Annotated in this window: 72 protein-coding genes and 1 pseudogene; 25 read left to right on the top strand and 48 right to left on the bottom strand. The window is 63.5% G+C overall.

The features are described 5' to 3' along the window. From BX591_RS30595 to oxlT, 5 genes and pseudogenes are all read right to left on the bottom strand, one after another. A pseudogene (locus tag BX591_RS30595) lies at positions 1 to 304 on the bottom strand (replication endonuclease); the annotation flags it as partial. A gap of 97 nt (positions 305 to 401) precedes the next feature. Next, positions 402 to 866, bottom strand: coding sequence for a PAS domain-containing protein (locus BX591_RS30590; RefSeq protein WP_111935055.1), 465 nt, complete (start codon positions 864 to 866; stop codon positions 402 to 404). Between the two features lie 121 nt (positions 867 to 987). Continuing rightward, positions 988 to 2,238 carry a formyl-CoA transferase gene (gene frc, locus BX591_RS30585; RefSeq protein WP_111935054.1) on the bottom strand — a complete coding sequence of 417 codons (1,251 nt, stop codon included), beginning with the start codon at positions 2,236 to 2,238 and terminating at the stop codon, positions 988 to 990. A 24-nt stretch (positions 2,239 to 2,262) separates the two neighbouring features. Then, a complete protein-coding gene (gene oxc / locus BX591_RS30580; protein WP_111935053.1) occupies positions 2,263 to 4,005 on the bottom strand; it encodes an oxalyl-CoA decarboxylase in 1,743 nt (580 codons plus the stop codon). 65 nt (positions 4,006 to 4,070) lie between these two features. After that, the gene (gene oxlT, locus BX591_RS30575) at positions 4,071 to 5,402 is read right to left on the bottom strand and encodes an oxalate/formate MFS antiporter (RefSeq protein WP_111935052.1); all 1,332 of its coding nucleotides are present in this window, start codon (positions 5,400 to 5,402) and stop codon (positions 4,071 to 4,073) included. A gap of 438 nt (positions 5,403 to 5,840) precedes the next feature. Between oxlT and BX591_RS30570 the strand changes: the two genes are divergently transcribed. Then, entirely contained in the window at positions 5,841 to 6,230 is a 390-nt protein-coding gene (locus BX591_RS30570; RefSeq protein ID WP_111935051.1) for a hypothetical protein, read from the top strand. Positions 6,231 to 6,339: 109 nt separating this feature from the next. Here BX591_RS30570 and BX591_RS30565 read toward each other — a convergent pair whose 3' ends face one another. After that, complete coding sequence (locus BX591_RS30565; protein ID WP_111935050.1) at positions 6,340 to 7,302, bottom strand: 2-hydroxyacid dehydrogenase; 963 nt, start codon at positions 7,300 to 7,302, stop codon at positions 6,340 to 6,342. 288 nt (positions 7,303 to 7,590) lie between these two features. Here BX591_RS30565 and BX591_RS30560 point away from each other — a divergent pair, with 288 nt between their 5' ends. The 4 genes from BX591_RS30560 to BX591_RS30545 all read left to right on the top strand — a co-directional run bounded on the left by BX591_RS30560 (position 7,591) and on the right by BX591_RS30545 (position 11,489). After that, positions 7,591 to 8,349, top strand: coding sequence for an SDR family oxidoreductase (locus tag BX591_RS30560; protein WP_111935049.1), 759 nt, complete (start codon positions 7,591 to 7,593; stop codon positions 8,347 to 8,349). A 54-nt stretch (positions 8,350 to 8,403) separates the two neighbouring features. Further along, the gene (locus BX591_RS30555) at positions 8,404 to 9,720 is read left to right on the top strand and encodes an MFS transporter (protein ID WP_111935048.1); all 1,317 of its coding nucleotides are present in this window, start codon (positions 8,404 to 8,406) and stop codon (positions 9,718 to 9,720) included. A 26-nt stretch (positions 9,721 to 9,746) separates the two neighbouring features. Further along, positions 9,747 to 10,139: a VOC family protein gene (locus BX591_RS30550; protein WP_111935047.1), complete on the top strand. Its 393-nt coding sequence runs from the start codon at positions 9,747 to 9,749 to the stop codon at positions 10,137 to 10,139. Between the two features lie 108 nt (positions 10,140 to 10,247). Then, a complete protein-coding gene (locus BX591_RS30545) occupies positions 10,248 to 11,489 on the top strand; it encodes a citrate synthase (RefSeq protein ID WP_111935046.1) in 1,242 nt (413 codons plus the stop codon). Positions 11,490 to 11,498: 9 nt separating this feature from the next. On the opposite strand, the gene BX591_RS30540 is transcribed toward BX591_RS30545, so the two are convergent. The 8 genes from BX591_RS30540 to BX591_RS30505 form a co-directional block, all read right to left on the bottom strand. After that, positions 11,499 to 12,683 (bottom strand): serine hydrolase domain-containing protein, encoded by a 1,185-nt coding sequence (locus BX591_RS30540; protein WP_111935045.1) that lies wholly within the window; start codon positions 12,681 to 12,683, stop codon positions 11,499 to 11,501. A 56-nt stretch (positions 12,684 to 12,739) separates the two neighbouring features. Continuing rightward, positions 12,740 to 13,468, bottom strand: a complete 729-nt coding sequence (glnQ, locus tag BX591_RS30535) for a glutamine ABC transporter ATP-binding protein GlnQ (RefSeq protein ID WP_111935044.1) — start codon at positions 13,466 to 13,468, stop codon at positions 12,740 to 12,742. After that, complete coding sequence (gene glnP, locus BX591_RS30530; protein ID WP_111935043.1) at positions 13,465 to 14,121, bottom strand: glutamine ABC transporter permease GlnP; 657 nt, start codon at positions 14,119 to 14,121, stop codon at positions 13,465 to 13,467. The genes glnQ and glnP overlap by 4 nt, the downstream gene beginning before the upstream one ends. Next, positions 14,118 to 14,870, bottom strand: coding sequence for a transporter substrate-binding domain-containing protein (locus BX591_RS30525; protein WP_244147156.1), 753 nt, complete (start codon positions 14,868 to 14,870; stop codon positions 14,118 to 14,120). The genes glnP and BX591_RS30525 overlap by 4 nt, the downstream gene beginning before the upstream one ends. Before the next feature lie 80 nt (positions 14,871 to 14,950). Continuing rightward, positions 14,951 to 15,454, bottom strand: coding sequence for a RidA family protein (locus tag BX591_RS30520; RefSeq protein WP_111935042.1), 504 nt, complete (start codon positions 15,452 to 15,454; stop codon positions 14,951 to 14,953). Next, complete coding sequence (locus BX591_RS30515; RefSeq protein WP_244147157.1) at positions 15,451 to 16,431, bottom strand: PhzF family phenazine biosynthesis protein; 981 nt, start codon at positions 16,429 to 16,431, stop codon at positions 15,451 to 15,453. The genes BX591_RS30520 and BX591_RS30515 overlap by 4 nt, the downstream gene beginning before the upstream one ends. Before the next feature lie 48 nt (positions 16,432 to 16,479). Next, positions 16,480 to 17,355, bottom strand: coding sequence for an AraC family transcriptional regulator (locus tag BX591_RS30510; RefSeq protein WP_167444647.1), 876 nt, complete (start codon positions 17,353 to 17,355; stop codon positions 16,480 to 16,482). A gap of 185 nt (positions 17,356 to 17,540) precedes the next feature. Next, positions 17,541 to 19,184 carry an AMP-binding protein gene (locus tag BX591_RS30505; RefSeq protein ID WP_111935059.1) on the bottom strand — a complete coding sequence of 548 codons (1,644 nt, stop codon included), beginning with the start codon at positions 19,182 to 19,184 and terminating at the stop codon, positions 17,541 to 17,543. A 178-nt stretch (positions 19,185 to 19,362) separates the two neighbouring features. Between BX591_RS30505 and BX591_RS30500 the strand changes: the two genes are divergently transcribed. Continuing rightward, a complete protein-coding gene (locus BX591_RS30500; protein WP_146749834.1) occupies positions 19,363 to 19,653 on the top strand; it encodes an AraC family transcriptional regulator ligand-binding domain-containing protein in 291 nt (96 codons plus the stop codon). On the opposite strand, the gene BX591_RS30495 is transcribed toward BX591_RS30500, so the two are convergent. Beyond that, positions 19,560 to 20,702 carry a mandelate racemase/muconate lactonizing enzyme family protein gene (locus BX591_RS30495; protein WP_111935038.1) on the bottom strand — a complete coding sequence of 381 codons (1,143 nt, stop codon included), beginning with the start codon at positions 20,700 to 20,702 and terminating at the stop codon, positions 19,560 to 19,562. The two genes, BX591_RS30500 and BX591_RS30495, sit on opposite strands and share 94 nt — an antisense overlap. Before the next feature lie 127 nt (positions 20,703 to 20,829). Between BX591_RS30495 and BX591_RS30490 the strand changes: the two genes are divergently transcribed. From BX591_RS30490 to BX591_RS30455, 8 genes are all read left to right on the top strand, one after another. Further along, entirely contained in the window at positions 20,830 to 21,741 is a 912-nt protein-coding gene (locus BX591_RS30490) for a LysR family transcriptional regulator (RefSeq protein WP_111935037.1), read from the top strand. 153 nt (positions 21,742 to 21,894) lie between these two features. Beyond that, a complete protein-coding gene (locus BX591_RS30485; RefSeq protein ID WP_111935036.1) occupies positions 21,895 to 22,929 on the top strand; it encodes a dihydrodipicolinate synthase family protein in 1,035 nt (344 codons plus the stop codon). 108 nt (positions 22,930 to 23,037) lie between these two features. After that, a complete protein-coding gene (locus BX591_RS30480) occupies positions 23,038 to 24,345 on the top strand; it encodes an MFS transporter (protein ID WP_244147158.1) in 1,308 nt (435 codons plus the stop codon). Positions 24,346 to 24,421: 76 nt separating this feature from the next. Continuing rightward, a complete protein-coding gene (locus BX591_RS30475) occupies positions 24,422 to 25,066 on the top strand; it encodes a thiol:disulfide interchange protein DsbA/DsbL (protein WP_111935035.1) in 645 nt (214 codons plus the stop codon). 165 nt (positions 25,067 to 25,231) lie between these two features. Continuing rightward, a complete protein-coding gene (locus BX591_RS30470; protein WP_111935034.1) occupies positions 25,232 to 26,077 on the top strand; it encodes a transporter substrate-binding domain-containing protein in 846 nt (281 codons plus the stop codon). Next, complete coding sequence (locus tag BX591_RS30465; RefSeq protein WP_111935033.1) at positions 26,074 to 26,847, top strand: amino acid ABC transporter permease; 774 nt, start codon at positions 26,074 to 26,076, stop codon at positions 26,845 to 26,847. Before BX591_RS30470 ends, BX591_RS30465 begins: the two co-directional genes overlap by 4 nt. Then, on the top strand, positions 26,837 to 27,640 hold the full coding sequence (locus tag BX591_RS30460; RefSeq protein WP_111935032.1) for an amino acid ABC transporter permease: 804 nt from the start codon (positions 26,837 to 26,839) through the stop codon (positions 27,638 to 27,640). The genes BX591_RS30465 and BX591_RS30460 overlap by 11 nt, the downstream gene beginning before the upstream one ends. Beyond that, positions 27,627 to 28,472, top strand: coding sequence for an amino acid ABC transporter ATP-binding protein (locus BX591_RS30455; RefSeq protein ID WP_111935031.1), 846 nt, complete (start codon positions 27,627 to 27,629; stop codon positions 28,470 to 28,472). Before BX591_RS30460 ends, BX591_RS30455 begins: the two co-directional genes overlap by 14 nt. A gap of 53 nt (positions 28,473 to 28,525) precedes the next feature. On the opposite strand, the gene BX591_RS30450 is transcribed toward BX591_RS30455, so the two are convergent. The 17 genes from BX591_RS30450 to BX591_RS30370 all read right to left on the bottom strand — a co-directional run bounded on the left by BX591_RS30450 (position 28,526) and on the right by BX591_RS30370 (position 47,968). Continuing rightward, positions 28,526 to 29,452 carry a CPBP family intramembrane glutamic endopeptidase gene (locus BX591_RS30450; protein ID WP_111935030.1) on the bottom strand — a complete coding sequence of 309 codons (927 nt, stop codon included), beginning with the start codon at positions 29,450 to 29,452 and terminating at the stop codon, positions 28,526 to 28,528. A 252-nt stretch (positions 29,453 to 29,704) separates the two neighbouring features. Continuing rightward, positions 29,705 to 31,036, bottom strand: coding sequence for an LLM class flavin-dependent oxidoreductase (locus BX591_RS30445; protein WP_111935029.1), 1,332 nt, complete (start codon positions 31,034 to 31,036; stop codon positions 29,705 to 29,707). Beyond that, complete coding sequence (locus BX591_RS30440) at positions 31,033 to 32,406, bottom strand: MmgE/PrpD family protein (protein WP_111935028.1); 1,374 nt, start codon at positions 32,404 to 32,406, stop codon at positions 31,033 to 31,035. The genes BX591_RS30445 and BX591_RS30440 overlap by 4 nt, the downstream gene beginning before the upstream one ends. 139 nt (positions 32,407 to 32,545) lie before the next feature. Further along, the gene (locus BX591_RS30435) at positions 32,546 to 33,073 is read right to left on the bottom strand and encodes a GNAT family N-acetyltransferase (protein ID WP_208459646.1); all 528 of its coding nucleotides are present in this window, start codon (positions 33,071 to 33,073) and stop codon (positions 32,546 to 32,548) included. Positions 33,074 to 33,076: 3 nt separating this feature from the next. After that, positions 33,077 to 34,159 (bottom strand): LLM class flavin-dependent oxidoreductase, encoded by a 1,083-nt coding sequence (locus BX591_RS30430; RefSeq protein WP_111935027.1) that lies wholly within the window; start codon positions 34,157 to 34,159, stop codon positions 33,077 to 33,079. A gap of 117 nt (positions 34,160 to 34,276) precedes the next feature. Beyond that, positions 34,277 to 35,182 carry an ABC transporter substrate-binding protein gene (locus BX591_RS30425; protein ID WP_111935026.1) on the bottom strand — a complete coding sequence of 302 codons (906 nt, stop codon included), beginning with the start codon at positions 35,180 to 35,182 and terminating at the stop codon, positions 34,277 to 34,279. A 127-nt stretch (positions 35,183 to 35,309) separates the two neighbouring features. Continuing rightward, complete coding sequence (locus tag BX591_RS37185; protein ID WP_111935025.1) at positions 35,310 to 37,172, bottom strand: amino acid ABC transporter permease/ATP-binding protein; 1,863 nt, start codon at positions 37,170 to 37,172, stop codon at positions 35,310 to 35,312. A 34-nt stretch (positions 37,173 to 37,206) separates the two neighbouring features. Then, on the bottom strand, positions 37,207 to 38,529 hold the full coding sequence (locus BX591_RS30415) for an LLM class flavin-dependent oxidoreductase (RefSeq protein ID WP_111935024.1): 1,323 nt from the start codon (positions 38,527 to 38,529) through the stop codon (positions 37,207 to 37,209). A gap of 42 nt (positions 38,530 to 38,571) precedes the next feature. Next, the gene (locus BX591_RS30410) at positions 38,572 to 39,573 is read right to left on the bottom strand and encodes an LLM class flavin-dependent oxidoreductase (RefSeq protein WP_111935023.1); all 1,002 of its coding nucleotides are present in this window, start codon (positions 39,571 to 39,573) and stop codon (positions 38,572 to 38,574) included. 156 nt (positions 39,574 to 39,729) lie between these two features. Further along, positions 39,730 to 42,207, bottom strand: a complete 2,478-nt coding sequence (locus tag BX591_RS30405) for a TonB-dependent receptor plug domain-containing protein (RefSeq protein ID WP_244147159.1) — start codon at positions 42,205 to 42,207, stop codon at positions 39,730 to 39,732. A gap of 196 nt (positions 42,208 to 42,403) precedes the next feature. Beyond that, the gene (locus BX591_RS30400) at positions 42,404 to 43,339 is read right to left on the bottom strand and encodes an ABC transporter substrate-binding protein (RefSeq protein WP_111935021.1); all 936 of its coding nucleotides are present in this window, start codon (positions 43,337 to 43,339) and stop codon (positions 42,404 to 42,406) included. A gap of 53 nt (positions 43,340 to 43,392) precedes the next feature. Next, positions 43,393 to 43,944, bottom strand: a complete 552-nt coding sequence (locus tag BX591_RS30395) for a GNAT family N-acetyltransferase (protein WP_111935020.1) — start codon at positions 43,942 to 43,944, stop codon at positions 43,393 to 43,395. Positions 43,945 to 44,276: 332 nt separating this feature from the next. Beyond that, positions 44,277 to 45,269: a succinylglutamate desuccinylase/aspartoacylase family protein gene (locus BX591_RS30390; RefSeq protein ID WP_111935019.1), complete on the bottom strand. Its 993-nt coding sequence runs from the start codon at positions 45,267 to 45,269 to the stop codon at positions 44,277 to 44,279. Between the two features lie 55 nt (positions 45,270 to 45,324). Next, on the bottom strand, positions 45,325 to 45,753 hold the full coding sequence (locus tag BX591_RS30385; RefSeq protein ID WP_111935018.1) for an ExbD/TolR family protein: 429 nt from the start codon (positions 45,751 to 45,753) through the stop codon (positions 45,325 to 45,327). Positions 45,754 to 45,772: 19 nt separating this feature from the next. Continuing rightward, the gene (locus tag BX591_RS30380) at positions 45,773 to 46,195 is read right to left on the bottom strand and encodes an ExbD/TolR family protein (RefSeq protein WP_111935017.1); all 423 of its coding nucleotides are present in this window, start codon (positions 46,193 to 46,195) and stop codon (positions 45,773 to 45,775) included. 41 nt (positions 46,196 to 46,236) lie between these two features. After that, positions 46,237 to 47,199, bottom strand: coding sequence for a MotA/TolQ/ExbB proton channel family protein (locus BX591_RS30375; RefSeq protein ID WP_111935016.1), 963 nt, complete (start codon positions 47,197 to 47,199; stop codon positions 46,237 to 46,239). 73 nt (positions 47,200 to 47,272) lie between these two features. Further along, a complete protein-coding gene (locus tag BX591_RS30370) occupies positions 47,273 to 47,968 on the bottom strand; it encodes an energy transducer TonB (RefSeq protein ID WP_111935015.1) in 696 nt (231 codons plus the stop codon). Positions 47,969 to 48,240: 272 nt separating this feature from the next. On the opposite strand from BX591_RS30370, the gene BX591_RS30365 reads away from it, so the two are divergent. Genes BX591_RS30365 through BX591_RS30345 form a run of 5 tightly spaced genes read left to right on the top strand, consistent with a single transcriptional unit; the run spans position 48,241 to position 52,399 of the window. After that, positions 48,241 to 49,050, top strand: coding sequence for a GntR family transcriptional regulator (locus tag BX591_RS30365; RefSeq protein ID WP_111935014.1), 810 nt, complete (start codon positions 48,241 to 48,243; stop codon positions 49,048 to 49,050). Further along, the gene (locus BX591_RS30360) at positions 49,047 to 50,795 is read left to right on the top strand and encodes a fumarate reductase/succinate dehydrogenase flavoprotein subunit (RefSeq protein ID WP_111935013.1); all 1,749 of its coding nucleotides are present in this window, start codon (positions 49,047 to 49,049) and stop codon (positions 50,793 to 50,795) included. Before BX591_RS30365 ends, BX591_RS30360 begins: the two co-directional genes overlap by 4 nt. Positions 50,796 to 50,817: 22 nt before the next feature. Next, positions 50,818 to 51,063: a 4Fe-4S dicluster domain-containing protein gene (locus BX591_RS30355; RefSeq protein ID WP_105510271.1), complete on the top strand. Its 246-nt coding sequence runs from the start codon at positions 50,818 to 50,820 to the stop codon at positions 51,061 to 51,063. 11 nt (positions 51,064 to 51,074) lie between these two features. Then, the gene (locus tag BX591_RS30350) at positions 51,075 to 52,088 is read left to right on the top strand and encodes a HEAT repeat domain-containing protein (protein ID WP_111935012.1); all 1,014 of its coding nucleotides are present in this window, start codon (positions 51,075 to 51,077) and stop codon (positions 52,086 to 52,088) included. Beyond that, on the top strand, positions 52,085 to 52,399 hold the full coding sequence (locus BX591_RS30345) for a DUF971 domain-containing protein (protein ID WP_111935011.1): 315 nt from the start codon (positions 52,085 to 52,087) through the stop codon (positions 52,397 to 52,399). The genes BX591_RS30350 and BX591_RS30345 overlap by 4 nt, the downstream gene beginning before the upstream one ends. Here the strand turns inward: BX591_RS30345 and BX591_RS30340 are convergent. The 3 genes from BX591_RS30340 to BX591_RS30330 all read right to left on the bottom strand — a co-directional run bounded on the left by BX591_RS30340 (position 52,389) and on the right by BX591_RS30330 (position 58,244). Next, a complete protein-coding gene (locus BX591_RS30340; RefSeq protein WP_111935010.1) occupies positions 52,389 to 53,069 on the bottom strand; it encodes a hypothetical protein in 681 nt (226 codons plus the stop codon). The genes BX591_RS30345 and BX591_RS30340 overlap by 11 nt on opposite strands. Continuing rightward, entirely contained in the window at positions 53,066 to 54,472 is a 1,407-nt protein-coding gene (locus BX591_RS30335) for a selenium-binding protein SBP56-related protein (RefSeq protein WP_111935009.1), read from the bottom strand. The genes BX591_RS30340 and BX591_RS30335 overlap by 4 nt, the downstream gene beginning before the upstream one ends. Before the next feature lie 235 nt (positions 54,473 to 54,707). After that, positions 54,708 to 58,244, bottom strand: coding sequence for an ABC transporter ATP-binding protein/permease (locus tag BX591_RS30330; RefSeq protein WP_111935008.1), 3,537 nt, complete (start codon positions 58,242 to 58,244; stop codon positions 54,708 to 54,710). 114 nt (positions 58,245 to 58,358) lie between these two features. Between BX591_RS30330 and BX591_RS30325 the strand changes: the two genes are divergently transcribed. The 3 genes from BX591_RS30325 (at position 58,359) to BX591_RS30315 (ending at position 61,861) form a co-directional block, all read left to right on the top strand. Then, the gene (locus tag BX591_RS30325) at positions 58,359 to 59,312 is read left to right on the top strand and encodes a LysR substrate-binding domain-containing protein (protein WP_111935007.1); all 954 of its coding nucleotides are present in this window, start codon (positions 58,359 to 58,361) and stop codon (positions 59,310 to 59,312) included. Between the two features lie 165 nt (positions 59,313 to 59,477). Then, positions 59,478 to 60,779: a UDP-N-acetylglucosamine 1-carboxyvinyltransferase gene (locus BX591_RS30320; protein WP_111935006.1), complete on the top strand. Its 1,302-nt coding sequence runs from the start codon at positions 59,478 to 59,480 to the stop codon at positions 60,777 to 60,779. A 275-nt stretch (positions 60,780 to 61,054) separates the two neighbouring features. Beyond that, the gene (locus BX591_RS30315) at positions 61,055 to 61,861 is read left to right on the top strand and encodes a helix-turn-helix transcriptional regulator (RefSeq protein WP_244147160.1); all 807 of its coding nucleotides are present in this window, start codon (positions 61,055 to 61,057) and stop codon (positions 61,859 to 61,861) included. 20 nt (positions 61,862 to 61,881) lie between these two features. Here the strand turns inward: BX591_RS30315 and BX591_RS30310 are convergent, their stop codons facing one another. The 8 genes from BX591_RS30310 to tolA form a co-directional block, all read right to left on the bottom strand. Further along, on the bottom strand, positions 61,882 to 62,838 hold the full coding sequence (locus BX591_RS30310) for a D-aminoacyl-tRNA deacylase (protein ID WP_111935004.1): 957 nt from the start codon (positions 62,836 to 62,838) through the stop codon (positions 61,882 to 61,884). Positions 62,839 to 62,893: 55 nt separating this feature from the next. Then, positions 62,894 to 63,490, bottom strand: a complete 597-nt coding sequence (locus BX591_RS30305; RefSeq protein WP_111935003.1) for a LysE family translocator — start codon at positions 63,488 to 63,490, stop codon at positions 62,894 to 62,896. Continuing rightward, the gene (locus BX591_RS30300; protein ID WP_244147161.1) at positions 63,487 to 64,344 is read right to left on the bottom strand and encodes a formyl transferase; all 858 of its coding nucleotides are present in this window, start codon (positions 64,342 to 64,344) and stop codon (positions 63,487 to 63,489) included. The genes BX591_RS30305 and BX591_RS30300 overlap by 4 nt, the downstream gene beginning before the upstream one ends. After that, complete coding sequence (locus tag BX591_RS30295) at positions 64,341 to 66,938, bottom strand: lyase family protein (protein ID WP_111935002.1); 2,598 nt, start codon at positions 66,936 to 66,938, stop codon at positions 64,341 to 64,343. Before BX591_RS30295 ends, BX591_RS30300 begins: the two co-directional genes overlap by 4 nt. Before the next feature lie 3 nt (positions 66,939 to 66,941). Continuing rightward, positions 66,942 to 67,955 (bottom strand): PLP-dependent cysteine synthase family protein, encoded by a 1,014-nt coding sequence (locus tag BX591_RS30290; RefSeq protein ID WP_111935001.1) that lies wholly within the window; start codon positions 67,953 to 67,955, stop codon positions 66,942 to 66,944. Between the two features lie 8 nt (positions 67,956 to 67,963). Beyond that, entirely contained in the window at positions 67,964 to 68,875 is a 912-nt protein-coding gene (locus BX591_RS30285) for a GHMP family kinase ATP-binding protein (protein WP_111935000.1), read from the bottom strand. A gap of 381 nt (positions 68,876 to 69,256) precedes the next feature. Next, positions 69,257 to 69,976 (bottom strand): ABC transporter substrate-binding protein, encoded by a 720-nt coding sequence (locus BX591_RS30280; protein ID WP_111934999.1) that lies wholly within the window; start codon positions 69,974 to 69,976, stop codon positions 69,257 to 69,259. Positions 69,977 to 70,377: 401 nt separating this feature from the next. Then, a complete protein-coding gene (gene tolA, locus BX591_RS30270) occupies positions 70,378 to 70,929 on the bottom strand; it encodes a cell envelope integrity protein TolA (protein ID WP_111934997.1) in 552 nt (183 codons plus the stop codon). 319 nt (positions 70,930 to 71,248) lie between these two features. Between tolA and BX591_RS30265 the strand changes: the two genes are divergently transcribed. Beyond that, positions 71,249 to 73,021: a serine hydrolase gene (locus BX591_RS30265; protein WP_111934996.1), complete on the top strand. Its 1,773-nt coding sequence runs from the start codon at positions 71,249 to 71,251 to the stop codon at positions 73,019 to 73,021. 82 nt (positions 73,022 to 73,103) lie between these two features. Here BX591_RS30265 and BX591_RS30260 read toward each other — a convergent pair whose 3' ends face one another. Beyond that, positions 73,104 to 73,673, bottom strand: coding sequence for a cysteine hydrolase family protein (locus tag BX591_RS30260; RefSeq protein ID WP_111934995.1), 570 nt, complete (start codon positions 73,671 to 73,673; stop codon positions 73,104 to 73,106). A 941-nt stretch (positions 73,674 to 74,614) separates the two neighbouring features. Here BX591_RS30260 and BX591_RS30255 point away from each other — a divergent pair. Then, entirely contained in the window at positions 74,615 to 75,235 is a 621-nt protein-coding gene (locus BX591_RS30255; protein WP_111934994.1) for a hypothetical protein, read from the top strand. Positions 75,236 to 75,895: 660 nt separating this feature from the next. Here BX591_RS30255 and BX591_RS30250 read toward each other — a convergent pair. The 4 genes from BX591_RS30250 to BX591_RS36635 form a co-directional block, all read right to left on the bottom strand. Beyond that, positions 75,896 to 77,788: an SAM-dependent methyltransferase gene (locus BX591_RS30250; RefSeq protein WP_111934993.1), complete on the bottom strand. Its 1,893-nt coding sequence runs from the start codon at positions 77,786 to 77,788 to the stop codon at positions 75,896 to 75,898. Between the two features lie 321 nt (positions 77,789 to 78,109). Beyond that, positions 78,110 to 79,534, bottom strand: coding sequence for a phospholipase D-like domain-containing protein (locus tag BX591_RS30245; protein ID WP_111934992.1), 1,425 nt, complete (start codon positions 79,532 to 79,534; stop codon positions 78,110 to 78,112). A 299-nt stretch (positions 79,535 to 79,833) separates the two neighbouring features. Then, the gene (locus BX591_RS37395; protein WP_167444646.1) at positions 79,834 to 80,097 is read right to left on the bottom strand and encodes a GNAT family N-acetyltransferase; all 264 of its coding nucleotides are present in this window, start codon (positions 80,095 to 80,097) and stop codon (positions 79,834 to 79,836) included. Positions 80,098 to 80,159: 62 nt separating this feature from the next. After that, positions 80,160 to 80,681, bottom strand: a complete 522-nt coding sequence (locus BX591_RS36635; RefSeq protein WP_167444645.1) for a hypothetical protein — start codon at positions 80,679 to 80,681, stop codon at positions 80,160 to 80,162. Positions 80,682 to 80,986: 305 nt separating this feature from the next. Between BX591_RS36635 and BX591_RS30235 the strand changes: the two genes are divergently transcribed. Beyond that, the gene (locus tag BX591_RS30235) at positions 80,987 to 82,861 is read left to right on the top strand and encodes a DUF3857 domain-containing transglutaminase family protein (RefSeq protein ID WP_167444644.1); all 1,875 of its coding nucleotides are present in this window, start codon (positions 80,987 to 80,989) and stop codon (positions 82,859 to 82,861) included. The last annotated feature ends 249 nt before the right edge of the window (positions 82,862 to 83,110 follow it).

The raw sequence follows: 83,110 nt of genomic DNA, 5'->3' as shown, positions 1-83,110 counted from the left end.
CCGGCTTGAGCGAGTGGCGCGTTGCGATCGCGCGCACGATCGCGCCGAGCGTCTGCCCGTGCCAGCTCTTTTCCCGGCGCTCGTGCATGGCGTTGTTCGAATGCTCCAGCGAGCGGATATGCAGACGCCGTAGCTGGCGGCGCCACCACAGTTCGCATTTCGCGCGAAGCATCTGTTGCGCCGGCTCATCGAAATTCGGCAGCACAACACCGTAAGCGGCACGGGTACGAGCCTCGACGATAAGCGCTTGCTTGGCGCCGAGCCCAAGCGCCGGAAGCACAAAGTCATTGGTCAGCGTGCGCAAAGGCGCATGCTGGATCGTGTTGAGCCGAATTTAACTCGGCGCCTGTGCGGCGTTTGCCAAAATTGTCACATTCGGCGTGAACACCTTCGCGCGGCTATCAACCCCCAAGCCTCGTCCCCGCAAACATTACCTCCCCCCCCACCACCCCCTCCAATTCCGCAATCCGCTTGCGCAACCGCCGATCCTCCTGAAAACGCTCGGTCTCGTCGCGAATCACCGCCACGATCCCGCTGAGTTCGTTCTGCGGCGAATGCAGCAGCGCGACCGTAAAGGCGATCGACAACGCCCGCCCGTCCTTATGCACGGCGGGAACGCGCAACACGTCGTTGCCGTAGCGCGTTTCACCGCTCGCCATGGTCTTGTGATAACCGTCCCAATGGCGACCGCGCAATCGTTCCGGAATGATCAGATCGAGCGACTGACCGAGCGCTTCATTGTGAGTAAACCCGAACATCCGTTCAGCCGCGGGGTTCCAGAATTCGATGCTGCCGCACGCATCGGAAATGACGATCGCATCGCCGATTGCATTGGCCAGTTGCTGGAAGTCGATAACACTTTGCACGGCGCTTCCTTTAAATTGGGAACCGGGACTTGAATCAGAACAGCACAGCACAGCACAGCACACAGCATCGCAGTCGCAGGCCCGACCATTCAGCCGGACCTGCACGCCACCGCCCAGCGTACTAAACCGCTTTGGCTTCGCGCAGATTGAAGATCTCCTGCTTGCTATAGCCAAGGCTCGCCAGCACTTCGTCCGTATGTTCTCCGAGCAAAGGAGACGCCGTCACCTCCGGTTTCATATCCGAAAACTTGATCGGGCTGCCCACCGTCAGATACGAGCCGCGCTTCTTGTGCGGAACCTCGACAATCGTGCCGCTGGCGCGTAACGACGGATCGTTGGCCAGCTCCTTCATCGTCAGGACCGGCGCGCACGGAATATCGAACTTGCGCAAAATATCCACCGCTTCGAATTTGGTCTTGTCGGCAAGCCACGTTTCGATCGTCTTGAAGATTTCGAAGATATGCGGCTGGCGCGCTTCCGCGGTCCTGTAGGCCGGATCGTCGATCCACTCCGGTTTGCCGAGCGCCTTGCAGATCGGCTCCCATGCATGACCCTGGATCGTGAAATAGATGTAGGCGTTCGAGTCGGTTTCCCAGCCCTTGCACTTGAGCACCCACCCAGGCTGACCGCCGCCGCCCGCGTTGCCGCCGCGCGGCACCACGTCGCCGAATTCGCCGTGGGGGTACTGTGGATATTCCTCCAGATACCCTACCCGCTCCAGCCGCTGCTGGTCACGCAGTTTCACGCGGCACAGGTTCAGCACGCTGTCCTGCATCGACACGGCGACTTTCTGGCCCTTGCCGGTTTTATCGCGTCCCAGCAGCGCGGTCAGAATGCCGATCGCCAGATGCATGCCTGTATTGCTGTCGCCCAGCGCCGCGGCGCTGATGGTCGGCGGACCGTCCCAGAAACCGGTGGTGGATGCCGCCCCGCCCGCGCACTGCGCGACGTTTTCGTAAACTTTCAGGTCGTCGTAGTGATGGCCGTCGCTGAAGCCCTTCACCGAAGCGACGATCATCTTCGGATTCAACTCGTTCAGACGTTCCCACGAGAAGCCCATGCGATCCAGCGCGCCGGGGCCGAAATTCTCGACCAGCACGTCCGATTCGCGGATCAGCTTCTCGAGTACCTCCTTACCTTCGGGTTTTTTTGTGTCCAGCGTGAGCGACTTCTTGTTGCTGTTGAGCATCGTGAAGTACAGCGCATCAGCGTCCGGTATGTCGCGCAACTGGTTGCGCGTCACGTCGCCGGAACCCGGCCGTTCGACTTTAATCACGTCCGCGCCGAACCAGGCGAGCAACTGCGTGCACGCAGGGCCGGCCTGAACGTGTGTGAAATCGATGATCTTGATGCCGTCGAGAGGTTTGGTCATGTTGATATCTCCTGGTTTGCCGGATTACTTTTTCGTTGCCGCGCTTTGCGGATTCAGATTGGTGAGGCGGCCGCTTTCCGTGCCGGCGGCTTCGTCGATCACGGCGTTGATCAAGGTCGGCTTGCCCGACGCGATCGCTTCGAGCAGCGCTTTCGTCAGCTCTTCCGGCGTCGTCGCGTGGTGGCCGATGCCGCCGAATGCCTCGATCATCCGGTCATAACGCGCGCCCTTCACGAACACGGTCGGCGCAACGTCCTTGCCGCCGGTCGGATTCACATCGGTGCCGCGATACACGCCGTTGTTGTTGAAGACGATCGTGCACACCGGCAAGTCGTAACGGCAGATGGTTTCGAGTTCCATGCCGCTGAAACCGAACGCGCTATCGCCTTCTATCGCGACCACCGGCTTGCCGCTCGTCACCGCCGCACCGATCGCGAAGCCCATGCCGATCCCCATGATTCCCCATGTGCCCGAGTCGAAGCGTTTGCGCGGTTGATACATATCGATGATGCTGCGCGCGTAGTCGAGCGTATTCGCGCCCTCGTTCACGACGTTGATGTCCGGCCGCGTCTTCAGCACGTCGCGAATCGCCCGCAGTGCGCTGTGAAAATTCATCGGCGACGGATTCTTGTCGAGTGTCGCGGCCATCTTCGCGAGATTTTTGTTCTTGCGTTCGGCGATCGCGGCAGTCCATTCAGTGTTCGACTTCATGAACCCCGTATCGACGCCGGCGCGCAGCGCCGCCACGCACGAGCCGATATCGCCGATCACCGGCGCGGCAATCGCCACGTTGCTGTCGATCTCGGTCGGCGAAATATCCACCTGCACGAACTGTTTCGGCTGCGCACCCCACGTCTTGCCTTTCCCGTGCGACAGCAGCCAGTTCAGGCGCGCGCCGATCAGCACGACCACGTCGGCGTTCTCCAGCACGAACGAGCGCGCCGCGGACGCCGATTGCTCGTGCGTATCGGGCAGCAGACCCTTGGCCATCGACATCGGCAGATACGGCACACCGCTTTGCTCGACGAACGCGCGAATCTCCGCATCGGCCTGCGCGTAAGCCGCGCCCTTGCCGAGCAGAATCAGCGGACGTTTGGCGCTCTTCAATACGTTGAGCGCGCGTTCCACCGATTCCGTCGCCGGCAGTTGACGCGGCGCGGCGTCGACCACTTTCACCAGCGACTGCTGCGCCTTGACGACGTCGAGCGTCTGCGCGAGCAGTTTGGCCGGCAGATCCAGATAGACGCCACCCGGCCGGCCCGACACCGCGGCACGAATCGCACGCGCCACGCCGATGCCGATATCCTCCGCATGCAACACGCGAAACGCCGCTTTCGCATACGGTTTCGCCGCATTCAACTGATCCATCTCCTCGTAATCACCCTGCTGCAAGTCGACGATCTCGCGCTCGCTGGAGCCGCTGATCAGAATCATCGGGAAGCAGTTGGTGGTCGCGTTGGCGAGTGCCGTCAGACCGTTCAGAAAACCCGGCGCCGACACGGTCAGGCAGATGCCCGGCTTCTTTGTCATGAAGCCGGCAATGGCCGCCGCGTTGCCGGCGTGCTGCTCGTGGCGAAAGCCGATGAAGCGCATGCCTTCCGCTTGCGCGAGCCGCGCCAGATCGGTGATAGGAATACCGACCAGGCCAAAAATGGTGTCGATGTCGTTCAGTTTCAGCGCATCGATCACGAGATGGAATCCATCGGTCGTTTCGGTCGCCTGCTGGGTCGACGTAACGTTTGCTGCGGGCTGGTCGGCTTCTGCCATGACTTCTCTCCTGGGTGGCGGGGTCGTTATGCGTTGGGGTGCGAGCAGCGTGCTTGCGGAGTCGTTCATTTGCGCGAGCCGCTGGAAAAAGGTTGCAGTCGGGCTTCGGCAAGCGCCGCGCCGGCCGGCGCGCCGGAGTTGTCGATCCAGCGCTTTCTCATCGGCGCCAGCACGAACTTCGCGCAGACGGCGGCGGCGATCGAGATCACCGCCGCCGAGATGAACACCGTGCTCCAGCCGCCGTTCGCCGAGAGCAGCGAGGCGACCGGCACCAGCATCGACGCGGTGCCCTTCGCGGTATAAAGCGTCCCGGCGTTCGCCGCGGCGTATTTGCTGCCGAACGTGTCCGCGCAGGTGGCCGGGAAGATCGAAAAGATCTCGCCCCAGCACAGGAACACGGCGGCGGCGAAGAACATGAAGGCGTAAGGGTTGTGACCGAATTGCATCAGCCCGAGCAACGCGACGCCTTCGCCGAGAAAGATCATGAACATCGTGTTTTCGCGGCCAATTCGGTCCGACAGAAAACCGCACAGTGGACGGGTAAAGCCGTTGCACAGATTGTCGATCGACAGCGTCATCGTGAGCAGCGGCAGCGTGACGCCCATCAGGCTGACCGGTAATTTCGCGAAGCCGTATTCCTTGGCAATCGGCCCGAGCTGCGCGGTGGCGATAATGCCGCCGGCGGCCACGAACACGAACATCAGATAGAGCACCCAGAACAGCGGCGAGCGGATCATCTCGCCGGGCGTGTAGTCGATCTTGCTGGCGACCACGCGTTTAGCCGCGATCGCGCCGGCAGGCGGCCTGGGCCGCACCAGCATCGTGGCCAGCAGCAGAATGCAAACGCCCTGAAAAATGCCGAAGAACATGAAGGTGTGCTCGTAGCCCGAGCGCTGGATCATGTTGGCGATCGGAATCACGGTGACGGCCGCGCCGGCACCGAAGCCCGCCGCAGTCAGCCCGGCGGCGAGGCCGCGTTTGTCCGGAAACCATTTGAGCGCGGTGCCGACGCAGGTGCCGTACACGCAGCCCGCGCCGATACCAGCAATCACCGCCGCGACGTACAGCGCGGCGAGACTGCTCGCCTGCGCATCGATGATCCAGCCGAGTGCCGCGCACAGCGAGCCGCCGATCACGACGGGACGCGGGCCGAACTTATCGACGAGCCAGCCTTCGACGGGCACGAGCCAGGTTTCGGTGACGATAAAGATCGTGAACGCGGTCTGGATCGCCGCCTGGCCCCAGTGGTGGGCGTTGTCCATCGGCACGACGAACAGCGTCCAGGCATATTGCAGATTCGCCACGAGCCCCATGCATACGACGCCGATCGCGAGTTGCGCCCAGCGGTGATGCCAGAGAGCGGCGCGGCCGCGCTCCTGTCGGTCGGAATGTTCCATGTCTGCGTCTCCTGCATATTCCGTCGCGCTCGCACGGCGCGTTGGACTTACGTGATCGAATCGCTTCGCTGCCGGTCTGAGTGCAATGAAGCGCCAATGGTCGGTCAGAGGGAACGCGTTGTACGTGCAACCAGCCGGTCGTGGGCGGGTTGGGTGTGTAGCGTGTCTGAGTGGATGCTGCGCGCGCGGATCGATAAGTAAAAATCAAAACATTTTATGGTTTGTATTAGGCATGTCTAATAGACCGGTGGCCGCCCGGCTGCATTGATCGCGGGTAGCGTGATTCACTGTCGGGAAGTGTGAGGGCGCATGGGAGCGCGCGTCCGGGTAAACCAACGCATAAGTGAAAAGCTATGGTTTTTCCAAAAAACTCTAACTGTTGTTTATCGATGCGCTCTTCTACTCTGCGTTCATGCCACTCGCTCTGAGGAGATGACCATGAACACCTCGCCAGTCCAGCCAGCCGATGCCGCCGTCGCGGCGGAAGTCCAGGCGCAGTTATGCGCCTACAACGCCGCGTTCGACGAACTCGGCCTGCGTTTTCGTTGGGACACGCGCACGCTCGCGACGCTCGCCGCGATAGAGGGCGAGCGGGAGCAGATCGAGGCCTATATCGAAGCGCATCATGCGCACTTGCTGAAGGCCTATAGCGCGGTGTTTTTGAGCGAGGCGATTCTTGAGAGAAAGCGCCTGCGTTATCCGGCGCCGCTGTCGATTCAGCTTACGAGCGAACCGCCGTTGAATCGTGCGATACCTCGGCACCCGGCGATCAGCCGGAGCGAGCGGCTGCCGTTCGAGATGGAGTTGCCGGCGCTGGCCGGTATCTAGCCGCGGCGTAGCACGCTGTGGGTGTCCTTACCGCGAGAGGCGAGCGCCGGTTATAACGCGGCCGCTCGCCTCCTGCCGATCGCCCGACCGGATGGCGGGCAGGCACGCGTCAGACCGGATTCAATGCCGCGCGCCCGTCGAGCACCGCCGCGACATTGTCCAATGCCGTGAAACCCATCTGGTCGCGCGTCTCGATCGTGGCGCTGGCCATGTGGGGTGTCAGGAACACGTTGTCGAGTCCCGCGAAGCGTTTGTCGACGTTGGGTTCGTGCTGGTACACGTCGAGACCCGCGCCGAACAGATGTCCCGATGTCAGCGCGTCATACAGCGCGTCTTCGTCGACCAGGCCGCCCCGCGCCGCGTTGACGAACACCGCGCCCTTGCGCAGCAAGCCGAACTCTTTTTTCGCCATCAACGGAACACCGCCGCCCGGCACGTGCAGCGTGAGCACCTGGCAATGCGGCAACATGTCGTCGAGGCTGGCGTAGAACGTCGCGCCATGCTCCGCCGCCGCCTCCGCGCGGCGCACATCGGTGTAGATCACGCGCATGCCGAAACTTTGCGCCCGCTTCGCCACCGCGCGCCCGATCCGTCCAAACCCGACAATGCCGAGCGTCTTGCCGTTCACCCGCGTGCCCAGCATGTCGGTCATCCCGAACGACTTACCCCAGCCGTTGCGCATGATCCGTTCGTATTCCGACGCGCGGCGGCAGGCCGCCAGCACCAGCAGCAAGGTGAAATCGGCCGTGCATTCGGTCAACGCATCGGGTGCGTTCGTGACCGCGATGCCCCGTTCCCGCGCGGCGGCCACATCCATGTGATCGAAGCCCGCGCTCGCGTTGGCAATGATCTTGACCGTCGACGGCAGCGCGGCGATATGCGCAGCCTGCAACCCCGACTTCTTGCCGATCAGGATGGCCGGCACCTCGTGCCGGTTGCAGAAGTCGACGACCGAGGCCGAGTCCATGTCGGACTCGGTCACGAACGCGTGGAATTCGGCCTCGGCGCGATGCGCCACGGCGGTGGGGACCTTTCGCGCAATCAGCAGGCGGGTGGGGTTAGTTTGCGACATGATTTTTCCCTCGATGGATAGACGTCGAGAGCCTACGAAACCGGCGCCTGCGACGTCAATGTTGATTCGATCAATCAACTCCTGCGCCCCGCTTTCGTGCCGGCACGGGCCCCACGCTGCCCGATGGCCTGCACGTCCATTTCCGCGATATAGCGTCTCAGGAAAACCCTGGGGCGCGCCCGTCCGCCAAGTCCTTTGATGTTGATTCAATCAATCAAGCTTGCTGAGCGACCAGCGCGAATGCAACTCTGTTTCCCATGTTCAATGGAATGCTCTGGAGGAGATGAAATGCCTGCATCGAAGAAATTCGCCGCCGTGACGGGCGCCGGTTCCGGCATCGGCCGCGCCGCCGCCGTGGCGCTCGCCGCAGCCGGATTCACCGTCGCGCTGATCGGGCGCCGAGCCGAGCCGCTGCTGGAAACGAAAGAGGTCATCGGCGTGGCCGGTGGCGAAGCGCAGGTATTTCAGGCCGACGTCAGCAACGCCGCCTCGGTCGAGCAGGCTTTTTCGCAAATCGCAACGGCATTCGGGCGGCTGGACGTGCTCTTCAACAACGCGGGCCGCAACGCCGGCGCCGTTCCGCTTGAAGACTACGACACCGATTTCTGGAACGACGTCGTGGCGACCAATCTGACCGGCGTGTTTCTGTGCGCACGCGCCGCGTATCGTTTGATGAAAGCGCAGTCGCCGCAAGGCGGGCGCATCATCAACAACGGCTCGATCTCCGCGCACGCGCCGAGGCCGCATACCATTGCTTATACGGCGACCAAACACGCGGTGACCGGTATCACCCGATCGATAGCCCTGGACGGACGCGCGTTCAATATCGCCTGCGGCCAGATCGATATCGGCAACGCCGCCACCTCGCTCACGGAACGGATGAACAAGGGCGTGCTGCAAGCGGATGGACGCATGGCGCCGGAAGCCAGAATGGACGTCACGCATGTAGCCAACGCAGTCGTGCACATGGCCAGTCTCCCGCTCGAAGCCAATGTTCTGAACATGACCATCATGGCGAGCGCTATGCCGTTCGTCGGCCGCGGATAAATCGTCATTCAGCCAGATATAAAAAAAACCACTGGCCACTGTTTGGAGACACCGATGAAAGTCGCAGAGGAACACAGCCTGCCGGCTGGCAATCCGGCTTACGCGAGCACCACGAAACGCTCCAGAGTTCGCTACGTCGTACTTTCGATGCTGCTCGTGGCGACCATCCTCAATTACGTGGATCGCTCGGCGCTGGGCATCGTCGCGCCGGGCCTTTCGAAAGGGCTGGCGCTCAACCGCATGGAGATGGGCGAGCTGTTCGCAGGGTTCGGCCTCGCCTATTCCATTGCGCTGGTGCCCGGCGGCATATTGACCGACGTGCTCGGTTCGCGCCTCGCCTATGCACTGTCGCTGGTCGGCTGGTCGTTCGCCACGCTCACGCAGGGGCTCGCGACCGGTTATCACATGTTGCTCGGCTCGCGGCTTGCCATCGGCGCGCTCGAGGCGCCGGCCTTCCCTTCCAACGCGCGCGCCGTCACGTTATGGTTTCCCGCCCGCGAGCGCGGCTTCGCGACCAGCGTCTACGTAATGGGGCAATACATCGGCACACCGCTCTTCACCGGCCTGTTGCTGTGGATCTCGGCGGCGTACGGTTGGCGCACGGTATTTTTCGTGACGGGCGGCTTCGGCATTCTGTTCAGTTTTATCTGGTATCGGATCTATCGCGATCCGCAGCATCACGCGGGCGTGAATGCCGCGGAGCTGAATTACATCAACGAAGGCGGTGCGGCCACGCGCAAGCCGCGCGAGAAATTCAACTGGCGCCTCGCGCTCAAGCTGCTCAGCTACCGGCAGGTGATCGCGATCTGCATTGGCAAGTTCTGCAACAACACCTTGCTGGTCTTCTTTACCACGTGGTTCATGACCTATCTGATCGAAGCGCGGCACATGTCGATCATCAAGGTGGGGATTTTTCAGGCCCTGCCGTTTATCGGCGCGACGCTCGGCATTCTGATCGCCGGCGTGCTGTCGGACTTTTTTATCCGGCGCGGCGTCTCGCTGTCCACCGCTCGCAAGGCGCCGCTCATCATCGGCACGCTGCTCGGCGCGTCGATCGTGCTGGTCAATTTCGTGGAATCGAACGAAGGGGTGATCGCCATCCTGACGATCGCGTTCTTCGCACAGGGCGTCGGGTCGATGTCGTGGGCCGCCGTCTCCGAAATCGCGCCACGGCAATACGTGGGCCTGACCAGCAGCATCACCAGCCTCGCGGCCAATATCGCGGCGGTCACCACGCCGCTGATGATCGGCTACATCACCCAGCACACCGGCCACTTCTACTGGGCACTCAACCTGATGGGCGCGATCTGCCTGCTCGGCACGTTCTCGTACTCGGTGTTGCTGGGAAAACTTTCTCGCATCGAACTGTGATGCTGTCGACTATCCGGAGAAACCGTATGATCGAATTCAAATGGGACCATTTGCAACTGTGCTCGGTGGACGCCGAAGCGACCGCCGCCTGGTTCGCGCGCTGCCTGAACGCCGACATCGTGCGCCGGCCGGGACGCGTGGATGTGCGGTTGGGCAGCATCAATCTTTTCATCACGCCGCTGCCGGGCGCGCCAGGCGGGCGGCCGCTTCAGGGCGAGAAAGCGCAGGGCATCGACCATTTCGGCGTGCTGGTGGACGACCTCGATGCCGCGTTCGACCACCTGGTGCGCTGCAACGCGGAAATCGTCGAACCGGTGAAGCAGGTCCGCGCCGGTGTGCGGGCGTGCTTCGTGAGGTCGCCCGGCGACATCCTCATCGAGATTCTGGAGCGCCGTGCCGCCGAGATGACTTTTACCTGAAACAAGGCCAGAATCGACAGCGGATCGGCTGTGCCGGCAGACCCGGCGCCAGCCGCACCGACCGTCCCCTGCGGCCCTTTTCTCTCGCATCCCCGCGCCTGATATCCCATGCGAAACTGGATCACGCTCACCGAAGCGGCCCGACAACTCGGCGTGCAGGCGCAAACCGTCTACGCGTACGTCAGCCGCGGCAATATCGCCGTGATGCCGGACCCGCACGATCCGCGCAAAAGCCTCTACCGTGCCGAGGACGTCGCCGCGCTGTGCCGCAAGAAACAGGTGGGACGTAAGCGCGAGGCGCTCGCCGCCGGCACGATCTTCGGTGCGGAGCCCTGTATTTATAGCGGCATTACCACCTTCTCGAAAGATCGCCCGTATTACCGGGGCCGCGACAGCATCCGGCTGTCGGAAACGGCCACGCTCGAAGACGTCGCGGCCATTCTGTGGAATGCGCGCGCGCCGATTACCTTCGACGCCGGCGATTTGCCGCTGCAAGGCGAGGAGCGCGGCAAGCAATGCGCGTTCACCTCGCTGGCGGCGCTCGCGGCTTGCGGACACTCCACGCTCGGTCGCACGGACAGCGCGTTGCACGTCGAAGCGGGCCGGCTCGTGGCGCTGATCGCGCGCGCGTTCGGCGCGCGCTGCGACGCACCCGGCCAACGCACGCACGAACAACTCGCGCTCGGCTGGGGCCAGCACCGCGCCGGCGCCGAACTGATCCGCCGCGCGATGGTGCTGGTCGCCGATCACGAGATGACGAGTTCGGCGTTCGCCGCGCGCATTACCGCCTCGACTGGCGCATCGTTGCCGGGCTGTCTGCTCACGGGGCTCGCCACGCTCTCCGGCCCACTGCATGGCGACGCGTCGGGTCGCGTGCGGGCCGTGTTCGACGACGTCGAACGACTCGGTGCGGAAAACGTGGTGGCTCATCACCTGCGTTCGGCCATTCCGATTCCGGGCTTCGGACATCATCTGTATCCGGATGGCGATACGCGCGCCGCCGCCCTGCTCGACGTGCTGAGTCCACCGGCGGAGATCATGTCGTTCATCGACCGGGTGGTCGCGCTGACCGGGCTGAAACCGAATATCGACGTCGCGCTGGCGAGCCTCGCGGCGCAACTGGCGCTGCCTCGCGATGCGTCGTTCGCGCTGTTCGCCACGGCGCGGTGCGTGGGCTTGCTCGCGCATTGCATCGAGCAGCTCCGGGTGGGCAAGGTCATCCGGCCACGCGGACGATATACCGGGCGCGCGCTGGAGGACGCGAACACCGGCCTGCCCGAGGCCGACGCCGGCAAGCCGGACTCGGTCACACTCGACAAGAATCGCGTGTTCAAAACGGTGGGGCGCTGAGCAGGCAATTCAGCGCGCCGCCGCAATCGACTCGAACAACGCGAGATTCAGGCGCTTGGTTTCGTTATTCGTCGGGTCCGGCTGCGAAGAGAATTTGGCGATCACCGTCTCGCGCAACGGATCGACGTACAGCCATTGCCCATGAATGCCGATCGCAAAACAGGCACCGCTGGCGTTGCCGGACTGATACCACTTGTTGCGATACTTGCCGTTCGGCAGCCAGTCCGAAAAGCTGCCCTGGCGCCACGCCTCGGCGCTGCCGCCCATCAGTGTGTCGTCGATCCAGTCCGCTGCGATCAGCCGGCGTCCGTCGACCACACCGCCCAGGCGCACCAGCTCGCCGATCCTCGCCAGATCGCGCACCGTCATGCACAGACCGCCGCCCGAGCGCGCCGTGCCCGCGATGTCCACCGTCACGCATGCGTCGTGACGCAGACCCAGCGGCTGCCACAGACGCGTCGACGCGAAGTCCGCATAGCGCTGGCCTGAAGCGCGCTCGATCAGGAGACCGAGCACGTCGGAGTTAGGGGAGCAGTAATGGAACGGACCGCCGTGCTCCCCTGCCCCTTTACGCAGCAACGCGAGCAGCTCGATCACCGTCTCGACCGGTTCGCCATCCCGCCGTGGGTCCAGCAGACCGGCGCGGCGATAGCGGGCGTAGAGGCCGTTCGCGTTGAGGTAGTCTTCGTCGAAATCGAGGCTCGTGCGCATATCCAGCACGTGCCTGACGCGGGCATCGCCGAACGCCGAGCAGGCGAGTTCCGGCACGTAATGCGCGATGAGCGCCTCGGGGTCCAGCAGCCCATCGCCAACCAGCATTCCCGCGAGCAGTCCCGCCACCGACTTGCTGGCCGAAAACAGAATGTGGCGGCTTTGCAGCGTGAAATGCGGTGCGTGATAGTCGGCGACGACCTTGCCGGCTCGCATTACCGTGAGCGCATCGGTCGAGGTCTGCCGCAGAATCGAGGCGACCGTGCGGCGTTCGCCGTCGTGCATCAATTCGTGGGCGCTCAGCGCATCGGCGTCGACCTTGGGTTCTTCCGCGAGACCGGGCGTGGCCGCGATGCGCGCCGTCGGAATCAGTTCGTGGACGTGGCGAAACGCCCAGACGTTCCAGGGCGCGTCGCGCCAGTTGCCATGCCGCACGCTGTCGCGGCGAAAACCGTAGTCGGTTTCGAAGCTTGAAGAGATCATCTTGACTGCAGCCTCCTGAGGCGGCCGATGGTGAAAACGCGTTAAAGCGCCATGCGTCAATGAACGTGCTGCAGGAACTCGCGAAAGCGCTCCCCCGGCGGCGCCGACAACATCTCGGCGGGCTCGCCGTCGTGCACCACGCGACCGGCTTCCATGAACAGCAGGCGCGAACCCACACGCTGCGCGAAGCCCATCTCGTGCGTGACGACGACCATCGTCATGCCCTCGTTGGCGAGCGTCTGCATGACCTTGAGAACCTCTTGGCGCAATTCGGGGTCGAGTGCCGAGGTCGGTTCGTCGAACAGCATCAGCTTGGGCTGAACCGCCAGCGCTCGCGCGATCGCGACGCGTTGCTGCTGGCCGCCGGAAAGCTGCGACGGATAGTGCTGCATCCGTTCGCCCAGCCCGACCTTCTGCAACAGCGCCCCGGCAATCTCGCGTGCTTCCGCCTTCGACCGGCCACGCGCGCGCATCGGTCCGAACATGACGTTCTGCAGCGCCGTCAGGTTCGGAAACAGGTTGAACTGCTGGAACACCATGCCGGCTTCGAGCCGGATGCGTCTGACGTCGCGCGCGGAACCCAGCACGCTGATGTCGTCCACACGCAGATCGCCCGCGCTGATGGTTTCGAGTCCGTTGATGCAACGTAGCAGTGTCGATTTGCCCGAGCCGGACGGGCCGACGATCACGGCGACCTCGCCGCGTTCGACGGCGAGATCGAGCGGGTGCAGTACGACGTGCTGGCCGAAGCGCTTCGAGACCTGCCTGAATTCGATCATGCTCATGGCAAACGCACCCTCCGTTCGAGTACTCGCAGACCCAGCGCAAGCAGGCTGATCACGAGCAGATAAATGAGCGCGACGGCGCTCCAGATTTCCACCGCCCGGAAGTTCTCGGCCATGATCTCCTGGCCGCGGCGGGTCAACTCACCCACGCCGATCACGAGAAAGATCGAGGTGTCCTTGACCAGATTGACGAACTGGTTGCCCATCGCCGGCAGCGCGCGTCGAAACGCGATCGGGCTGATGACGTGCGCCAGCACCTTGTAAAACGGCAGACCCATCGCGAGTCCGGCCTCGCGTAGTCCGAGCGGCACGCCGTCGAGCGCGCCGCGGATGATTTCCGCGTTGTATGCGCCCGAGTTGACGATCAACGTGATGATCGCGGCGCTGGTCGCGCTGATACGGATATCCATCATGATCGGCAACGCGAAATAGACGAACATCACCTGCACCACGATCGGCGTGCCGCGTATCAAGGCGACGTAGACCTGCGCCGGGATGACGGCGAACCGGCCGCCATAGGTCAGCGCCACGCCCGCGAGCACACCGAGCACGACGCCGCCGCCGAGTCCGGCAAGTGCGATCAGCAGCGTGAGCCGCAGACCCTGCAGCAGATCAGGCAGCGCGGCAATCACTGCCGCCCAGTCGAAACTCATGACGCCGCCTCGCCGAACCATTTGCGGTTGAGCGCCTGGAGCCGACCGTCGGCGCGCATGGCGGCGAGCTGAAGGTTCGCGGCGGCGACCAGCGGGCTGCCTTTCTGGAAACCCATGCCGACGTCGAGTCCTTCGAGCGGCGGCTGCACCACCCGGACCTTGCCCTTGCCGGCGGTATTGGCGTAGTACAGCAGTTGCGGCTTGTCGTAGACGACCGCGTCGGTACGGCCCGCTTCCAGCGCGAGCAGCGCGTTGTTGATGCTGGGCAGTTGTTCGAGCGTGGCGTCCTTGACGTGGTCCTTCACGTAGGCCACCGCAACCGTGCCCGTTTCGGTGCCGATGCGTTTGCCGGCCAGATCGGCGGGCGTGTGGATGCTGGTGTCGTCAATGCGGGTCAGCGCGATCAGGCCGCTCTTGTAGTACGGCGTGGAGAAGTCGATCACCTGCTGGCGCTCCGGCTTGATGAAGAGCTGCGAGACGATCACGTCGAGGTTGTGCGTCTGCAGCGCCGGGATCAGTGCGCCGAACTCCATCGGTTGCAGACGCCACTTGCGGTTCAGGCCTTTGGCGACCTCGCCCCAGACTTCGACGTCGAAGCCCGAATAGATGTCGCCCTGTTTGAACGCGAAGGGCGGCGCACCCACGTTGGAACCGACTACCAGTTCGGCGTCGGCGGCAAGGACCGAGCGGGACAACAGAATGGCGGGCCCGGCAGCCAGACCGAGTTGCAGCAGTTGACGACGATTCATGGTGATTTCTCCACGGTAGGTAATCGTGCCCGGTGCGCCGTTTGCAGTGCGGCCGGGTGTTGGGTCATGCGTCGGCGTCGCTACGGCTGCCGTCGCGTTTCAGCGGGATGCGGGTGCCGCTCGTGCGTCAGCGCCACGGTGAGTTCGATTTCGAGCAGGCCGCAGCCCGGCAGACTGGAGACACCCAGCGCCGATCTCGCATGCCGGCCGTTATCGCCGAACACCTCGTGCAGCACGGCCGAGGCTTCGTCCATGACCGCGCCGTGGTTCACGAAACTGGGCGCGGCATTGATAAAGCCGCGCAGGAACAGAACGCGTTCGACCGAACTCGACACCGGCAGCGCGGCCACGAGCGCACTCAGCGCGCGCAGCACGCAGGTTTGTGCCGCGTGCCGTAACACGCTGGACGGCGTTCCGCGATCCACGGGCCCGGCGATGATGCCGCCGGCGGTACGGCTCACATGACCGCTGACGTAGGCGATGTCGCGGTGAATCACGACGCTTTGATACGCGCCACGCGGGGTCGGCGCGCTCGGCAACGTCATGCCTAGTTGCGCGAGCCGGGCTGGAATGTCAATCGTCATGACGGGGCGCCGCTGTGCTCGCCACTGTGCTCGCCGCTCGTCGCCTCACGGCAAACCGCGCCGCCTAGCCAGCAGCCGTCAGGACTGCCGGAGCCGGACCCGGCGTCGGCGTTGAAGCTGAAGCGCACCGAGATTTGCGACGGTCGTTTCATCGCGCGTCCCTGGCGAATCGTGATGGTCCGCGTGGACGCCTCCACCATGCCGTTGGCGAGCAAACCGAACGACAGCGCGGACGCCGCGATACCCGTGGCCGCGTCTTCCGGATAACCAGAGGCGCGCGGGAACTGCCGGGCGTCGAAGATTTGCCGGCCGGCGTCGAAGGTCGCATAGGGATAGAGACCGGTGGAACCGATCCGCTCGCACAGGGCTTCGATCCGGTCAAAGCGCGGTGCCAGCGCGTCGAGACAGGCGGGACTGGCGAGCGGAATCAGCGTTTTGACCCGGCTGGTGCAGGCGTTCTGGATCGGCAGCGGCGCCAGTTGCGCCTCGCCGATGCCGAGCGTGTCGAGGATCTCGTCGCGGCTTAGTTGTGCCTGCGGCAAGGCTTCGATCCGGCCTACGGGTTGGGAGATTTCGACTGCGGCGCCTTCCGGCGTCGCGCCGGTGATGCGCACGCCGACCCGGCCGCTGCGCGTCTGGACCGTCAGCCGGTCGCGTTGCAAGCGGCCGTTTCGATGGAGCAACCAGACCGCGCCGACCGTGGCATGCCCGCACATCGGCATTTCGTGGTTGGGGACCCAGAAGCGGAACTCGTAGTCGCAATCGGAGCCGGCCGGCGCCGGCAGCACGAAGCCGCTTTCGTGGCCGTAGCGCTGCGCGACCTGCTGCATGTCGCGGTCGGACATGCCGGCGGCGTCGACCACGATGGGCGCCGGGTTGCCGCCGCCGGGACCGGCGGCGAACACGCTAACGAGTTCGACGGGATGACGTAAGGACATGGCGGCGTGAACCCCGCTGACCGGGGGATGTGTTTCCATCCGGCCAGATTACGGGGATCGGCGCCGCGCCGCGCGTTCGGGCGGGCCCTAAGATTTGACCGAACGGGCCATGCCCGCGCGCACCTCGGAGGGCGAGTGGCCGCCGAGGCGGCGCATCGCGCGCGCGAGCGCCGCGCCGCTTTCGAAACCGACGCGGAACGCCACCTCGCCGACCGGCAAGTCCGTTTCGGCCAGCAGCCGGCGAGCGTTTTCGTAACGGACCCGTTGCTGGAATTCGCCGATCGAGTGGCCGGTGTTTTCGCGGAACAGGCGCGTCATGTGGCGACGCGAAATGCCGAAGCGTTCTTCGAGCGTGTCGAGCGGAATGTCCTGGTCGGCGTGACGGGTCAGAAAGGCTTCGAGATCGGCCACCAGCGCCATACCGTGCTCGCGCGGCGAAGTCCCCGGTTCCGTTTTGCCGGCGATCACCTCGCCGATGCATTGCATCAACAACGCCGACGACAGCGCCTGGCGGGTCGCCGCGCTGCCATAGGCAGCCCGGTCGTTGCGCAATGACAGTTCCTGCAGCGTGCGGATCGCGGCGGTCCGGCGCACGAGGATCGGATTGCGCGTGCGGCGGCGGAATTCGCCCAGCGAGCCGACCCCGGCGTCGAGCTTGTGTAGCGCGTCGCCGGTCACGTAGACGGCGACGTGCGTGTGCGTGCCGCAGCCTGCGCGGGTTTGATGGGCGCGGCCCGGCGGCACCACCGCGAAGCGATCCTGCGAGAGCCAGGTGCCCGCACGGCGGTCTTCATGGCGAAGCTCCACGGCGCCGTGGCTCGGCAGGATGAACATCAGGCAGTCGTGCCAGTGCCACGGCATGGCGTAGGTGCCGCCGCCGGTGAGGGTTGCATGGCCGTCGTCGGCAGCGACCAGCAGGTCCTTGTCGACCGGCTGACAGAGTTGATCGAACGAGCGCAGCATGGCGGTACTCCTGGGCGATACGGAATCGGTGTCACACCGTTCGGCGCCCGGGACGACGACGTTTGACTCGCACGGCGCTCGACAACGCTCTGGCCGGGTAGGAACGGGTTCCTCAGCAGGATAGCAACTCAAATTACCGCCGGGTATCGGGCCTCGCCCTGTCGCCTGCCGTCGCCTGCCGCCGCTCATTCCACGCGGCGAAGCTCCCGCCGCAGAATCTTGCCCACCGGCGATTTCGGCAACGCATCGACAAAGCGGACGATCTTCGGCACCTTATAAGCGGCCATGCCGGCGCGGCAGTGGGCGATTAGCGCCTGCTCCGTGACGTCCGCCTCGGGCGCTCTCACGACGAAGAGCTTGAGCGCCTCGCCGGTGCGTTCGTCCGGCACGCCGACGCAGGCGCATTCGGCGACGCCGGGAAACGCGGTAGCGACCGCTTCCACTTCGTTCGGATAGACGTTGAAGCCCGACACGATGACCATGTCCTTCTTGCGGTCCACGATTCTCAGGAAGCCCGCCGCGTCGAACACACCCACATCTCCGGTACGGAAATAGCCGTCGTCGGTAAACGCCTTCGCATTCGCCTCCGGTTGATTCCAGTAGCCGCCCATGACTTGCGGCCCCTTGACGCAGATCTCGCCGGCCTCACCCACGCCGACCGCCCGGTCCTGCTCGTCCAGCAGCAGCACATCGGTCGACGGCACGGGAAACCCGACGGTGGCATTGAACGCGGCGATGGACTGCGGATTGAACGTGAGAATCGGCGACGTCTCCGACAAGCCGTAGCCTTCGCGGATAAAGCTACCGGTGATGCTTGCCCAGCGCGCCGAGACGACGTCGATCACGGCGGTGCCGCCACCTGCACCGAGCCGCAGGCGCGACCAGTCCACCTCCTTCAGCCGCGGATGGGCGACGAGGCTCGCGTACAGCGTGTTGACGCCGGCAAAAACGGTCGGCCGCGCCGCCTTCAGCACGTCGATGAAGGCATCGCCATCGCGGGGATTGGCCACCAGCCAGTTAGCCGCGCCGACCGAGAAGAAGGTGAGGAAATTCACCATCAGCGCAAAGATGTGATACAGCGGAATCGCGGTAACGACCACCTCTTCGCCGGGGCGCTGCACATCGGGCATGAAGGCCTTGAACTGCTCGATGTTGGCGACCAGATTGCGGTGCGACAACGCGGCGCCCTTCGAGGGACCGGTCGTGCCGCCCGTGTATTGCAGGAACAGCAGGTCGTGGCCGCCCACCTCCACCGGTTCCAGCTGCCGCGTCTTGCCCTCGGCGATCGCGGCGGAGAACGTGATGGCGTCGCTCAACGAAGCATCGACGGCGGGGCCTGGCATCGCGGCGCCGTCCCTGTTGCCCCAGTCGCCCGGGCTGACCGTGATCACCGTTTTGATACGCGTCCTGCCGATCGTTTGGGCCAACGTGGGCGTGGCGCCGTTGTACACCACGACGACTTCGGCTCCCGCGTCGTTGAGTTGATGCTCGAGCTCGCGCGCGGTGTAGAGCGGATTGACGTTGACCTGTACGCCGCCGATCCTCGCAATCGCAATGAAGGCGATCGGAAACGCGAGCAGATTGGGCAGCATCACCGCCACCCGGTCGCCCTTCCTGACGCCCGCCACTTGCTGAAGATAAGTGGCGAACGCGTGCGCGGCACGGTCGACGTCCGCGTAACTCAGTGTCTGGCCAAACGCGTGGAACGCGGGCTTCGCGGCGAACTGGCGCATGGCGCCGTCCAGCAACGCGTTCACGGACGGGTAACGGTCGGCGTCGATCTCAGTGGGAATCGAGCCATACGACTGGAGCCAGTGTCTCTTGTTCATGTCGGTTTTTTCGCGCAAAGGCAGAGCGTCAGATGATGCGACTATGGCGCGCCGTGCGCAATGTGCCAATGCTCTACCTGGCCAGAATCGTGATTGAAATGGACAAACGAAACGCCGGCGCGCCACGCGCCGGGTCCCACCAGGACGACGACGGCCCGCGCCCACGCCGGAAATCAGGGTGAACCCTATGTACGGCATGTACGGCTACGCGCTGCTCTGCGCCGGCACGATGGCCGGCATGTTCGACACGGCAGTCAAATACTTCGAGCTGGTCAATGGCGTGCTCGACCTGTGCTGGGTCGAGCAGGAAGGCGTGGCGTCGTGGGTCTTCCCGCAGCGCGAGCAGGTCCTGCTACCCGAGGTGGACGATCATATTTATCGCTTCCTGATCGACCTGCAGATCACCGTCCACTTCCCCACTTTCGCGACTTCCCGCTCGTCGAAATCGAAGCCGAGCCCGGGCGTCTGATGCAGCACGATGCGCCCATTTTTGTGGCCGAGTTGCCGATCGATCAGTCGCCGGAAGTTCAGCACCTGATCGTCCCAGAAGTACTCGACATAGCGCGCATTCGGTGTGGCCGCAACCAACGGCGCATGCACGTCGTGAAACCAGTGCGGGCACATCACCACGCCGTAGCTCGCGGCGGTCGCCGCAATGCGCCGCCATTCGCTGATGCCGCCGCACACCACCGCGTCCGTTTGCAGGATCGCCGCGCCGCCCTTGTCGAGCAGTTCCTTGTGATACCAGCGGCCATAGCCGATCTCGCCGGTCGCGACCGGTACGCGCGTGAGTTTGGCGAGGCGCGCGTGATTGTCGATATCGTCCGGCGAGAACGGCTCTTCGACGAAGTACGGATCGTATTGCTCGATGCGCCGCAAATGCTGCAGCGCCTGGGTCGTGTCGGTCCAGCCGTTGTTGATGTCGATCATCAGTTCGACGTCGGGGCCGATCGCTTCGCGCGCGGCGCGCACGCGCGCTTCCTCGTCGCGCGGTGAAAGACGGCCGCCCTTCATTTTTACCGCCTTGAACCCCATCTCGACATAGCTCGCCATTTCCTCGCCGAGCATGCCGGCCGATTTCCCGTCGAGGTAATAGCCGCCGCTCGCATACGCCGGCACCGTGTCGAGTTCCACCGCGCCGAGATACTTGTGCAGCGGCACGCCGTGACTGCGCGCGTTGAGGTCCCACAGCGCCGTGTCGAGAATACTCAGCGCGCGCATCACCGTACCGGCGCGGCCGTGTAGCAAGGCTTCCTGGTACATCGCCTGCCACAGGCCTTCCACCGCGTACGAATCCTGGCCAATCAACACCGGCGCGAGCAACTGCTCGACGGCCACGCGCAGCAACTCGCCACCCGCGCTGCCCACGTAACAGAAACCGATTCCTTCGACTCCATCGGTCGAACGCACTTTAACCAGGCCGTAATGACGTGTCGTCACCGTGCGCGTGGCAAACGAAGTCACACGATCGAGCGGCACACCCGCCGCACAAACCGACACCGATTCAATCTTTGGCATTTCCACACTCCTCCATGTTTACGAACCGTTCGCGTCCGATGCGCGTTCGGTGAGAGCGAAGTGTGATAGCCGGGTGGCATCAAAAACAGTATGCTTTGGCTTCTTCAAAAGATAAAAATTCTATTCGATGGACTCGCGCTATCTGCAGAGCTTTGTCTACGTGGTCGAACTCGGCTCGATCGCCGAAGCCGCGCGCCGTCTCGATCTGACGCCGGCGGCGGTGGCGCAGCGCGTGAAGATGCTGGAACAGGAACTCGGCGCGAAACTGGTGCGCCGCTCCGGCCGCACGGTCGGCACGACCGAGGCCGGCGAGCGCATTCTGGCGCGCGCCCGCGCGGTGCTGCACGACATTCGCGACCTGTCCGCCGATCTGAACGACGAGTCCGTGCTGGCGGGGCAACTGCGGCTGGGCGGCACGCCGACCATGATGACGAGCGTGATTCCCGACGTGCTGGCGGCCCTGCTCGCGCGGCATCCGCAGATCGATATCTATCTGGAACCCGGCAATTCGGTCGATCTGTACCGCAAGGTAGTGAGCGGCGATCTCGACGCGGCCATGCTGGTGCAGCCGCTTTTCGACCTGCCGAAAAGCTGCGACTGGCACACCTTCCGCGAAGAGCCGCTGGTGCTGCTGACGCCCGCGTCGATGCAGGTCGGCGATCCGCACGAGGTGCTGCGGCGCGTACCGTTCGTGCGCTACGACCGCAATGTGGTCGGCGGTCAGCTCGCGGACGGTTACTTGCGGCAGCACGGCATCCAGCCGCATCAGCGCTGCGAACTCGACGGGCTCGATGCGATCGCGGTGATGGTGGACCGGGGGCTGGGCGTGTCGCTGGTGCCGGACTGGCTGATGACGCGTTTTTCCGGCCTCGCGCTCGCCAGATGGCCGCTGCCGCATGCGTTTCCAAAGCGCGTGGTGGGCCTGTTGTGGGGGCGATCGTCGGCGCGTATGCGGCTGGTGCACGCGTTTCTGAAGACCGCGCAGGAAATCGACGCCGTGCACGCCACGAAACCGGATCGAGCTGGGACACAAAAATAATTAAGGTTTGAAGCAAGCGGCTCACGCTTCTTCGCTGTTCATGCTCACGCAATACTGCGTCGGCGCCTGAATGCCATGCACCGGTGCGTCAATACCACGCTGCACCGGGCATTCAAGGACGCGGCCACTCTGAACACCGAAGGAGACAAACCCATGAGCACGCCCTCGTCCCGCTTACGTGGCGCACCCAGCGCATCTGGCGCACCCGGCATAGGCCGCGTCCTGTCGCCGGTCCTCACGCCGTTCAACGCGGACGGCACGCCCTCGCCGGTCCGCTTCGTCAATCATTGCCGCTGGCTGCTGGATCAGGACGTCGGGCTCGCCGTGTTCGGCACCAATTCGGAAGCGAATTCGCTCACCGTCGACGAAAAGCGCGCGCTGCTCGATGCGCTGCTCGAAGCCGGCCTGCCGCCTGAGCGGATGATGCCGGGCACGGGCGCCTGCGCGCTGCCCGACGCGATCGGCATGACCCGCCACGCGGTGGCCAGCGGTTGCGCCGGTGTGCTGATGCTGCCGCCGTTTTTCTACAAAGGCGTGAGCGACGAAGGACTGTTTCGCGGCTTTGCCGAAGTGATCGACGCGGTTGCCGACAGCCGTCTGCGTCTTTACCTGTATCACATCCCACCGGTTTCGCAGGTCGGTCTCAGCTTTGGGTTCATCGAACGGTTGCTTGCGCGCTATCCGGGCGTCGTGGCGGGCATCAAGGACAGCGGCGGCGACTGGCAACACACCGCCACGCTGATCGAAGCCTTCCAGAGCGAACGATTCGACGTATTCGCCGGCACCGAAACGACCCTGCTGTCTACGCTGCAGCACGGCGGCGCCGGATGCATCACGGCGACCGGCAACGTCAATGCGGCGGCGATCGTCGCGCTCGCGCGGCACTGGCGAGACGCCGATGCCGAAGACCGGCAGCAGCGCCTGAACGACACGCGCGCGATTTTCCAGCGCTATCCGATCATCGCCGCGATGAAGGCCGCTGTCGCCTGGCAATCGGGCGACGCGCAATGGACCGCCATGCGCGCGCCGCTGGTCGAACTCGACGACGCGCAGCAGCGCGAATTGCGCGAAGCGCTCACGCGCGACGGCTTCGCCATGGATGGCGCGGCACGACTTGCAGCCGGTTTTCAGCCGCAGAACGGCCACGAGATTCATCACCGGCCCCGTCGGGAGACCAGCGCCGCCTGACCCTCGAGGGCCGCCGCTGGAAGCGCGGCCCGCAGGTCCGTACACTCTCACATCGTTCGCCCGCCACCGCACTCAAAATAACCAGTACGGCGGGCCAGGAGACAAGCCTTGCTCAGTCACACGTCCTACCCCGCCGCGCTCGACGCGACGTCCGCCGACTCGCTGTTCCGCCGGGTCGCGTGGCGCTTCATGCCGTTGCTGTTCGTCGGCTACGTGGTCGCTTATCTGGACCGCGTCAACGTCGGTTTCGCGAAACTGCAGATGCTCGGCAGTCTGCATTTCAGCGAAGCGGCGTACGGTCTCGGCGCCGGTTGCTTCTTTATCGGCTATTTCCTGTTCGAGGTGCCGAGCAATCTGCTGCTGCATCGCTTCGGCGCGCGACGCTGGATCGCCCGCATCATGGTGACGTGGGCGCTGCTTTCCATGCTTACCGCGTGGGTCCATACGCCGTTGATGTTTTACATCGTGCGCTTTCTGCTGGGTGTGGCCGAAGCCGGTTTTTTCCCCGGCATGATCCTGTATCTCACGTACTGGTTTCCGTCGCACCGGCGCGGCAAGATGACCGCACTGCTGATGGCCGGCATTCCCGTCTCCGGTTTGCTCGGCGGTCCGCTGTCCGGCTATCTGATGCATGCATTCAACGGCGCATGGGGACTCGAAGGATGGCAGTGGCTGTTCATCGTCGAGGCGTTGCCTTCCATCGTGCTGGGTGTGGTGATCTATCGCTGTCTGGACGATCGGGTGGCCGACGCCAACTGGCTCACCAGCGCGGAAAAGCGCGTGATTCAGGACGAAATCGATGCCGACGCCGTGGTGCGCACGCATGGTTCGGTGCGCGCGGTGTTCGGTTCTGCGCGGGTCTGGCTGCTGTGCCTCGTGCTGTTCGGCATCGTGATGGGCTCGTACGCGATCGGTTTCTGGCAGCCGACCATTATTCGCGGCACGGGGATCGACGATCCGCTGATGATCGGCTTGCTGACCATGATTCCGTATTCGGTCGCGTTGATTTCGATGCTGACGGTAGGCCGCCATGCCGACCGCACGCGCGAACGCCGCTGGCATATCGTCGTCCCGGCGCTCGTGGCCGCGTCCGGTTTCAGCCTGTGCGCCGCCAGCGCGGACAGTTCCGTCCTGTCGATGCTCGGCCTCACGCTGGCCGTTTCCGGCGTGGTCACCGCACTGCCGATGTTCTGGGCGCTGCCCACCGCCTTTCTCGGCGGCAGCGGCGCGGCGGCCGGCATTGCATTGATCAATTGCACCGGCAATCTGGCAGGCTTTATCAGTCCGACCGTGATCGGCTGGCTCAAGGGGTACACGCATACGCTGGCGTCGGGATTGGTGCTGACGGCGTGCACCTTGACGCTCTCGGCGGTGCTGATTCTGGTGTTTATTCCGGCGAGGCTGGTGAATCGTTGAGGCCGGCCGACACCCCTTAAGCATCGTTTAATTTTTCTATGTTTTGCTCGGCGCCCGTTCCCTCCCTTTTGCGATCATGAAAACCCTCTTCCGCGCCTCGATCGTTGCCTTTACGCTGTTCGCCGCCGCGCTTTCCACGGCCCATGCATCGACGTCGGCGCCGGTGGCCGGCAAGGAATACAGCGTTCTCTCCACGCCGCAACCGGTGGACGCGCCCGGCAAGATCGTCGTCACGGAGTTCATGTGGTACGGCTGCCCGCACTGCGCCGAGTTCGCTCCGTATCTGGAAGCATGGGTCAAAAAGCAGGGCCCGGACGTGGTATTCCAGCGCGTCCCGGTCGCCTTCCGCGACGACTTCGTGCCGCATTCGCGGATGTTTCATGCACTCGACGCGCTGGGGCTGGCATCGCGCCTGACGCCCGTGGTCTTCAACGAAATCTACGTGAAGAAAGACTATCTGCTGACGCCGGATTCGCAAGCGGCCTTCCTCGCCACTCAGGGCGTGGACAAAACCAAATATCTGCAGGCGTATAACTCGTTCTCGACGCAAAGCGCGTTGCAGCGTGACACACGGCTGATCAAGGACTATCAGGTGAACGCGACACCTACGTTAGCCATACAGGGCAAGTATCTGACCGGCCCCGCCAGCACGGAAAGCTTGCCGGGCACGATTCAGGTGCTCGATTACCTGGTGGCGTCGGTGCGGGCAAAAAAGATGTAACGGCTCGCCGCCGCAGAAAATCCGTTATCTGAGGCTCACCGACGTTCCGACGTCGGCGTCGTCTGCACAAATGCACGAATCAGATAACGGTATGAGAATTGATTGGTTCTATCCGGGCGCCCGCATGCCGAGAATAAGCGATCCAGAAATTCGCCCTGTTCCGTCATGCTCAACGCACCCATCCGCCGCACCTTCCGCCATGCTTTGAGCGCGCTCGGCGTGCTCGCCGCCTTCGCTGCCACGACGGCCCACGCCGATGCGACGTTGGACCGGATTCATCAGCGCCACAAGATCGTGATCGGCGTCATCCTGTCCGGGCCGCCGTTCGGTTCGCTCGACCCCGCGACGCAAAAGCCGGTGGGCTTCAACATCGATCTTGCGGAAAACGTCGCGAAACAGCTCGGTGTCGACGTGGAGTTGACGCCGGTGCAGCCGTCGAATCGCGTGCAATTCCTGCAGCAGGGCAAGGTCGACGCGCTGATCGCCAACATGGAAGTGACGAAGGAACGCGCGGAAATTTTCTCGTATCCGCCGACCCCGTTCGAAGAGATCGGCGGTGCGCTGATCACGCGCAAGGATAGCGGCATCAAGACGTGGGCCGATCTACGCGGCAAGTCCGTGTGCGTTTCGCAGGGCAGCAACTATACGAAGCCGCTCGCCGAACAGTACGGCGCCCAGGTGAAAGCGTTCCGCGGCCAGCCGGAATCCCTGCTCGCGCTGCGCGGCAATAACTGCGTCGCCGCGGTGCACGTGGCGCCGACGTTGCGCCTGCTGGTCGCGCGCAATCCCGACTGGAAGGACTATACGATCCCCGTCTCGAACGATCTGATTCCGTCGCCCTCGGTGATCTGGGTGCGCAAGGGCGAAACCGACACGCAGGCGGCGCTCGAAAAAATCGTGCAGAACTGGCATCGCAGCGGCTGGCTGATCGACGTCGAACGCAAGAATGCGATGCAGCCTTCGCAGGCCGTGCTCGACCTGCACGCGAAGTTCAAGGCGCAACCGGCATGAGTTCGCTTGCCGCCGGACTCGCGCCGGCCGCGGCCGCGCTCGTCGATTCGCTTGTCGATTCGCTCGGCAAGCTGGGGCTGAACTACCGTTTCGTGCTCGAAGCGGACGAACTCGCGTCGTTCCTGCACGGCATGCTGGTCACGCTCGAACTGTCGTTGGTCACGGCGTTGGGCAGTCTGGCCGCCGGGGTCGCGCTGGCGGCCATGCTGAGTTCGCCGCGCCTCGCGCTGGCGCGGCCGGCGCGCGTGTTCATCGAAATCACCCGCAACACGCCGACGCTCGTGCAGCTCTTCTGCGCGTTCCTGGTGATCAATATGCTGCTCAGCGAGGCGCTGCGCAATCTGGGCGGCAATCCGTTGACGCCGTTCATCTGGAGCGCGATCGTGATCTCGCTGCACAAGGCCGCGTTTCACGCGGAAGCGCTGCGCGCGGGAATCGAGGCCGTCCCGCGCGCCACCCTCGAAGCTGCCCAGTCGCTCGGTTACAGCCGCCGCCAGCGCTTGTGGGCAGTGCAATTGCCGCTTGCCGTGCGCTTCGCGCTGCCCGCACTCGTCAACAACATGGTCGACCTCGTCAAGATGACCACGGTCGCCTCGGCAATCGCCGTCGGCGACGTGACCTATGCGTCGATCATGATCTGGACGCAGCGCGACAACGTGCTCGAACTGATGATCCTGATCCTGCTGTTCTTCGGCGCGCTGACCTTCGCGATCAATCAGCTGGGACGCTGGCTCGAAGCGCGGTTGAGGATGCCCGGCTATGGCCACTGATACGCTCGCGCCGGCCGCTCGCGACGACCGGCGCCGCCCAGCCGCGCTGCTCGCCGTCGTGGCCGTCGCCGCGCTGCTGGCGCTCGCCGAACATGAGGTGGTGGCGGGCCGTTTTCATACGGCGCTGGCCGCGCTCGCCACGTGGACGCCGGCGCTCGTCGGTTCGCTGTGGGTCAACGTCGAGATCAGCCTGATCGCGATTGCGCTCGGCACGCTGGCCGGTCTCGTGCTCGGCGCGTTGCTGGTCTCGCCGCTATGGCCCGTGCGTGTCGTCACGCGCGCCTATGTGCAGGTTTTCCGCAATGCACCGCTGCTCGTGCTGATCTATTTTTCGACCTATGTCTTCCCGTTCGAGATCGACATCGGCCATGTTGCGTTGCCCTTTCCCGACTGGATCAAGGTCACGCTCGGCCTCGCGCTGCCGGCAAGCGCCAATTTCGCGGAGATTTTCCGCGGCGCGATCCAGTCGATTCCGCATGCGCAGTGGGATGCCGCGCGCTCGCTCGCGTTCAGCCGCGCGCAAATGTTTCGCTGGATCATTCTGCCGCAGTGCGTGCGGCGCATGCTGCCACCGTGGATGAACCTCTACGCCAGCATCACGATGGCCACTGCGCTCGCGTCGCTGGTCGGCGTGCACGATCTGCTCGACACCGCGCAGGTGGCCAGCAATACAGTGGCGCGGGCGGATTTCACGGTCGTGGTCTATTTCACCGTGCTCGGATTGTTCTTCGCGTACTGCTACCCGATTGCGCGTCTCACCCGCTTCATCGAAAAACGCCATGCCTTCAGCTGACAGCCTGCTCGCCGCTCCTTCCGCCTCGCGCCCGCTGGTGCGGTTGCGTGACGTGCACCTCGCGTTCGGCGCGAACCCCGTGCTCAAGGGCATCGACCTCGATGTGCTGCGCGGCCAGGCGGTGTCGATCATCGGCCCGTCGGGGTCGGGCAAGTCGACCATTCTGCGGTGCATGACCGGCTTGCTGAAGCCGCAGCAAGGCGAGATCGAAGTCGACGGGACGCGGGTCGACCAGCTTGCTTCCGAACGCGCGGAAATCGAGCTGCGTAAACGCGTCGGGTTCGTGTTTCAGCAGTACAACCTGTTTCCGCATCTGAGCGTGCTCGACAATCTGATCGTGGCGCCCGTGCGCATTCTCGGCCGCGATAAAGCCGCGGCGAAACGCACCGCTCACGATCTGCTGGAGAAAGTGCGGCTCACTCACAAGGCGAACGCGTATCCAGGCGAGTTGTCGGGCGGCCAGCAACAGCGTGTCGCGATTGCCCGCGCGCTGGCCATGGAGCCGGATCTGATCCTGTTCGACGAAGTGACCTCCGCGCTCGATCCGGAGACGGTCGGCGAAGTGCTGACGGTGATTCGCGATCTCGTCCGGGACGGCATGACCTGCGTGCTCGTCACGCACGAAATGCGTTTCGCGGAAGAAATCAGCGACGTGGTGTATTTCACCGAGGCCGGCGTGGTGGTCGAGCACGGTCCCGCGGCGCAGGTGTTTCGCGCGCCGGTGAATCCGCGGACTCGGGCGTTTCTGGCGCACGGCACAAGTGCGGAGGTGTCGCGTGAGGCGCCGGTGCGAGTGCCGTTGAAACTGGATTTGAGCCGGTTCGCGATTTGAGGTCGGTGTGTGTGGTGAATGCGGTGAGAGTCTTCACCGACTCACCGACCTGACTATCCTGGCTGAACCTCACCGGGGAGCGTCAGATGAGCCTCGGCCGGCACAAACCACGCTCCCGTTATCTGCGCCAACCCATACAACAGCGCGTAGGGAATCGCGCCTCTCAGTATGGCGATGCTCCACAAATCAAGCGTTGTTGTTGTTATCGCGTGGTCCACAAAAGGTAGTGGGCCCGTGAGGAACAACGCTTGCAACGTCACGCAGACATTCATCATCGAATGCGCACCGATCGCGAGCTCGAGGCGTCGGTCGCGCAAGCTCAAGGCGGACAAGCCGAGTGAGTCGACCAGGACCTGCATCTTCTGCCAAAAGTTATATTGCGTATGGATAGCCGCAAAGAGCACGGCAACCAGCGCAACGACAATAATCGTGGAGCGAATATAGTGCCCAAGGGTCTGCGTCAGCCACGCCCGAAAAAACAGTTCCTCGATAAATGCGAGGAATGGGATAAGGATGATCATAGGTATCGTCGCTTCAATCTGGGCGATATCGTGCGGCCATTCGAAGTGACGAAGTAGAACCGAGCCCGTTCGCATCGAAAAGTAGAGTGAAAAAATCACGAGACTGCCCACTTGAGCGGGCAAGCACAGCGCGGCGCCCAGCAAACAGCGTCGAATTTTGAACGTGAGGTCGGTAGAAATCAGCGATCGAAACGGACGTCGCAGAATTTTCCTGCAGATGAGCCGAAGCGCCAAAATGCAGGCGACGACGATCGCTAAATGAAATACCGCAGCCTTGAACGCGTCGGAGATACTGACAAACCGATGGAGGAAAACAATCTGCACGAGTGCGGCAGTCAGGTTGGCCGGGATGCTTAGGGACACGACCAGCACGATCGTCAAAGCAATACTTCGCCAGTCGGTTCGCCCCATTTCGGCGAGATCGATAAAGGCGCGCCAAGCATTGTTTTCCGGTTTCATGAACAGAACGTAAATGAAACCACGTTTGTTAGCAAGCTCCAGATAACCATCTATTATTTACGATAGAAATCGAAAGCATTCTGTAGCGTGTTAATAAGCGCTCTCAATAAAAATCGAAAGCATCTGGTAATTGATCCAAGCTCGGATTAACTCATTCAGCATGAATCGCGCGAATGGACGATTAATCGAAGAGATAACGAAAAAACGGCGCCTGTTCAAAACCAGGCGCCGCGTCTCTTCCCGTTCCCTCCCTCACCCCGCCGCGTACCGACTCGCCGGCCGTTGCAAACCAAGATGATCGCGCAACGTCGTGCCGCTGTACTCGGTGCGAAACAGCCCACGCCGTTGCAACTCAGGCACGACGAGTTCGACGAAGTCGTCGAGACCGCCCGGGAAGTACGGCGGCATGATGTTGAAACCGTCGGCGGCTTCGCCTGTAAACCACTCTTCGAGCGCGTCCGCAATCTGCACGGCCGTGCCCCACACGATCCGGTGCCCACGCGCCCCCGCAACCAGGTAATACAACTCGCGCAACGTGAGATTCTCGCGACGTGCCAGATCGGTGAGCAACCTGGCGCGGCTTTTCAACTGATCCGATTCCGGCAATTCCGGCAGCGGACCGTCGAGCGGATACTTCGAGACGTCGTGACCCAGCCGGTCCGACAGCAACGACAACGCGCCCGTCGTATCGGTCCATTGCTGCAATTGCGCGTACTTGTCCTTCGCTTCCTGCTCGGTTCGCCCGATCACCGGAAACACGCCAGGCATCACATGCAGTTGCGTGCCCTCGCGGCCAAACTTCGGCAGCCGGCCTTTGAGATCGCGATAGAACGTCTGCGCTTCGTCGAGCGTCTGCTGCGCGGTGAAGACCACTTCGGCGGTCCGGGCGGCCAGATCCTGCCCCGGCCCCGACGAGCCGGCCTGAATCACCACCGGATGCCCCTGTGGCGGGCGCGACGCATTCAACGGGCCTTTGACCGAGAAGAAACGCCCCTCGTGGTTTAGCGAGTGGACTTTGGCCGGATCGTAGTACACGCCGCTGGCCTTGTCCCTGACGAGCGCGTCGTCGTCCCAGCTATCCCACAGGCCTTTGACGACATCGACGAATTCACCCGCCATCTCGTAGCGCAGCGCGTGCTCCGGATGATTGCCGCGAGTGAAATTGGCCGCCGTGCGGTCGTATGAAGTGGTGACGACGTTCCACGCCGCGCGGCCGCTGCTCAGGTGATCGAGCGACGCGAACGCGCGCGCCACGTGATACGGCTCGCTATAGGTGGTCGACGCGGTCGCCGCGAGGCCGATGTGGCGCGTGCCCATGGCCAGCGCCGACAGCAGGCAGAGCGGCTCGATGCGCATCGCCATCGACGGATGCGCGTCGGGTCCGCTCGTCAGACCGTCGGCCAGAAACACCATGTCGAATTTGGCGCGTTCGGCGGTCTGCGTGATGCGTTGCATCAGCGCGAGGTTTTCGCTGCCGGCCTGCGCATCGGGATGACGCCAGCCTGCAACATGGTGTCCGGCGCCCTGAATGAAGAGCCCGAGCCGCATCTGGCGGCGGGCGGCGTTGCTACGGGTCGTGGTCATACGCGATTGGCTGCGAAAGCGTTGAAGAGCGTGGCGAGATCGGCGGCGGAATGCATCGTGTCGATCAAGGCGGGAACGAAGGCGAGCGCGTCGGCATGCGCGGTCGCGTCGGCGAATTTCGCGCGGAGATTTTCCGCGCTGTGGAGACGATCGGTCTTGTGGCGGAATACCGTGCCGTTGCGCAAGGCGATCTCGACGCTCGAAAACCGGGTTGCGGGATCGGTCGACGCGCGCGCGGCGGTGTCGTCGTGACGGCGCGTCACGCGGGCGGCCAGCGCCAGCAGATCGTCGCGCACCGGCACATCGGCGAAGGTCGCGACGCCCGGCGAGCCGTCGGTCAGCGCGGCCGCGACCGCGTACTCGACGCTGAAGCGCGCTTCGAGGCCGGTGGCGGGCAGATGATTCGACAGCGGCGTGTCGCCGCCCGGCGGAAAGGTCACCGTCACGCGTTCGATGTCGTGCGGCGTGAGCTTGTGCGTGTCACGCAGGCTCAGCGCGGCATGCACGGCGTAGTGAGTGGCGGTACAGCATGGCCACGGTTTGAAATAGAGACCGGGGCTCGCAATTTGCCACGGCGCGCCCCAACCATCGAGCACGCGTTCCGGCTGCGCCGCGCCGCCGCTGAACACCGCGAAGAAACCGATCGGCCCGTCGAGCGCATCCGCGGCGCCGCGCAAACCCGCAGCGGTCAACTCCGCCGCGAACACGCCGGCTCGCGCCGCGAGACCCGCGTGCAGCGGCTTCGCCTCGCTGCCGAACTGCACGCGCAGTCCGGCCGCCTGCGTGGCCGCCAGACCCAGCGCGTTGTCGATGGCCGGCGCGTCGAACTTCAGCAGAAACGAGACGGCTGCGGCCGCACCCAATGCGCCGAGCGTCGCGGTGTTATGAAAGCCCTGTTCGTAATGACGGCTGCCGAGCGCGAGCCCGAGACGCGCCATCGTTTCGACGCCGACCACGTACGCGTCGAGCAATTCGAGTGCGCTGCTGCCCTGCTTCTGCGCTACCGCGAACAGCGCGGGCAGCAGCACCGTCGACGGATGGCCGCGCACGCTGCTATGCACGTCGTCGTAATCGAGCGCATGGCCCGCGTAGCCGTTGAGCAACGCGGCCTGTTGGGCCGACACGTGCGCCGCGCTGCCGAACACCGCCGCCGCGCCGCGCGAATCCGCGCCGTTGACGGCCAGCAATTTACGGTAGGCGGCATCGCCCGCGCCGGCGAACGCGGCGGCCAGAAAGTCGAGCACGCCCTGCCGTGCGGCGGCAATCGCGGCTGGGTCGGATGAAGGAACGGCGTGAGCGATCGCGGTGGCGAGTGGCCGGCTGATGCCGGCAATCGGCGCCGTGGGAACGGATGCGGGGAGGCGTGACATGTCGAAAGGAAGGCGGAAGTCGTGGAAGCGCGTCGAGCGGGCGCAAGCAACACCGCGCCCAACGTCGAATGCTAACGAAGCCGACGGTCACGACCAACCAAGATTTCCCGCTTTCGATATCGCGGATTCAGCGTTGCCGCTACTCGTTGCGCGGCACCGCGAGAGACTTCTCGAACAGATAACCCGGCGGCTCCGCTTCCCCGAAGTCATGCGCCGATAGCAGCGTATAGCCGTTGGTCTGGTAAAGCGCGATCGCCTCGGGTTGACGCGGCCCCGTGCCAAGAAACACGCGCGTGTAACCCAGCCGCGCGGCCTGCGCTTCCAGTTCGGCCAGTACACGCCGTGCGAGCCCCTGGCGGCGATGCCGGCTGCTCGCCCAGATGCGTTTGAATTCGACCGTGCCGGGATCGGCGTGGCGCATGAACGCACCGCCCGCGATCGCCTCGCCGTTGCGCAGGAGCAGCACGAACGCGCCCTCCGGCGCGGCGAACGCCTCGACCGGATAGCGCTGCATTTCGTGCGCGATCTCCTGCTCGTCGATCAGGCCGGCGTAACGGCTGCCATATTCGTGCGCCAGTTCGTCGAACAACGGACGCGCCAGCGGATCGAGAACCGACACGTACACGAGTCGATCGTCCGTGGCGATGGGGGAAAGCACCGCTGACATACCCTATCTCCTTGCCTGCGCGTAACGAACCGGCAGTTCAGCAGGTGTGGTGAGTGGCGAAACCTGCGCGTCGGCCGGCTGCCAGCCCAGTTCAGGGGCAACGCGCGTGACGACGTCTTCGAGGATCTGCTGGTAGTTCTCGAACGGCAGATCATACGGCAACTCGATCCGCAGTTCGCTTACCTGTCCGAGCACGGGATCCTCCAGCAGACGAGCGACGATTTCATCGGCCGATCCCACCAGGTCCGGCACGAACAGCGTGCGCCGCTCGCCCTGCGGCGCCAGCGTACGAGCGTGGCGCGCTTCGGCGAACTCGCGATAGCGCTGCCGGGTGCGGGCATCGGCGCCATCCGTCGGCACGATCACGCGGCCCAGCGCGATGCGCGGCGCCCGCGTCTCGCGCCAGTGCGCACGGAACAGGTCGAGCTGGTTCACCTGCGCGTCGCGATAGTTGTCGGTGCCCTCGCCGGTCGTGATGTTGCCGATCAGCAGATTGAAGCCGTTACGGCCAGCCCATTCGATCGAACGCCGCGAGCCGCCGCCGTACCAGAGCCGATCCGTCAACCCCGGTGCGTACGGACTCACGCGCGGCCGTACCCGACCCGCCGCCGATTCGACGAAACTGTCTTCAGCGCCGAGCCATTCGCCCGCCAGATTGCGGCGCAACCGCTCGACACGCGCGTGCGAAAAGTCGATCAACTCGGGATTGGCATCGAACAGCCGCTCGCCGAGCAGAATGCCGTGCGCGGGCGCACCCGCGCTCAATCCGATATTCAGGCGGCCGTGCGACAGCACGTCGACGGTGGCCAGATCTTCGGCGAGCCGGAACGGATTCTCGTAACCCATCTGGATCACCGCCGCGCCGAGCCCAATGCGCGTGGTGCGCTGGCTCGCCGCCGCGAGAAACGTCGCGGCCGACGACACCGCGCGCTCCAGATGTCGCTGACGTACCCACGCGCTGTCGTAGCCGAGCGACTCGCCGACGCCGAACAGGTCGAGCGTGCGCTCGAAGCCGGCCAGCGGCGCGTCGTCGGGATAATTACCCGGCGTCAGGAAAGCAAGATGATCGATGCGAACCGCGCACATAGTGGACCTCGTTGTCGTTCTGGTTGTCGTTCTGCGTTGTCGTTCTGAAATGGCGTTGGCGTCGCGCGGAAAATGTTCGTGTCGGTAACACGGAAAGCGGGCCACGCACCGCCCGGTTCACACATCCGGATAGCCCGGCGGATTGGTTTCCGAATGGTCGACGGCTTGGGCCTGCACGCCCCAGCGCGTCAGCGCCGCGCGATACTGGCCGTCGCGGATCAGCCGGTTGGTCGCCGCCGTCAGCGCCGGCGCGAGCCCGCTGCCCTTGCGCGTCGCGATCGCGACGTCGGCCTTGAGCGGCCAGCCCGCGTTGACCGTACCGACGCGCCGGGTCTGCCCTTGCGTGGCGGCCTCGTACGCCAGTTGCGCATCCGGATTGAGGATCGCGTCCACCCGGCCCGACAGCAACGCGAGTCGCCCCGATGCGGGGTCGTCGTCGTAGTACTGCAGCGTGGCCGCTTTCAGGCCTTGTGCCACGTTGCGCCGGTTCCATTCGAGCAGGATGTGCTCCTGGATCGTCCCGGAATTAGTGACGATCCGCAAGCCGGCGATATCACGCGGCTCGCGGATCGCCTTGATCGGACTGTCGTTGCGCACGTAGAAGCCGTGCAGGCCGAGCCGGTAAGTCGTGAAGTCGAACTTCTTCTTACGCGCCTCGGTCACGCCGACGTTCGAGATCACGGCGTCGTAGCGGCCCGACGTCAGACCGAGCGGCCAGTCGGCCCACGCGACCGGCACCAGTTGCAGCCGCAGACCGAGCGCATCGGCCAGCAGTTGGGCGTAGTCGGGATCGGCGCCCACCACGCTATGCGCATCGGTCGCATAGGTGGCGATGGGCGGCGCGGCCGGCGCCACCGCCACCGTGAACACGCCGGGCGTGACGAAACGGTAGGCCAGGGCGGCGCGCGACGCATCCGGATCTTTCGGGGCGCGCACGCGGCCTTTCTGTTCCGCGCTGAAGTCGAAAGTCTGCGCCGCCTGCGCCGCTGCCTGCGCGATGCCGGCATGCCAGGCGAGCGGCATGGCGGTCAGCGCGGCCAGCTCGCACAGAAAGCGACGGCGTGGCGGGTGCGATCGGGTCGGGTTCCGATTCGGCGTGCCGGCTTGTGCTTGTGCTTGTGGTTGTCGTCGTTGTCTTTGTCGCATACGGTCACAGCACCTTCGATAGAAACTCGCGCGTGCGCGGATGAGCCGGGTCGCCCAGCACGTTCGCCGGCGGACCGGATTCGACGATGCGCCCGCCGTCCATGAATACGATCGTGTCGGCCACTTCGCGCGCAAAGCCGATCTCGTGCGTCACGACGATCAGCGTCGTGCCGGAACGGGCGAGTTGACGGATCACATCGAGCACCTCGTTGACGAGTTCGGGGTCGAGCGCGGAAGTCGGTTCGTCGAACAGCAGCACTTTCGGTTTCAACGCCAAGGCGCGGGCAATCGCCACGCGTTGTTGCTGGCCACCGGACAACTGGCGCGGCCACGCGTCGGCCTTGTCGGCGAGTCCCACGCGCGCGAGCAGCACGCGCGCCTCGGCCTCGGCCCGAGCACGCGGCACACCGGCCGCCAACGGCGCTTCGATCAGGTTGCCGAGCACGTTCAGATGCGGGAACAGATTGAAGCTCTGAAACACCATCCCGACGTCGGCGCGCCGGCGTCGCAAGATGTCTTTTTCCCGGAGTTCGTAGAGCGTGCGGCCATCGCGCCGATAGCCGACCAGCTCACCGTCGATATCGATAAAGCCGTCGTCCACGCGTTCGAGATGGTTGATCGTACGCAGCAGCGTCGACTTGCCCGAGCCCGATTGTCCGAGGATGACCGTGACGCTTCCCGATGCGACCGACAGCGAGATGTCGTCGAGCACTTTCAGCGCGCCGAAGCTCTTCGACAGGTTGTGAATCCCGACCCGCCCGCCGACCCGCCGCTGCGCCCAGCCCGCCGCTTCCGCTTCGGCCGCGCTTGAGGCGCTTGAGCCGCTTGACGCTCCTGAAGCACTCACCACGCTCACCGCGCGCGGCGACGCGTTTGCCTGCGCCAGCCGCCCCACCCGTGCATCGTTCCGCGCACCGAGCCAGCGCCCGAACAGCGCGCTCAACGGCGACACCGCCACCTGTTCGCGCGTCGCGCCACGCGCGAAGTACCGCTCGATATGCACCTGAATCGCCGACAGCACGGTCAGGATGATCAGATACCAGACGGTCGCAACCATCAGCAGCGGAATCACCTCCAGGTTGCGGTGATAGATGATCTGCACCGTGTAGAACAGGTCCGGCATCGCCAGGATATAAACCACCGAGGTGCCTTTCGCGAGGCCGATCACATCGTTGAACGCGGTCGGCAGGATCGCGCGCATGGCCTGCGGCAGCACGATGCGCCGCACCTGACGTCCACCCGGCAAGCCGAGCGCGGCGGCCGCCTCACGCTGCCCGTGATCGACCGACAGCAGCCCGCCGCGAATCGCTTCGGCCGCGAACGCCGCGTGGTTCAGCGTGAGCCCGAGCACCGCCGCGAAGAACGGGCTGATCAGATCGGTGGTCGATTGGTTCAGCAGCGCGATATGTGTGAACGGCACGCCGATCCAGATGGTCTCGTACAGATAACCCAGGTTGTTCAGCAGAAGCAGCAGCACGATCAGCGGAATCGAGCGGAACAGCCAGATGAACGCCCACGCGCAACCGGCGAGCAAGGGCGACCCCGACACCCGCGCGAGCGCGAGCGGCGTGGCCAGGGCGAAGCCGAACAGCGCGCCGAGCGCCGTCAGCACCAGCGTGCGCCCGAGACCCGACAGCACCGGTTCCGCAAAAAACCATGCCGAGAAAACGCCCCAGCCCCAGCGCGGATTGCCCAGCACCGAGTTCAGGAAGAGCCCGATCAGCACGACGGCCAGCGCCGTGCCGGCGGTCCGCGCGTGATGCCGCGTGGGCACGATCCGGTAGTGCGCGTACTCGTGCCGTTCGGCGGGGTCAGGCACATGCCCCGCGTGCGCGGAGCCGGCAAACGGCGTGGTGGTGTCGCTCATGATGCTGCCCTCCTGCGTTGCAAAGCGTCCTGGTTCATGCGGTTTCCGCAGCCGCATAGCGGCTTTCGCGGCGCGGCAGACCCAGGTGATCGCGCAGCGTCGCGCCGGCCAGGGTGCGGCTGTAGCGGCCGCGTGCCTCCAGCGCCGGAATCACGTAACGCACGAAATCGTCGAGCCCTTCGGCCTGCGCCGGGAAGCCGAGAATGAAACCGTCGGCCGCGCCGGCGTCGAACCAGCGGATCAGTTCGTCGGCGATCTGCTCGCCGGTGCCGATAAATTGCGACTTCGGCGTCGCCACTTCGAGTGCGACCTCGCGCAGCGTCGAGCCTTTGCGCTTCGCTTCGTTCTTGATGCGCTCGGTCGTCGAACGGAAACTGTTCGCACCGAGTTCGCCCAACTCGGGGAACGGTGCGTCGAGCTCGTATTGCGTAAAGTCGTGGTGTTCGAAGAAACGGCCCAGATAGGCGAGCGCATCGTCCACGGTCAGCAGGTCGCGGATCACGCGATACTTCGCCTCGGCTTCTTCCGCCGTCGCGCCGACGATCGGGCCGATGCCCGGAAAGATCTTCACGTCGTCCGCCGTGCGGCCATGCTCGACCGCGCTGTGCCGCACCTGTTGCGCGAAAACCTTCGTTTCCTCCAGCGAAGGCGAATGCGTAAACACCGCGTCCGCATATTTGCCGGCCAGCGCGATCCCCGAATCGGACGAACCGGCCTGGAAAATCACCGGCTGGCCTTGCGGCGAGCGCTGAATGTTCAACGGCCCCGCGACCTGGAAGAAACGCCCCTTGTGGTCGAGCGTGTGCAGTTTTTCCGGGTCGAAGAAGCGGCCGCTGTCGCGTTCCCGCACGAAGGCGTCGTCGTCCCAGCTATCCCACAGCCCTTGCACCACTTCCAGATATTCGTCGGCGATCTCGTAGCGCAGTTCGTGATCGGGATGCTCGCCGCCGTAGTTCTTCGCCGACCCTTCGAGCGGCGACGTCACGACATTCCATCCGGCCCGCCCGCCGCTGATCAGATCGAGCGACGCGAACTGCCGCGCCACCGTAAACGGATGGCTGTACGAGGTCGACAAGGTACCGGCCAGACCGATCTTCGAGGTCGCGGTCGCGAGCGCCGACAGGACCGAGATCGGCTCGAAGCGGTTCAAAAAATGCGGGATCGATTTCTCGTTGATATAGAGGCCGTCGGCCACGAACGCGAACGCCACGCCGTTGGCTTCGGCCTTCTGCGCGATGCCGGTGATGAAGTCGAGGTTGACGCTGGCGTCCGCGGGACCGGCGGGATGCTTCCACGAATTCATGTGGCCGCCTGCGCCGTGCAGCATGATGCCGAAAGTGAGGTTTCGCTGGGTCATGATGGGGTCCGTCAAAAGGGAATGGGAAGAAGTCGGCGGCGCTCAGACGCTGGCGGTCTGCCGCGTGCCGGCAAGTGCTTCGACCGAGGCGAGCCGCAGCGCGTAATCCGCGACCGGCGTGTCGATCACGAATTCCTCGATCCCGAAGCGTTCGTGCAAGGCGTCGAGTTCGGCGCGTACGTCGTCCGGTGTGCCGGTAATCACGTGGGGCCGCAACTCGTCGAGCCGGAAGTCGGTCACGCCGGTCTGCCGGGCGAATTCCGCCGCCGCCTCCGGGCTCGGCAGATTCACGGTCTGGCCGCCGGCAAGGCGCACCTTGAATACCCGCAGCGCACCGACCTGACGTTGTGCTTCGGCCTTCGACTCCGCCGCGAACGCATAGACCGCGAGCAACGGCGTGCGGCCCGTCACGTTGCGATAGGCGTCGAACGAACGCTCGATGTTGGCCTCGTCGCCATTGAAATGGCCGGCGTAGCAGTACTGCCAGTCGTGCTGCGCGGCGAGCGCGGCGCTCTCGGGACTGCCGCCCAGCAGCACGCGTTGCGGCGCTTCGGGCGGCGTCGGCAGCGCCAGCGCGCCGGCCAGCGGATGATCCTCGGCCACGCCCCACTTCAGGAACGCGTCGAGTTCGGCGAGCTGGTGCGCGAAGTCGGGTTTCTTCGCCTTGTCGTGAAACCACTGCAGCGCGCGCGTGGTCAGCGGCAGTCCGCCGGGCGCCTTGCCGACCCCGAGATCGACGCGCCCCGGCGCCAGCGCAGCGAGTACGCGAAACGACTCGGCCACCTTGAACGGGCTGTAATGCTGAAGCATCACGCCGCCCGAGCCGACCCGAATCCGCGACGTATGCGCGAGCAGATGCGAGACGACGATTTCCGGCGCGGAACTCGCGAGGCCCGGCGCGCCGTGATGCTCGGCGATCCAGTAACGCTGGTAGCCCAACGCCTCCGCACGCTGCGCGAGACGCACCGTGAAACGCAACGCGTCGTGAGCCGTTTTACCCTCGGCGATGGGACTCTTGTCGAGAATCGAAAGTGAATAGGACACAGCGAGCCCTCCTGGTGTACCGCCAGGTACATGGGGATGAGTTGGGGAAGTAAGCCGAAAAAAGCGCCGAACGCGGCGAACGAAACCGTTGAACCATTATGGTCATCCGCGCCCGCTTCCGTTCGAGCAAATTTTGCTTTGCATATGAGCAAATCGTCAGAACAGGTAGCGGGCGCGCGCGTAATAGAAGCCGCCGTTCACGCCGGTGGTCGACGCGAACGAATCGTATTGGGCGCCTTCGAGTTGCGCGGCATAAGGCAGCTTGCTCGGATAAACGTCGAACAGATTGTTCGCCCCCACCGCGATCTGGAATTTCTTCGTCACGTCGTAGCGGACTTCGACGTCGGTGATATAGCGGGCGGCATTCTCGAAGTGCAGGAACTGCGTCGTCGAAAAGGCATTCGGCCCGACAATGTAGGTTTCCTCGCTAGAGGTCGATCCAAAGCGCGTTTCGTGCAGGCTCACGCCCCACTTGTCGAGATGCCAGGTGCCGCCGACGATGATCTTGTTCTTCGGCGTCGAGGTGCTCAGCCACGCGATCTGTTGCGCGTTGAGTTCCGGCGCGCCGTTCGCGCCCGCCGCGATATGCGTGACCGACGTCGTGTTGATGTTCACGCCGAGATCCCAGTCCACCTGCCCGAACGCGCCGAAGCCGGTGTGATAGGTGCCGGTCAGATCGAGTCCGCGCGTGCGCGTGTTCGCGCCGTTGGTGAAGTAGCTCGCCGACACGGCCGAGGCCGGAATCGAACCCGGCACCGACAAACCCGCAGCCTGCATCGCGGCGATCGCGGCCGCGCCCGAGGCCGTGCCGCCTTCGACGATGCGGTTGCGGATATCGATCTGGTACGCGTCGAGCGCCAGGTGCAGGCCCTTGACCGGCGTCAGCACGAAGCCGAGGTTGTAGTTGGTCGACTTCTCCGACTTCAGCGGCGCGGCGCCGATCAGTCTGGCCGCGCCCGAGTTGGCCGCCAGCAAACCTTCCACCGAGGCCGGCGATTCGTTGATGTTGCTGTAGTACTGCTCGGCCAGCGACGGCGCGCGGAAGCCGGTGCTGACACTGCCGCGCACGGCGAAGGCCGGGGTGAAGTCGTAGCGCGTCGAGAACTTGCCGTTGGTGGTATTGCCCACGTCGCTGTAGTGCTCGAAGCGTCCCGCCAGATCGACGGTCCATTGCGGCGTGAGATGCGTCGACAGATCGATATACGTGCCGACCACGTTGCGCGAGTTGTCGCTCGCGCTGACGGGCGCGAGACCCGGCAAGGCCTGCGAGCCGCCGTCGAGGTACGAAGCGGGATCGCCCGCCCCCACCGTGTACGTTTCGCGGCGCTGCTCGACACCCCACGACACGTTCACCGGCGCCGGCAGCACGGGCAACTGGAAGGCGCGCGAGAAATCGAGGTTGTTGGTCAACTGCGTGTTGCTGACGGTGGCCAGGTGGAAACGGGTCGGCGTATAGCCCTGACTGGCGAACAGTCCCGTGTTCGCGGAGTTCGTCATGCCGATCACATCGTGGTCGCCACCGTAGGTGGAACTCAGGTCCCATGACCAGCCGAACAGATTCTGACCTTTGATGCCGGTGGTCACCGAGAAGTCGTTCTCGTTGACGGTCTCCGCCGGCACGAAGCCGTTCGGATAGACCTGCGGCAGTACCGAAGGCGGACGGTAGTTCTGATACGCCTGTGCGTTGCGGTGCGCGTAGGTGCCGAAGCCGTACAGCTCGACGTCGTCGCCGAGGTAGTAGCCGGCGTTGTAGCCGACCGCTTCGCGTGTGCTGGCCGGGTCGCCTTCGATCGGATTGTAGTAGCCGTGGCCGGGCTTGAACGAGCCGAAGTAATCGTCCGGCCCGGTGCGCACGGTGTGGTTCTGACGGTTGTAGTCCGCGCTCAGATCCAGAAAGCCCTGACCGCCGAGATCCAGCCCGACCGTTGCGGTTTCGCCGTTCCTGAAACCGTCGCCCGCATAGGTCTGGCCGTTGGTGGTCTGCAACTCGCCGCCGCGCGAATTCTTCTTCAGGATGATGTTGATGACGCCGGCGATCGCATCCGAGCCGTACTGTGCCGCCGCGCCGTCGCGCAGCACTTCGATGTGATCGATCAGACCGACCGGAATCATGTCGATATCGACGCCGGTCGAGCCCTGGTTCAGGCCGCCGTCGAGCGCGATGTTCGCGGTGGTATGGCGGCGCTTGCCGTTCACCAGCACGAGGACGTGATCCGGGCTCAGACCGTGGAGTGTCAGCGCGTCGGTGAGCAACGCGGCGTCGCCCGCATAGGTTTCGTGCGAAATGGACGGCGACAGTTGCACCAGCGCATCGCGCAGATTGTTCTGGCCGGTGGCGCGCAATTGCGCGCCGCTGATCACGTCCACCGGGGTCAGGCTCTGGCTTGCCTTCGTGTCGGTGCGCGTGCCGGTCACGACGACCGTGTCCTGCTGCACGGTGTTGACCGCGACCGTCTGCTTTGTCGTGGTGGTTGCCTTGCCGGCTGCCGTGGCGGACAGTCCGCTATCCGGCTGAGCCGAGGCCGCGGCCGCGTCGTTCGCATCAGCTGGCGCCGCCGGGCCCTGCGCCCATGCCGCGCCGTTGAATGCGAGCGCCAGCACGGCCATCGACAGCATGGTCCTGCGAACCCCCATGACGGGCTGAGCCGCCCGATTTCTGATCTGTGTCCCGCGCATCGACTGTTCCGTTTTGTATGGACGAAGGGCCCCGGCACACGGGCTGATCGCAGCCGTGCGCAAGGCAGTAAAGTGGTAGTGAAAGCGATGAAAAGCGGAGTGTCGTCAGGCAGCGACCGCCGCTGCGACGGGCCGCATCCGCTCAGACTGCGGTCTAGCTTTTGGGCAAACCGGGCGGATTGGTCACGGCCTTATCCACCGCTTCGGAACCGAGGTTCCAGCGGTCGAGCACCTGGGTGTATTTGCCGCTGTGAATCAGATCGTTGAGCAGCAGCGTGAGCGGCGCGGCCAGTCCGCCACCCTTGCGCGTGGTGATCGCCAGATCCGCCGTGATCGGCCAACCGCCGCTGATCGCGCCGACTGCGCGCAAGTCCCCTTTCTGGGCCGCCTCGTACGCCAGCGCCGAATTCACGCTGAGAATCAGATCGGCGCGCCCCGACTGCAAGGCGACGAAACTCACGGCGGGGTCCCCGTAATACTGGATCTGCACCGGCTTGAGCCCATGCGCGATGTTTTCCTTGTCCCATGCCAGCAGGATCTTTTCCTGGTTCGTGCCCGAGTCGGTGATGATGCGCAATCCGGCGATATCCTTCGGTTCGCGGATCGCCTTGATCGGGCTGGCCTTGCGCACGTAGAAACCCAGCACGTCGCGCCGATAGCTCGAAAAATCGAATTTCTCCTTGCGCGCTTCGGTCACCGTCACGTTCGACAGCACTGCGTCGACCTTGCCCGACTGCACCGCGAGCGGCCAGTCTTCCCACGCGAGGACCACGATTTTCAGCTTGCGGCCGAGGCCGTCGGCGACCAGTTGCGCGAGGTCCGGATCGACGCCCACGACGGTCTTCTCATCGGTCGCGTAGGTACTGAGCGGCGGCCACGCCACGGTCATGCCGATCACCAGTTCGTCCTTGGCGACGAACGGAAACGCGGCGGGCACGGCCTGAATGGCCGCGGCGTCGGGCGCTGTGCGAATCCGGTCGTGCCGGTCCGGGCTCAGATCGAGGGCGCCGGGGGTGGCCGCCGACGCGGCCAACGCCACGCCTAACGCCCACAGCGCGAACGCCGAGCGGATTGCCTTGCTGTGCTTCATCGCGGATTCTGCCTTGTCGAAATGAACGAATGGATCGATGCGCGGCGGCAGCGTTACTGCCGTTGACCGAGCGGTTCGGCGCGGCGCAGATCGCTGAGCGATTCGATACGGCCCGGCTCCAGCAAGTCCTTACCGAACGGCAGGCGAAAATGAATCTCCGGTGCGATCGAACGATCGAACAGCGCTTCGTAACCGGTGCTCGCATAGAGTCCGGCCGCTTCAGGCTGCCTGAAACCGGTGGTCAGATAAACCCGCCGGTAGCCCTGGCGCAGCGCACGTGCTTCGAGCTCCTGGACGACGCGACGGGCGAGCCCCTGGCGGCGTTCGCTCTCGTGCGTCCAGATCCGCTTGAGTTCCGCGGTGGCCGCGTCGTAGCGTTTGAACGCGCCGCCGCCAACCGTCTGCCCATCGCGTTGAATCACGATGAAGGCGCCCTCCGGCGGCGCGAACAGTTCGGCCGGATAGCGCAGCATCTCTTCGCTCACCGACGCGGCGCTGTCCTTGCGGAACTCGCGATATCGCGTGGTGTATTCGATTTCCAGCGCGGCCAGTAACGGCTGCGCGATGGGATCGAGCGGAGTGGTATCGATAATCTCGTAGGTCATGATGAATACGGGGATGGCGCTGACGCCGGTCGATGGTCCGTGGAATCTTTAGCCGGTCCGACTTCGAATGTCGTCGAATTAAAAACAAGATAACAGGCCGGCAATGCAGAATGAACCAAACATTTAACGAATGGTTATTCCGTGAATAACGGATATTTAATTCGCGCGGCATGGCCGCCAATCCCCGCCCACCTTGAAGCCGCCGCTACAGCATCGTTTTTTTAATATCGGCGGCTTATTTATTTCAATGCGCTTTCATTAATTTAATCGACGTCGTTATTCGCGCTATAGCGGCGCGATTCCATTCATTAATGGAACGCGCCGCGTTGTCGTCAAACCGGTTCGGCGAGATGGAACAGACAGTCGCCACGCTCCACGGCAGCAGGCACGCGCTTGCACACCACCTGTCCAGCGCTCGCAAAAAATGCGGTGACGGGTTCGCGCAGCGGCGTATCGGGGAAATGAATGCGCGCGGCGGGTTGACCGGCCACGACCTGATCGCCGAGTTCGACGAGCGGTTCGTAGACGCCGCGATCATAGGCGTACACGTAATGGCGCGAACCGGCCACCGAATAGAAGCGCGTTTGCGCCGGTGGCCCGTCCGGCACGAGCGGCCCGCTCAGCAAGCCGATAAAGCCGAGCAGATTCAGCAGCCCTTGCCGTGCGTCGCGCAACAGTTTCGCCTGGACGGTGCCGCCGCCGCCCAGTTCGGTGAGAATCGACACGGCGCCCTGTCGACGCGCCGCGCTCGCCGCATGCACCGGGTTCGGCCGATGCAGAAACGCTCGTGGTAACCCGAAGGCCGCGAGCAAGGACTTGAGCCGCGCCTCTTCCTCGGGATCGCGCGGCTCGATGGCGAGCATGTTGGCGCCGTCGTAAAGCAGCGAGCTGCCGCCCGAATGCAGGTCGATCAGATACTGCGCGCGCGCCAGCAGCGTGTTCTCGATGTAGTCGGCGATCAGCGCGGTCGGCCCGCCTGCCGGATCGCCCGGAAAACTGCGGTTCAGGTTGCCGCCGTCGAGTGGCGAGGTTCTCAGGCCCGCGGCGGCCGCGGGGAAATTCGCCATCGGCAGGAAGATCAGTTGACCGCGCACCCATTGCGGGTCGATCTCGCGGATCAGGCTGGAAACGAGCACCTGTCCTTCGTATTCGTCGCCGTGGTTGCCGCCCATCAGCAGCACGACCGGGCCTTCGCCGTTGCGCACGGAGGCGATCGGAATCGGGATCCAGCCGTACGCGGAACGATGCACCGAATGCGGCAGGCGCAGATAGCCGACGTGACGTCCGTCGGCATCCAGATCGATTTCGTTGTGCAGCGTGCTCATCGGCTGTCCTTTGGCGGGTGTCCCCGGCAGCGTGCCATAACTCTCTCGCGCACGCTCAGTTCATGTACTGTTCGTTGCCGATCAGCCCGATCTTCGTCGCGCCTTCGCGCTGCGCGGCGGCCAGCACGGCGGCCACGTCGCGATAAGGCGCGAGCCGGTTCGGCAACAGATGAATCTCCGCCTGGTCCGGCTGCGCCGCGACCTCGGCCATGTGTTTTTCCAGCTCGGCGTTGCCCGCGAGCGGCGCGCCGTTCCAGCGGATCGTCCCATCGAAATCGATGTCGACCTGCACCACCGGCGGCGGCGCGGCGGGCGGCGGCGGGTTGCCGGCCGGCAGGTTCATTTTCACCGCATGCATCTGGATCGGAATCGTGATGATCAGCATGATCAGCAGCACCAGCATCACGTCGATCAGCGGCGTGGTGTTGATGTCGACCATCACCTCCGGCTCGCCGCTGCTGCCCGATTTCAGGTTCATTCCCACTGTCGACTCTCCGGCGAGACTACCCGCCGCGCGCGGGCGGCTGGGTGATAAAAGAGACCTTCGAAATCCCGGCCCGCTCGCAGGCCGTGACCACCCGCCCGATGAATTCGTAGCGCGTGGTCTGGTCTCCGCGCACGTGGACTTCCGGTTGCGGCAGCTTCACGGACGCCGCCTTCAGGCGCGCGAGCAGCGTCGGCGCGTCGACCTGCTTCTCGTTCCAGAACAGATCGCCGTCTTTATTAACCGCGATCTCGACGCTGTCCGGTCTGGTCTGCAACGGGTTCACCGTCTGCGTCGGCAACTGCACCGGCACCGTGTGCGTGACCACCGGAATCGTGATCAGAAAAATGATCAGCAGCACCAACATCACGTCGACGAGCGGCGTGGTGTTGATCGCGGCGATAATCTCGTCGTCGCCGTCCTGTCCAACGTTCATGCCCATGGCAGTGCGCTCCGCGTGGGTTCGGCCGGGTTAGCCCGGCGTTAGCCGAGGACGGGTTGCGCGACGGCGCTCGGGCTCACCTGCGCGACCGCCGCGCGCGCATGACGCTTCCGGCCCGGCAGCAGCACCGTGTGCAACTGCGCGCCGAACGCACGCACGCGTTCCATCACCGACTTGTTACGCCGAACCAGGAAGTTGTAGCCGAGTACGGCCGGCACCGCGACCGCGAGACCGATGGCCGTCATGATCAGCGCCTCGCCGACCGGACCCGCCACCTTGTCGATCGACGCCTGCCCAGCGATGCCGATGGCCGTCAGCGCGTGATAGATGCCCCACACCGTACCGAACAGCCCGACGAACGGCGCGGTCGAGCCGACCGTGCCGAGAAACGCGAGACCGTCCTGCAGGCGGTTCGACACGTTGGTGATGGCGCGTTCGATCGACACGTCGATCCAGGTGTTGCGGTCGACCGCCTCGAGCAGGGCTTCGTCGTGATGCGCGCCGGCGTCGATGCCGACCTGCGCGATGAAGCGGAACGGCGAGGCCGGATCGAGCTGCTCGACCCCCTGCGCGAGCGACGGCGCGCTCCACAACAGGTCGTCGGCGTGCTTCGCGCGGCGCTTCGCACGCGCCTGTTCGAAGAACTTGGTGATCATGATGTACCAGCTGCCCATCGACATGATCACCAGCAGGATCAGCACGAAGCGCGCGACGAAATCGCCGTTCGCCCACAGCGCACCGAGACCGTAGGGATTCGTCACCTCGGCGCCGGCTGCCACGGCGGGCGGCGGCGCGGGTTGATCGGCAGCAGCAGCGGCCGTTGCCGTGGCCGTGGCTGTCCGCGAAGGCGCGGCGAGCGCCTGCGCGGCCGGGCCCGACGCGCTGCCCGTCGAGACGGCGACGCTCGCCTGAGCCCACACGGTTTGCGGGACGACGAAAACCCCGGCAGCCGCGGCGGGGATCAGCAGGCTGGCCGCCACGGCGGCAAAAGAACGCTGGGTCATGAATGCTCCACTTGATGCGGTCACCGAAATCGGCTGGATTGAAAGGGTTGCGACGGCGGACCGGGCGCGACGCTCAGTTCAGGTTGAACGAGAACGGCACCTGCACGCGGACCGACTGCCCCTGCGAAATGCAGTTGAATTTCTTCACCGCGACGAAGGCCGCCCGGTCGAGAATCGGATCGGCGGACTGCTCGACCTTCTCGTCGGTCACGTGTCCCTGCGGATCGACCACGAACGAGATCGTCACGTCGCCGGTGATGTTGTTGTCCTGCGCTTCCTGCGGATACGCGATCGAACGGCGAATCTCGTCCGAGTTGGGACACACCACGCCGACCGTGTGGCTAACCGGTTTGAGCGCTGCCGGCGCAGGCGGCGCGACCGGTGCGGGCGGTGGCGCGACCGGCGTCGGCTCGGGCACGGCCTGATGCGTGATGGTCGGCGCGGGCGGAGTCGGCGCGACCACCACCTCGGGCGGCGGAACGAACGGCGGCGGTGGCGGCGTGACTTTGGGCGGCGCCAGTTTCACCGTCGGGACCGGCAGCGGCGGCGGCGGCTTCACCGGCATGATGATGCGGGTTTCGATCGGCTTCTGGACGATCTGCACGACCTTGTTCGCGAGGCCGTTCACCAGCGCCCAGATGAAAAACAGATGCAGCACCAGAACCACCGCGAGGCCGGCGTAGCGCCGCAGCGGATGGTGCGTACCTCGTCCGTATTGAGGTGGACGCGCGAGCGGCGGCGTCGATGGGGAAATCAGCTCGGCTGACATGCAACACTCCGTTGGCGATAGCCCGAACTACTTGCAATCGCACGGGTGTAGCTGGCGCGACGCATCGGAAAGTGGCCTACGTTACCGAGATCCTGTATTTCAGTGAACGAAGAATTCGATATTTGAATTCCCGCCGCCGCCTGACCCGCGGATCACGCACGCAGGCGCGCTCCGTGTTCCACGATTACGCAGATCGATAGCAGAAATAGTTGGTTGGGCTTGCCGGATCCGCTCACTAGACTGCGATTCATCTTGTCATAACAAGTCGAATCATGTCGAACCCGGTTGCCCATGTCGCCCCCTCGCCTCTTCCGCTCTACGCGCGGATCAAGGAGACGCTACGCGCACGCATCCTCGACGGCAGTTACGCGCCGCACAGCCAGATGCCCTCCGAACACGAGCTCTGCGCGATGTTCGGCGTGAGCCGCATCACCGTGCGCCAGGCGCTCGGCGATCTGCAGAAGGAAGGCTTGCTGTTCAAGCTGCACGGCAAAGGCACCTTCGTCTCCAAACCCCGGGCGTTTCAGAACGTGAGTTCGCTGCAAGGGTTTGCCGAAGCGATGTCGTCGATGGGCCACGAGATCGTCAATCAGCTGCGCAGCTTTCGCGTGGTCGAGGCCAATCGTCAGGTGGCCGCGCGGCTGAAGCTCGACGAAGGCGCGCCGGTGGTCGAAATTCATCGCGTGCGTTTGCTCGACCGGGAGCCGGTCTCGCTCGAATCGACGTGGCTGCCTGAAGCACTCGGCAAGCGTCTCGCGAATGCGGATCTGGTCACGCGCGACATTTTCCTGATTCTCGAAAACGACTGCGGCGTGCCGCTCGGTCACGCCGACATCGCGATCGACGCGATGCTCGCCGACGACGAAATCGCCAGCGCGTTGCGCGTCGAGGCAGGCGGCCCGGTGTTGCGCATCGACCGTCTGACCCACGACACCGACGGTGCGCCGATCGACTACGAACACCTCTATTTTCGCGGCGACGCGTTCCAGTACCGGCTGCGCGTCGACCGGGACAAAACGGCCGGCGCCGCTCATACGGTCGGACGCGCGCTCGGGCCCAACGCAATCAGGAAAGCACCATGAACACTCATGTACTCGACTACGACATCGTGATCGTCGGCGGTGGCACGGCGGGCCCGATGGCCGCCGTCAAGGCGAAGGAAGCGAATCCCGGCCTCCGGGTGCTGTTGCTGGAAAAGGCCCACGTCAAGCGCAGCGGCGCGATTTCGATGGGCATGGACGGCCTGAACAACGCGGTGATTCCCGGTCACGCGACGCCCGAGCAGTACACCCGCGAGATCACGATCGCCAACGACGGTATCGTCGATCAGGAAGCGGTCTATGCGTACGCGAAACACAGCTTCAGGACCATCGAGGAACTGGACCGCTGGGGCGTGAAGTTCGAGAAGGACGGCACCGGCGACTATGCGGTGAAGAAAGTGCATCACATGGGATCGTATGTGTTGCCCATGCCCGAGGGCCATGACATCAAGAAGGTGCTGTACCGGCAATTGAAGCGCGCGCGGGTGGCGATCACCAACCGGATCGTCGCCACGCGTCTGCTCAAGGACGCGCAGGGCAACGTGTGCGGCGTGCTCGGCTTCGACTGCCGCAACGCGGATTTCTACGTGGTGCGCGCCAAGGCGGTGATCCTGTCGTGCGGCGCGGCCGGCCGTCTCGGCCTGCCCGCATCCGGCTATCTGATGGGCACCTACGAAAACCCCACCAATGCCGGCGATGGCTATGCCATGGCCTATCACGCGGGCGCCGCGCTTGCGAACCTCGAATGCTTCCAGATCAACCCGCTGATCAAGGACTACAACGGCCCGGCTTGTGCGTACGTGACCGGTCCGCTGGGTGGCTTCACGGCCAACGGCAAGGGCGAACGTTTTATCGAATGCGATTACTGGAGCGGTCAGATGATGTGGGAGTTTTACCAGGAACTGCAAAGCGGCAATGGCCCCGTGTTCCTGAAACTCGATCACCTCGCCGAGGAAACCATTCAGACCATCGAGCAGATCCTGCACACCAACGAGCGCCCGAGTCGCGGGCGTTTTCATGCGGGACGCGGCACCGATTACCGGCAACAGATGGTCGAGATGCATATCTCGGAGATCGGCTTCTGCAGCGGCCACAGCGCCTCGGGCGTGTATGTGAACGCGCGTGCGGAGACCACCGTGCCGGGTCTGTACGCGGCCGGCGACATGGCTGCGGTGCCGCACAACTACATGCTCGGCGCCTTCACGTACGGTTGGTTCGCAGGGCAGAACGCGGCGGCGTACGTGACGGGCCGCGAGCATGCCGCGTTGGATCAGGAACAGATCGACGCCGAACGCGCGCGCATTTACGCGCCGCTCGAACGTGACAACGGTCTGGCGCCTTCGCAGGTGGAATACAAGCTGCGCCGCATGGTCAACGATTACCTGCAGCCGCCCAAGGTCACGCGCAAGATGGAAATCGGCCTGCAGCGCTTTGCTGAAATCGCCGACGACATCGCCGCGATCAAGGCCGACAATCCGCACGAGCTGATGCGTGCCGCCGAAGTCCGTGCGATTCGCGATTGCGCGGAAATGGCCGCGCGGGCGTCGCTGTTCCGTACCGAGAGCCGCTGGGGGCTGTATCACCATCGGGTCGACTATCCGCAGCGCAACGACGCCGACTGGTTCTGCCACACCCATCTGCGCAAGGACGACGCGGGCCGCATGGTCAGCGAGAAACGCGCGGTCGAACCGTATGTCGTGGCGCTGACCGAGACCGAACTCGACTCGTACCGCAAGCTGCGCATCCCCGAAGCGGAGCACCGTCCGCTTGCCGATGCGATTGTCTGAATCACAGAAAGGAAGGCCCGCGATGTCCTATACGCCCCACGAGATTTTCCAGCGCAGCAGCGCGCCCGTCACGATCGATGAAAACAGATGCATCGCGGACAAGGGCTGCACCGTCTGCGTCGACGTTTGCCCGCTCGATCTGCTCGCGATCGACGTCAGCAAAGGCAAGGCCTACATGCAGTTCGACGAATGCTGGTACTGCATGCCGTGCGAGCAGGATTGCCCGACCGGCGCGGTGAAAGTCGAGATTCCTTACCTGCTTCGCTAGGCGCCCCGTTCATGACCGATTCCACTTTACTGACTCACGATCCCGACACGCTGGCGCCGGAAGTCGCCGCCCTGCTGCCGCGTCTCGCCGACACCGATGCGGTGGTGCGGCGCATCGCGCTGCTCGAACTGGCCGATCTCGAAGAACCGGATACGCTGCCGCTCATCGCGCACGCGCTGGCCCATGACGGGTCGCCCGAGCTCAGGCGCGAAGCGGCGCGCGTGCTCGGTTCGTGGGAAGAAGCGTGGATTGTCGACGCGCTCTGCCACGCCCTGCTCGACGCCGATCCCGATGTGCGCATGGCCGCCGCGCAGAGCCTGTCCACCTTGAAGGACGAGGTGTGCGGTGCGGTGCTGCACCGCTGGACCGATCACGCCGAACCGTTCGTGCAGGCCGCCGTGTTGCGCGGCTTGCGCGAATTGCGTTACGCCGAGGCGCTGGCGCCCGCCTTGCGAGCGCTTGAACATCGCGACGACAGCGTACGTACGGAAGCCGTCGTGCTGCTGGGCTGGTTGAAGGACGCCCGCGCGTTGGCCCCGCTTGCCGCCATCGTTACCGCCGATGCCAACGCGGAGATCCGGCGCGCGGCGGTCGGTGCGCTCGGCTTCGCAGCCGCCACGCACACGCCCACGCTGACCGCGCTGCTGCAGGCACTGAGCGATCCGGTCTGGCAGGTTCGGGAAGAAGCCGCGACCACGCTCGGCAAACTGCGCGCGAACGCCGTGCACGACGCTCATGACGTACATGAAGCGCTGATCGCCGCACTCACCGACGACTACTGGCAAGTCCGGTTGCGCGCCGTACGTGCGCTTGGGCAAATCGGCGAACGTGCCGCCGCGTTGCCGATCGCGGCGTTGTTGTCGAATCCGATCAGCAATCTGCGCAAGGAAGCCGCGCTTGCGCTCGGCGAATTGCGCGAACCGGCGACGCTGCCCGCACTGCTCGACGCATTGAACGACGCGGACCCCGACGTGCGCAAAGCCGTGCGAATCGCGCTTCAGCAGATCGAGGACGCCAGCCGATGAATGTACCGAGCCGCGTCGATCTGACCGCCGACGCCATGATCCTGTATTGGCCCGGCGCGGCCGCGCAGCGGATCGCCCACCGCACGTTGCGCGATGCGTGTCCGTGCGCGGGATGCCGCCGTTTGCGTAACGCGGCCGGCCCAAACGGCACAGCCACGCAAGCGCACGATGTAGTCGTGACCGAAATCCAGCCGATGGGTTACGGCGTGCAACTGGTCTTCAGCGACGCACACGACCGCGGCATTTTTCCATGGCCGTATCTCCATGCCTTGCCGGCCATTGAAAGCGCTGTCGCGGGGCTCACAGCCTGAAACTGTCGGTCGCGATCAACGCCAATGAAAGCGTGCCGACGAGCACAAGGCTCACCGCCCAGACCGTGTCCAGATTGAACCAGCTCCGCGACACGAATTTCAGCCCGAGGTAGCGGTAAACCAGCCACGCCAGCAAGCCGCCCGCCGCCATCATTGCGGCGGCATGCACGGCTGAAACCAGCAAGGCCATCTGCAGATTCGCGTCGATCAGCGTCTGCGCGGCGCGATGCGCGTGATCCATGCCGTACGAACGGCACAGTCCGAGGTACACCGGCACGAGCATCAGTCCCGCGCCGTGCGCAATGGCCACGGCGAACGACCAGAGCGCGAGACGCGACGGCGGAATCCGCGCCAGCAGGCGCGGATGGCGGCGCTGGATCAGCAGCCACACGCCGAAACCAATCACGAGCACGCTCGCGCCGGCCTGGATCTCGCGCTGCCAGGCGAGCAGGACCGCCAGCATGGCAAACGGCATCATCACCGCGAGCATGGCCAGCACGTGTCCCGCCGCGAGATACAGCAGCGCGCCGCCGAGCGCCCGCGCGCGGCGTTGCATCAAGCCGCTCGACACCGCGAGCGGCCATCCCATTGCCGGGTTGAGCCCGTGATAGAGGCCGCTCGCGAGGACCGCCAGCCATAGGCCGGTCTGCGACCAACCTGCGCCGATCAACTGCCCACCGACGGATAACAGAACGAATCGGTCGAACAGTCGCCGCCTTCCAGGCGGATCTGGTGCGACCGGTAGCCGTCGGGAAACGTGACCCAGAAGTCTTTGTCTAGCGTGAGGCCGCCGCCCGGCTCCACATGGGCCATCACCTTGGCGGCGGGCACGCCTTCCGGATAGAACTGGTCGTCCCACGTGGAATACAGCGAGTTGGTCCAGTAGACGCGTTTGCCGTCGCGGCTGATCTCGATCATTTGCGGGCCGCCGCCGAACGTCTGACCGTTTGCATGCGGCGTGCGCCGCACGATGCCGCCGATATGCACCGAGCCGGTCAGTTTCGGCTTGCGCGGCTCGGTCACGTCGTACTGACGCAATTCGCCGGTGCCCCAGCAGGCGACGTAGAGGTATTTGTCGTCGATGGAAAGATCGATGTCGGTGACGAGCGGCGGCACCGCGCCGAAACCTTGCAGCAGCGGCGGCAGCAATTCCGCCGCGGCTGGTTCGGCCGGAATGGTCGCGGTCTTTTCAATGTGGAACTGCCCGCCTTCGCGCCACCAGGTCCAGATCGACCCCTCCAGGTTGGTGGTGTCGACCACCACGCCGAGGAAGCCGTACTCGCGGCTGGGATCGTGCGCGGGCCGCACTTCGAGCGCCATCTGATGATTCGCGCCGAGGTCGAGCGTCTGTACGTTGCGCCGCGCGCGCAGATCCCAGAAGTGGACCCGATGCCCATATTGATTGGCAAGCAGATCTTCGGGGACGATGCCATTCTCGAACTGCGGCGGCAGCGCCCACTCGCTCGACACCATGTAGTCGCGCGGCAGATTCCACCAGAAGTCGTAGTGCTTCTCCTGCATGCCGCGGTCGATTTCCCAGCGGCCGAGCACGTCGAACGTTTCGCAATCCATGATGAAAATGCCCGGCGGCCCTTCGGTGCCGTCCTTGCCTGCACCGCCCAACGTGCTGATGTAAATACCCTCGGGTCCGCAATGCACCGTATGCGGACGCGAGTACCCCGTTTTGCGGAAAATCTCCTCGGGTTCGATGATCTTGTGAATGCGCGCCTGCGTGGGATGCGGCTTGGTGTCCACAATGTAGATGCGCGAAGAACGCAAGCCTGGAATGATCAGATAGCGCCGTTCGAGAAACGCGTGTCCGGTTAGCGGCGACAACGACGACGAGCAGGCATTCCAGCCGAAGTGATGGAACTCGTCGCCGGTGTTCGGCATGGTCACCGTATGCACCACCTGGCTGTAGGTGGGCGAGCCGGGTTTCACGTCGATCACCGCGAGCGCGTCGGGTTGCGAGAAATCGGGGCTCAGCAACAGCGTGTACGCGTAATCTTCCGGCGGCGCCTCCATCGCGAGTTTCGGCGACGCGTGGAACGTGGGATCGGGGCGCATACCCATGACGGGAGTCTCCTTGTCTGTCTGATTCGGAAGGTTGGATGCCGGATGGTCCTGACCGTGCGCGCTGCGCGATGCGCATGCGCTCCGGTTTAGATTTGTAGTGCACGGCGGCAGCGAGAGCAACCGGAAGTTGCGCCGATTCCGGCAAAGAGTGTGACGATACGTGCCACGCCACGTATCGGACACTAGCAGATCGGATAGGTCGCCGAGGTCGCTGCACTCGCCTCGCGCCGTACTACGCGCTCACCATCCACGACTGGTTCGCGACGAGCCGCGCATAGGCACCACGTGCGGCCAGCAGTTCGTCGTGACTGCCGGCTTCGACCACACGTCCCGCGTCCATCACGAGAATCGTATCGGCGTTCTGAATCGTCGACAGACGGTGCGCGATGATGATCGACGTCCGTTGCGACATCAGTTCCTCCAACGCTGCGCGAATCTGCTGTTCGCTGATCGTGTCGAGATGCGAGGTCGCTTCGTCCATGATGAGGATCGGCGCGTCCTTGAGAAACGCGCGCGCGATCGCCACCCGCTGACGTTGGCCGCCGGACAACTGCACGCCGCGCTCGCCCACGCGCGTGGCCAGGCCCTCGGGCAGACTGTCGACGAAGTCGCTCAGCGCGGCGCGTTGCAACGCTCGGCGCACGTCGGCGTCGGACACGTCGCGGCCGGCCAGACGAATGTTGGCCTCCAGCGTGTCGTTGAACAGATAGGTGTCTTGCGCGACCAGCGCGATGTGGCGGCGCAAGCCGTCCGTGTGCAACTCACGCAGATCGACACCGCCCAGCGTGATACGCCCTTGCTGCGGGTCCCAGAATCGCAGCAACAGATTCGCCACGGTCGATTTGCCCGCGCCCGACGCACCGACCAGCGCCACCGTGCTGCCGGGACGGACCGCGAAGCTCACCTCGTCGAGCGTCGCCGCGCTGCGTCCCGGATAGGCAAAGCTCACCGTGTCGAAAGCCACCGCCGGGTTCGCCGGCACCGGTTGATCGCCCTCCACGATCGGTTCGGGCTCGGACTCCACGACATGCAGGCGACGGGTCGAGGCAATCGTATCGGCCAACTGGCGCGCCACCTGACCGATCTCCGCCACCGGCATGAAAGCCGCCACGGAAACCAGCACCAGCAATGGCAACCATTCATGCGGGAACCAGCCGCGCGCGGCCAGCACCGCGCCGAGCAGCGCCACCGCGAGACCGCCCAGGCCGGTCGCGATTTCGAGCGCGGCGCCCTGACGCGACAGATCGTCCTGCAAGGCCGAGCGCTGCGCCTGGTAAGCGGCGAGATCGTCGAGAAAGACCGCGCGGCGACGTCCCGTGGCCTGGAACGCGATCAGTTCGGCGAGCCCCTGGATGGTCTCCGTGAGATGCGCGCCGACCCGTCCCAACGCGGCGCGCGCGCGGCCGCCCAAACGGTCGATCTTGCCGCGCGCGAGGATCGGCGTTAAACCGGCCGAGGCCAGAAACGGCAGCAGCACCAGCGCGAGCGGCCACGCCGTCCAGGCGAGCAGCGCCAGCACGGCGGCGGGCACCAGCAGCGCGACGAACGCCGGCGCCACGGTGTGCGCGTAGAAATACTCGACGGTTTCGACATCCTGCGTGGCGAGCGCCACCAGATCGCCGGAGCGGCGCCGCAACAGATACGCCGGTGCGAGCCGTTCGAGCTTGGCGAACAGCGCGATCCGCATCTCGGACAACAGCCGGTACGCCATGGCGTGCGCCATCCACGATTCCAGCCAGTGCAGCGTTGCCGCGACCGGCGCGCAGATCAGCAGCGCGAGGGTCAGCGTGGTGACCGGCCGGCCCGACGCGATGCCCGCGACCACCAGCGCGCCCAGCACACCGACGCCAATGAACGCCAGCACCCGGCCGATGCCGCACAGCACCGTCAGCGTGAGTTGGGTTCGCCACGGCCGCACGAAGCGCAGCAAACTGCGCAGCGTGTCGACCCAGCCGATCTCGGCGGCGTCGGCGGCGAGCGCGCGTTCCTCGGGCCCGGCCGCGCGCGACGCGCCGCGGGCCGGCGCGCTCAGCGTGGCGCGCTCGACCGGCGCGGCGACCTGCGGCCCCATCAAGCGTTGATAGACGCCCGGCCGCGCGATCAGCTCGGCGTGCTTGCCGCTTTCGACCACGCGCCCCTGGTCCAGCACCAGAATCCGGTCGGCGCCGATCACGCTCGACAGACGGTGCGCCAGAATCAAGGTGGTGCGGCCGCGCATCAGCCGGTCGAGCGCCTGCTGGATCACGGCTTCGTTCTCGGCGTCCACGGCCGACAGCGCTTCGTCGAGCACGAGGATCGGCGCGTCGCGCAACAGCGCGCGGGCAATCGCGATCCGTTGGCGTTGCCCGCCGGACAGCGTCGCGCCGCGTTCGCCGATGCGGGTGGCGTAACCAGCGGGCAGCGCCTGGATGAAATCGTGGATATTGGCGGCTTTGGCGGCGGCGATCACGTCCGCCTCCGCGGCGTCGTGCCGCCCGAGCCGCAGATTGTCTGCGATGGTGCCGTCGAACAGCGTGGTGTCCTGCGCGACGATCGCGATCATGCCGCGGATCTGATCGGGGTCGAGCGTGCGGATGTCCTGTCCGCCGATCCGGATCGTGCCGGCCTGCGTATCGTGCTGACGCAGCAGCAGACGCAGAATCGTCGACTTGCCCGCGCCGCTCGGCCCCACGATGCCGACGGTTTCGCCGGCGGCGATCTCGAAGCTCAGACCGGAATGCGCGACCGCGCGACGCCCCGGATAGCTGAAGCCGACCTGCTCGAACGCGATGCGTGGACTGAGATCAGGCACTTGCGCGGCGCCAGTGGCGAGCGCGTCGCTGCGGGCCTCCAGCAGCCTGTGAATGGCGGACGCCGCCGATTGCCCGATCATGCCTTGATGCAGCACGTTACGCAGATCGCGCAACGGACGGAACACCTCTGTGCCCGCCATCAACACGATCAGCAAGGCTTCGAGACTCATCTCGCCATGGCTCACCCGCCATGCGCCGACGGCGATCGCCGCGGCCGCGCCGAGTCCCGTGCCGAGGTCGGTGAAGAAGCGCGTCAGCAAGCCGAGCGCGAGCACCCAGAAGGTGCTGCTGGACAACGCCCTTGCCCGTTCGGCGAGCTTCTGCGCGAACGCGCCGCTCTGACCGAACGCCTTCAGCGTGGGCAGGCCCTGGACCGCGTCGAGAAACTCCTCGCCGAACGCCTTGAACGCGTGCGCCCTTGCGATGGCGGCCTGCTTGTCGGCGTTGTGGACCAGCATCGGCAAGCCGAGCGTGGCCAGCGCGGCGACCAGCAGCACGGCGGCGGTCGGCACGTCCCACCAGGCCAGCACTGCGAAGATCAGCAGCGGTGCGCAGGCGGCGATGATCAACTGCGGCACGTAGGCGCCGAAGAAGGTCTGCAACTGCTCGACGCCGTCGATCACGGCCAGCATCACGCCGCCGGTCCGTTCGGCGCCGAACCAGGCCGGTCCGAGTTCGACGATGCGGTCGAACAGCCGCGCCCGCAGCACCGTTTGCACACGCCCCGCCGTGTGCTGCGCGACCACCACGCGACGATGATCGAGCGCGGCGCGCAGCAGCACGCAAACCGCGACGCCCGCCGCGGCCAGCGCGACCTGGCGCACCGTCGCGCCCTGCAACGCGAGCGCCAGCATCCGGCCAAGGAACACGAAGCGCAACACGCCGAACACCATGGCGATCAGACCCAGCCCGACTGCCGCTGCCACGCGTAGTCGCAGCCCGGCCAGCATCGCCCATAACCTGCCGTCGAAATACATGCTTGCCCCTTTTTGATTGCTTGTCGTATCGGATGGATGCGACGTTACAGGGGCGCGCGAAGCGAGGCAAAAGATGGTTTTTCAACGGGTGTTGAGTATCCTACAATACCCCGCATGACCCTCAAGTCCACTAAGTCCCCCAAGTCTCATATCCCGCCGCTCGCCTCGCTGCGCGCTTTCGAGGCGACTGTGCGGCTCGGCGGTTTCGCCCGCGCCGCGACCGAATTGAGTGTGTCGACCAGCGCGGTCAGCCATCAGATCCGCGGCCTCGAAGCCCTGCTCGACGCCCGCCTGCTCGAACGCAGCACGGGACTCGGCGGCATTGGCCTGACCGAGGCGGGGGCCAGTCTGCTGCCGGCCGTGAGTCATGCACTCTCGCTGCTGGAAGAGGCCTGCTCGCAGGTCATGGGGGTGCCGAAAAAACTGACCGTGGCGGCCAACGGCTCGCTTTCGTCGATGTGGCTCGCGCGCCGTCTCGCCGAGTTTTCCGCGCGCTATCCCGAGACGCCGCTGAGCGCCATCACGCTGGACGGCGACCCGGACTTCGCCCGCCATGGCGTCGATCTCGGCGTCGTGCATATCCACGTAGACACGGTGCGCGCCGACGATCTCGTGCTGTTTCGCGAAGAGGTGTTCCCGGTCTGCGCGCCGGAGCTGCATCCGTTCGCGTCGAAGGCGGTGTGCCGCTGCCGTCTGCTGCAGGAAACCCATGAGAATGCGCCCGAATTCGAGTGGCGCAACTGGCAGGGGCAGTTCGGCTTGCCCAGCGATTTCGAAACCAAGATCGTCCGTTATAGCGGTTTCAGTCAGGTGCTCGGTGCGGCGATCGGCGGCGCCGGGATCGCGCTCGGACGCCTGCCGCTGATCGAAGCGGACCTGCGCAGCGGCCGTCTGGTGCGACTTTTTCCCGACCTGTCGCGACCGGCCTCGTGGTGCTTCGTGCTGCGCACGGCCCCGGAGCGCCGGCACAAGCTGCTGGAGCCGTTGATCGAGTTTCTGCGGCTGGAGGCCGCGTCGTCTGCGGCGCAGGCGCATGCGCATGCGCCGACGGTGGCGGCGGGCGTGTGAGCGCCTGAGCGCGGCACTAAGGGCGCCCTAAGCAAGACACCAAACGCGACGCCTGAGCGCGCGCTTGACCGCACCGTGTACCAACCCGGCGGATAGTGAAGCGGGCGCGCCCGGGCGATGGCATCATGACGGCCTCGCGTCTTCATTCTTCAAAGCTTGCCGAACATGTCCAACCTGATCGTCCACGGCGGCCTGCCGTTACGCGGCGAAATCACGCCGTCCGCCAACAAGAACGCCGTACTGCCGATTCTCTGCGCCACCCTCCTCACCGACCAGCCGGTACGCCTGATCGGCGTGCCGGAGATCACCGACGTCAAGAAAATCCTCGACATCTTCCGCGCGCTGGGCAGCGACGTGTCGGTGGATTTTTCGACCGGCATACTCGATCTGCATCATCACGCCACCACCTTCGATCCGGTCACGCACAAGCTGCCCGAAGAGATGCGCTCGTCGATCATGCTGGTGCCGCCGCTGCTCGCGCGTTTCAATGTGGCGCGCCTCGAAAGCGACGTGAAAGGCTGCACGCTCGGCGTGCGCGAGATCGACCCGCACGTCGAGGTGTTCGAGCGTTTCGGCGCGCGCGTCACGCGTACCGACGAATCGCTGATCGTGCGCAATGAGCGGCGCATGGCCGCCAACGATCACTGGCTCGACTACGCGTCGGTCACGACCACCGAAAACTTCGCGCTGTGCGCGGCCGCCGCCGACGGCACCTCCACGCTCACCAACGCGGCGTCCGAGCCGCACGTGCAGGAGTTCTGCCGCTTTCTCGCGATGCTCGGCGTGAGCATCGACGGCATCGGCACCTCGCGGCTCAGCGTGACGGGCGGCCAGCGGCTCGGCGGCGGCGAGTTCCGTTTCAGCGAAGACTTCCACGAAATCGCCACGTTTCTCGCGCTGGGCGCGATCACCGGCGGCGACATCGTGGTGAGGAACACGGCACCCGAACAGTTCCCGCTGATCGACCGCACGTTCGCCAAGTTCGGCGTCGACGTGGTGCATCGCGACGGCTGGTCCCGCGCCCACGGCAACGGCGCGCTGAAAGTGCGCCGGCCGTTCACGCAGAATATTCTCACCAAGGTCGAAGCCGCGCCGTGGCCGTATGTGCCGGTCGATCTGCTGCCGATCTTCGTCGCGCTCGGCGTCAAGGCCGAGGGCAGCGCGATGTTCTGGAACAAGGTCTACGACGGCGCGATGGGCTGGACCAGCGAACTCTCGAAATTCGGCGCGCATGTATTCCTGTCCGATCCGCACCGGCTGATCACGTTCGGCGGACTGACGCTGAGCCCGGCGCGGGTCGAAAGCCCGTACATCATTCGCGTGGCGATTGCGTTGCTGATGGTGGCGGCCAGCATCGAGGGACGCTCCGAAATCATGAATGCGCTACCGATCCGCCGCGCGCATCCACGCTTCGTCGAGAATTTGCGCTCGGTGGGCGCGAACGTGGAGTGGACCAGCAGCGAATAAAAGCCGCTGAAAACACGGGGTTTTATGCGCGCTGGCTACCCCGCCGGGCCGCGCGCTCACGACTCTCATCTTCTGACACAATAGCCCCTCATTAGCCACATTCGTTGCCGCACTCATGCCGGACCGGCGGGCCGTTTCTGCTGCTTTTCGTAGCACGGCACGCCGCCGCCCGCTCCACCACCAGCCGATAAGCGATCATTTGCAAGATGCTGTCTTCAAACTCGATTAACGTCAGAGGCGCGCTGAAATCGGCGGGTGCCGAGCTCGTCCGGTCCATGCACTTGCCGTCGGGCATCGTGGTGTCGGAGTGGACCGGACGCAATACGCTCACCGAGTATCGGAGTTCGAACGAAAACGTACTGAGCGTGTACCTGTCGGGCGGGGAAAACTGCAACCAGGTGTTGGGCCGGCAGATTTTGCGGCGCGGCTTCAAAAACGCGGTCTGTCTGTTTCCCATCGGCGAAGGTCAATCGCAGTGGCAGATCACCGAGCGGCTGAATTTCCTGCACGTGTATTTCGATCCGCGCAACTTCGAGGAAAGCCTGCTCCAGTCGCTGCGCCAGCCGCCGGAGAGTTATTCGTTCCGCGAGGTGTTCCAGGAGGCCTCGCCGGTGATCAGTGCGGCGGCCGCGAGCATCGCGCTTGCCGATTGGGACGACAAGTCGCTGCTGCTGGGCGTGGACGGCCTGATGAGCTGGATTCTGCTCAACACGATCCGCTCGTATGCCGCCACGGATCTCGACGCGCCGAATACGCGCGGCCGCTTTTCGGCGCATCAGACCCGGTTGCTGCGCGACTATCTGGGCGACAACCTCGGCGAACCGGTGCGGCTCGAGGATCTGGCGAGCCTGGTGAATCTCAGCCGGTATCACTTTCTGCGCAAATTCAAAACCACCTTCGGCCACTCGCCGCATGCGTTTCTGACCCACGCGAGAATGAGCCGCGCGCACAACCTGCTCACGAACAGCCCGCAGAAAATCACCACCATCGCGCTCGAATGCGGCTACGCGCAACATAGTCAGTTCACGACCGCGTTCAGGAAGCACTTCGGCTATCCGCCCAAAGCGCTTCGCGGCCTCTGATCCACCACGCTCGTTGTGCGTCACGATTCGACGCGTGCGTCGCGAATCAGGGCGGCAATGTCGTCCGATCTCAGTTTGCGGTGCGAGAACGCCGGCACGCCGAGTTCGGCGGCGAGCAATTGCACCTGGTGCTTGTAGCTGCTTTTCAGATTGTCGTGGAACGCGATCGCGTCGACGCCGCCTTTGATCGAACGGGCGCAGGCCAGCAGATCGGGCAGCCGCGCCGACGACTCATAACGATGTGCAACCAGCCAATGATTCGGCAGCAGATGCGAAAACGCGAGCCCCTGGGTTTCGCCATAGTCGCGCAGCAGTTGCGTGAAGCCCGCCTCGAAATGCGTGCCGCCGATTCCCAGTAGCGAAATTGCCGGTTTCTCCAGCGCTTCGAACGCCGTGAGCAGCGCCCGTGCGAGCACCTCGGCGGCGGCCGGATACGACCATGCGCGCGGCGTGCTGCCGATCTCCAGATCGATCACCGAGGGCTTCACGAGGCTCACCAGCTTGCCTGATGCGGCGCCGTACAAGGGTCCGGACCAGTGGGTCGCTTCCATCCACGTCGAGAATTGCCCGAGGCCGGCCTTTTGCCGCTGCGTTTCCACCGCGAGGAACAGCGCGCGCGTCACGGCCGGATCGACGGGACTGAAGGTGCCGGTTTCGATGTCGCCGGTGGTTTGCACCGTGAAGATCGGATCGGGCGCGTTCTTGCCTTCGTGCCAGTTGACGATGACGACCGCGTCGGCATTGCCGAACGCGTCGTTGAGGATCGGCGCGTAGCGGGGGTAGTCGTGGCTCAGCACGTCGTCGAGTTGCAGCAGATCGCAGCGCACGCTGCCCAGTTGCGCACGCAACACGGGGTGACCGTCCACGCTGCCGTCGGTCGGCGAGAAAGCGCCGGCGGCCAGCAGCCGCGCGAGCACATGCGACGAAACAGGATCTTTTGCCGGGTCGATGCAAAACGCTAGCACGATGTGGTTCATGGCCGTCCTTGGTAGAAATGCGCGCAAGCCGTGAAATCGCGGCTAATTAGCCAACTCAAAACAGCACGAAAAAGACCGACGACGCGGTCATGACCCCCATGGTCCGGTAGAACGCCCGGCCGCGCATTACCCCGCGCATCACGAGTCCAAACAGCGCCCAGATCGAATTGCACGGAAAGAAGATCGCGCCGAGCGTGAGCGACAGCAGAATCGCGTCGGTGTGCACGTTGCCGGTGAGGGGGAGAAACGTGGAACAGGCGGTCGCCGCGAGCAGCCAGATCTTCGGATTCAACACCTGCAGCAAGGCCGCCTGAACGAACGTGATCGGCCGCTCGGTCGTTTTCTTTTGCGCGCTCGACGAATGCGAGGTGAACAGCAGATACGACAGATACAGAATGTACGCCGAACCCACCACCTTCAGCGCGAGATGCAGTTGCGGATAGCGGGCCAGCACGCCGCCGAGGCCCAGCGCCACCACCATGAACAGCACGAACACGCCGAGCGAAATGCCGACCAGCGAAGGCAGCGTGCGCCGGAAGCCGAACTGCGCGCAATTGGTGGTCATCATCAGGTTGTTCGGGCCCGGCGAAATAGTCAGCGGGATCGAAAACAGCGCGACCTGCGAAAGCTGGGCCAGCAGTGCGTTGTTCATCGTGCCTGATTCCCTTTCCGGCGCACGGCCGACGCCGCGTGGAGGTGGCGCAACAGCGCGAAACGGTGCGCGAGTTCGATCAGCGGGCCGCGATCGCGCATGCGGTAAGTCGTGCCCGCGTTGGGTTGCGGTTCGCTGTCCCAGCGCGTGACGTCCGGGTCTATCTTGAGGCGGGCGACCAGGTTGTCGACGGCCCGTTTTTCGGCGCGCGAATAAAGCGTTTCCGAATTGTCGCCCGGCTGGAATTGCACCGTGTGGTGCGAGACGATCGCGCCGGTATCGAGACCGGATGCCACGCGGTGGAGCGTCGTGCTCAGCTTGTCGAATTCGCCGTGATGCAGCGCGAAGAAGAAACAGTGATTGCCCTTGTAGTGCGGCAGATGACCGCCGTGCAGATTGAGAATCCGGTCGGGCGGAATGTGCGCGAGCACGGCCTCGCCGATCTTCTTGGTGCCCATCACGATGTACGCGTCGGCGCCCTCTTCCCGCAAGGTTTCGACGACGCAAGGATCGTTGATCCACGGTGTTTCTATCAGGCGAACGCGGGCGTCGCCGCGCAGCGCCTCCCACGTGAGCGGCGCTTCGTGTTGCGTGAAGTAGCGTTGACGGTAAGCGTCGTAACCGAACAGGCTGCGCCGCCACCGGTGATACAGCGTCCAGCCATACGCGCGGTAATGGCCGTTACGCAGCAAACGGGCAGCTTGAGCGTGGCCGGGTTCGACGATGATCCGTACCTTACCGAAGGTCTTCAGGATTTCGCTGGCCAGATACAGATGATGCGGTCCGTCCGCGCACAGCAAGGTGATGTCCGGCGTCGGGGGCGTGGACGGGATGGATGGCGTCGAGCTGTTCAAAGGGTTCTCCTGAAGCCGCGGTCGAGTTCATGCGCGAGCGTGGCGGCGCGCGCGGCGCGCGCCAGATGATGCCGGCGGGCGTCGCGCAGCTGCGCGTCGAGGGCTTGGCAGGCCGCGCGCGTGTTTTCCGTCGACGGGCCGCCGCCGCCGCTGAGACGTTCGAATACCTGGCCGGCCGCCAGTTCGTCGTTCATGCTGGCGAGCAGCACTCGCGCGCTTGTGTCGGCGGGGGGCGCCTCGGTGGCTTCGGTGGTCGTGCGGGTCGTGCTGGTCGTGTCAGGAGCCGCGAGCGCGCGGCCCACCAGCGTGTGCGCATCGCGAAACGAAGCCTCATGCCGCTGCACCAGTAACTCCGCTGCGAGCGTCGCGCAGCCGTTGCCCGCTTCGAGCGCGCGCCGTGCGGCATCCGCATCGAAACGCATGCCGTCGATCGCATAGGTCAGCACGGTCAGCATCTCCACGATCTGCCCGGTCGATTCGACCAGCGTCTCGATGGCCGTGCGGCTCGCCTGATAGGAGTTGCCGGTCGGCAGATGCGACAGCGACGACACGGCCATGGTCAAGCGGGCGGCGTTGCGTTCGTGAGCCAGACGCAGCCACTCGAGCAGGTACGGGTTGCGCTTTTGCGGCATGTTGGAGGAGCCGCCGTACATCGCGTCCGGCAACGCGACGAGCGCCAGTTCGCGCATGGTCCACAGTTGCAGGTCGCTGGCGATCCGGTTCAGGTTGCCGCTCAGTTCGGTCAGCAGATACACGCCGCGCTGCGCATGATTCTTGTCGCTGATCGCCCGCAGCGAATTCGACGGGCCGCTCGCGAAACCGAGCAACGCCGCGGTGCTGTGCGTGTCGGTGGCGAACGTCGTCCCCGCGCCCGCGCAGGCGCCGAGCGGCGACACGCTCAGGCCGTCATGCAAGGCCGATAACGCCCCCTGCGTGTCGAGCAGGATCTGGCCTTGCGCCACCAGATAGTGACCGGCCGAACCCGGCATGGCCGTTTGATACTGGCTGTAGATCGGCAACAATAGGTGGGCGGTTTCGTTGGCGCGGCGCGCCAGCACGGCGGCCAGTTCGACGGTGCGCGAACTCACCCGCGCCAGCGCCTCGCGTAAAGTGAGCGACAGGTGCGTGCTGTTGATATCGTTGCGCGAGCGCGCCGCCTGGATCATGCCGCCGGTTTCGCGGCCGCACCGGTCGATCACGTAGTTCTCGTAGTCGAAGTAATCGCCGCGACCCGATACGTGATCGCGCAGCAGGCCGGGATCGGCCTCCAGCGCCAGCACGGCCTGCTTCAACGCGTCGAACTGGGCGGCGTTCAGCACGCCTTGCCGACGCAGCATCGTGAGATGAGCCTTTTCGATCACGAGCAGCGTGTCGGTCAGGCCGCCGAAGCCCGGCCCGGATTTGCGGTAGACGATCTCGTGAATCGTCCGCGCGTCGGGCGGCGGATCGCGCCGGTCGTCATAAAGCACCGTGGAACGCATGCGCAGCGACAGGCTTTGCCGCAGCGCCGACATGGCGCTACGGCCCACCGAAATCACATAACCCGCACGGTCGGAAAAGTCGAACTTGCCCGCGTTGACGCCTTCGCTGCGAAAGAGCCCCGCGTCGATGCAATCGCGCGGAAAGTCGATGCCGATATAGCGGCGCCCCACCTCCGGCACCACGAACGCGACGGCGCTATAGAGCGCGGGCGTCGGCACCACGAACTGGCTGCGGCCGGCCAGATAGCTGCGCACGTACAGGTCCGCCATCGACCAGCCGAACGAACGCTCCATCAGCGTCGGAATCATGCCGCCGGCGAGGCGCGCGTTGATTTCGATGATCGACACCACGCCGTCGTGCACCTTCACCTCGGTATGCGCGGGGCCGAAACGGTAGCCGACCGCGTCGAGCGCGCGCCGCACCGTATCGACGATCCGCGCGCGAACCGCGGTGTCGAGGTCGGCCGGAAATACGTGGGCCAGTTCGAGGAAATGCGGCGGCTTGGTGACGAACTTGCGCGTCACGCCGAGAATCTGATGACCGTCGGCGTCGCTGAACGATTCGACCGAAAACTCGGTGCCCGGAATGAAGCGCTGGCAGATCAGATCGTCGCCGGCGTTAAGCGGAAAGTCCTGCGCGCTTTCCACCAGCCGCACGCCGATGCTACCCGTGCCTTGCCTCGGCTTGACGATCACCGGGAAGCTCAGGCGTGCCACGGCTTCGGTGGAACGGATCGTCGTGGTGTGCGGATAGGCGACGCCGCTGTCGCGCAGCACGTCCTGCAAGCGCAGCTTGTCGCGGCATAACGCAATGGCCGCAGCGGAGTTGGTCGGCAAGCCGAGTTCGCCGGACAGCCGCGCGGCGATGTCGATAAACGCGTCGCTGGTCGACACGACATAGCGGATCGCGTCGATCTGCGCAGCGGCCTCGCGTAACGCGTCGACGGAACGCGTATCGCAGAGCACGACGTTCACGGCCGCCGGCAAGCGGTCCAGAAAGGCATAGCGTGCCGGGTCGCCAATGAAGAAATAGACGCTGTCATACAGACACGACACCTCCAGCAAGCGGTGTCCAAAGCCCGTGGTGTTCGATTCGACGTAAATAATCGCCATGGCTTAACGGTATCGTTGAATATCGGCGCGTTGCCAGTTCATCCAGACCCAGTCGGCGCCGGGCGCGTACGCGGTCGGTTGCGCGATCCGTTGCGGGGCGAGCGTGTCGTAAGCGGGATTGGCCGGGTCGGCGGCGTAGGTTGTATCGACGTAGCGCGAGCCGTCGTCCGGGCTCAGGAACACCACGGGCGTACCCGCATAGCGTTCGCGCACGAACCTCGCGACCGCGAACGCCGCGCCGGTGGTCGGCCCGCGAAAATGGCCGGTGGACGAATACAGCTTGCGCGTGAAATGCTCGGCGAAGTCCGAGCCGACCCAATGGACGTCGTCGAACAGGGTTTGCCGGAGGTTCTTCGGCATCACCGTGTTGCCGAGGCCGCGCAGTTTGCGCGGCCCGTCCGGCTGGCCGAACAGAATGCTGTTGAACGTATCGACACCTACCAGCGTGCAATCCGCGCCGGCCGCGCGCAACGCGCCGGCGATCCCGCAGCTCGAACCGCCCGAGCCGACCGGCGCGACCAGCACCAGCCGCTGACCGACGGCGGCGAGCAGCTCGCGAGCCAGTTCGGCGTAGGCGTTCGCGTTGTCTTCGTTGTCGTATTGACGGCACCAGAACGAGCCCGGTTCGTCGGCGAGAATGTCGTGCAAACGGTCGAGGCGCGCTTTCTGATAACCCTGGCTGCCCTTCTTGTCCGTGATGATTTCGACCTGGCCGCCGAGCATTTCCAGTTGGCGCTTATACGACGGTTCGATGGCCGGATCGCCGATCGCGACGAAGCGATGCTTCAGGCGGTTGCAGACGATCGCCATGCCGAGCGCGAAGTTGCCGCTGGATGTTTCGACGACCGTGCCGCCCGGCTTCAGATCGCCGCGCGCAATCGCCTTCCGGATGATGAAGTTCGCGGGCACGATTTTCATCGCCTTGAACGACACCATGTGCAGCGCGTGCTCCGGGTCGCCGATCGGAAACAGCGTGGCGTCTCGCATCGCGTCCAGCGAGGATTCATATCTGAGCATCTGTGTTCCTATACCGTCGTGTATTGACTCGATTCGATCTGTCGCGCGCGCAGCGACGCCTGGACGTGCGCGGTCTTGGCGTGGCGCTCGGGGTCGCCGGCGTCGTAAAGCAAGCCGATGCAGGTGCCCGAATGGGTCGCCACGAGGCCGAGCGCGTCGGTCCCGGTGCGCAGTTCGTGCATCAGACCGATGTGCGGATGAGGATTGAACGCTTGCGACAGGTCGCAACTGCGTGTGGCGATCGCGCCGATGGTGTGCAGGTCGGACGCGCGGAGCGCTTCCTTCATGCCGGCCAGCATGTCGCGGTACTCGTGGCGCACCGCGCTGGGCATCTCGTGCTTGCGGCGGTTGAACTCGACGGTGTCGCATTCGCCGCCGCGATCGGCGGACACGATCGCGAGGCCCGGCGTGGCGCCGAGCTGTTCGTCGAGTTTGACTTCGCGGTGATAGAACGACACGACGCCGTCGTACATCACGCCGTCGGTCGGCTCGATGAAGCGCAGCACCGATTCGATGGTTTCCGGCGCGGGCGTCCGGCCGTAATAGCGGGCCGCCGCGCGGATCGCCGCGACCATGTCGGCCGATGAACTCGCCAGCCCCTTGCCGACCGGGAACGTCGACCGGAAATTCAGCAGGCCGCCGGGCGGCAGGTCGGCGAGGCGCAGATAATCTTCGACCGCGCGACATGCCTTGGTCTTGCGGCTCACGTTGGCGCCGATCCGGTCGGTGCGCGCGGCGCTGAATTCGATCACGCTCTTCAGGTTGACCGGCAGCGTGACGAGAATATGCCGGTCGTCCGGCAACACGCCTTGCATCAACTCACCGAACGTTCCATGGCACTGCCCCGTCGCCGCCCGCAGCGCGTCATCGTGATGCTGAAGCGCCTCGTCCAGCTCATCGTGCTCGAATAGAACAACCATATATCTCCTCGTAAAAAACGCGACGATTTGATAAAGCCGAGCCCGGAGCATAGCGACGGTTGGCCGGTCATTTCTTAGGGGAGATTGCGCAGTGCTATCTGAAAATTGCTGTTTGGCGGCGAGTGGGCTTCGCCTTTGCTTGATTGGCCGTTGAGGCGGTGGGGATCGATGCGCGGGACATGAGTCGACGCGCGATGAGGCGGGCTGAACGATGCTCGATCGACGGGTTTTATGGCGAGCGTCGTGCTGATGAATCTTGAATCGTTATGACGGTTGAATCGTCAACGCGGAAACGTTTGCGTGAGAGGTTGGTGCGGTGGAGTTTCGTGCGTTTGCTGGGCTTCTTGCGTTTCGTTCTAGCGACGATCCGACAGCGACGTGTCAGTCTCCCTCACCCGCGACGGCCGCGCCGTCGATATGGTGTCGCGCCAGCGAGGCCTGCACGAACCCCGACGCCTTCATCTCCTCGACGAAGCTCGCGAGATAAGCCGCCGCGTCCTCACCCCGCGCCTTGGGCACACCCATCGCCTGACGGATCACCATGAAGCGCTGATCGAGCAGGCGTAATCCGCCCGTGTGAGCGGCATCTTTCTGAAGTTGCTGTTTGACGCCGGCCGCTACGTCCAGATGTTGATCGAGAAAACCTTGCACGACCGCCGGCGACGTCGGAATGCGCACCAGCGTGGCGTGCTGAAGCTCGCGTGTCAGAAACAGATCGTAGGCGCTGCCCTTGCCGACCGCGACCGTCACGCCCGCCTGATCGACCTGCGCATTGTGGGTGATCGGCGAGGCGTCGCGCACCAGATAAAAGCCTTCGATCAGCACGTAGGGCTTGGTGAACGCGATTTCCTCGCCACGCTTGGGATCGACGGCGAAGAAGCCGATGTCGGCTTTGTCCTGATTGACGTTCTCGACCGACAGGCCCGCCGATTTGACCGCCACCAGCTGCAACGGCACGCCGAGGCGTCGGGCGAATTCAGTGGCGAGATCGACGGAGACGCCGACCGGTTGACCGGTGGCCGGATCGAGACTGGCCAGTACCGGATTGCCGAGATTGATCGATGCGCGCAGCGTGCCACGCGGGGCGAACACGGAGGCCATGGGGGTCCTTGAAGGGGTGGGTGGGGTTGGCTGCGGGGCGGTTGTGCTTTGGGTTTGGGGTGGCGTTGACGTTGGCGTTTGCGCGAATGCGGATGTTGGCGCGGATATAAACGCGAGCGTGGATAACCCAAGCCCCACAGGCAAGACCGCACTGGTCGCCAGCACAACAGCCGCGGCCCGCATTCTGATCGTGACGCGGCAGGATTTCGTTCTTGAAAGCTTGGTCATCTTCGGCTGCCTTGGGTGACAGAACCAGCATCACATTATGCGGGTTGGCGCGGAAGACTCTACACCGGGCGGCGTGACGCGGTGGTCTGGGGTGTTTTTGGCGCTATCGCTACGCTCGCGGGCGCGCTTCCGAGTCCAGAAACCAGCCACTCACCCCGGATCTAACACAGATGCTAGTTGCACGCTGTGGCGCCGCCTGCCGTCGTGCAGTGATGCATCGACCAATGACTTTGACCAGTCAGAGTGGCCCCACCGCTCGCCCCTACGCCCTGTAAAAAAGGCCCGAAAACCACGTACAACTTTGAAAAATGGCGCGGGTTGGGAGGTGAGACCAAGGCGGGCGCTGCGCAGATCGATATGTCGACCGCACGATCCCACGCCGCGTTGCCACTGGTCCGAAAGCGTTTTACCGAGCTAATAGATCCGTCATCGTCTATCAGGATTTCGACAGTTGCCTGTGGGTTTTCTTGAACCTCACCAATGTCGACTCGTAAATTGCTACCGAGCGCGCAAGTGACGTAGCCAATCCATTGCGATTCAGTGAGGTTGTCCTGGGTAGGGGTCGGCCCTCCTTGCGGAGCAACGGTCGACAAGCAACGGCTAACTACCTGCTCAAGGGGCATAGTCGGCACGTTGTTTGTAATCTGTGCCGCATTGTCCGCGCAACCCAACAACAGAGAAAACACGTAGAAACAGGCGGCGAGGTTCCAGTTCTTCTTTTTCATGTTTGAATTCAGTGCGTTAGTGCAAACCGATCTATTTCCGCTTGTCTTCGATCTCGGGTATGGCGTCGAACGTCCCAAACTGCCCGAACCCTGGCTCGCGACCGTCGGCGTGGATCGACCCACAAGGGACTGTAACGATTTTCAAAAGCAGACGTTCGTCCGAGCAGTCAATCAGACCGTTTAAACCGGCCCAATCCTTGTGAAGCATAGAGGGCAGACGATTCAGGGCCAACGTGTCACACTGAAGTCAGTTGAGGAAACACGTTATTTACAAAACGCTTTGTATTCGTATATTTTCATTCTCTTGAAAGGAAGTTCGATGCTGAGCGATCAAGGCAAGCCAGGTTTGGGCGATGTCGATGCATACGTCGAGACACTCGTGCGCAATTGGCACGCGCCGGGGATCGGCGTTTGCATTGTAAGAAACGATCAGGTATTGCTAGCGCAGGGTTACGGCCATCGCGACGCTGCGAATGCGCTGCCGTTTACCTCATCAACTCTGTTTCCGATTGCGTCCAACACAAAACTATTTACCGCGGTCGCCGCAGGATTGCTGGTCGAACGTGGACTTCTTACGTTCGATGAGCCGATTCGCAATGCAGTTCCCAGTCTGCGATTTCACGACCCGTCACTCGATGCGGCTGTCACGTTACGCGACATGCTCGGACACAAAACCGGCGTGCCTCGTTATGACATGATCTGGTACGAATCGGACTATTCGACGAAAGACCTCTTCGAGCGCATCCGGTTTATGAAGCCGATCGCTCCGCTCCGATCGCGAATTATCTACAACAACATGATGTACGAGGCGGTTGGCCACATCATTGAATTAATAAGCGGAAAGCCGTGGCATCAATTCGTCAAGGACGAGATTTTGACCCCCCTCGGTATGCAGCGGACCTTGTTCACATACGGGGACGCTAAAGAAGATCGTCAGGGGGACTACGCCATACCTTTTTCCGAACGACGTGAAAACGATGAGCTTTGGCAAGTACCTGCTCCGAAAGACGACGACTGCAGTCCAGCGGGCAGCATCGTCGCGAGTCTGGACGACATTGCACGGTGGACGATCATGCTGATGAACAACGGCGCGATCGACGGCAAGCAACTGATCCCTGCCAGTGTTCTGAACGCGACGCTCGCTCCCGGCTTGCCGTGGCCAAACGAATTGAACGATGTTCTTGGCTTCGAATTCGATCTCAATGGCATTTATGGCATGGGGAGGATGACATCGGCGTTTCGCGGTCATCTGTTGACAAGTCATGGCGGTGCCTTGCGCGCATTCCATTCGCAGGTGTCGTATCTGCCGAAAGAAAAGATCGGCATTTCCGTCTTCGTGATCGGCGACCATTGCGCACCGCTCAGCAATGCGATCGGCTTTGACCTCTATAGTCGTGCACTTGGTCTCGATGCGACTGATTGGACGGCGCGCCTGTACGAGTTTGCCGTGAAGGAAAAGACTAAGATGCGTGAGGCACGAGAACGCTCGGTGCCACGCGGAGTACCTAATACGCGCCCGTCACATGACTTGGAAGACTATGTCGGCTCGTACGAGCATCCTGCATACGGACAGCTCCATATAACGGCTGACGGCACGCAGCTTCGGTTTGGTTTTCGCCATATCAACCAGCCGCTGAATCACTTCCACTATGATCGCTTTGACACCCCTGACGACGAGGCGCACGGCGGATGGTCGGTTTTATTTCTTACTAGCGCTCTGGGCGACATCGATCGCGCGGCGATGCGCCTTGATGAGGCAGAGGCCGTGTTCGTTCGTCGGCCGATACGTCCTGATGCGGAGTTGCTTGCAAAACTGGTCGGTACGTACGAGACACCTTTCGGCATCAAGATCAACGTCAAATTAAGTCGTGACGGCGACATCTTGTTATCCAGTCCGGGCGAACCTGAAAATGTACTCGAAACATTCGGAGGCCTGCAATTTCGCAGTAGCGCGTTCCCCGACATCACGTTCGAATTCGTCCTTGAGGAGGGTCACGTCACAGCCCTGCGTCACTGGGACGCGCACGCGGAGATTGAATGGACGCGTACTGACGACGCGATCGGCCGAACAACCGCAAAGGCCGTGTATTAACGATCTGAGCCATGGGGTGACCGTCCGCTTCTGGCCGGTCAGCGTCCTCGTCACGGAGCCGCATGAGTATTCGGCCCAGGCTTCAACTTGAAGCGTCCAACAACAGATCCGCAGTCGTGACAGTGCAGTATTCGGAATCCAGGTTTGCTAGCGAAATCGCGTGGATATCGTCGGCGCTTCGCGGCGTCCCATTCCAGTCGGCCCGGGCGAACGTGAAACAACCGTCCGCAACGAGGTACGTTTGGAAGCCGAGATTGCCGGTCATACGAACGGTTGCCTCGACTGAATTGTTCGTGATGACCCCGACTACAACCAACGTATCAAGGTTTCCGTTATGGAGCCGCTCCTCAAGATCTGTTCCGATGAACGCGCTATTGGTCTGCTTCGGGATAACGGGCTCGCCATTCATCGGAGCGAATTCTGGTTTGAATTCGTGCCCCGGCTGGCCCGGCCTGTAGTGAGATTCTGCGTTGGGGGAATCGTGCCGGACATGCCATACCGGCCAGCCTTCGCTGCGCCATCTCGCGACCAACCGTCTAATTTGCCGCTCGGCGTCGGGATTGTTTCGCACGCCCCAGCTCGGATGGTCGATCGCTTGCTGTAAGTCGATCAGCAAAAGCACAGCACCAGGCGAAGGAAGGACGGACGGCATTCGACTCTCCAATCTGCTCAGATGAGCGACTGTCCCGGATTGTCGTCGAATTTGGTGATGCAGTCGACCGGCCGCTGCTGGCCGAGCTCCGTGCCTGTCACCCGCTCGCTTTCTTCGATGTTCTATGTCTCGCCCCACGTTGCAGTACCGCGTAAGACTCGAAGCCAGGGCCTCGCCTTCGGTACCAGGTAAGTCTGTCGCCGGTAACCACAAACAGATCAGATTCCGGCTCGAAGTTGGGACAAACGAAAGCCTCGTTGCCAAATGAACCATCGCTGCAGAACCTAACGTTTAGCTTGTGACCTCGGGCATTACCCTGCAGTGTCCCCGACCATACTCGCTGCAAGCTTCCGTCACTCCACGCTCCAGACACACTTTCTCCGCGTTGCTCCAAATCTAACTCAGCGCCGTGGGAAAGCCCTTCGTCGGTTTGGTCCTGAAATTCCCAATGGCCTTCAAAAGGGCCGTCAGCCGTCGCTCTCGACGGAGCTATGACTACTGCGAGAAATAGGACGATGGCCCAATTAACTTGCATGTTGATAACGAGGCGATAGGAGTTGTGTGGGCGCCCGATCGCGCATGTGTTATGCGTGATTGTCGACGATTGCGCATCGGAGTCGAACGGCCGACAGTGGCCGGGTACTACCTTATCCAATGAGCATACTGAGTCTGGCCGTCGCACGGCCGCGATCGGTGGCACGCGACCTCGAACAGCCGTTAGCTGGGACTGGCCGAAAGAGTAACCCCTCTGGGCGCAATCACGACCTCATGCAAACGGTACGGACTGTTGGGATCTCGAGTTTGAAGGATATCAATGAAATTCGAAACAAAGCAGACTTGCATCCCCCGAATGAAATGCAACCAGATTTGCTTCGCAAGGCTCAAGGTTTCATTTGCCATGCCGATATAGGTGGCAATTACACAATCAACCTGAGGAATTTATGGTTCGTATCGCATTTGCACTGATCTTTGCCGGCCTGCTCGCAGGTTGCAACTCGACCCTGCATGTCGAAAAGCCGGACCCCACATCGGGCCTTTATGCAACCCACACCGTACTCAAACCCGCTGACGTCCGCGTAGCGGAGAAGTTTGACCCGGCTTACACCGAAATGGTCTATCTGAAGGTCAACGCGGAAACTCCGAACCCGCGTTTCGTAGACTTTTTTGTTGCGGCTTTTAAAGAAATGCACACCTTCAAGAAGATTGTGACGAAAGATGACTTGCAGGCAATCGTTATTGAACGCAACCTCGGCAGCAAGGTACCGAGTGTGTCTGATCTTGTTGGACTTAATAACCTTAGTAAAGAGATCGGACCTTTCCTGATCGTCGAACCCAATGCCGTGTTCAAGGGTGGCTACAACTTCGAGGGAACGCTGAAAGCGACAGATGCCAGCACCGGGAAGACCGTTCTGCTGATCGACATGAACGCGTTCAACATGGCAGGACTGGATGACCCGCTGTTTCACCCGATGCTCAATGGATTTATCAATTGGACACGCAATCAGCCTGTCACGCCGGAAATGCCGACAACCGCGCAGCAGTCAAGCCCTGCAAAACTTTGACGGTTTCGACGAATGTCGGGTGCCGCCTGCAAGGCCGACTGCGATTCGGCAGCAGGCGCCCCGTAGCGGCCAATGGGCCTTGTTCGACAACGGCCATTCCACACGAACCTCTACAACGGGCTGTGTCGCCAAGCTGATGGAGATATGGATCCGTTATGGCATGCAGATTGACCGAAGGTGACCGACAACGACTTAGCGAGCGGCTGGCGGCGGCTACTTATCCCGGCCTGTCCATTCTGGGCGAAGTTCGCGAACGTGTGCTGTCCGGACCTGCTCAATCGATGCCACGTTGCCCAGAGCGGCCTCAATCTCACCGATGCAACCCCAGCAGTCGCCGCCGCAGTTCATCGACAAGATGATCGTGGGGCTGATCAAGTGACCGCCCACATATCCAACATTTCATGGCTATGTATCCGGCATGTGAAGTCGCAAAATTGTCAGGGATTTGTGCAGATAGGTCGAACGTCCTTTCCTGGCCGGTTACTGTTTTATGCTGACGGCATATGCGCGCCGAACCTCATAGGGCTGCGATCGGCAGCACACGCCTCTCCACCGCCATTCGATGTTCCCCGCACTAGACGTCGGAGATCGACACGCGCTCGAAGCGCAAGTCAGGCAGACCTGGATCGAGGCATGGATCGCGCCGCCCGCGAAGCGCTTTCAAACCGTTGCCAGAACCATGCGTGCAGGAGTCGCACCGATATGCAGTCCGTCGGCGCGGTTCGCGAGATAACGCTGGTTCAACTCGTCCGGAGTCCACGTGTTGCTATGGCTGAAGCCCAGTGTGATCAATATCCCGGCCAGGACGTCCGGTTCAAAGAAGCTCTTCCACGGCTCGCCGCGCTCCGCGAATTGTGCCGTCAACTGCTCCATCGCGATACGCATGATCGGCGGCAAGCTCGAAAGCGGCATCACGTATTCGAACAGGACCGCGCTGCCTTTCGCGCAGCCGGCAATGAAGCGCAAGGTGTCAACGACCGCAGCCTCGTCGAGATACATCGTCACACCGAGCCAACTGAAAATGGCCGGTGCCGTAGCATCGAAACCGGCACGCGCCAACCCCTCTGCAAGACCGACTCGCTCGAAGTCGACCGGCACGAAATGCAGCGAGGGCGGCACCGCAATGCCTGCTTCGCGCAGGCGGGTCTGCTTCCACTCCTGCGTCGCCGGCAGATCGACCTCGAAGATACGAGCCGGCGTATCGGGATGCCGGTACGCGGCGGTATCGAGTCCCGCGCCGAGAACCACATACTGGCGAATGCCGCGTTCGACAGCCTCGGCCCACACGTCGTCGGCAAGCCGGCTACGTACGATCACCGAGCTGCGCATCCCTACGGACGTCGGATGACGGAACCTGTCGATGTTGTCACGCAATGCCTGCGCTTCGGCCGGGCCGAGGACGGTCAGTGCAACTGGATCGTCAAGCACCAACGGCCGATCAAGCAGTTGATGCGCGGCCCGCTGCGTCGCCACCATCAGCGCGCTCGGCTTGGGTCCGGCGTCGACCGGTGTCATGTCGTGGCCGACGATATGTGCCTTGTGCAGATAGGCCAATAGCGAATCGTCGAGGCCGACGCCGAGTTGCAGATCCGGTTCGCGCATCAAGGCATCGCGCACGCGTGCCTCGAGGACCGCGTCATCTCCGCAAAAGCTGTCGGGAAACAGTTGCTGCCAGCGCTTGACGATCGCTTGCACCGGCGCGGCACTGGCGTCGACGCCCGCTTCCATCTGTGCCCTCAGTTCGATTACGAGCGCCGGCCATGCTTGATTTTTCGCGGTAGCGAACTGGCGACGCCGTACCTCGTCAGCCTGCGCCGGGCTGAGGTATCTGGCGAACAGCTCGCAGCGCGCGTGCGTAAACGCTGCGTCGATCCATGCCAGCATCTCCGCCGTAATGCCGACAATTTGCTGGGCGCGCGGCTCGCCGAGTTGCAGCATCGTCAGCTTGGTCGCGAGCGCCGGGTCGTTGCGCGTCAATCGGATCACGAGCCGGATCCAGCGCCAGGCCAGTGCCTGGGCGGCATCGCTTACGGTCGGCAGTGCCTGCTGCACGGCAACGCGGACCTCGTCGACGAGCCCGGTCCACGAAGGATCCGTCGGCGGCATCGTATCCGTCCCGGATGCCAGCAGCCCATCGAGTTCATCGTCATCAAGATGCTTTTGGTACATGTTCATCAGCTCCAGAGCGTTCAGCCAGTCGGGCGCCGCGATCTCGCAGTCGGCGGCGATCGTGTCCACGATGTATTGCAAGTGACGACTGAGACGCTGCGCGCGCGATGCCTGCGCGTTGAGCTCCGTGATCTGGCGCTGCAGAAACTGCAGCGGAACGCCGGCCCGTTGATCATCGAGGTTAGCCTTGATGTCCGGCAGCGAATAACCGAACCGCTTCAACGCCTCGATACGATGCAGCCGGATCAAATCGTCTCGTCCATACAGGCGTGCGCCACCGTCGGTGCGCTGCGACGGCGACAGTAGCCCGATTGCGTCGTAGTGATGCAGGGCCCGGACACTCAACCCCGCCTTTTTCGCCAGTTCGCCGATTTTCAATCGCATTACTTTCCTAGTCGTCGGTGTCAACCTTAGAAGCTGACGTAGCGTCAGGTGCAAGTGAAATCGATGCGTTTGCGTTTGGAAGCGATTTCGGCAAGTCGGATTCGATACTTGCGATTAAGCCTTCGGGGTTGAGGGCGCTCCAGAACGGCAGGGGCAATTCTCGAATCTGATTCGGATTTTCTGCTTCGCGGTGTTCGGAGGGGCTGATTGTTAACGATCCGATTGGGGGCCTCGAGTGGCTGTTCCTGGCCGACTACTGCGCGACACGGCGCGGACGGCGACCCGAATTGGCCACGTAGTTTAGCGATAGGCACGCCGCGCTCAGAGGAAGCTCCTGATCAGCATTGTCACCCACCGCCAGGCACCGCCGCAGCCGGCGGCCCGGCAGCGCGCATCGGGATCCGCCAGAAGGCGGCCATTGGCGTCGCTCACCGAACTTGAGTTGTGCAGGAAGTACGCCACGCTGTCTTGCAAGGGATCGAGCCCGTCCTCAGGGATATCTATCCACAGACCGTTTTCGGTATTCAAGTGTGCCGACAGCGAATCGAAATTGAAACTGCCGAGATAATATCGATGGCCGTCGATAAGGACCAGCTTGGCGTGCATCATGCGGTTCTCCCGGTCGGAATATTCGCGCACATCGATCCCGGCATTCACCAGGCCGGGCAGATCGTTGGCATAGGCGCGCCCGACTGCGGGGAATTCCTGTGTGATGCTCGCCAGCGAGGCGCTCACCAGGATCACGTGGACACCTTCGCGCCGCTTGCGCTCAAGCGCCTCGCGCAGTTCCGGTACCAGGATCAGGTAGGGATTGATGATCAGGATCTCGTGCTGCGCCGTATCGAACGCTTGCAGCATGTCCTGCAACGTGCCTGGCCAGCGCTTGTCGGGCCAGTCGTGGACATAGCGCAGGCGCTCGCAGGCGATCGGCATCCAGGCAGGATCAAAATCCGCCCCGGAAGCGGGCGGAACGGCAGGATCATTGGGCGTATCGGAGGCAGATGGCCTATCGGTAACGGCCGGGTCCGTCGCCCGCGCTGAAGTGTCGAGCGGAGCCCGCAGCCATTCGCGCCAATAATGGATGCGCGCCGGGTCCAGCGTCGCAGAACCCTGCGAGACGCGATAAGGAGTTTCGACGTCGAGGAATTTTTCCGGCTCAGGGCGAACCACTTCCGGGCTATTCCAGAACAAGGCGAAATGCTGGGACATGGCGTGCAGGGAGGAAGCATCCTGGCCGGCGTCGCCCGCCACCATCAGATCGCGCTCGCTGAGCCAGTTGAGGAAGCTCGCATCCCAGATCGAGGTACTGCCGATCACGGCCGTGTTGCCAACCAGGAACAGCTTGTCGTGCATGCGATGCGAAATCTCGACGAGATCGGATCGTGGATGGAAGATTCGGAGTTCGATGCCGGGCGCCACCTCGTGCAGGGCGACGATGAACTCGTCCTCCAACGGAAAGTGCGGCTCTGGGCCGATGCCGTCGATCAGCAGCTTGACCGGCACGCCTCGGCGCGCGGCTTCGACCAGATGACGCAACAGCAGGCCGCCGGTCTGATCGATTTCGAAGATGTAGGCGAGGATGCGAATCTGCTCGGTAGGCGTGGCACGGTCGACCAGCGCAATCCGCGACTGCATCAACTGACCGTCGTCAAGACTGGCGACCAGGTCGACACATTGCGCGTGGCCGTGCTGAGAAGAAGCGAACACGCATGCCAGAATGAGCGCTAGCCTTCTCGTTATGGTCATGATGTGGCGTTCGATGTGTCTCGGGCCCTGGGTCCCTGACGGTCTGGAGGGCTTTGACGCGGTAGCGCGGTTAGTTAGTTCGCTTGTTACTTCGAGAAGGTGAACGGAACGGCAAGCGCGAGATAGTTACCGTGGACAAGAGTGGCGCGAATCGGGCTGCATTTTAAGCACTCGGTGGACAGGATATCAGCGCAGTTGAAAGAATAGCTTTCCGGAATGTCCGATTGTCGCCGATTCATGAGCACTGTTCCAACGACAATTTCTGGCCGACTGCTGCCCGGCACGTTCGGCCGCATCTCTTAATAGCAGCCATCCAGTGGCCGTTGATAGCGTATTTCCCAGAGGACAGCGCCGCCGAGCTCAAACTGCCGGGTTTGATCATCCCCTTCGAAACCAGCACGCTCGTAAAACGTTCTCGCACGGCAATTACTGGTTAGCACCCACAGCGACACGTTCCTGTAGCCTATTTCGCCAAGCGAACGGCACGCGTGCTCTATTAGCAACGCCCCGATACCCTGACCGTATCGCGACGGATGCAGGTAGATTGCCTCCGGTATTTTCATTCGATGATCGCTGGTTGTCGGCTGTGAGTGACCGAACTGGCCGAAACGGAGTGGACTCCGCGTTACAAACCGTGAACATCGGCATGCGGCGAAAATCCCCGGCTTTCGAATAAGCGCTCCGATGCAACATTGCCTTTGGTAACCATCGCACAGCATTCCGAATGACCAAGCGCAAATAATGAACCCAATGCAGCGTCGACCAACGTCCCTGCTCTGCCTGACATCTTGCTTGCAGGTGCGGTGGCTACGACGGCGATGACCGGGCCACCATAAGGGTTGTAGTCGCAAACAAGGCATGCCGATTGGAGTCCTTCGGTCTGTTCAACGGTCCACGATGCCTGGGCGATCCATTCGCCGTACCGTCCGCCAAGGATGGCCCTTGCCTTTGATGTGTATTGATTTTCCGTCTGCCCTGCATCGTCGACCGTTCCTTGGAACGCCGCGAAGAAAAGCAGCCCGAGCGCCGATATATCTCCCGACTGTACGTTGCGCAGACCGGCGGGTAGCGGGACTGACGGGTGGAGGTTGCCGGACAGTGCGCACTTCCAAAGCTGCGCCTTACGCTCGTGGGTCGAAGCTGGCATCGCGGGTCACTCTTGCCTGAGAAGTTTGCTGTTCGATGATCCTTAGATTGTCGACGATGTGGAGCTCATCGTCGACCGTCTGCTTCTGGCCGACTGTCGTCCAATGCGGTAGGTATAAGTCGCCCCACAAGTGCCGGTCACGGCTCTACAAAGCAGCCGTTCATTAATCTGCCGTGCAAGCGTACTAATCCGTGGCAGCATGCCCGTCATCGTGGTAGTTTCCTGATTCGGCGCCACGCAAGAAAAAACATAACTTAAGAGAGACTATCTGCATGCTGATTGCGCGAAACGAGCGGTCGAAATCAATGAATGGCCAGTTCATGGTGCACCTTATCGCGGCCGTAATCACCGCGCATTGCACGGTTGCATTTGCCGGTGATTACTCTCCTCCCGTGACCGTCTTGTCCGATGAGAATGTCTACACGGTGAATGGCGATGGCACGTCGACACACGATCAGACGAGGGCGATTCACATTGAGAATGACGAGGGAGTTAGGACCTACGGCCAAGTGTCCTTTCGATACAGCAACGAATTTCAGAAATTCGACGTTATCGAGGCTTATACAACAACGCGAGATGGAGCGCGTATCGACGTTTCACCCAGTGCGATCTTCACCCGTCAGAGTTCGCTGAGCGCCTACGCACCTACTTTCGATGACAACCTTGTCAAGACGATTGTCTTTCCCGGCGTCGAGCCAGGCGCGACCGTCACGATGCGCACGCGTGAGACGCAGGTCACCCCGTTGTTTCCCGGTCAATTTTCGGCTGATGACACGTTTCCCAACGACAAAGCCATCAAGAATGCTAGCGTCACTATAAATGCGCCGTCGTCAATGAAACTGTATGCGGACGTCGTTGATATGCCGGGCGGACTGGTAGCCTCGGACGTCAAAGGCGTACAAACGTGGCATTGGTCGATAAAGGACGCGCCCGCGCACCCTCGAGAAGCGTACGCGCCAAGCATCGACGATCGTAGTCCGCGGCTGGTGGTCACAACGTTTCCCAGTTATGAGGCGGTCGGGCAGGCGTACCTCGCGCGTGCGCAGACTCAAATGGCCGTTACACGCGACATACAGGAGCTGGCCAACGAGGTCACGAAGGGAATTACCGACCGGCGAGTCCAGGCAGATGCCATCTATCAATGGGTCAGCAGAAACATTCGCTACGTTGCCGTATTTCTCGGTTTCGGCGGGGTTGTCCCGCATACTGCACAAGACGTTTTGAACGCTCGCTACGGCGACTGCAAAGACCACACAACGCTCCTTCAGGCGCTGTTGGCTGCGAAAGGTATAAAAAGCAGTACGGTACTTGTCAACGCGGATAGCCGCTATTGGCTGCCTTCAGCCGCTAGCCCGATGGCAGTATTCAATCATGTGATCACCTACCTTCCCGAGTTTGACGTCTACGTCGACTCGACGGCAGGCACGGCCCGGTTCGGCGTCCTTCCGTTCAACGAGGAGGGTAAACGTGCTTTGCTGACGGGCCTTGGGGATGAGCGGAGTCACGTGGTCACCCTTCCACTTGCGCATGCTGACGCCGACAAGGTGATAGTAAGGACGGAGATCATGCTCGACACCCTCGGCACAGTTCGAGGTAATAGCGAAGTCAAAAACCGGGGCGAATATGACTGGATTGCGCGTTCAACATTTGCTCGTCTGCCTGCGGGCTCCGAATCGGTGTTTGCGCAATTGTTGCTGACGGCGAGCGGTGTGGACGGAACAGGAAACTACATTCACGGTGACGTCAATGATCTCTGGAACGCCTTCTCGTTCTCGAGTGTGTTTGAGTTACCCGACTACGCCCCTTTCCCCGGCCCTGGCGCCATGCGTGTTCCAAGAGGGTTGGGCGGCCTCAACAATATCTCCAGCGCCTTTGAGGGGTTAGGATCTGATAGACGGAGAACCCCGTACCTATTTAAAGGTGGATATTTCAGCGAGGTTACCAAAGTGGATTTGCCAATCGCCATGAGGGTGTTGAGCCTTCCGAAACCCGCAAGCGTTACTTCGGCGTTTGGTACTTACACGTCTTCCTATGCCCTTGAAGGCAGAGCGGTCACCGTGACTCGGACGCTTGAATTGACGTCAAGAACTCCGTATTTACAACCGGATGAGTGCCCTGCGCTAAAGAAAATGGCTGCATCAATCAAGCGTGACCTTGCGGCGCAGATCGTGTATCAATGACCGACTTTCTGAGTCTGTAGACCGAGAGGTGGCAACCAAACGACGCGACAACCGAACGCGGAGAGTCGAACAGATCATCTGAATGCCTGCGATTCGGGTGTTGGTGTCGAATGTCGCATGCTGGCCGACCGCTGCACCACGCCGGCGCCCGAAATCGGTAGAGTCGAGATGTGGCGCGGTGGCAGTAGGTTCGGTTTGTCTGTTGCCGCCCCTTTCGTCTGGCGGTGCCCGAGTAACCTCGCCCTAACT

The organism is Paraburkholderia bryophila (assembly GCF_003269035.1).
GTDB classification, from domain to species: Bacteria; Pseudomonadota; Gammaproteobacteria; order Burkholderiales; family Burkholderiaceae; genus Paraburkholderia; species Paraburkholderia bryophila.
Note: the sequence above shows the minus strand (reverse complement) of the source record. Positions and strands in the feature narration are given on the sequence as shown.

Coding starts and splice junctions, on each gene's coding strand:
- BX591_RS30295 (WP_111935002.1), bottom strand. CDS start 66,938: ATGGCGATTATTTACGTCGAATCGAACACCACGGGCTTTGGACACCGC.
- BX591_RS30545 (WP_111935046.1), top strand. CDS start 10,248: ATGCGAAACTGGATCACGCTCACCGAAGCGGCCCGACAACTCGGCGTG.
- tolA (WP_111934997.1), bottom strand. CDS start 70,929: ATGAAAAAGAAGAACTGGAACCTCGCCGCCTGTTTCTACGTGTTTTCT.
- BX591_RS30375 (WP_111935016.1), bottom strand. CDS start 47,199: ATGACCCAGCGTTCTTTTGCCGCCGTGGCGGCCAGCCTGCTGATCCCC.
- BX591_RS30525 (WP_244147156.1), bottom strand. CDS start 14,870: ATGAATCGTCGTCAACTGCTGCAACTCGGTCTGGCTGCCGGGCCCGCC.
- BX591_RS30415 (WP_111935024.1), bottom strand. CDS start 38,529: ATGACCCAGCGAAACCTCACTTTCGGCATCATGCTGCACGGCGCAGGC.
- BX591_RS30435 (WP_208459646.1), bottom strand. CDS start 33,073: ATGTCAGCGGTGCTTTCCCCCATCGCCACGGACGATCGACTCGTGTAC.
- BX591_RS30345 (WP_111935011.1), top strand. CDS start 52,085: ATGAATGTACCGAGCCGCGTCGATCTGACCGCCGACGCCATGATCCTG.
- BX591_RS30285 (WP_111935000.1), bottom strand. CDS start 68,875: ATGGTTGTTCTATTCGAGCACGATGAGCTGGACGAGGCGCTTCAGCAT.
- BX591_RS30505 (WP_111935059.1), bottom strand. CDS start 19,184: ATGAACAAGAGACACTGGCTCCAGTCGTATGGCTCGATTCCCACTGAG.
- BX591_RS30370 (WP_111935015.1), bottom strand. CDS start 47,968: ATGTCAGCCGAGCTGATTTCCCCATCGACGCCGCCGCTCGCGCGTCCA.
- BX591_RS30250 (WP_111934993.1), bottom strand. CDS start 77,788: ATGCGATTGAAAATCGGCGAACTGGCGAAAAAGGCGGGGTTGAGTGTC.
- BX591_RS30495 (WP_111935038.1), bottom strand. CDS start 20,702: ATGCCAAAGATTGAATCGGTGTCGGTTTGTGCGGCGGGTGTGCCGCTC.
- BX591_RS30510 (WP_167444647.1), bottom strand. CDS start 17,355: ATGCTGCGCTCGTTCGATCAACTCTGTCAGCCGGTCGACAAGGACCTG.
- BX591_RS30330 (WP_111935008.1), bottom strand. CDS start 58,244: ATGTATTTCGACGGCAGGTTATGGGCGATGCTGGCCGGGCTGCGACTA.
- BX591_RS30380 (WP_111935017.1), bottom strand. CDS start 46,195: ATGGGCATGAACGTTGGACAGGACGGCGACGACGAGATTATCGCCGCG.
- BX591_RS30565 (WP_111935050.1), bottom strand. CDS start 7,302: ATGTCGCAAACTAACCCCACCCGCCTGCTGATTGCGCGAAAGGTCCCC.
- BX591_RS30360 (WP_111935013.1), top strand. CDS start 49,047: ATGAACACTCATGTACTCGACTACGACATCGTGATCGTCGGCGGTGGC.
- BX591_RS30395 (WP_111935020.1), bottom strand. CDS start 43,944: ATGACCTACGAGATTATCGATACCACTCCGCTCGATCCCATCGCGCAG.
- BX591_RS30515 (WP_244147157.1), bottom strand. CDS start 16,431: ATGGAAACACATCCCCCGGTCAGCGGGGTTCACGCCGCCATGTCCTTA.
- BX591_RS30560 (WP_111935049.1), top strand. CDS start 7,591: ATGCCTGCATCGAAGAAATTCGCCGCCGTGACGGGCGCCGGTTCCGGC.
- BX591_RS30325 (WP_111935007.1), top strand. CDS start 58,359: ATGACCCTCAAGTCCACTAAGTCCCCCAAGTCTCATATCCCGCCGCTC.
- BX591_RS30335 (WP_111935009.1), bottom strand. CDS start 54,472: ATGGGTATGCGCCCCGATCCCACGTTCCACGCGTCGCCGAAACTCGCG.
- BX591_RS30555 (WP_111935048.1), top strand. CDS start 8,404: ATGAAAGTCGCAGAGGAACACAGCCTGCCGGCTGGCAATCCGGCTTAC.
- BX591_RS30475 (WP_111935035.1), top strand. CDS start 24,422: ATGAAAACCCTCTTCCGCGCCTCGATCGTTGCCTTTACGCTGTTCGCC.
- BX591_RS30390 (WP_111935019.1), bottom strand. CDS start 45,269: ATGAGCACGCTGCACAACGAAATCGATCTGGATGCCGACGGACGTCAC.
- BX591_RS30520 (WP_111935042.1), bottom strand. CDS start 15,454: ATGACGATTGACATTCCAGCCCGGCTCGCGCAACTAGGCATGACGTTG.
- BX591_RS30350 (WP_111935012.1), top strand. CDS start 51,075: ATGACCGATTCCACTTTACTGACTCACGATCCCGACACGCTGGCGCCG.
- BX591_RS30425 (WP_111935026.1), bottom strand. CDS start 35,182: ATGCCGCTCGCCTGGCATGCCGGCATCGCGCAGGCAGCGGCGCAGGCG.
- glnP (WP_111935043.1), bottom strand. CDS start 14,121: ATGAGTTTCGACTGGGCGGCAGTGATTGCCGCGCTGCCTGATCTGCTG.
- BX591_RS30365 (WP_111935014.1), top strand. CDS start 48,241: ATGTCGAACCCGGTTGCCCATGTCGCCCCCTCGCCTCTTCCGCTCTAC.
- BX591_RS30355 (WP_105510271.1), top strand. CDS start 50,818: ATGTCCTATACGCCCCACGAGATTTTCCAGCGCAGCAGCGCGCCCGTC.
- BX591_RS30430 (WP_111935027.1), bottom strand. CDS start 34,159: ATGTGCGCGGTTCGCATCGATCATCTTGCTTTCCTGACGCCGGGTAAT.
- BX591_RS30440 (WP_111935028.1), bottom strand. CDS start 32,406: ATGTCACGCCTCCCCGCATCCGTTCCCACGGCGCCGATTGCCGGCATC.
- BX591_RS30460 (WP_111935032.1), top strand. CDS start 26,837: ATGGCCACTGATACGCTCGCGCCGGCCGCTCGCGACGACCGGCGCCGC.
- BX591_RS30255 (WP_111934994.1), top strand. CDS start 74,615: ATGGTTCGTATCGCATTTGCACTGATCTTTGCCGGCCTGCTCGCAGGT.
- BX591_RS30485 (WP_111935036.1), top strand. CDS start 21,895: ATGAGCACGCCCTCGTCCCGCTTACGTGGCGCACCCAGCGCATCTGGC.
- BX591_RS30540 (WP_111935045.1), bottom strand. CDS start 12,683: ATGATCTCTTCAAGCTTCGAAACCGACTACGGTTTTCGCCGCGACAGC.
- glnQ (WP_111935044.1), bottom strand. CDS start 13,468: ATGAGCATGATCGAATTCAGGCAGGTCTCGAAGCGCTTCGGCCAGCAC.
- BX591_RS36635 (WP_167444645.1), bottom strand. CDS start 80,681: ATGCCAGCTTCGACCCACGAGCGTAAGGCGCAGCTTTGGAAGTGCGCA.
- oxc (WP_111935053.1), bottom strand. CDS start 4,005: ATGGCAGAAGCCGACCAGCCCGCAGCAAACGTTACGTCGACCCAGCAG.
- BX591_RS30290 (WP_111935001.1), bottom strand. CDS start 67,955: ATGCTCAGATATGAATCCTCGCTGGACGCGATGCGAGACGCCACGCTG.
- BX591_RS30455 (WP_111935031.1), top strand. CDS start 27,627: ATGCCTTCAGCTGACAGCCTGCTCGCCGCTCCTTCCGCCTCGCGCCCG.
- BX591_RS30310 (WP_111935004.1), bottom strand. CDS start 62,838: ATGAACCACATCGTGCTAGCGTTTTGCATCGACCCGGCAAAAGATCCT.
- BX591_RS30245 (WP_111934992.1), bottom strand. CDS start 79,534: ATGACCATAACGAGAAGGCTAGCGCTCATTCTGGCATGCGTGTTCGCT.
- BX591_RS30265 (WP_111934996.1), top strand. CDS start 71,249: ATGCTGAGCGATCAAGGCAAGCCAGGTTTGGGCGATGTCGATGCATAC.
- BX591_RS30305 (WP_111935003.1), bottom strand. CDS start 63,490: ATGAACAACGCACTGCTGGCCCAGCTTTCGCAGGTCGCGCTGTTTTCG.
- BX591_RS30450 (WP_111935030.1), bottom strand. CDS start 29,452: ATGAAACCGGAAAACAATGCTTGGCGCGCCTTTATCGATCTCGCCGAA.
- BX591_RS30470 (WP_111935034.1), top strand. CDS start 25,232: ATGCTCAACGCACCCATCCGCCGCACCTTCCGCCATGCTTTGAGCGCG.
- frc (WP_111935054.1), bottom strand. CDS start 2,238: ATGACCAAACCTCTCGACGGCATCAAGATCATCGATTTCACACACGTT.
- BX591_RS30315 (WP_244147160.1), top strand. CDS start 61,055: ATGCACTTGCCGTCGGGCATCGTGGTGTCGGAGTGGACCGGACGCAAT.
- BX591_RS30490 (WP_111935037.1), top strand. CDS start 20,830: ATGGACTCGCGCTATCTGCAGAGCTTTGTCTACGTGGTCGAACTCGGC.
- BX591_RS37185 (WP_111935025.1), bottom strand. CDS start 37,172: ATGAGCGACACCACCACGCCGTTTGCCGGCTCCGCGCACGCGGGGCAT.
- BX591_RS30280 (WP_111934999.1), bottom strand. CDS start 69,976: ATGGCCTCCGTGTTCGCCCCGCGTGGCACGCTGCGCGCATCGATCAAT.
- BX591_RS30260 (WP_111934995.1), bottom strand. CDS start 73,673: ATGCCGTCCGTCCTTCCTTCGCCTGGTGCTGTGCTTTTGCTGATCGAC.
- BX591_RS30405 (WP_244147159.1), bottom strand. CDS start 42,207: ATGGGGGTTCGCAGGACCATGCTGTCGATGGCCGTGCTGGCGCTCGCA.
- BX591_RS30320 (WP_111935006.1), top strand. CDS start 59,478: ATGTCCAACCTGATCGTCCACGGCGGCCTGCCGTTACGCGGCGAAATC.
- BX591_RS30235 (WP_167444644.1), top strand. CDS start 80,987: ATGAATGGCCAGTTCATGGTGCACCTTATCGCGGCCGTAATCACCGCG.
- BX591_RS30550 (WP_111935047.1), top strand. CDS start 9,747: ATGATCGAATTCAAATGGGACCATTTGCAACTGTGCTCGGTGGACGCC.
- BX591_RS30570 (WP_111935051.1), top strand. CDS start 5,841: ATGAACACCTCGCCAGTCCAGCCAGCCGATGCCGCCGTCGCGGCGGAA.
- BX591_RS30465 (WP_111935033.1), top strand. CDS start 26,074: ATGAGTTCGCTTGCCGCCGGACTCGCGCCGGCCGCGGCCGCGCTCGTC.
- BX591_RS30445 (WP_111935029.1), bottom strand. CDS start 31,036: ATGACCACGACCCGTAGCAACGCCGCCCGCCGCCAGATGCGGCTCGGG.
- BX591_RS30400 (WP_111935021.1), bottom strand. CDS start 43,339: ATGAAGCACAGCAAGGCAATCCGCTCGGCGTTCGCGCTGTGGGCGTTA.
- oxlT (WP_111935052.1), bottom strand. CDS start 5,402: ATGGAACATTCCGACCGACAGGAGCGCGGCCGCGCCGCTCTCTGGCAT.
- BX591_RS37395 (WP_167444646.1), bottom strand. CDS start 80,097: ATGAAAATACCGGAGGCAATCTACCTGCATCCGTCGCGATACGGTCAG.